Annotated in this window: 118 protein-coding genes, 2 pseudogenes and 1 other annotated feature (2 of these 121 only partly in view); of the genes and pseudogenes, 9 read left to right on the top strand and 111 right to left on the bottom strand. The window is 47.5% G+C overall.

Going from position 1 to position 115,343, the window contains the following annotated elements; translation table 11 throughout:
• From A4V09_RS06390 to A4V09_RS06370, 7 genes are all read right to left on the bottom strand, one after another.
• On the bottom strand, positions 1-281 hold the start of the coding sequence (locus tag A4V09_RS06390; RefSeq protein ID WP_065541616.1) for an AraC family transcriptional regulator. 634 nt of this gene lie to the left of the window's left edge; only the first 281 of its 915 coding nucleotides appear in the window; it begins with the start codon at positions 279-281; its stop codon lies off the left edge, out of view.
• Positions 282-462: 181 nt separating this feature from the next.
• Positions 463-723, bottom strand: coding sequence for a hypothetical protein (locus A4V09_RS25195; RefSeq protein ID WP_242963982.1), 261 nt, complete (start codon positions 721-723; stop codon positions 463-465).
• A 114-nt stretch (positions 724-837) separates the two neighbouring features.
• Positions 838-1,011 carry a TetR/AcrR family transcriptional regulator gene (locus tag A4V09_RS25190; protein WP_242963980.1) on the bottom strand — a complete coding sequence of 58 codons (174 nt, stop codon included), beginning with the start codon at positions 1,009-1,011 and terminating at the stop codon, positions 838-840.
• A 5-nt stretch (positions 1,012-1,016) separates the two neighbouring features.
• Positions 1,017-1,175, bottom strand: coding sequence for a hypothetical protein (locus A4V09_RS24230; protein WP_157123461.1), 159 nt, complete (start codon positions 1,173-1,175; stop codon positions 1,017-1,019).
• A gap of 293 nt (positions 1,176-1,468) precedes the next feature.
• On the bottom strand, positions 1,469-1,921 hold the full coding sequence (locus tag A4V09_RS06380; protein WP_065541615.1) for a hypothetical protein: 453 nt from the start codon (positions 1,919-1,921) through the stop codon (positions 1,469-1,471).
• Positions 1,864-2,421, bottom strand: coding sequence for a hypothetical protein (locus A4V09_RS06375; RefSeq protein ID WP_065541614.1), 558 nt, complete (start codon positions 2,419-2,421; stop codon positions 1,864-1,866). Before A4V09_RS06375 ends, A4V09_RS06380 begins: the two co-directional genes overlap by 58 nt.
• The gene (locus A4V09_RS06370) at positions 2,412-2,600 is read right to left on the bottom strand and encodes a hypothetical protein (RefSeq protein ID WP_065541613.1); all 189 of its coding nucleotides are present in this window, start codon (positions 2,598-2,600) and stop codon (positions 2,412-2,414) included. Before A4V09_RS06370 ends, A4V09_RS06375 begins: the two co-directional genes overlap by 10 nt.
• A 257-nt stretch (positions 2,601-2,857) precedes the next feature.
• On the opposite strand from A4V09_RS06370, the gene A4V09_RS06365 reads away from it, so the two are divergent.
• Positions 2,858-3,781 carry a SufB/SufD family protein gene (locus tag A4V09_RS06365; protein ID WP_330396515.1) on the top strand — a complete coding sequence of 308 codons (924 nt, stop codon included), beginning with the start codon at positions 2,858-2,860 and terminating at the stop codon, positions 3,779-3,781.
• 100 nt (positions 3,782-3,881) lie between these two features.
• Here A4V09_RS06365 and A4V09_RS06360 read toward each other — a convergent pair whose 3' ends face one another.
• The 16 genes from A4V09_RS06360 to A4V09_RS06285 all read right to left on the bottom strand — a co-directional run bounded on the left by A4V09_RS06360 (position 3,882) and on the right by A4V09_RS06285 (position 16,691).
• Entirely contained in the window at positions 3,882-4,340 is a 459-nt protein-coding gene (locus tag A4V09_RS06360) for a EutQ-related cupin domain-containing protein (RefSeq protein ID WP_065541611.1), read from the bottom strand.
• A 47-nt stretch (positions 4,341-4,387) separates the two neighbouring features.
• The gene (gene eutH / locus A4V09_RS06355) at positions 4,388-5,479 is read right to left on the bottom strand and encodes an ethanolamine utilization protein EutH (RefSeq protein WP_065541610.1); all 1,092 of its coding nucleotides are present in this window, start codon (positions 5,477-5,479) and stop codon (positions 4,388-4,390) included.
• 2 nt (positions 5,480-5,481) lie between these two features.
• Positions 5,482-5,757, bottom strand: coding sequence for a EutN/CcmL family microcompartment protein (locus tag A4V09_RS06350; RefSeq protein ID WP_065541609.1), 276 nt, complete (start codon positions 5,755-5,757; stop codon positions 5,482-5,484).
• Between the two features lie 9 nt (positions 5,758-5,766).
• Positions 5,767-6,447, bottom strand: coding sequence for a hypothetical protein (locus A4V09_RS06345; RefSeq protein ID WP_065541608.1), 681 nt, complete (start codon positions 6,445-6,447; stop codon positions 5,767-5,769).
• 39 nt (positions 6,448-6,486) lie between these two features.
• Positions 6,487-7,110, bottom strand: a complete 624-nt coding sequence (gene eutD, locus A4V09_RS06340; protein ID WP_065541607.1) for an ethanolamine utilization phosphate acetyltransferase EutD — start codon at positions 7,108-7,110, stop codon at positions 6,487-6,489.
• On the bottom strand, positions 7,100-7,696 hold the full coding sequence (locus A4V09_RS06335) for a cobalamin adenosyltransferase family protein (RefSeq protein WP_065541606.1): 597 nt from the start codon (positions 7,694-7,696) through the stop codon (positions 7,100-7,102). Before A4V09_RS06335 ends, eutD begins: the two co-directional genes overlap by 11 nt.
• Before the next feature lie 32 nt (positions 7,697-7,728).
• Positions 7,729-8,046 carry a BMC domain-containing protein gene (locus tag A4V09_RS06330; protein WP_065541605.1) on the bottom strand — a complete coding sequence of 106 codons (318 nt, stop codon included), beginning with the start codon at positions 8,044-8,046 and terminating at the stop codon, positions 7,729-7,731.
• Positions 8,047-8,166: 120 nt separating this feature from the next.
• Complete coding sequence (locus A4V09_RS06325; RefSeq protein ID WP_065541604.1) at positions 8,167-9,645, bottom strand: acetaldehyde dehydrogenase (acetylating); 1,479 nt, start codon at positions 9,643-9,645, stop codon at positions 8,167-8,169.
• A 20-nt stretch (positions 9,646-9,665) separates the two neighbouring features.
• Entirely contained in the window at positions 9,666-10,322 is a 657-nt protein-coding gene (gene eutL, locus A4V09_RS06320) for an ethanolamine utilization microcompartment protein EutL (RefSeq protein ID WP_065541603.1), read from the bottom strand.
• 22 nt (positions 10,323-10,344) lie between these two features.
• Entirely contained in the window at positions 10,345-11,250 is a 906-nt protein-coding gene (gene eutC / locus A4V09_RS06315; RefSeq protein ID WP_065541602.1) for an ethanolamine ammonia-lyase subunit EutC, read from the bottom strand.
• A 23-nt stretch (positions 11,251-11,273) separates the two neighbouring features.
• Entirely contained in the window at positions 11,274-12,641 is a 1,368-nt protein-coding gene (locus A4V09_RS06310; protein ID WP_065541601.1) for an ethanolamine ammonia-lyase subunit EutB, read from the bottom strand.
• 91 nt (positions 12,642-12,732) lie between these two features.
• Entirely contained in the window at positions 12,733-14,163 is a 1,431-nt protein-coding gene (gene eutA / locus A4V09_RS06305; protein WP_065541600.1) for an ethanolamine ammonia-lyase reactivating factor EutA, read from the bottom strand.
• Positions 14,160-14,603 carry a EutP/PduV family microcompartment system protein gene (locus A4V09_RS06300; RefSeq protein WP_065541599.1) on the bottom strand — a complete coding sequence of 148 codons (444 nt, stop codon included), beginning with the start codon at positions 14,601-14,603 and terminating at the stop codon, positions 14,160-14,162. The genes eutA and A4V09_RS06300 overlap by 4 nt, the downstream gene beginning before the upstream one ends.
• A gap of 16 nt (positions 14,604-14,619) precedes the next feature.
• Positions 14,620-14,970 carry a BMC domain-containing protein gene (locus A4V09_RS06295; protein ID WP_171285709.1) on the bottom strand — a complete coding sequence of 117 codons (351 nt, stop codon included), beginning with the start codon at positions 14,968-14,970 and terminating at the stop codon, positions 14,620-14,622.
• A 28-nt stretch (positions 14,971-14,998) separates the two neighbouring features.
• Positions 14,999-16,141 carry a 1-propanol dehydrogenase PduQ gene (locus A4V09_RS06290; protein WP_065541598.1) on the bottom strand — a complete coding sequence of 381 codons (1,143 nt, stop codon included), beginning with the start codon at positions 16,139-16,141 and terminating at the stop codon, positions 14,999-15,001.
• A gap of 82 nt (positions 16,142-16,223) precedes the next feature.
• Complete coding sequence (locus A4V09_RS06285; protein ID WP_065544661.1) at positions 16,224-16,691, bottom strand: NADH-quinone oxidoreductase subunit NuoE family protein; 468 nt, start codon at positions 16,689-16,691, stop codon at positions 16,224-16,226.
• 270 nt (positions 16,692-16,961) lie between these two features.
• Between A4V09_RS06285 and A4V09_RS06280 the strand changes: the two genes are divergently transcribed.
• A complete protein-coding gene (locus A4V09_RS06280) occupies positions 16,962-18,197 on the top strand; it encodes a uroporphyrinogen decarboxylase family protein (RefSeq protein ID WP_065541597.1) in 1,236 nt (411 codons plus the stop codon).
• Positions 18,198-18,278: 81 nt separating this feature from the next.
• On the opposite strand, the gene A4V09_RS06275 is transcribed toward A4V09_RS06280, so the two are convergent.
• From A4V09_RS06275 to A4V09_RS06255, 5 genes are all read right to left on the bottom strand, one after another.
• The gene (locus tag A4V09_RS06275) at positions 18,279-20,183 is read right to left on the bottom strand and encodes an FtsX-like permease family protein (RefSeq protein ID WP_065541596.1); all 1,905 of its coding nucleotides are present in this window, start codon (positions 20,181-20,183) and stop codon (positions 18,279-18,281) included.
• Positions 20,180-20,935: an ABC transporter ATP-binding protein gene (locus A4V09_RS06270; protein ID WP_065541595.1), complete on the bottom strand. Its 756-nt coding sequence runs from the start codon at positions 20,933-20,935 to the stop codon at positions 20,180-20,182. Before A4V09_RS06270 ends, A4V09_RS06275 begins: the two co-directional genes overlap by 4 nt.
• Before the next feature lie 30 nt (positions 20,936-20,965).
• The gene (locus A4V09_RS06265) at positions 20,966-22,048 is read right to left on the bottom strand and encodes a sensor histidine kinase (RefSeq protein ID WP_065541594.1); all 1,083 of its coding nucleotides are present in this window, start codon (positions 22,046-22,048) and stop codon (positions 20,966-20,968) included.
• Positions 22,045-22,749 (bottom strand): response regulator transcription factor, encoded by a 705-nt coding sequence (locus A4V09_RS06260; RefSeq protein WP_242963978.1) that lies wholly within the window; start codon positions 22,747-22,749, stop codon positions 22,045-22,047. Before A4V09_RS06260 ends, A4V09_RS06265 begins: the two co-directional genes overlap by 4 nt.
• Before the next feature lie 419 nt (positions 22,750-23,168).
• The gene (locus A4V09_RS06255) at positions 23,169-23,939 is read right to left on the bottom strand and encodes an ATP-binding protein (protein WP_065541593.1); all 771 of its coding nucleotides are present in this window, start codon (positions 23,937-23,939) and stop codon (positions 23,169-23,171) included.
• A 155-nt stretch (positions 23,940-24,094) separates the two neighbouring features.
• Here A4V09_RS06255 and A4V09_RS06250 point away from each other — a divergent pair, with 155 nt between their 5' ends.
• On the top strand, positions 24,095-24,691 hold the full coding sequence (locus A4V09_RS06250; RefSeq protein WP_065541592.1) for a TetR/AcrR family transcriptional regulator: 597 nt from the start codon (positions 24,095-24,097) through the stop codon (positions 24,689-24,691).
• Between the two features lie 84 nt (positions 24,692-24,775).
• Here A4V09_RS06250 and A4V09_RS06245 read toward each other — a convergent pair whose 3' ends face one another.
• The 4 genes from A4V09_RS06245 to A4V09_RS06230 all read right to left on the bottom strand — a co-directional run bounded on the left by A4V09_RS06245 (position 24,776) and on the right by A4V09_RS06230 (position 28,748).
• Positions 24,776-26,449 carry a ribonuclease J gene (locus tag A4V09_RS06245; RefSeq protein ID WP_065541591.1) on the bottom strand — a complete coding sequence of 558 codons (1,674 nt, stop codon included), beginning with the start codon at positions 26,447-26,449 and terminating at the stop codon, positions 24,776-24,778.
• Between the two features lie 207 nt (positions 26,450-26,656).
• Entirely contained in the window at positions 26,657-27,193 is a 537-nt protein-coding gene (locus A4V09_RS06240) for a Holliday junction resolvase RecU (protein ID WP_065541590.1), read from the bottom strand.
• 47 nt (positions 27,194-27,240) lie between these two features.
• Positions 27,241-27,780, bottom strand: a complete 540-nt coding sequence (gene lepB / locus A4V09_RS06235; protein WP_065541589.1) for a signal peptidase I — start codon at positions 27,778-27,780, stop codon at positions 27,241-27,243.
• Positions 27,777-28,748, bottom strand: coding sequence for an RluA family pseudouridine synthase (locus A4V09_RS06230; RefSeq protein WP_065541588.1), 972 nt, complete (start codon positions 28,746-28,748; stop codon positions 27,777-27,779). Before A4V09_RS06230 ends, lepB begins: the two co-directional genes overlap by 4 nt.
• A 20-nt stretch (positions 28,749-28,768) precedes the next feature.
• Here A4V09_RS06230 and A4V09_RS26360 point away from each other — a divergent pair.
• A pseudogene (locus A4V09_RS26360) lies at positions 28,769-28,816 on the top strand (hypothetical protein); the annotation flags it as partial.
• Positions 28,804-28,941 carry a DUF6783 domain-containing protein gene (locus A4V09_RS27045; RefSeq protein WP_334297231.1) on the top strand — a complete coding sequence of 46 codons (138 nt, stop codon included), beginning with the start codon at positions 28,804-28,806 and terminating at the stop codon, positions 28,939-28,941. The pseudogene A4V09_RS26360 and the gene A4V09_RS27045, both read left to right, overlap by 13 nt.
• Here the strand turns inward: A4V09_RS27045 and A4V09_RS06225 are convergent.
• The 10 genes from A4V09_RS06225 to A4V09_RS06180 all read right to left on the bottom strand — a co-directional run bounded on the left by A4V09_RS06225 (position 28,919) and on the right by A4V09_RS06180 (position 39,449).
• A complete protein-coding gene (locus tag A4V09_RS06225) occupies positions 28,919-29,533 on the bottom strand; it encodes a hypothetical protein (RefSeq protein ID WP_065541587.1) in 615 nt (204 codons plus the stop codon). The genes A4V09_RS27045 and A4V09_RS06225 overlap by 23 nt on opposite strands.
• Positions 29,534-29,631: 98 nt before the next feature.
• Positions 29,632-30,390 (bottom strand): SDR family NAD(P)-dependent oxidoreductase, encoded by a 759-nt coding sequence (locus tag A4V09_RS06220; protein ID WP_065541586.1) that lies wholly within the window; start codon positions 30,388-30,390, stop codon positions 29,632-29,634.
• Positions 30,391-30,394: 4 nt separating this feature from the next.
• A complete protein-coding gene (locus A4V09_RS06215) occupies positions 30,395-32,293 on the bottom strand; it encodes a YgiQ family radical SAM protein (protein ID WP_065541585.1) in 1,899 nt (632 codons plus the stop codon).
• Positions 32,290-32,967 carry an HAD family hydrolase gene (locus tag A4V09_RS06210; protein WP_065541584.1) on the bottom strand — a complete coding sequence of 226 codons (678 nt, stop codon included), beginning with the start codon at positions 32,965-32,967 and terminating at the stop codon, positions 32,290-32,292. Before A4V09_RS06210 ends, A4V09_RS06215 begins: the two co-directional genes overlap by 4 nt.
• Entirely contained in the window at positions 32,960-33,676 is a 717-nt protein-coding gene (locus A4V09_RS06205; RefSeq protein WP_065541583.1) for a pseudouridine synthase, read from the bottom strand. The genes A4V09_RS06210 and A4V09_RS06205 overlap by 8 nt, the downstream gene beginning before the upstream one ends.
• Complete coding sequence (locus A4V09_RS06200) at positions 33,676-35,034, bottom strand: RsmF rRNA methyltransferase first C-terminal domain-containing protein (RefSeq protein WP_065541582.1); 1,359 nt, start codon at positions 35,032-35,034, stop codon at positions 33,676-33,678. The genes A4V09_RS06205 and A4V09_RS06200 overlap by 1 nt, the downstream gene beginning before the upstream one ends.
• Positions 35,035-35,080: 46 nt before the next feature.
• Positions 35,081-35,899 carry a GTP pyrophosphokinase gene (locus tag A4V09_RS06195; protein ID WP_065541581.1) on the bottom strand — a complete coding sequence of 273 codons (819 nt, stop codon included), beginning with the start codon at positions 35,897-35,899 and terminating at the stop codon, positions 35,081-35,083.
• A 187-nt stretch (positions 35,900-36,086) separates the two neighbouring features.
• Positions 36,087-36,755: a M23 family metallopeptidase gene (locus tag A4V09_RS06190; protein ID WP_242963976.1), complete on the bottom strand. Its 669-nt coding sequence runs from the start codon at positions 36,753-36,755 to the stop codon at positions 36,087-36,089.
• Between the two features lie 160 nt (positions 36,756-36,915).
• Positions 36,916-38,364 carry an aminoacyl-histidine dipeptidase gene (locus A4V09_RS06185; protein WP_065541579.1) on the bottom strand — a complete coding sequence of 483 codons (1,449 nt, stop codon included), beginning with the start codon at positions 38,362-38,364 and terminating at the stop codon, positions 36,916-36,918.
• A 770-nt stretch (positions 38,365-39,134) separates the two neighbouring features.
• Entirely contained in the window at positions 39,135-39,449 is a 315-nt protein-coding gene (locus A4V09_RS06180; protein ID WP_157123460.1) for a hypothetical protein, read from the bottom strand.
• Positions 39,450-39,461: 12 nt separating this feature from the next.
• Between A4V09_RS06180 and A4V09_RS06175 the strand changes: the two genes are divergently transcribed.
• Positions 39,462-40,415 carry a sporulation protein gene (locus tag A4V09_RS06175; protein ID WP_065541577.1) on the top strand — a complete coding sequence of 318 codons (954 nt, stop codon included), beginning with the start codon at positions 39,462-39,464 and terminating at the stop codon, positions 40,413-40,415.
• On the opposite strand, the gene A4V09_RS06170 is transcribed toward A4V09_RS06175, so the two are convergent.
• The 4 genes and pseudogenes from A4V09_RS06170 to A4V09_RS06155 all read right to left on the bottom strand — a co-directional run bounded on the left by A4V09_RS06170 (position 40,395) and on the right by A4V09_RS06155 (position 42,507).
• Positions 40,395-41,018: an ATPase gene (locus A4V09_RS06170; protein WP_065541576.1), complete on the bottom strand. Its 624-nt coding sequence runs from the start codon at positions 41,016-41,018 to the stop codon at positions 40,395-40,397. The two genes, A4V09_RS06175 and A4V09_RS06170, sit on opposite strands and share 21 nt — an antisense overlap.
• Positions 41,019-41,040: 22 nt before the next feature.
• Complete coding sequence (gene coaD / locus A4V09_RS06165) at positions 41,041-41,532, bottom strand: pantetheine-phosphate adenylyltransferase (protein WP_065541575.1); 492 nt, start codon at positions 41,530-41,532, stop codon at positions 41,041-41,043.
• A gap of 10 nt (positions 41,533-41,542) precedes the next feature.
• Positions 41,543-42,100, bottom strand: a pseudogene (gene rsmD, locus A4V09_RS06160) (16S rRNA (guanine(966)-N(2))-methyltransferase RsmD); the annotation flags it as partial.
• Between the two features lie 14 nt (positions 42,101-42,114).
• On the bottom strand, positions 42,115-42,507 hold the full coding sequence (locus A4V09_RS06155) for a methylglyoxal synthase (RefSeq protein ID WP_065541573.1): 393 nt from the start codon (positions 42,505-42,507) through the stop codon (positions 42,115-42,117).
• A gap of 264 nt (positions 42,508-42,771) precedes the next feature.
• On the opposite strand from A4V09_RS06155, the gene A4V09_RS06150 reads away from it, so the two are divergent.
• Positions 42,772-43,017: an alpha/beta-type small acid-soluble spore protein gene (locus tag A4V09_RS06150; RefSeq protein WP_018598013.1), complete on the top strand. Its 246-nt coding sequence runs from the start codon at positions 42,772-42,774 to the stop codon at positions 43,015-43,017.
• Positions 43,018-43,151: 134 nt separating this feature from the next.
• Here A4V09_RS06150 and A4V09_RS06145 read toward each other — a convergent pair whose 3' ends face one another.
• The 5 genes from A4V09_RS06145 to A4V09_RS06125 form a co-directional block, all read right to left on the bottom strand.
• Positions 43,152-43,571 (bottom strand): DUF6465 family protein, encoded by a 420-nt coding sequence (locus A4V09_RS06145; RefSeq protein ID WP_242963973.1) that lies wholly within the window; start codon positions 43,569-43,571, stop codon positions 43,152-43,154.
• An 84-nt stretch (positions 43,572-43,655) separates the two neighbouring features.
• Positions 43,656-47,453, bottom strand: coding sequence for an FtsX-like permease family protein (locus A4V09_RS06140; RefSeq protein ID WP_065541572.1), 3,798 nt, complete (start codon positions 47,451-47,453; stop codon positions 43,656-43,658).
• 52 nt (positions 47,454-47,505) lie between these two features.
• Positions 47,506-49,563 carry an ATP-dependent DNA helicase RecG gene (gene recG, locus A4V09_RS06135; protein WP_065541571.1) on the bottom strand — a complete coding sequence of 686 codons (2,058 nt, stop codon included), beginning with the start codon at positions 49,561-49,563 and terminating at the stop codon, positions 47,506-47,508.
• Between the two features lie 178 nt (positions 49,564-49,741).
• A complete protein-coding gene (locus A4V09_RS06130; protein WP_065541570.1) occupies positions 49,742-51,391 on the bottom strand; it encodes a fatty acid kinase ATP-binding subunit FakA in 1,650 nt (549 codons plus the stop codon).
• A gap of 18 nt (positions 51,392-51,409) precedes the next feature.
• Positions 51,410-51,766: an Asp23/Gls24 family envelope stress response protein gene (locus tag A4V09_RS06125; protein ID WP_033141735.1), complete on the bottom strand. Its 357-nt coding sequence runs from the start codon at positions 51,764-51,766 to the stop codon at positions 51,410-51,412.
• A gap of 217 nt (positions 51,767-51,983) precedes the next feature.
• Here A4V09_RS06125 and rpmB point away from each other — a divergent pair, with 217 nt between their 5' ends.
• Positions 51,984-52,172 carry a 50S ribosomal protein L28 gene (rpmB, locus tag A4V09_RS06120; RefSeq protein ID WP_018598007.1) on the top strand — a complete coding sequence of 63 codons (189 nt, stop codon included), beginning with the start codon at positions 51,984-51,986 and terminating at the stop codon, positions 52,170-52,172.
• A 300-nt stretch (positions 52,173-52,472) separates the two neighbouring features.
• On the opposite strand, the gene A4V09_RS06115 is transcribed toward rpmB, so the two are convergent.
• The 21 genes from A4V09_RS06115 to A4V09_RS06015 all read right to left on the bottom strand — a co-directional run bounded on the left by A4V09_RS06115 (position 52,473) and on the right by A4V09_RS06015 (position 72,199).
• Positions 52,473-52,907, bottom strand: coding sequence for a GerW family sporulation protein (locus A4V09_RS06115; RefSeq protein ID WP_065541569.1), 435 nt, complete (start codon positions 52,905-52,907; stop codon positions 52,473-52,475).
• A gap of 61 nt (positions 52,908-52,968) precedes the next feature.
• A complete protein-coding gene (locus tag A4V09_RS06110) occupies positions 52,969-54,024 on the bottom strand; it encodes a hypothetical protein (RefSeq protein WP_157123459.1) in 1,056 nt (351 codons plus the stop codon).
• An 11-nt stretch (positions 54,025-54,035) separates the two neighbouring features.
• The gene (locus tag A4V09_RS06105; protein WP_065541567.1) at positions 54,036-54,374 is read right to left on the bottom strand and encodes a hypothetical protein; all 339 of its coding nucleotides are present in this window, start codon (positions 54,372-54,374) and stop codon (positions 54,036-54,038) included.
• A 12-nt stretch (positions 54,375-54,386) separates the two neighbouring features.
• Positions 54,387-55,919, bottom strand: a complete 1,533-nt coding sequence (gene pap / locus A4V09_RS06100) for a polyphosphate:AMP phosphotransferase (protein WP_065541566.1) — start codon at positions 55,917-55,919, stop codon at positions 54,387-54,389.
• Between the two features lie 109 nt (positions 55,920-56,028).
• Positions 56,029-56,481 (bottom strand): NUDIX hydrolase, encoded by a 453-nt coding sequence (locus A4V09_RS06095; protein ID WP_065541565.1) that lies wholly within the window; start codon positions 56,479-56,481, stop codon positions 56,029-56,031.
• 295 nt (positions 56,482-56,776) lie between these two features.
• Positions 56,777-58,279 (bottom strand): peptidoglycan D,D-transpeptidase FtsI family protein, encoded by a 1,503-nt coding sequence (locus A4V09_RS06090; RefSeq protein ID WP_065541564.1) that lies wholly within the window; start codon positions 58,277-58,279, stop codon positions 56,777-56,779.
• Positions 58,185-59,576, bottom strand: a complete 1,392-nt coding sequence (locus A4V09_RS06085) for an FtsW/RodA/SpoVE family cell cycle protein (RefSeq protein ID WP_065541563.1) — start codon at positions 59,574-59,576, stop codon at positions 58,185-58,187. Before A4V09_RS06085 ends, A4V09_RS06090 begins: the two co-directional genes overlap by 95 nt.
• Before the next feature lie 8 nt (positions 59,577-59,584).
• Positions 59,585-61,783 carry a U32 family peptidase gene (locus A4V09_RS06080; protein ID WP_065541562.1) on the bottom strand — a complete coding sequence of 733 codons (2,199 nt, stop codon included), beginning with the start codon at positions 61,781-61,783 and terminating at the stop codon, positions 59,585-59,587.
• A 161-nt stretch (positions 61,784-61,944) separates the two neighbouring features.
• On the bottom strand, positions 61,945-62,352 hold the full coding sequence (locus A4V09_RS06075; protein WP_065541561.1) for a cell division protein ZapA: 408 nt from the start codon (positions 62,350-62,352) through the stop codon (positions 61,945-61,947).
• Between the two features lie 122 nt (positions 62,353-62,474).
• Entirely contained in the window at positions 62,475-63,479 is a 1,005-nt protein-coding gene (ruvB, locus tag A4V09_RS06070) for a Holliday junction branch migration DNA helicase RuvB (RefSeq protein WP_065541560.1), read from the bottom strand.
• A gap of 12 nt (positions 63,480-63,491) precedes the next feature.
• Positions 63,492-64,109 (bottom strand): Holliday junction branch migration protein RuvA, encoded by a 618-nt coding sequence (gene ruvA / locus A4V09_RS06065; protein ID WP_065541559.1) that lies wholly within the window; start codon positions 64,107-64,109, stop codon positions 63,492-63,494.
• The gene (locus tag A4V09_RS06060; protein WP_084043449.1) at positions 64,106-64,597 is read right to left on the bottom strand and encodes a Gx transporter family protein; all 492 of its coding nucleotides are present in this window, start codon (positions 64,595-64,597) and stop codon (positions 64,106-64,108) included. The genes ruvA and A4V09_RS06060 overlap by 4 nt, the downstream gene beginning before the upstream one ends.
• Before the next feature lie 20 nt (positions 64,598-64,617).
• A complete protein-coding gene (locus A4V09_RS06055; protein ID WP_198168573.1) occupies positions 64,618-64,989 on the bottom strand; it encodes a NusG domain II-containing protein in 372 nt (123 codons plus the stop codon).
• 265 nt (positions 64,990-65,254) lie between these two features.
• Entirely contained in the window at positions 65,255-66,256 is a 1,002-nt protein-coding gene (locus A4V09_RS06050; protein ID WP_065541557.1) for an FAD:protein FMN transferase, read from the bottom strand.
• Positions 66,256-67,044: an RnfABCDGE type electron transport complex subunit B gene (locus A4V09_RS06045; protein ID WP_065541556.1), complete on the bottom strand. Its 789-nt coding sequence runs from the start codon at positions 67,042-67,044 to the stop codon at positions 66,256-66,258. The genes A4V09_RS06050 and A4V09_RS06045 overlap by 1 nt, the downstream gene beginning before the upstream one ends.
• Positions 67,045-67,057: 13 nt before the next feature.
• Positions 67,058-67,639 (bottom strand): electron transport complex protein RnfA, encoded by a 582-nt coding sequence (locus A4V09_RS06040; protein WP_065541555.1) that lies wholly within the window; start codon positions 67,637-67,639, stop codon positions 67,058-67,060.
• Between the two features lie 12 nt (positions 67,640-67,651).
• Positions 67,652-68,353: an electron transport complex subunit RsxE gene (gene rsxE / locus A4V09_RS06035; RefSeq protein WP_065541554.1), complete on the bottom strand. Its 702-nt coding sequence runs from the start codon at positions 68,351-68,353 to the stop codon at positions 67,652-67,654.
• Between the two features lies 1 nt (position 68,354).
• On the bottom strand, positions 68,355-68,969 hold the full coding sequence (locus A4V09_RS06030) for an RnfABCDGE type electron transport complex subunit G (RefSeq protein WP_065541553.1): 615 nt from the start codon (positions 68,967-68,969) through the stop codon (positions 68,355-68,357).
• Positions 68,966-69,925, bottom strand: coding sequence for an RnfABCDGE type electron transport complex subunit D (locus A4V09_RS06025; RefSeq protein WP_065541552.1), 960 nt, complete (start codon positions 69,923-69,925; stop codon positions 68,966-68,968). Before A4V09_RS06025 ends, A4V09_RS06030 begins: the two co-directional genes overlap by 4 nt.
• 12 nt (positions 69,926-69,937) lie before the next feature.
• Positions 69,938-71,260 (bottom strand): electron transport complex subunit RsxC, encoded by a 1,323-nt coding sequence (gene rsxC / locus A4V09_RS06020; RefSeq protein ID WP_065541551.1) that lies wholly within the window; start codon positions 71,258-71,260, stop codon positions 69,938-69,940.
• A 39-nt stretch (positions 71,261-71,299) separates the two neighbouring features.
• Positions 71,300-72,199 carry a putative ABC transporter permease gene (locus A4V09_RS06015; protein ID WP_065541550.1) on the bottom strand — a complete coding sequence of 300 codons (900 nt, stop codon included), beginning with the start codon at positions 72,197-72,199 and terminating at the stop codon, positions 71,300-71,302.
• 156 nt (positions 72,200-72,355) lie between these two features.
• Here A4V09_RS06015 and A4V09_RS06010 point away from each other — a divergent pair, with 156 nt between their 5' ends.
• Positions 72,356-73,471, top strand: coding sequence for a ribonuclease H-like domain-containing protein (locus tag A4V09_RS06010; protein WP_162291102.1), 1,116 nt, complete (start codon positions 72,356-72,358; stop codon positions 73,469-73,471).
• 104 nt (positions 73,472-73,575) lie between these two features.
• Here A4V09_RS06010 and rpsA read toward each other — a convergent pair whose 3' ends face one another.
• The 39 genes from rpsA to A4V09_RS05815 form a co-directional block, all read right to left on the bottom strand.
• On the bottom strand, positions 73,576-74,670 hold the full coding sequence (gene rpsA, locus A4V09_RS06005; RefSeq protein ID WP_065541548.1) for a 30S ribosomal protein S1: 1,095 nt from the start codon (positions 74,668-74,670) through the stop codon (positions 73,576-73,578).
• Positions 74,651-75,502, bottom strand: a complete 852-nt coding sequence (ispH, locus tag A4V09_RS06000) for a 4-hydroxy-3-methylbut-2-enyl diphosphate reductase (protein WP_065541547.1) — start codon at positions 75,500-75,502, stop codon at positions 74,651-74,653. Before ispH ends, rpsA begins: the two co-directional genes overlap by 20 nt.
• A 10-nt stretch (positions 75,503-75,512) precedes the next feature.
• On the bottom strand, positions 75,513-76,181 hold the full coding sequence (gene cmk / locus A4V09_RS05995) for a (d)CMP kinase (protein ID WP_065541546.1): 669 nt from the start codon (positions 76,179-76,181) through the stop codon (positions 75,513-75,515).
• A 24-nt stretch (positions 76,182-76,205) separates the two neighbouring features.
• Positions 76,206-77,447 (bottom strand): BaiN/RdsA family NAD(P)/FAD-dependent oxidoreductase, encoded by a 1,242-nt coding sequence (locus tag A4V09_RS05990; RefSeq protein WP_065541545.1) that lies wholly within the window; start codon positions 77,445-77,447, stop codon positions 76,206-76,208.
• A 58-nt stretch (positions 77,448-77,505) separates the two neighbouring features.
• The gene (locus A4V09_RS05985) at positions 77,506-78,429 is read right to left on the bottom strand and encodes a MurR/RpiR family transcriptional regulator (protein ID WP_065541544.1); all 924 of its coding nucleotides are present in this window, start codon (positions 78,427-78,429) and stop codon (positions 77,506-77,508) included.
• A 592-nt stretch (positions 78,430-79,021) separates the two neighbouring features.
• Positions 79,022-80,434 carry an oxaloacetate decarboxylase subunit alpha gene (locus tag A4V09_RS05980; RefSeq protein WP_065541543.1) on the bottom strand — a complete coding sequence of 471 codons (1,413 nt, stop codon included), beginning with the start codon at positions 80,432-80,434 and terminating at the stop codon, positions 79,022-79,024.
• A 70-nt stretch (positions 80,435-80,504) separates the two neighbouring features.
• Positions 80,505-81,662, bottom strand: coding sequence for a sodium ion-translocating decarboxylase subunit beta (locus tag A4V09_RS05975; RefSeq protein WP_065541542.1), 1,158 nt, complete (start codon positions 81,660-81,662; stop codon positions 80,505-80,507).
• Positions 81,663-81,778: 116 nt separating this feature from the next.
• Positions 81,779-82,150 (bottom strand): biotin/lipoyl-binding carrier protein, encoded by a 372-nt coding sequence (locus tag A4V09_RS05970; protein WP_065541541.1) that lies wholly within the window; start codon positions 82,148-82,150, stop codon positions 81,779-81,781.
• Positions 82,151-82,168: 18 nt separating this feature from the next.
• Positions 82,169-82,927 (bottom strand): OadG family transporter subunit, encoded by a 759-nt coding sequence (locus tag A4V09_RS05965; protein ID WP_065541540.1) that lies wholly within the window; start codon positions 82,925-82,927, stop codon positions 82,169-82,171.
• Positions 82,928-82,941: 14 nt separating this feature from the next.
• The gene (locus A4V09_RS05960) at positions 82,942-84,378 is read right to left on the bottom strand and encodes an acyl-CoA carboxylase subunit beta (protein ID WP_065541539.1); all 1,437 of its coding nucleotides are present in this window, start codon (positions 84,376-84,378) and stop codon (positions 82,942-82,944) included.
• 364 nt (positions 84,379-84,742) lie between these two features.
• Positions 84,743-85,525, bottom strand: a complete 783-nt coding sequence (gene trpA, locus A4V09_RS05955) for a tryptophan synthase subunit alpha (protein ID WP_065541538.1) — start codon at positions 85,523-85,525, stop codon at positions 84,743-84,745.
• Positions 85,518-86,702, bottom strand: coding sequence for a tryptophan synthase subunit beta (gene trpB, locus A4V09_RS05950; RefSeq protein WP_065541537.1), 1,185 nt, complete (start codon positions 86,700-86,702; stop codon positions 85,518-85,520). The genes trpA and trpB overlap by 8 nt, the downstream gene beginning before the upstream one ends.
• Before the next feature lie 34 nt (positions 86,703-86,736).
• Positions 86,737-87,357 carry a phosphoribosylanthranilate isomerase gene (locus tag A4V09_RS05945; RefSeq protein WP_065541536.1) on the bottom strand — a complete coding sequence of 207 codons (621 nt, stop codon included), beginning with the start codon at positions 87,355-87,357 and terminating at the stop codon, positions 86,737-86,739.
• Positions 87,347-88,144, bottom strand: coding sequence for an indole-3-glycerol phosphate synthase TrpC (gene trpC, locus A4V09_RS05940; protein WP_065541535.1), 798 nt, complete (start codon positions 88,142-88,144; stop codon positions 87,347-87,349). Before trpC ends, A4V09_RS05945 begins: the two co-directional genes overlap by 11 nt.
• A 15-nt stretch (positions 88,145-88,159) precedes the next feature.
• Positions 88,160-89,764, bottom strand: a complete 1,605-nt coding sequence (locus tag A4V09_RS05935) for a bifunctional anthranilate synthase component II/anthranilate phosphoribosyltransferase (RefSeq protein WP_084043447.1) — start codon at positions 89,762-89,764, stop codon at positions 88,160-88,162.
• Entirely contained in the window at positions 89,761-91,227 is a 1,467-nt protein-coding gene (trpE, locus tag A4V09_RS05930; RefSeq protein WP_065541534.1) for an anthranilate synthase component I, read from the bottom strand. Before trpE ends, A4V09_RS05935 begins: the two co-directional genes overlap by 4 nt.
• Positions 91,228-91,326: 99 nt before the next feature.
• Positions 91,327-91,596, bottom strand: a binding site (T-box leader).
• Positions 91,597-91,743: 147 nt separating this feature from the next.
• Positions 91,744-92,172 carry a coiled-coil domain-containing protein gene (locus A4V09_RS05925; RefSeq protein ID WP_065541533.1) on the bottom strand — a complete coding sequence of 143 codons (429 nt, stop codon included), beginning with the start codon at positions 92,170-92,172 and terminating at the stop codon, positions 91,744-91,746.
• 172 nt (positions 92,173-92,344) lie between these two features.
• A complete protein-coding gene (locus A4V09_RS05920) occupies positions 92,345-93,661 on the bottom strand; it encodes a coiled-coil domain-containing protein (protein ID WP_065541532.1) in 1,317 nt (438 codons plus the stop codon).
• A gap of 320 nt (positions 93,662-93,981) precedes the next feature.
• The gene (gene tyrS, locus A4V09_RS05915) at positions 93,982-95,208 is read right to left on the bottom strand and encodes a tyrosine--tRNA ligase (protein WP_065541531.1); all 1,227 of its coding nucleotides are present in this window, start codon (positions 95,206-95,208) and stop codon (positions 93,982-93,984) included.
• A gap of 473 nt (positions 95,209-95,681) precedes the next feature.
• Positions 95,682-96,920, bottom strand: coding sequence for an NAD(P)/FAD-dependent oxidoreductase (locus A4V09_RS05910; protein ID WP_065541530.1), 1,239 nt, complete (start codon positions 96,918-96,920; stop codon positions 95,682-95,684).
• Position 96,921: 1 nt separating this feature from the next.
• Complete coding sequence (locus tag A4V09_RS05905; RefSeq protein ID WP_065541529.1) at positions 96,922-97,368, bottom strand: 4Fe-4S dicluster domain-containing protein; 447 nt, start codon at positions 97,366-97,368, stop codon at positions 96,922-96,924.
• A gap of 17 nt (positions 97,369-97,385) precedes the next feature.
• Complete coding sequence (gene cooS / locus A4V09_RS05900; protein WP_065541528.1) at positions 97,386-99,269, bottom strand: anaerobic carbon-monoxide dehydrogenase catalytic subunit; 1,884 nt, start codon at positions 99,267-99,269, stop codon at positions 97,386-97,388.
• An 88-nt stretch (positions 99,270-99,357) separates the two neighbouring features.
• The gene (locus A4V09_RS24225) at positions 99,358-99,519 is read right to left on the bottom strand and encodes a hypothetical protein (protein ID WP_157123458.1); all 162 of its coding nucleotides are present in this window, start codon (positions 99,517-99,519) and stop codon (positions 99,358-99,360) included.
• Positions 99,520-99,863: 344 nt separating this feature from the next.
• Positions 99,864-101,264, bottom strand: coding sequence for an alanine/glycine:cation symporter family protein (locus tag A4V09_RS05895; protein ID WP_065541527.1), 1,401 nt, complete (start codon positions 101,262-101,264; stop codon positions 99,864-99,866).
• A 210-nt stretch (positions 101,265-101,474) separates the two neighbouring features.
• Positions 101,475-103,028, bottom strand: coding sequence for an ATP-binding protein (locus tag A4V09_RS05890; protein WP_065541526.1), 1,554 nt, complete (start codon positions 103,026-103,028; stop codon positions 101,475-101,477).
• Between the two features lie 2 nt (positions 103,029-103,030).
• On the bottom strand, positions 103,031-104,314 hold the full coding sequence (locus tag A4V09_RS05885) for a vWA domain-containing protein (RefSeq protein ID WP_065541525.1): 1,284 nt from the start codon (positions 104,312-104,314) through the stop codon (positions 103,031-103,033).
• Positions 104,311-104,664 carry a hypothetical protein gene (locus tag A4V09_RS05880; protein ID WP_065541524.1) on the bottom strand — a complete coding sequence of 118 codons (354 nt, stop codon included), beginning with the start codon at positions 104,662-104,664 and terminating at the stop codon, positions 104,311-104,313. The genes A4V09_RS05885 and A4V09_RS05880 overlap by 4 nt, the downstream gene beginning before the upstream one ends.
• Positions 104,651-105,517 (bottom strand): NAD(P)-dependent oxidoreductase, encoded by an 867-nt coding sequence (locus A4V09_RS05875; protein WP_065541523.1) that lies wholly within the window; start codon positions 105,515-105,517, stop codon positions 104,651-104,653. Before A4V09_RS05875 ends, A4V09_RS05880 begins: the two co-directional genes overlap by 14 nt.
• Positions 105,518-105,586: 69 nt before the next feature.
• Positions 105,587-105,835, bottom strand: a complete 249-nt coding sequence (locus tag A4V09_RS05870) for an acyl carrier protein (protein ID WP_065541522.1) — start codon at positions 105,833-105,835, stop codon at positions 105,587-105,589.
• A 240-nt stretch (positions 105,836-106,075) separates the two neighbouring features.
• On the bottom strand, positions 106,076-106,855 hold the full coding sequence (locus A4V09_RS05860) for an arginase family protein (RefSeq protein WP_065541520.1): 780 nt from the start codon (positions 106,853-106,855) through the stop codon (positions 106,076-106,078).
• Between the two features lie 311 nt (positions 106,856-107,166).
• Entirely contained in the window at positions 107,167-107,619 is a 453-nt protein-coding gene (locus tag A4V09_RS05855) for an Hsp20/alpha crystallin family protein (RefSeq protein ID WP_084043446.1), read from the bottom strand.
• A 255-nt stretch (positions 107,620-107,874) separates the two neighbouring features.
• Positions 107,875-109,179, bottom strand: a complete 1,305-nt coding sequence (locus A4V09_RS05850) for a 4Fe-4S dicluster domain-containing protein (protein ID WP_065541519.1) — start codon at positions 109,177-109,179, stop codon at positions 107,875-107,877.
• Positions 109,180-109,189: 10 nt separating this feature from the next.
• Entirely contained in the window at positions 109,190-109,708 is a 519-nt protein-coding gene (locus A4V09_RS05845) for a nitroreductase family protein (RefSeq protein WP_065541518.1), read from the bottom strand.
• 65 nt (positions 109,709-109,773) lie between these two features.
• Positions 109,774-111,009: a D-alanyl-D-alanine carboxypeptidase family protein gene (locus A4V09_RS05840; RefSeq protein ID WP_065541517.1), complete on the bottom strand. Its 1,236-nt coding sequence runs from the start codon at positions 111,007-111,009 to the stop codon at positions 109,774-109,776.
• Between the two features lie 147 nt (positions 111,010-111,156).
• Entirely contained in the window at positions 111,157-112,392 is a 1,236-nt protein-coding gene (locus tag A4V09_RS05835) for an MFS transporter (protein WP_065541516.1), read from the bottom strand.
• A 16-nt stretch (positions 112,393-112,408) separates the two neighbouring features.
• Entirely contained in the window at positions 112,409-113,197 is a 789-nt protein-coding gene (locus A4V09_RS05830; protein WP_065541515.1) for a zinc dependent phospholipase C family protein, read from the bottom strand.
• Positions 113,198-113,212: 15 nt separating this feature from the next.
• Positions 113,213-113,782, bottom strand: coding sequence for an SMC-Scp complex subunit ScpB (scpB, locus tag A4V09_RS05825; RefSeq protein WP_065541514.1), 570 nt, complete (start codon positions 113,780-113,782; stop codon positions 113,213-113,215).
• The gene (locus A4V09_RS05820; protein ID WP_065541513.1) at positions 113,772-114,542 is read right to left on the bottom strand and encodes a segregation and condensation protein A; all 771 of its coding nucleotides are present in this window, start codon (positions 114,540-114,542) and stop codon (positions 113,772-113,774) included. The genes scpB and A4V09_RS05820 overlap by 11 nt, the downstream gene beginning before the upstream one ends.
• Positions 114,543-114,652: 110 nt before the next feature.
• Positions 114,653-115,343 carry the 3' portion of a hypothetical protein gene (locus A4V09_RS05815; RefSeq protein ID WP_065541512.1) on the bottom strand. It continues 527 nt past the right edge of the window, so only the last 691 of its 1,218 coding nucleotides appear in the window; the start codon falls outside the window, past its right edge; it ends in the stop codon at positions 114,653-114,655.

Here is a 115,343-nt window from a genome sequence, read left to right as displayed (position 1 = left end):
GTTTTAAATGCTCTGGTGAAATTTGCATGGCTGGAAAATCCGTACTCCAGGGCAATATCCAGAATTCTCATATCGCCCTTATCCAATTCCGCTGTCACGAGTGCCAGTCGTCGCAGTTTGATATATTCCTGGACCGTTTTATTTATCAGACGTTTAAAGAGCCTCTGAAAATAGAAAGGGGACAGCCCTGCTATGTCAGACAGGGTTTCCGCGTTGATATCCTCCTTGATATGTGCTTCCATGTAATCTAAAGTCTTTTGTATAGCTTCCCATGCGTGCATTGTGCGCACCTCCTTATTTGATATGGCGTAACTTGTTCATGCGCTGACCTGCCAAACAGTTACGATATGGTTATACTATCAGATAAAATTGGTGCCCGCTTTTCACCCAATGCTCATTTTTTACGGTATTCCTCCTTATACACAAGTTTTTGAAACAGTTCTATCCACTCCTCAAACTGCCTCAGCATTTCATCCAGGCAAATTTCTGCACCTTATCATGTATATATCCGTCCCCCATCCAGCGCAGCATTTTATAAACCTTAAATGGATCAACATCATTTTTAAATTTATAAGTATCTATATGACCAAAGCATACCTGAAACAATACGTCATCTTGCATTGTATTTACATTTTTAAGTTCATCTGATACATCTTCCTTTTCAGAATAAAAGGCACGCAGAGCAAAATCCAGTATAAAAGGATACTTATCCAATATTTTCACTTTATAAGTGCCTGCATATCGTAAGAGTTCAAAGAAATCTGTTATGGATTTAAATCTTTCATCAACAATCGATTCCTTCCTGGTTTCTATCAGGCAATTGTATATATACAGATATTATTCTTTCTTATTGCGAAAATAGTAAAACAATAATCCTTTTGAGATTCCTGCTTTTGCCGCCATCAAATCCGTGGATGCCCTTTTGTATTCATTTTTCCCAAATACCTCCATTGCGGCATTTATGACGGCCTGTTGTTTCTCTTGCGGAAGAGAAGAAAACTTTTCATTCATTTAGGCTATCCTTTCCATTCATGCATGTGCACATGGTTCTCCGTGGGGCCTCCGCCTCCGTTTTCCAGACAGGCTATAGAACCGTCCTGTATTTCGCCCATTTTCCCAAATAATTTTTTTACATTAAAATTTATATGTTTGGGAGGTGTCATAAATCCTTCCATATTTTTTTCCTTTCCGGCTCGTGATAAGTCTCTTCCAGAATCATTTGCCTGTTCCCTGTCTTGAAACTGCTTGTATGCAGCAGCAGTTCATAACTTCCAAGTATCAAAAAAACTCCTGCCCCAAAGGAACAGAAGTTAGAGTTTCCGTCAACGCCTACATAGCAGTTCAGGCTGCCCTCATAAGCCCATTCACAGTTACAGGCAAAAATTCAAACAGAATCGAAGCGCAGACCCGCTGAATAGTTATAATTACCTATTATAATAAAACAGTTATGTGACTGTGTCAATCTTTTTTAATCTTTTTTAATCTCTTTTAACGCATTCAGTGTTTCATCCAGGTTGATCTTATGCCAGTTTTTGCCCAGGTCCTCATTTGCCAGAAGTCCTTTAAGACGGAAATCACTTAATTCCTTTTGCTGGGTTGACAGCCGAAGCTCATCGTGTTCTGTTTTAATCGTTATAATATAATTAAGAGCAGAGGTTGACACCTGAATACTTTCTATTGTCTCAAAGGGGATTGCCAATGCCACCTCTTTTTTCAATCCCCTGGTCATCTTGCTGAACGGCACAAGGACCAGTTCGTCCGCACATATCTGTAGTACAAAGAATTCATTGCTGCATCCTAAAAATTTTGCGATGGAGTCACTTATGTTTGCGGGTGCATAGGATACTATAATATTTCTATTCTCTATGGGTGCATACCCCGCGCTCTTAATAATGTCCCATATTTTTGTCTGTTTTGCCATATCTTGTTCCCTCCATATATCATATCTTTTATTGTCAGATGTCTTAATATACTAGCAGCACACACCGTTATTGCCATGGCCCCCAGCACCTCTAATACTATATATCTATGTAAATCTGATGCCACGGATAAATCATAATTCTGCTTAACAAAAAAGCCTGTAAAATCCTCCATAATAAATACAAGGAACATAACAACTGCACTGGTCACAATGGCATTCTTCCGCTTTTCTTTATAAATATACCGTATTCCTGCACACCAGACCAGAATATACAGGTATTGATGCAGCACCAGTAAGCCCACATGTGCAAATATTCCCGAAAGAAATTCCACAGCCCCAAAGGCCGCCAAAAAAATATTGTACGGCAGCAGAAAAATCAGAATTCTTTTCCTGTCCGCTGCTTTTCCAAGCAGTACCCGTGTCAGTATGAGCTGCTGTAGAAATTGTACTGTGATCCCAAACAGGTTGAATCCCGTAATATTCCAAAATGTCAGTTCCATACAGCCGACTTCCTTACATTCTCTGTTTTTGTTTTACAGGCATGCTCCACAGTATTGTCTTCCATAACCCTTAAACAACCGGACAAATACCATACTGCCATCTGTTTTAGCAGATTGGGCCGTACATTTTCTATGACCTGCTTGGTAATAGACGTACAATCTGTCTCCTTTTTATTCATATAACCTCCTCCAAGATATTCTGTTCATGAAAACCGTCCGGCAGATGTAAGATGGCACTGCCTGCCGGCTTTTCTTACTGTTTATAAAGGAGGACTGATACCATTGTCAATCTTGCCAAAAGCAAAGGCATGATCAGACAGCAAAAATAAGTTCATACTGTCTACCACTAAAGTATATGAATCTGAATAAAACGGAAAGGAAGTTTCATATGTTAGAATGAAAGACCGCCCCGCGGGAAAATATGTCAGGAGGATGCATGATGAACAGAATTGCAGAAAAACTATTACGGATCATCTCGGATTATGCCGATGGTTTTAAGGGTGCTTTTAACATCCGGGAAGACGGCCAGTGTGTCGGCCGGCAGTCTACACCTAATATCCGCATTGACACTAAGGAGGATGCCCCCGGCCTGGTCATCCATGTAAGCCCCAATGCGCAGAAGGAAGTGGTTTACATCCCTGCCTGCGTAACTCACGGTGCTGTCGATGACCTTGTGTATAATGATTTTTATGTGGGAGCAGGAGCCGATGTGACAATTATTGCCGGATGTGGTGTCCATACAGACAGCGGCGACATGGCAAGACATAGCGGTATCCACCGTTTTTTTCTGGAAAAGGGTGCACATGTTTTATACAAGGAAAAGCATATCGGCACAGGATCCGGAACCGGAGAAAAGCGGATTGATCCCGTTACGAATGCGTTTCTGTTGGAAGACTCCGTATTGGAGATGGACACCGTGCAGCTTCAAGGTGTGGACAGCACGGTGAGAAAAACAACCGCCAGACTGGCGGCGAGGGCAAAACTGATCATTCATGAAAGTATTTTAACAGAAAAAAACGAGACCGCAGAGACGGACTTTACGGTCTCCATGGACGGAGAAGACTCCGCCGTTGATCTGATCTCCCGCTCTGTGGCAAAAGGCAGCTCCCGGCAGGCGTATCACTCCTGCATAATGGGAAACTGCCGCTGCAACGGACATTCTGAATGTGACGCTATCCTGGCTGACCACGGCACGGTAAATGCCTCCCCGGAGTTGTACGCGGGCAGCATTGACGCTGTTTTGATCCATGAGGCCGCCATTGGAAAAATCGCCGGGGAACAGATCATCAAGCTCCGTACCCTGGGTCTTACAGAGGAACAAGCGGAAGAAAAAATCATAGAAGGCTTTTTACGGGCATGATGGCTCCCCACACATTGCCTCCCGTACAGTTTTTTCCTGTGACTGCAGACTGATCCAGCCGCTATACAACGCCTGAACAATGCAGGAAGCCGTCCCCTATCTACTTATTCCAATCCGCAGGATACGTCACATAAATAAACCGCGCCCTCTCAGGAACCGAAAACTGTATCCGAGCCCCCTTAGGGATCAAAATAATCTCACCCGCTCCAGCCGTCACCTGCATCCTGTCCTTAACGATCGTAAGCTCCCCATCAATCACATAATCAATCTCATCATAATCCAAAGTCCAGTCAAATGTAGTTCTCTCCATCTCCATAATACCGCACCCAAGCCTAGGGCTCTCAGCAAGAGAAAACAGATCATGCGTATATACCTTATCATTCCTATTTCCGGTATCCAGCCTGTCTGTTTCTGTCACATGGATTTTAGGCACTTCCATCTTAATAACACCAGCTATCTCCTGCCGATGCACATCGTTTTTCGGAATGCCCAAACCCCCAACCTTCTCCTCCAACACCTGTGCTATCATCTGTTCGATCACTTCTCTGCTAATCTCCATTCCCTACACCCTTCCTTCACACTTCTCTATACACACCACATCAACACCTACACTTCTTTTGCCGAACCATTGCTCCGAACCAAAACCAAAGCAGCAATTACCGCCGTAATTCCACCCACTAATTTTCCCACGATCATAGGAAAGATCATATCCTGGTTAAATCCTGCTGTAAATCCCAGATGGTCTCCAAACACAAAAGCCGCTGAAACCGCAAAAGCCACATTCAGCACCTTTCCCCTGTCATCCATGTCTTTCATCATACCAAACATAGGAATGCTGTTCGCAAGGCTGGCAACCAGTCCTGCCGCTGCCACCTCATTCATACCCAGCACTTTTCCCAGACCCATAAGCGGCTTTTTAAACACTTTCGTGATCACATACACCAGGGGAAATGCGCCTGCCAGTACAATCGCAATATCTGCCACCACCTCAAATCCTTCACTTATAGGATTCATACCGGGAATCAGTACAATTCCTGTGAGCTGCTCTATGATACCAACCCCCAGACCCAAAGTGATCACTGCCACCACAAACTTGCCGAAATACGTGAATCCCTTTACCATGGCATTTTCAAACTTCCACAGCCCAAGGGCGATCAAAACGGCAAAAATAATGATAGGGATCAGATTCTTAAGCACCATAACAATGGAGTATCCTGCCACCAGACCACCAACAAACGAACCGATCGGAATAGTAATGACACCTGCAAGTACACCTGTTGCCAGGTATTTCCGGTCCTCCTCCCTGATGATCCCAAGGGCTACCGGAATGGTAAACACAATGGTAGGCCCCAGCATAGCGCCCACGATCAGACCGCCGAAATTACCGGCATCTTCATTCAGAGCCAACGCCTGTGCCAGAGGCGCACCGCCCATATCATTTGCCAGAATAGAACCGGCAAACATAGCCGGGTCAGCTCCCAAAAGGCCAAACACAGGCACGATCACAGGCTTCAAAAGATTGGCGATGACGGGTGCCAAAGCGATAATTCCCACCATGGAGACAGACAGTGCACCAATTGCCATGATTCCTTCCTCAAACTTTTCTCCCAATCCAAAACGGCTGCCGAATATCCTGTCCAATGCTCCCAGAGCCGCAAATATTACCATAATGTATATAATTATCTCATTGATGCTCAACTTCATACCTCCTCATGTATATCCAGAGTATCTATAATTCCCACAATAGCTGCATCTACGGGTGTTTTTCCGTTTCCCACAACCATCCTTGCGGAATTTCCCCTGCAGATCAGGACCATATCTCCCACGCCGGCGCCGATCACGTCTGCGGCAACCAGCAGGGACTCTTTTTCCTGCCTGTACCGTTTCATCACATCAATCACCAGCAGCTTCTGTCCGCTGATCGCCTCGTCTTTTTTGGTGGCCCATACACTTCCGATTACTGTTCCGATTTCCATTCGTGTACCTCACTGCTGTCTTCTGACTGTCAGATTATGATTGGAAATATAGTCTTTGGCCAGGGGTGTTATAATAGTCTTTCTTCCGATCAAAACCGTCCGGTATCCGGTCCCGCGCAGTTTCCCAAGGTCTGATTCTCCCAACAGTTTAAGCCTTGTCAGATCAAAGGCCGCACTGTCATTTTCTGCTATTATGCAGGCACTTTTTTGTACCCGCATTTCAAGCTCTGCCGCCTCCTGTATACCGGTTACGATCTCACCGCCAAAACGCCTGATCTCTTCCTCATATTCCTGGTATTTCTGATATAAAGCCTTGTAGGAAGTCTCTCTGTATTTCCGGTATTCCAGACCTTTTTCCAGAAAATAGACTTTCTTCCCGCCAAGCAGGGCTTCAAGGATCCATTTTGCTTCCGGCTGCCCGGGAATTCCCAGTGCAGTAAAGGCCAGCAGGCCAGCGGAGACCTGGGCTGCCACAATAAAATCCCATTCTCCTGTTTCCGGGGAAGTGCAGATATTGGCAAAGGACTGCAGCATATTTTCATCTGTCTGATCCAGTTTCCCAAGTACCAGGACTTTTCCGGTGGGGGGATCCCCACAGGACTCCTCCTGTATTTTACCAAGGCGGGCCTTAACTTCCTCTATGACATCATCAATCAAACGGTCCGTTCCTTTTGTCTTCCATGTATTCATAAGCACATCCTCCTTTACACACCGGGAAAGACGCGGCATTTACCGGATGATACGGCAAAAGGTACCTTTTTCAAACCCACAGGCATTTGCCTCGTCATAGTCAATATGAACATAGGTCTGAAACTCACTGCTGACTCTGGCAATGGTATCCTCAAAAATAACCGGACGGCTTCCGTAAACTTTGATCTTCAGGGCTTCTTTGTCTTTTACATGCAGTCTCCGGGCGTCCTCAGGTGTGATATGCATATGACGCTTAGCTATGATCACTCCTTTGTCCGTGACAATCTGCCTGTCCCCGTTTGATATGGTAATTCCCGGTGTTCCCGCTATATCTCCGCTCAGTCTTACAGGCGGGCGGATCCCCAGGGCAAGGGTATCTGTCATGGACACTTCCGCCTGGGTCTCCCCTCTCTCAGGCCCCAGGATAACCACACCGTGAATCGTACCTTTCGGTCCTGTAAGGGATACCCTCTCCTTGCAGACATACTGGCCGGGCTGGGATAAATCCCTGACTTTTGTCAGCCTGTATCCTTTGCCAAATAACCGCTCCACATCCTCCCGTGACAAGTGCACATGTCTGCCGGAGGCCTCCACCTCCACCATCATCTTATCTTTCAGTTCCCTGACAACTGCCTCAACTACTGCCTCTACCTCAACGTTCATACGTTCCTCCATATTTTCCGGTCAAATACTTGAACATCATGATCCAGAACAAAGAGGACAGCCGGTTTAAAACGCGTATGATATCTTCCCGCTCCACATCGCCGGTATCTGTTTTAAAGGCACGGTATGCAATGAGTTCCGTCTCTCTGGCCTTTGTTCTCAGCTTGTTTAAATATGCCACAATTTCATTATGACAGTAGGTGGGAAGGAAATGTTTCATACCATAATACTGGCTTGGATGATGGGAGTGGGCCCGCATAGCGTCTGTGTCCAGCCCCTGCATGGTGATCTCACCCACAGGCTCCCCGGATACCTCGCACCGCAGAAGCCAGCGGATGGTTTTGATGATCTCCTCCAAGTCCTCCGTGAGCGTGTGCAGATTCTGCTTTTCCGTGATAGTCTGTAAAATGATGATCTCTGCCTCCAGGGAGTCAATAGCTCCCCGGAAGGCAATTCTTGGATGGTCCTTATATACCAGATGGTCTCCTCTTAAATGGGTCATGTGTTCGGGTTTTTCCGGTTTTTTATCCAGGGTTTCCCTGACCGCCTCCGCCACGATCCGGCGGATCTTTTCCTGTTCTTCCATTTTTCTGCTCCTAATACCCGGACGTTTTTTTCTCAGGCCTCTTCTGTATAGGAAGTTCCTGTGCTCTTTTCAAGCTGATGAGGCAGAATCACATCCACTTCTGTGTGAGGACGGGGAATCACGTGTACAGACACCAGTTCTCCCACACGCTCTGCTGCTGACGCCCCTGCATCGGTTGCTGCCTTGACTGCGCCTACATCTCCGCGCACCATAACGGTGACTAATCCGGCACCAATGCTTTCCTTTCCCACTAACGCCACATTGGCAGCTTTAACCATGGCATCTGCTGCCTCAATGGCTCCCACAAGTCCTTTTGTTTCAATCATACCTAATGCATTTGTATTTGCCATAATGATTTACCTCCAAATATTCTCCAATTTTCAACACTTTAACTATTTTGTACCCCTAGGAAAACGCCTGGCAGGATACGATACTTTCTCTGTTAGTATTCTACATTTATCTGAATTCATTCAGACGAATTCTTTTACAATTTTGTCCACAATGGCATTGATCAGTTCCTGGCTTACCTGGCTGCTGCCGGATATCTGTGAAGTATTCTGCATGCTCCCGCTTTCCCTGCGGATTTCTTCCAGTTCTTTTGTACCAAATGCTACACGTTTGATATTGATCAGATCAAGAGGCCCGATGTTGTTGGAGGAGGAACTTCCTCCCACTGCGCCGCAGCCCAGTGTCAGGGCCGGGAATAAACCTGTGGTGGCTCCAATACCGCCCAGCGCTCCCGGTGTATTGACCAGAAAACGGGATGCGGGAATCTGCAGTGCGAACTTTCTCACCAGCGCTTCATCCTCTGCGTGCATGGAAAAGGTGTGTCCCGCACCTTCCATATGAAGGATCTCAATGCTTCTCTCCAGCACCCTGTCGGTATTTTCTTCCACAAAAAGTCCCAGGATGGGAGCCAGTTTTTCCCTGGAATAGGGTGCGTCTGCTCCCACTTTCGTCTCTCTTCCCACCAGTACTCTGGCTGAGGACGGAACACCGCAGAGGCCCGCGTACTCTGCGATCTGAGCACATGTTTTTCCCACGATCATAGGATTCATGGTGCCGCCTGCCCGCAGAATGAACTTTCCAAGCTGTCTGGACTGTTCCTGGGTCAGCACAAAGGCGCCCTGGGATTTCAGTTCCTCCACCACTTTTTCCTCCATGCAGCGCTCCACAATAATGGACTGCTCAGAGGCACAGATGGTCCCGTTGTCAAAGGTTTTGGAGTCCAGGATCTGTTTTACTGCTCTTCTTACATCAGCGCTCTTGTCGATAAATGCCGGGCCGTTGCCTGCGCCCACCCCGATGGCAGGCGTTCCTGATGAATAGGCGGATTTAACCATGGCTCCGCCGCCGGTTGCCAGGATCAGGGCTGTGCGGTCATTCTTCATCAATGCCTGTGTGGCCTCCATGGTAGGCACACTGATGGCTGATATAGCCCCTTGGGGGCAGCCAGCCTGACATGCGGCCCGGGAGATGATCCGCACGGTTTCCAGGATACATTTTTTAGCTCCCGGATGGGGAGAAAATACAATGGCATTGCCCCCCTTTAAGGCTATCATTGCTTTGTAAATAACCGTTGAGGTGGGGTTTGTGGAGGGAACGATCCCGGCTATCACCCCCACCGGAGTGCCAATATCCCACACCTTTCGCTCCTTGTCCTCGTGGAGGATCCCCACTGTCTTTTCCCTCTTTACGGCATCGTAGACCACCCTGGCGGCAAACATATTTTTGATCACCTTATCCTGCCATTTACCAAAACCAGTCTCCTGCTGGGCAGCTTTTGCAAGTTCTTCTGCATGGGCAGCTCCGGCGTCGCTGATTGCTTTTACAATACGGTCAATCTGGTCCTGGTCCATACGTGCCAGTTCCCGCTGTGCTTTTTCCGCTTCCAGAAGCAGATCTCTTGTCTCCTGGACGGAAACCAGGTCTTTATCCTTTAATTCCATCGGTTCACTCTCCTTTTCCCTTATTCAAAGTCTTTTGGCCCGTCTGCCACTGTCTGCACTGCCTGGGCGAACGCAGAGCAGGCCGCCTTACATGCGGACTGGCTTCCGGTGAGAAGGCCGCCGCCAAAATTGGTCTCAGACGGAGGGCCGTAAAAAGCTGCCATGGCCACATCTGCTGCCTTCATTGCAGCATCCAATCCATAAACCGCCTCCAAAGGCGGTGCGATCAGATAAGCCAGTGCCTCCCCCTCGGGGATACCTGCTGTCTTAGACAGATAAGAACCCGTACGGGATACCGTGTGTGCGTAATAGACAATGGAGTCATCCTCATTAGCGCTGACAAAACAGGGACCATATTCCATGAAATTCCTGATGGAATTCAGTCCGCTGCGAATCTCCGCAGGGCTTGGCCCTCCAATGATGCCGATGACCTCACCTGCCAGCTTCGTGGACGCATTGGCAGCGCCTGCGTACATGGATTTTGCATAGACCACCTCCACGTCTGCGTCTTTTGTGGCTTCATCAAGGGCAGTGTAGAGCACATCGTCTGTATCTGCTGTCACGATCCCCAGGCTTTTATGTCTGGGGCCCAGCTCCAGTGCTTTTGCCAGATCCTCGCTGACATTGGAAATCATACGGATTCCCAGAATCGCGGGACGCAGTTCATCATGTTTCATAATTTCCTCCAATAATTCCTGCTTATTTCAAATCTATTCCCGATGCCTTTTTCTCCAGCATCTTCACTATCAGTTCAGCCGCATGGGCGCCTGCCTCAACAGCCGTGGTGCCGCCCTTGTGGATATTGCTGATCACGGTACGTTTTGCCTCCGCAAGGCCATGCTTTGGTTTATACGCAATATAGGCAGACATGGATTCCGCGGTCACAAGGCCCGGCCGTTCTCCAACCAGCATGCAGATCACGTCCGCATCCGTCACTTCTCCCACCGCATCCATGGCCCCCACTCTGGCATATTTGATAAAAAGCACCGGGGGAAGGGTGATCTGATGCATCTGAAGGCCCTGGCGGATGGCAGGGATCATATCCTCCACATTGGCCTCAATGGCGGAGGAGGAAAGACCATCCCCCACGATCACAAGGACTTTTGGATGGCTGCCGCAGGTCTTTCGGATGACCTCAAGTTCATCTGCGGGAAAGCGTCTTCCAAGATCAGGCCGTGTCAAATATTCATCTTTGTCCTTACAAAGGGTTTTTACAAAGACAAAACCACACTTTTTAATAAACTCCTCGGATACGTCGCTGAACACCGCATCCTGGGCCGCCGCATGGTCTGCGCGCACCCGCAGCATAGTGGCTGTCCGGTATCTGGCCCCTGCCTTTCCGATTCCCAGCCTGGCAGGTGTCTTTGCTTTCATATCCAGATACCCCTCTGCATCAACAGGGTCCTTTACAAGAAGCTGGCGGCGCAGGTCTGTTTTTGTAATATCCTCCAGACATTCCCCGGAATCAGCCGGTATCTCTTTCTTTTTCAATGCTTCTGCAGTGGTCTGTATCACCTCAGAGCGTTTGGGCTCAGGGGCTGCGGAAGTATTTAACATCTGATCCAGGATTTTTTCCACCATGGATCTAATTTCATCATCTCTCACTTGATAAGTCCTCCTTCTGGTAATTAAACAAACAATGTGGATGCATCTCCTGCTCTGGCGGTCAGATGTCCCTTTTCGTCCACATATCCCATCTTCATCAGCCACTTGTGGAATGGTTTAATGGCAGTCAGGCCGAATATCTCACGAAGTGCCGCGGTCTCATGAAAACCGGTTGTCTGATAGTTGAGCATCACATCATCCCCGTGGGGAATTCCCATAAAATAATTACAGCCGGCAGCGGTCAGAAGTACTGACAAATCCTCTATGGTGTTCTGGTCTGCCTTCATGTGATTGGTATAGCAGGCATCGCATCCCATGGGAATACCGGAGAGTTTCCCCATGAAATGATCCTCCAGCCCGGCACGGTTCACCTGCCGTCCGTCATACAAATATTCCGGACCAATGAACCCCACAACCGTATTGACCAGAAACGGTGAGAAATGGCGGGCAAATCCATAACATCTGGCTTCCATGGTCACCTGGTCTGTATCGTGGTGGGCTTCGGAGGACAGCTCTGAGCCCTGCCCGGTCTCAAAGTACATCACATTTGGCCCCTGGGCAGTTCCCTTTGTCAGCGCAAGATGGCGCGCCTCCTCAATGGTAGCTGCATTGAAGCCAAACGCTGTGTTTCCCATCTCTGAACCGGCAATAGACTGGAAGATCAAATCCGCAGGCGCCCCTTTCCTGATGGCCTCCATCTGGGTAGTCACATGTGCCAGCACACAGGTCTGGGTTGGAATCTGATGTTTTTGTTTTACTTCCTCAAAACGGTGCAGCACTCTGGCAACACTCTCGGCAGAGTCATCCACCGGATTCAGCCCCAAAAGAGCGTCCCCTGCGCCATAGGTAAGCCCCTCTAAAAGAGACGCCATAATACCATCCGGGTCATCGGTAGGGTGATTCGGCTGAAGGCGTGAGGACAAGGTCCCCTCCTCACCGATGGTGGTATTACAGTGTGCTGTGACACGGATTTTTCTGGCTCCGTATACCAAATCCAGATTGGACATGATTTTCGCAACAGCAGCCACCATTTCCGATGTCAGCCCCCGGGATACCCGGCGGATCATTTCCCCTGTTGTCTCCTCATCCAGAATCCACTCACGGAGTTCTGAGACAGTCATTCTTTTGATCTCATTGTAAATAGGTTCGCTGATGTCATCCTGGATGATCCTGGTCACCTCATCTGTCTCATAAGGCACAGCCGGATTGTTCCGCAGGTCTTCCAGTGTTATCTGGGATAACACGATTTTGGCTGCTACCCGTTCCTCAGCCGACTCCGCCGCAAGGCCTGCCAGCTTGTCTCCGGATTTTTCCTCGTTGGCTTTTGCCATTACTTCTTTTAATGACTGAAAAGCATAAACGTGTCCAAATAATTTCGTTTTTAAAATCATGGCTTCTTCCTTTCTTCTGTTTGCTACGGTTCTTATGACTCCTGTTATTTTTTATTCATGACGATCGAAAGTGCGCGGAGCATGCTTTCTATCATTTATGAAATACCAATGTCTTGACCACCACAGGGAGTACGCTTCCCTCTGCAATGGGTTTGCCAATGTCAATATACTCGCCCTCCGCCAGATGGATGCCGTCCAGACAAATGACTTCCTTCTTCCATTCCAGAAGGTGATACATGGTCTGCCCCAGGACCTTTGCCATATCATTTTCCACAACTACGATCAGAGGCAGATTAGCATGTAAAAGAGGTTCCATGCCTTCCAGAAGAGCCTTTGCATATTCCTGTATACGGGAAAAACTGGGATTGTTTTCACCCGTAAATGCAATGGCTGCCTGTTGTATACTGCCCTCCACCATAAACCAATCCAGCTTTTTTCTAATGGCATTTCCCATGGCTGTCGGCCTGCTCTCCTCCTCGCTCAGTTTCAAAACGGGAAGGTTCTTCACCGGAAACAGCTCCTTTGTGTAAGTGATCGTACTGCCGCTTATGTCAGTTGTATGGCTTCCGGCCCCTACCACCGTGGCACGGATAGTCTCCGCGCTCTCAATGACCTGCAGATCCTGAAACAGTTTTGACTCCCGGATTGCCCGCCCCAGCAGCACACCTATATCGCCGAACATAAAAGGTTCCCTGAATTTTTCCGGATGATAGACCGCATCCGCTACCCCGCCGGAAAAACTGATACAGACAGTCTCTCCTGACAAAGCGATCCCCTGGTTCGTGATCATCATTTCATAGTAAGGATTGTCTCTGCGCAGCCCTACACTCTGTTCCAGTATCTCTGTCATCTGTATTAAAAGCGGTTTCAGAAGTTTTTCACTGGCAATGGTCCCGATTCTCAATTCCCATCCTTCTGCATCAATGATTTTCTGTATTTTCGGTGCGATATATGTGATCCGCCCGGTATCTTTGTCAATCTTAACCAGCCTGCCCCCAATATCCAGACAGCCGGTATCTACTGTATCTCCCCGTTTGAATACCGCCAGGTTGCTGGTTCCGCCGCCGATATCTATATTTACTGCTGTCAGGTGGTGCTCCTTTGAATAGAGATCAGTACCCGCGCCCTTTCCGGAAATAACACTCTCCAAATCCGGCCCTGCTGTGGCAACCACAAAATCACCGGCAAATCCACTGAGTGCGTGGATCATCTCACTGGCATTTTCTTTTCGGGCTGTCTCTCCTGTGATAATGACAGCCCCGGTGTCAATTTCCTCTTTTCTTATGCCTGCTTTCTCATATTCTCTCTCTACGATTTCACGGACTTTGCCAAAATCTATTCTGGTCTGGTCAAGCAGCGGTGTAAAATAAATATCACTTTTGTACTGGATCTCTTTCTTTGTTATCACCATCCGGGGAACCGTATAACTGGTTGCCATGTTCTCCACTGTCAGTCTGGAAAAAATAAGCTGCGTGGTGCTGGTACCCAAGTCAATGCCCACACTTAATAGTTCTTCTTTCATTTTGCTCCCCTTTCCCGGTTCAGAAATTCTGACAATTCTCCAATCCCTGTGCCGTCCGGTGTGTCCACCAGAAAGATCCGGCTTACCCCTGCCTCCTTTAACTGTCTTTCCGCCTTCTTTATCTGTTCCCCACCGGCCTGCTTTATTTTTGTAATAACTCCAATCACTTTTTTTCCAAAAATACCCGCAAATCCGGGAGGGATCGCCCGGTATTCTGATGTGGGGTCAGCCACCAAAGCGATGATACCCGCATCCACGGCAGTCATGATCAGAGCATTGTAAAAATGACGGTTCTCCATATATTCTCCCGGGGTATCTATGGATTCTCCATACTGTTCCACAGCCTGTGTCTTTTTATATCGGATTTCTTCCTCATTCAGCTTCTGACACAGCGTCGTCTTGCCACAGCCGCTCTGCCCCATAAATATGACTTTTTTCACTGCCTTGCTCCTCTTCTCACGTTCTGGTCACTGGGGCCTTTGCAAATCCAAGCTGTTCTTCCATGGTTTCAAGAATCTCCTTCACTGCTGCCTCCACAGAACTGATATCTCCGGTAAACACCAGCGCTCCGCTGAACCGGTCAATAAAGCCCAGGGTGATATCTGAGGCTTTTGTGGCTATATCCGCAGCAATGATCGCCCCCTCACTGGGTGTGATGGTCAGGATTCCGATGGCGTCCATCTGTTCCGGTTCCAGCCCCAGCTTCACATAGATGGCCGGGTCAGGACCAGCTATGACGTGGGCCAGGGTTATCTGTTTTCCCGGAACAAATTCCTGTATGATCCTCTGTTTTTCTTTCACTTCCATACCCGCAGCACTCCTTACCCCGGCTGTATCAGCGCATTCCCTGATATGCCCGTTTTAAAATCTCTAAAATATCTTCCCGGGAAACCTTTCTGGGATTTGTCTGGATGCAGGCATCTGACAAAGCCCCCTGTGTCACAGCATCTTTCTGCTTCTGGTATTCCTCAGGTAAAACACCGCAGTCTTTCAGTCCTGCAGGCATTTTCAGCTGTTCCTGCATTTTCCTGATCTCACGAATGAGATTCTTTACCCCAGCCCGCACATTGCCGCCTCCGAAACCTGCCAGTTGGGCGATCGCCGCATACTTTTCGGCTGCCAGAGTGTATTCCCTGGGATTGAATTCTGTCATATCCGCATTGAATTCCACCACATAGGGAAGGAGGACCGCGTTTGTCCTGCCGTGAGGCACCTTAAATTTGCCTCCGATATTATGGGCAATGGCATGGTTCACACCCAAAGATGTTTTGTCAAAAGCCAGCCCTGCCATACAGGAGGCATTATGCATCTCCTCCCTTGCCCTTGCGTCCTCCGGATTCGTATAAGAGCGCACCAGATACCGCAGAACCGTCACCGCTGCCTTCTCCGCCAGCGCATCGGTAAACGCATTGGCCTTTGTGGAGACGTAAGCCTCCAGCGCATGGGTCAGCACATCCATACCGGTGTCCGCCACCACGGATTTCGGAACACTTTTCACAAGACTGGCATCCAGAATGGCTGTGTCCGGCAATAGTGATGAATCTACCAAAGGATATTTGATCCCCTTCACCCGGTCTGTGATCACGGCAAAGGATGTGACCTCCGAACCGGTTCCGCTGGTGGTTGGAACTGCAATAAACTCCATATCCGGCAGATTCCCGATTTGCCTGGAAAAATGCATGATAGCCTTTGCCTCATCAATGGCAGACCCTCCGCCAAGGGCGATCAAAGTGTCAGGCTTTTGCTTTATCACTTCTTTGACACCTTCGATCACCAGTTCAAGGGGCGGGTCCGGAACCACATTGCTGAAGATGGTATAACTGCCTGCTTTCAGGTATCTGGTGATATTCTCCACAAGCCCTGACTCCACCATAAAAGGGTCAGTGACAATGCATATCCCGGCACCTTGCAGTTTCTTTAAATATTCCAATGCATTTTTGCCAAAATGGATGGATGTTTTTATCCCGAACTCTTCCATAATCTTTCGTCCTTTCAATTTCATTCCTTATTTAGCTATCTTTTGTGAAATCAGCTCGGATTATGCAAAAAGCACATGAGATTCAAAAACATTTTTTAAAAATTTCTCCTATCTGGTCCGGTTTGACACCGGAAAACATCTTCCCGTCAATGAGAAGATTAGGGGACTTTCCACAGTTTCTCAGGCAGCCGCGTACATTCAGATATACATTCCCGTCCGCGGATATCCCTTCTTTTTTAATTCCCAGCTCGTTTCTCACAGCCTGTAAAACGGCTGCCCCGCCCTTGTCTCTGCATCTTTTTCCTGTACAGACCGTGACGGTGTGCTCATAGGGTGTTTCTTTTAAGCCTGTGTACATCCGCACCAGATACTGCACCACAGATTTCTTCACACCTGCCGCAGATGCTGCCCTCTCCTGGAGTGCCGGACTGATCCCGCCACAGATTTCCTGTAGTTCCCTTAACATTGCCACTATCATTTCCTGTTCTTTTTTGTCTTTTCTGCTGCTGTAATAAGCTAAAATTTCATTTATATTCTCTTCTCTGTCCATGAAACTCTCCGTTCTTTTTCTGATCACTGCCACTGTTTCATACGGTTCTGTTACATTTTTTGCAGATTTCCCGCTGCTATACACAACTGCAGCCCAAAAGGTATATTCTACCCAGAATGTGAAGCGAAACCTCTGTACGTTCCATACAAAAAAACCGTCTGGAAAAAGTCAAGACTTGTGTATCCCGGCTGTAGAAGCCTGCCAGGTACAATGGTATACTCTTCATATAAATAATAATGTCTGCTCCTCATGGGAAAGGAGGAAATACCAATGACGGATCAAGAAAAACTTTATGAAGAAAGAAAAAAACGTGTAGAAACAGCCGTCTCAAACCAGGAGCCGGATAAAGTGCCAAACACACTTTTAGTGGGCACCTACCCTCTTCACAAGGCTGGGATCACAATGGCTGAGAGTATGGTTGACCATGAAAAGGCCTGCCGTGCCATGCTGGCCTTCTATGAAAAATACTCTTACACAGATACCGGTAGCATCAGCAATTTCACCCCTGCCGCAAAGGTCCTGGAAAATCTGGGGATGAAAAATGCCCGCTGGCCCGGCGACCCCAAAGGTCTGGACGAAAACAACACTTATCAGTTTATAGAATATCCCACTTTAAAGGACGGGGAATACGATGAATTTTTCAGGGATCCGGCAGGTTTCTGGCTGACAAAGCACCTGCCCCGTACCATGGAGATCTTTGAACCCATGGCTGACCTGGATTATTATGATCTGATCGTGGGAGGCGCACAGCAGATGCTCACATCTCCGCAGGCTGTCAATGTTTACAAGCGTCTTTTAGCTGCTGCTGAAGAGGCGCGGAAAATGAATGCTGTTATTGGAACATATGACAAAAAGCTAAGGGAGCTTGGCTACTATTCCATCATGGGCGGAGGCTCTGCCACGGCTTTTGATATGCTTGGCGATACCCTGAGGGGAACTTTTGGCATGATGCCGGATTTGATCGAAGAACGGGAGAATGTAAGACATGCACTTGATATTTTTGCGGATCTGCATATAAAGCAGAGCCTTGGATTCTGTCAGGCAACCGGCTGCAGATACGCATGGGTTATGCTGCACAAAGGATTTGACAATTTTATCAGTGAGAGGGATTACAGGGAACTGTACTGGCCTTACCTGCAGAAATGGATCCTTGCGCTGATCGACCACAATATCACACCTGTAGTCTACACAGAAGGTGCTTATAATACAAGGCTGACATACCTAAAAGAGGTGCCGAAGAACAAGGTGGTATACCATTTTGAGAACGTAGATCTAAAACTGGCAAAAAAAGAACTGGGGGATACAGCCTGCCTTATGGGCGGCTTCCCGGTATACACGGTAAGGCACGGCACACCGGAACGTATCAGAGAAGAAGTGAAAAAGCATTTGGAAATCATGGCCCCCGGCGGCGGCTATTTATTCACAACCGGCTACTCCCTGGAGGACTGTCCTGAAGAAAATATGGAAGCCCTCTTAGAAGCTGTTGACCGGTATGGAAAATACTAAAACACCTTTCTGTTTTCTGGACTATCACGCCAAAATGCGGCACCCCGTTTTTAAATAACGGGGCGCCGCATCTTTTTCTTCCTATTTTTGATCCAGCACTTTTTTCCTGAATGCATGGACGGATATAATATAAATGACACTGAATATAATCAAGATAGCGGCTGCGCTGTATACATTGATCCTAAACAGATCCTCTTTCATTACAGTACCCACCGCATGGATGGCAAAATAAGAAGTCAGTACCATAAGGACAAAAGGACAGTAATAAGTAAAGCGAATCTCATTTTTCATGGATCTGTAAAGGGTTCCCCGCTGGATCCCTATTTTCTGCAGCACTTTGTAGCGTTCCGCATCTTCCGCCGCCTCATTGTTCAGTTTGATAAAGATAATGCTTCCGCAGGCCAGGATAAACGTTGCGAACATGAATACACAGAGGGAGTACATAACACGCACCCAGGCCCCTTCCTTATCTTCTGTGCGGATCAGATTGACACCTACAAACCTCTCTCCGTCCGTTTTTGCCAGAGATTTAAGATAAGGAACCGAAGCTTCCAGATTGTCAGGATCCTGGAATTTAAAGCTGTATATATACATGACTTCTCCCAAGTGCTTCAGACTTTCATATTGCGCATCGCTCACCACATAGACGCTCAGACCATTCTGCAGATCTCCCAGATATGGAACATCACTCTCTGCGATCTGTCTGAACTCCTGGTCACCGATGGTTACCAATTCTTTTTCTTCCGGCATGAAACTCATCAGCATAATATGGGTCAGGTGAATACATTCATCATCTTTCAGTTTTGCATATTCATAGGAAAGGCCGGATTCCTCGGCAGCCTTTTTTAAGGCCGATTCTGAAGTGATGCCGTAATTGGCACTTACATATTTTGAATGGAGTTTTTCCGGGTCCAGAGCCAGTATGGGGATACTGCTTCTGTACTTTACCAGGTTCTCCTCTTCTATCCCATTCTGTATCTCATCTGCGTCCGCCTCTTTAGCGGCTACGACCTGGCAGGTGTACGTGGTTCTGAAATGTTCTAACCTTTCATACCTCTGTTTCAGAGCCATGGAACTTCCCAGGACTGTCACAGAACAAATCATTAGTACTGTTACGATCGCATAGGTTCTGTAATTTCGCTTCAGACGGAAAGCCAGGTTGTTCATCCACAGATTTCTCTGCTTTTGATAGAGATACTGCTTATTTTTTGTAAGTCTTCTGACCAGCCAGGGGATCAAGCCTCCGTACAAAAAATAGGTGCCGGCAATGACCAGGATAACTGCAGCCAGGGCATAGCCGAGACTGTCAATATCACCGGTCTTAACCGCGCAGTAATACCCTGCCCCCAAAACACCCACACCCAGAATGATCTTAAAGGCTGTCAGAAAAACCGGTTCCGGCTTCATCTCTTTTTGTTTCGCACCGGAAAGCATATCCAGTACACTGCTTCTGACCAGGGATACATATCCTTTCACGACCATAAGGCCATAAATTGCCATGAAAACGCCTGATGTCACAAGAACAGGCTTCAGAGAAAAGGAGAATTTAATATCCACACTGATATCTGAAATGCGTAGCAGCATCATCTGGAAGAACTTTGAAAATATAACACCGGCTCCCAGTCCTGCTGCCAGGGAAAACAGGCCGGAGAATAAAGCCTCCAGAGCATACATTTTCCCGATTCTCTTGTTGTCCAGCCCCATGAATATATAGATACCGATCTCTTGTTTCCGCTGATTCAAAAATACATTGGTGGCATACCAGATAAAGAAAAATAAAAACACACCGAATATCACAGATAATGCTCTTACGATCAAGTCTATATACTCTTTATTATAGGTGTTCAGTACCGTCATGGAATCCGAATACAGGACACACTGAAAGTTAAAAAACACAAATACAGAGAATGCCAGCGCCAAAACCAGTGAAAGGTAATTTCTGAGATTCCGTTTAAAATTTGACACGGTCAGCCGAATCAGACTCATTCCCCCTCACCTCCCATGGATGCCAGAAGTTTCAGAATCTCATCATAGAAAAGCTTTCTGTCCTCCTTGCTGTTCAGCCTGCACTGAATCTGCCCGTCACTTAGAAAATATACCTGTTTTGCGTAGCTGGCTGTGTAGGCATCATGTGTTACCATAAGAATCGTGGCTTTCCCTGAGTCATTGGCAGCTTTCAGGCTGTAGAGCAGATCCCGGCTGGAATGGGAATCCAGCGCTCCTGTAGGCTCATCGGCAAAGAGTATCCGGGGCTCTGTGATCAATGCCCTGGCACTGGCACCGCGCTGTTTCTGGCCCCCGGAGAGCTGGTATGGGTACTTGTTCAGATGGGCGGACAGGCCGAACATATCTGCCATTCTGTCTACTTTCTCCAGAATATCTTTTCTCTTTTTCCCATTCAGAGACAGTGGAAGTGCGATGTTGTCCTGCAGCGTCATGTTGTCCAGAAGATTATACTCCTGAAAAATAAATCCAATCTTATCCCTGCGAATCTCAGAGAGCTGCCGGTTTCCAACTCTTGTCACATCCGCCCCGTCCAGGATGATCTGTCCTCTGGTAGGTTTGTCCAGAGTGGACAGCAGATTCAATAGGGTGGATTTTCCGGCACCGCTTGGTCCCATGATCGCAATAAAATCATGTTCGTAGATATCCATGATCACATCTTTCAGCACGACCGACTCATACCCTTTGCGGCCATAAGCCTTTGTCAGATTTTTAATTTCTACTATTTTTTTCATTTCCCCAGCTCCTTTGTTTTTCTTTACAGTCTAATTGTAGCAAAACAGGAGCGGGAAATCCTTGCATCTGTCTAACACCTTTCCCCTGTTTCTAACATTTCTGCAAGGTTTGCTCTGATCTTCCAGGAAAAAGTGTTCCGCATGATTCTGAAAGGTAAAGGTGAACCTGGTATTGTTTTCCCCTGAATATGCCCTGATCCCTATCCCCAGCCTGTCTGCTGTCTGCTTTACAAAGTACAGTCCCATCCCTGTGGAACGGTAGCTGCCATTCCTCTGGCTGTTTCCAATAAAGCCTTTGTCAAAAATATAGGGAAGTTCCTCACCGGATATGCCGCAGCCGTTATCCTGGATCCAGAAATCCGTACTTCCCGGCGAAACAGTCTCAGCGCCGAAGGTGAGCGCAGGCGTTTCTCCCCGGTATTTGACCGCGTTGCCAATCATCTGGTCCAGCATATACACCAGCCATCTGCGGTCGGTGTAGACAGCAATATCCTTTAGATACATCTCTATGGCAAAATTATGGCGTATCAGAAAGTAAGAATGATTTTTTACAGCCTCCGCAGCGGCTTCTTTGAGGCTGACTTTTTCAAGCTTTATGTCATTCTCCGGCTTTTTCAGCTTACTGCTCATCATCATGGTGTTGAGATACTGCTGTATCCGCTCCAGGGGATCCTGCATTTCCTCCTGCAAAACCTTGTCCTGATTTCTCTCATTCATAAGCCGCAGGGCAGAGAGGGGCAGCTTTACTTCGTGTGCCCAAAGGGTAATGTAATCACTCAGTTCCAGTATTTCATTGTATAGACTTTGTATTTTTTCCTCATCTGCTTCCTTTCTCCGGCACCATATCTCACAGAGCTGGTGCCCCAACAGTTTTTTTATCTCTTCTTTCGGTATGTCCTGCTCCTGGGCAAGCGTTCTGCAGATTCTCCTATGTTTTCTGTAGTCAGACAGAAAAACGGTCACGGCAAGCACAGTCCCTATGACATCCAGATAAAGCAGATCACCTATGTTTACCCTGGTGGCGCAGATAACTCCGAAATACAGATTGACAAACAAAAACGACATGAAAAAAAGCAGTATGGCAAGGGTTCTGTCCTCCAGATACTTTTTCATAATATATAATATCCCCTTCCTTTTTTGGTACCAATGATCTCTTTTCCGCCTGATATATCCCGAAGCTTGCTTCTAAGCCGTGAGACCAGAACTGTCAGAGACGCATCTGTGACAAACTCATCCGTGTTCCAGAGATGCTGCATCAGTTTTTCACGTTCCACTACTTTTCCCCTGCACTCCATCAGGGCACACATGATCTTATTCTCAGACTTTGTCAGCTCCACGGATTGATTTTCATAGGTAAAGACCCCTTCCGCGCTGTCATAGTACCCTCCGTCAGCCAGATACTCCCTGTCATTTTTCTGGTATTCATAGGCACGCCTTATCATGGAACGGATTTTGACAAGCAGAAGTTCCGAATCAAACGGTTTTTCCATATAATCATCTCCGCCGGATGCCATCGCCATGATTTTATCGGCATTCATCTCGCGGCTGGAGAGAAACAGGACCGGCACATTGGAAATAGTTCTGATCTTTTCACACCAGTAAAATCCGTCGTGATAAGGCAGATTGATATCAAGGAGGACAAAATCCGGCTTGATGCGCATAAACTCTGCCTCCACATGTTCAAAAGCTCTGATATATTCTGTATCAAAATCCCACTTTCTGCAGAGAAGGAAAATTTCTCTGGCCAGGGATAAGTCATCTTCCACGATCATGATCTTCATATTGCTCTGCTCCTTCTCACTGTTATCTGTCATAATTATAACTTATTTTTTCTCATCCTCCCAGCGTTTCCAGGTATCTTACAAAAATGTTAGATTCAACTTTTTTAATGCACTGTACAACTCCAGCCGGTCCGTCATTTCTGTTACACCGGACTCCCCTCTCACACCACCGTAATAGGTCCTGCTTTTCCCAGCACGTCTTTGGAGATTGCTCGGCTGACACACGTTTTGGTGGCGAACCAATACTAGCGTTCTCCACAGTATGCTGTCAGCCTTGCAAGGTCTTTTCCTATCCCTTCTTCTCGCCCACATCTCACGATGTAACCCTTGGGAGTCGCTTTGGGGTTCGTCGGCAACTACGCCCCTTGTGGACTTTCACCACAGACTGACGGCATGCCCGTCATACCCAAAAACGGATTACAGGACAAATCCCTGTAACCCGTTTTTAATCTTTACAACCCTAATTTTTCCACTATTTCTTTCAGCGCTGCCCGCACCGGTGAGTCACCGGGAAGCTGTACCGCAGGCTTTCCGTCGCAGTCAAATTGGTAAACCATATCATCATGGGGAACTACACCCAGAAGGTTTAAATTCTGCTTTTCAATCTCTTCCATGGTTCCTGCGTCCAGTGTACCTTTCGGCGCCCGATTCACGATCAGCCCCATTTTCTGAGGTTTTAAATTCAGTTCCTCGATCAGACGTGCGATCCTTCCCGCTGCCTGTACCCCACGTCTGGAACAGTCGCTCACCAGAACTGCAGTCTGCATGGTGGGAAGGATTCCGCGGCTGATATGCTCCATCCCTGCCTCATTGTCCACAACAATATAGGGATAATGGCTCTGGAGTCTCTGAAGCTGTGTCTGCACCAGTCCGTTTACAAAACAGTAACATCCCTGTCCCTGGCTGCGTCCCATTACCATTAAATCGTAATCATCTTCCTCCGTGACCGCATCGGCCAGTCTCATTTCCAGATAGTCCTGTTTGGTCACACCTGCCGGAATCTGATACCGGCTGTCAACTCCCGCGCGCTCTATTTCCTCCCGCAGTTCTCCCAAAGTGATCTCTGTCTCAACTCCGAGAACTTCGTTTAGATTTGAATTTGCGTCTGCATCCACTGCCAAAACCGGTTTCTTGCCGCTCTCACACAAATACTGAATCAGCAGACCACACAAAGTTGTCTTACCTACGCCGCCTTTTCCGGCTACTGCTATTACATGTCCCATATATTTTCCTCCAAATTTCTGAACAACCTGTTGATTTCTTTCTATAATTAATTATAATTGTAATTATAAAAATTACAATCATCAATATCAGGAATCTGTTCATTTTATCAACAGATTTGGAAAATTGTTGATATCTGACAACAACGGAGGCTCTCATGGAAACCAAAGAACGAAAAGAAGACCGGCGCACAAAATACACCCGGCAGGCCATCAAGGATACCTTTCTGAAACTGCTGGAGAAAAAATCTTATCCCAAGATCACTGTCACGGAAATCTGCAAACTGGCAGAGATTAACAGAGGTACTTTTTACCTGCACTATTATGATATGGATGATGTGCTGGATGACATTCTGACAGAAATGCTGGAGGATACCAAGAGCGTGGAGGAACATCTCATGTGCCCCGGGCGTGCGGCTTCCAACTGCACATTTCCTTTTTGCCACAAGGTCCACAACACCCCCAGATACCAGGTGCTTTTTCTGGATGATATCATTTCCTCCAAAATCATTGACAAGATAGCGGATGTATACAAAGAAGGCTATGTGACCTGGCTGATGTCACACAGCCTGCTTACTTTTGAACAGGCGGAAGCTGTCTTTTATTTCCAGATGAACGGTTGTCTCACCATCAATAAACTGACCATCCGCAACCAGTGCAGCGATTGGAGAAAGATTCAAAATACCATAGATTCCTTTATCAAAGCCGGACTGGAAAGTTTTCTTATTCATGATGGAAGGGATGAAATGCAGTGACTCTCATGCCAAGTACAATCGCTTCCACATACCATATACCCTCCCTTTTGGGGGGGCAGATATCTCTGCTTCCAATGTCTCTGCCTATATTTCCATAATAACAGGCAGGATCACAGGACTTCTCTTGATCTTCTTCCACAAATAATCATCAAGGCTGTCTCTTATTTCTGACTTTATCTGCCCCCACTCTCTGTGATTCTGCTTATCACATTTTTCAATGGCTTTTGACGCCACCTTCTTTAATTCCTGCATAAGCTCCTCGGACTCCCTCACATACACAAAACCTCTGGAAATAATATCCGGACCGGATAAAAGTTTGCCTGTTTTCCGCTCCAGGGTCAGTGATACAATGATAACTCCGTTTTCTGAAAGGCTCTGTCTGTCTCTGAGTACAATGTTTCCCACGTCCCCCACGCCAAGGCCGTCCACATAGACTCCTCTTGCGGTAACTTTTGATACCACTTTCCCCGTTTCTTCGGAAAGCTCCAGCACATCTCCTGCTTCCAGTATAAATACGTGGTCCTCCTCTGTTCCCAAGTCTTTTGCCAGATTGCCGCCGGCGATCAGGTGGCGGTACTCTCCATGCACCGGAATGGCATACTTTGGCTTCAGCAGAGAATAGATCAGTTTAATTTCCTCCTGGCAGGCATGGCCTGACACATGGGTATCCTGGAAGATAACATTAGCCCCTTTCCTTGCCAGTTCATTGACAATTCTTGAGACTGCTTTCTCATTTCCCGGAATAGGGGTGGAACTGAAAATGATCGCGTCATTAGGCTTAATGACAACCTTTTTATGGGTGGAATCCGCCATTCTTGACAGCGCTGCCATAGCCTCCCCCTGGCTTCCCGTGGTAATGAACACCAGTTTTTCATCCGGGTAGCGGTTCATTTCATTTACAGAAATAAGAGTCTTTTCCGGGATTGTCACATACCCCAGCTCCTCCGCTATTTTTATAACGGTTTCCATACTCCTTCCCTGCAGGATCACTTTTCTTCCATATTTATAAGCAGTATTCATAATCTGCTGGACACGGTCTACATTGGATGCGAAGGTAGCCACAATGATTCGGTTTGTCCTGTTTTCCGCAAAGAGCGTGTCAAACGTTTTTGCAACCTTTGTCTCAGACGGAGTAAATCCCGGGCGGATGGCATTGGTGCTGTCACACATCACGGCCAGAACCCCTTTCCTCCCTAAAACACCCATCCTCTGCAAATCAATGGATTCCCCGAACAGGGGTGTATAATCCACTTTAAAGTCCCCTGTATGGAAAATGATACCCGCAGGTGTATAGATTGCCAGAGCGGAGGCGCCTGCTATACTGTGGTTCGTCTTTATAAATTCCACACGCATCTCTCCAAGATTAATCTGGCCGCCCTGTTTCACCACTCTGCGCTTTGTCTTCTTCATCAGTTTCGCTTCCTCCAGCTTATGTTCAATAAGCCCCATGGTAAGCCTTGTGGCATAGACCGGCACATTGATCTGCGGCAGGATATAAGGCAGTGCGCCGATGTGGTCTTCATGGCCGTGGGTGATCACAAACCCTTTCACCTTCTCTTTGTTTTCAATCAGATATGTCACATCAGGGATCACCTTGTCAATTCCCAGCATTTCATCGTCAGGAAAAGAGATCCCGCAGTCAATCACAAGGATCGTGTCATTATACTCAATGGCTGTGATATTCATTCCAATTTTGTCAAGTCCTCCCAGGGGGATGATTTTCACCCGTTCGTTTTGTTTCTTAGTTGTTTTTTTCAAATTATACCTCTTTCTTCATGCTGTCCCTAAATCATTCAACCATAGAAAGCATACACTGCCGGCTTTCTATGGTCATGAATTAGAAAAACAGCCCAATCTGCCATTAAAGACGGATACGGCTGTTTTACCTGTATACTTCAATTTCTTTCTTCACGGACACATACTTTTAGTATAGTATACACTATTAAGTGAAAAAGCACAACTCTTTTATGCTTCTCTGCTTTCCAGGTCCCAGGCAACCCCTTCCAAAAAGGGCACCAGGAAATTTTTGTTTCTCTTCAAAAAGCAGTCGGGATTCAGTTCCTCGTACTTAAAATGTTTCCTTCCGCCCTCCTGCCCTCTCATCCAGAAGCGGTGCATTTCACGGTATGGCATATAATAAAGCTCATCCCTGTGTGTAAAAAAAAGTATCAAAAACGCAATGCCCTGCTGCCGCTCAAAGTCACCCATAAATTCCACCTGATGGGCATGGATATTCTGCAGGGGAAAATTATCCGTATTACACTCTTTTGCATCAAAGCAGACGGGAATTCCCTGTACCACCCCGATATAGTCCACTGTACTTTTTTTTTCAAAATACGCCAGGGTGATATGTCTGCTCTCCTTGTCTATACGGACAGGTGTAATGGGGGTGGGGACTTTCTGTATCAGGGCAAGACTTTTTTCCCTGTAGCGTTCGCATGTCTCATTTATGAAGTCCTCCAGCGCGGAACCGCGCAGGCCTCTGGAATTCCAGGTCGCCATCTCCCTTCCTCCTCACTTGGTATTCTGCTGCTTTTTCACCCTTGCCTTTATTTTATCAGCTTTGGTGACGGGAAATAACGAAGAACAGCCTTACCCAGAATCTTTTCTTTCTTTACAAAGGTGTTGGTCCAAAAACGGGAATCCTTGGAACGGTTTCTGTTGTCACCCAGCATAAAATAACTGTCTTCCGGCACAACTTCCGGTCCCCAGTTTCCCTGAGGCGGCTCCGGCGTAAAGCTGTCGTCCAAAGGTGTTTCCGAACCGTCAATATACACCTTTCCATCCCTGATCTCCACAGTCTCCCCCGGCAGACCGATGACACGCTTAATAAAAAGCTGGGTCTCATCATCCGGGTATTTGAAAATAACAATGTCAAAGCGCTGCGGGTCTTTATTTATGTATGCCAGACGGTTACCGAAGATACGGTCCCCAGTCATGATCGTGTCCTCCATGGATTCTGAAGGTATCTTAGCATTGATCAAAAGAACATTGTTGACTATGAAAACTACAACAACTACAAAAATAATCATTTTTATATATTCCCAGAGTTCTTCCAGAATGGAAGGCCCTATGTACTGTTTGCTCATTTCAGTTTCTCCCCTTTGATGACTTTTTTAAATAATGCAGGCAGTTCCGCCGTCAGCTTAAGTCCGGACAGGTAATTAAGCTCTCCCTCAACGGACGGCATCTCCATCCTCCACGCATGCAGAAGCTGGGAGGATACCTGATATTTTCTCCTGTATACTTCGTTGATTTCTCTGCTGCCGTATTTCATGTCCCCAATAACAGGATGCCCAATACTGGCCAAATGGCTTCTGATCTGATGGGTGCGCCCCGTTAAAAGTTCCACCTCCAAAAGGGTAACCTTTCCCTCCGGCGAACAGGAAAGAGGCCGCAGACGGGTCTCTATGGGAAGTGCGTCTTTTTTTGGTTCTCTTGTCACAGTCACCTTGTTGGTCCGCTCATTCTTCCACAAATAGCCTTTTATATAGGATGGATGTTCGACTTTCCCTGATACCAGTACAAGATAAAATTTATGAAGGCTTCTGTCTTTAAATGCCCGGGAAAGTGTCTGCAGGCCGGCTATCGTCTTACCTGCTGCCACTATACCGCTTGTATTGCGGTCCAGACGGTTGCAGACAGCAGGATGAAAAGTCTGTAAATCTTCTCTGGTCAGGGCACCCTTTTCCAGAAGGTAGCCTGTCAGATATTCCACCAGAGAGATATCCTTTTTATCTGCCTTCTGGGAGAGCATTCCCACCGGCTTGTTGATAAACAGCACATGGCTATCCTCATAAATAACCTCCAAGCGGCAGGTGTGGATCTCCTCCTGGGTTCCCATAAATTTTTCCAGTGTCTCCTCCGCCAAAAAAAGACGGATACAATCCTCTGCCTGAAGCTTCTCACTGCCGTCAGCCTTCCTGCCGTTCAGTGTGATATTCTTCTTTCTGAGCATTTTATATAGGAAGCTTTTCGGTGCCTCCTTCAGATATTTCGCAAGATATTTATCCAGACGCTGTCCGCTCTCCCCTGCTTTAACTGTCAATTCTCTCATGTATTCCTCCTAGAGCGTGTTTGAAAATCCATTCCGACAATCTGCACGCCCCACTTTGCCGCATATTTGCCTCCAATTCGTTCAGCGTAGCCCGCTACGCCTCCTTCATTGTGCCAAATCTCCCACCGAGTGTGACGCACAGCTTGCCGAAAGCAATTTTCAAACACGCTCTAGAGGGAAATTGCATAAATAGTATGCAGAATCAGTTCATTTCTGGTCAAGTCCGGATATTTTTCATCCGGTGTAAAACGGATATCCTTTTCCAAGGAATCGCGGTGTTCCCACATGGATTCCAGCCGGTTCAGATAATCCGGCAGTTTCCGGAAAATCTTTACATTCACATAGTATCCATTCTGTCTAAGGATGGACTGGATATGCTTCTCCGTAAAAGGTATGTCAGACTTTTCGCGGCTGGTGTATCCAACCACAGTATTGCCGCATACTGCCATAGAATCCACAAAGGTCTGTTTTTCATATGCAGAAATGACCAGTTCATAACCCAGGGGCAGGCCATTTTTATGCTTTTCGATCTGCTGATAATCCTTCTCGGACATGGGTTTCTGTATATACATCATAATCATGCCCACCGCAAATTTGCAGGCCGGCAGACATGCCACAACAGCAACCACCGTAAAAACCGTATCACGGTTTCCCTTGATAATCAGGCCGGTAAAAAAAACTGAAAGCGGGGCGATAAAGGCCAATATGGTGTACAGAGTTCTTTTTTTCTTCTGGGAAGTAATATAGCCGAAATCACCTTTTCTGATTTTCTTCTTTTTTTCCATTGAAAATCCGTCTCCTCATAAGTGTCATTTAGAAACAAGGTAATTATTCAGTCCCCTCATAATATCCGCTTCCTTGCGGAATGGTGGGCACCAAACAGTTACAAAACAAGTTCTACAATTTTTAATAATACCCTATGTGGAACAATTTTGCAAAGGATAAAAAAACATTTCATAGAAAATCCATAAATAGAGATTTCTTTTTTTCTGGCAGCATCTATAATAGCCTGACTTACCACAGCCTCAGGACGGGCAATAAACCTGCGTTTGTAGGAGGGTATACGGCTTTTTCCTCCCATATTCTCAAGAAATTCTGTATCTACCGGACCCGGGCAGACGATCGTCACTGCAATATACCCCCGCAGTTCCCTGGCAAGTGCCCGTGAAAAACTGAGTACATAAGCTTTTGTAGCAGCATAGACAGCGAATTCCGGCTGGGGAATGAAAGCAGCCGCGGATGCCGTCATGACAATATGGCTTTTCTGCCTCATATACGGCAGAATGATCCTGGTGATCTCTGTCAACGCCCTGCAGTTTAGATCCACCATTCTGGCACAGTCCTCTGTGGGTGTGACCTCCACACTTCTGTGCACCCCGCAGCCCGCGGCGTTTACCAGATATTTTACATAAGGTTTGTATTCCCTCAGCATTCCTTTTAACTTTTTGATACTTTTCTCATCCGTAATATCCATAGGTATGACACGGATCTTTATACAGATTTCCTTCTTCAGCTCCTCCAAAACTTCGCCCCGTCTGGCAATGGCCCAGATTTCATCCAGCCAGCCGTAGTTGTATGCAAGCTGGCGCACAAACTCCTTCCCCATACCCGAGGAAGCGCCGGTTATGACTGCTATTTTCAAACGATCACCTACTCTTCTTTTTGTGGATGTTTCTTATTGTTTTTCTCTTCTGGGTATTTCTGCGGTCTTTTGTTCCGGCCCCGCGCTCCGCTTCGTTTCTCTTTGTATCGGTTCCCCTTCCTGTACGGATGAGACATTTTCTGTCTGTTCCGATCAGGTCGGTTCTTCCCGCTGTTATGAGGGCCTCTTTTACAAGTTCCCGGTTGGCGGGGTTTTTATACTGGATCAGTGCACGCTGCATGGCTTTTTCGTGGGGATTTTTCGGTATATATACCGGCTCCATGGTTCTTGGGTCCAGGCCTGTGTAATACATACAGGTGGACATGGTGGACGGCGTCGGATAAAAATCCTGCACCTGCTCCGGCGTGAATCCCATATCCCGCACATATTCCGCCAGTTTCACTGCCTCCTTCATGGTGCATCCCGGATGGGAGGACATGAAGTAGGGCACTGCATACTGCTTTTTCCCTGTGCGTGCGTTTGCCTTTTCAAAATCCTTCAAAAATGTTTCATATACAGCATGTTCCGGTTTTCCCATATAGAAAAGCACTTTGTCTGACACGTGTTCCGGTGCCACCCGGAGCTGTCCGCTCACATGGTGTTGTGCCAGCTTCTCCAAAAATTCCTTGTCCCGGTCTGCCTCCACATAATCAAAGCGGATTCCGGAGCGGATAAATACTTTCTTAATTCCCGGAATCTCACGCAGCTTTGCCAAAAGCTCCAGATAATCCCTGTGGTCCGCCTCCAGATTTTTGCAGGGCTTTGGAAACAGGCATTGCCGGTTTTTGCAGACCCCCTTAGTCATCTGCTTTTTACAGGCAGGATGACGGAAATCTGCGGTAGGGCCTCCCACATCGTGGATGTATCCCTTGAACGCCTTCTCCTCTGTGCACATAACTGCCTCATTCAGAATGGATTCATGGCTTCTTGCCTGTACGATCCGCCCCTGATGAAAGGCAAGGGCACAAAAATTGCAGCCTCCGAAGCATCCCCGGTTGCTGGTGAGACTGAACTTGATTTCTTCAATTGCCGGTATTTTCCCCATTTTCTCATACATGGGGTGGTACGTGCGGGTATAAGGCAGATGATAGACCTCATCCATCTCCTGTGTCGTGAGGGGCTTAGACGGCGGGTTCTGTACCAGATATCCCTGCTTCTCATAGGGTTCTGCCAAAACTTTCCCTGTAAAAGGATCCATATTTTCATACTGGATACGAAAACTCTCGGCATAGGCCTTCTTGTCTTTGCACAGCTCCTCATAGGATGGCAGGAGCACACCGCCCGGCAATTCCTTTGTACGGTATACCGTGCCCGGTATATGGTGTATATCACTGACCGGAGTCCCCTCATTGAGCGCCCTTGCTATGGCAAGGATACTTTTTTCTCCCATTCCGTAAGAGATCATATCCGCCCCGGAGTCCAGAAGCACTGAACGTTTCAGGGAATCAGACCAGTAATCATAATGGGCGAATCTTCTGAGCGAAGCCTCAATACCGCCGATGATCACAGGCGTGTGTTTATAAGTTCTGCGTATCAGATTGCCGTACACGATAACTGCCCGGTCGGGGCGAAGCCCCATTTTTCCGCCGGGGGAATAAGCGTCCGTACTGCGGTGCTTTTTTGATACGGTATAATGGTTCACCATGGAATCCATATTACCTGCTGACACCAAAAAGGCAAGGCGCGGTTCTCCAAACACCGAGATGCTGTTCTCATCCTTCCAGTCAGGCTGGGCAATGATCCCCACACGATAGCCGTAAGATTCCAGAAGCCTGGCAATGATAGCCGTGCCGAAAGAGGGATGGTCCACATAGGCATCACCGCTCACAAAGACAAAGTCCGGCCGGGTGATTCCTCTTTGTTCCATCTCTTTACCAGTTACCGGCAAAAACTCTGTCATCATATGAGCACCTCATAAGTATGGTCCATCACCTGGAAATAATCCGCAATATAGTAATCTGCCAAATTTCTCTTCTGATCTGTCTGCTGTGCACTGAAGGCATCCTCCATGGCACAGACCTTCATGCCCGCATTCTTTCCTGCCAGTATCCCCATAGGGACATCTTCAAACACCAGACATTCCTCAGGGTTTTTATGTAATCCCGCTGCTGTTTTCAGGTACACATCCGGTGCCGGTTTACCGGCCGGCACATCACAGCAGGTAGTGATGCTGGAAAAATAATTTTCTATAGAGTGGGCCTTCAGCACCATCAAAATCAGCTCCTTGCTGTTACTGGAACAGATGGCAGCGGGGATCTCTTTCTCTTTTAAATAACCTAAAAACTCCCGCACCCCTTTTTTCAGAGGAATCTCATGGCAGTATTTGTGTTCTGCCATGGTGACCCAGGTGCTTTTAATGGCTTCCAAAGAATCCGGAAGGGCAAAGCGTTCTTTAAAATATGCCGCAGTCTCTGTAAATCCCATTCCCTCCAGCTCCTGCTGGAACTCTTCCAGATTCTCCGGCACCTCCAGCCCTTTCATAGCCAGAAACTCCTCGTCCACAGCCTTCCACATCCACATGGAATCCACCAGGGTTCCATCCAAATCAAATAATACTGCATTGATATTTTCAAGCATTGTTCTTTAACCTTTCTATCTCTTTCGCCGAAAGTTTTCGGTACTGTCCGGGTTTCAGCTCTTCATCCAAAATAAGCGGGCCCATGGAGAGCCTTTTTAAGTATACCACTTCATTACCCACAGATGCAAACATACGCTTTACCTGGTGGAATTTTCCTTCCCTGATGGTGATGCAGCACTGCCTGTCTCCAGGCACAAACCCGGTGATATCTGCAGGCATGGTCAGATTTTCTTCACCGATATCCACACCTTCACACAGCTTTCTGCTGTCCTCCTGTGACAGGTTTTCTCTCAGGCGTACAAAATATGTCTTGTCCACATGCTTTTTCGGTGAGAGCAGCCTGTGAGCCAAAGCCCCGTCATTGGTGATGAGGAGCAGGCCTTCTGTGTCCTTATCCAAACGTCCTACAGGAAACAAATCTTTCCTCTTTTTTGAAACTATGCAGTCCAGAACCGTTTTCTCCCTGCTGTCCTCTGTGGCGGAGACTACGCCCTGGGGCTTATTCAGCATATAATATTCAAAATCTTCATATGCCACTTTCTCCCCGGAAGCCAAAATCTCATCGGTATCAGGGTCAACCTTAAACTCCGGTTTTGTGACGGTCCCGCCGTTTACTGTCACCTGCCCGCCTTTCAAAAACTTTTTCACTTCGCTTCTGGTGCCCAGCCCCATATCAGCCAGGTATTTGTCCAATCGCATCTTTCCCATTACTGCCATCTCCATCCGGCATAATATTTATTCTTCAGAACGCCTCCCGCCAGCTTGCCAAAACCTAAAGGATAATCTTTCACACAGATGAGCTGCCACCCCTTCTGCTTTGTGACCGGCAGATCCGATACATCCAGGGTCTCCCCTTTTAGGTATTTGACTGCCCGCACATCCTCCGGTTCCAGCCGGATGCAGGAGACAAACGCCTCTGGCTTTAAGGCCATAGCCAGTGCCTGGGAAGGCTCAAATCTGTTTTTCTTCAAATCCCCCAGATAGAGCCCTGTGCGGAGATAGCGGAGTTTCGGCATCTCCTCCCTAATGGGAAGAAGGTAAAGTCTGTCACGGTCCAGTTTCAGCCTCTCTCTGTCTATGGGGCAGGCCAAAAGTGACAGAAACTCCTCCACACAATCCGGCATCTTCTGCGGCTTTCTCTTTCCCGGACGCCGCCTGTCTCTGCCGCTGTCTTCCCCAGTCTTTTGGCTCTTTTCCAGTAAAGCCAGAAAATGCCCTTCACCGGGCATTCTGTGCGGGAAAATCCTGACACATTTTTCAAGTCCGGCGCCTTTTGCAAATCCTTCGTAGGGAAGGATCTCCTTCAGACGCATATCCGGCATATTCTGCAGCAGATATTCAATCACTTCCTCGTCCTCTTTCCTTGAAAATGTGCAGGTGGAATATAAAAGCATTCCTCCCCCGCGCAGCATACCGGCCCCCTGAAGAATGAGTTTTTTCTGTATGGGGACATAAGCCTCAGGCCCTCTCTCCTTCCAGTATTCCATCATCCTGGGTTCCCGGTGGAACATTCCCTCCCCGGAACAGGGTGCATCAATAAGCACTTTATCAAAAAAACCTGAAAAATTTCTCTCAAGCACCTCCGGGTCCTCGCTGGTCACGTAGATATTGGGAATGCCGGCCATCTCCAGATTTTTCAATAAAGCCTTAGCCCGGCTGCTGCTGATGTCATTTGCAAAAAGCAATCCCTCTCCTCCAAGCCGGCTGCCCAGCTCCGTGGCCTTGCCGCCGGGAGCCGCGCATAAATCCAGCACATAATCCCCAGGCTCCACGGGAAGCCTGCTGGCCGGTGTCATAGCACTTGGCTCCTGGATGTAATAAAGTCCCGCATAATAATAAGGATGCCTGGATGCACGCTCCTCCTCCTTCAGAAAATACCCATTGGGTATCCAGGGTACTTTCTCCATGGAGAAGGGGGAGACAGCCTCAAATTCTTCACATGTGATCTTTGCTGAATTGACACGAAGCCCCTGCATCACCGGCAGGTCAAGGCTCTTTTTATAGGCCTCCAGCTCCGTGCCCAGCAGTTCTTTCATTTCTTGTTCATAAGCACTCGGCAGATTCATTTTTCTTTCTGTGTAACTGAATGTACCTTTCCAGTTACCTTTTCCTTTACATAATCTCTTCTGTAGCCACTGCCTGGGCCCGATAGCCCTCAGCGATAATATCCAGTTCCCGGTGGAACCTCTCCAGCCTGGACAAATCCTTTGTCTCATAGATCCGGTAAAATTCATCCTGTATTTTTGCCACTTCCCGCTTGTTGGAGTAGTGGTATAGATTCTCAATATTATTCAGGATTCCGGTCACCAGATTCGACTGGTGCAGCATGGAATTCTGTGCGTCCATAACCTCACTGCGTACAGATGACATTTCTTCATCCAAAAGCAGAATGGACTGGGCCGCATGGTTCAGCCGCGCCTTTAAATGAAGCGGCATATTTCCCTTGTACTTGTACTGCAGGGAATGTTCAATGGTTGCCCAGAAATTCATGGCAAGGGTACGGATCTGAATCTCAGCCCTGATCTCTTTTGGGCCGTCTAAAGTCTCCACATGATACAGAACGATCATATGATAGCTTCTGTATCCACTCTCTTTCATGTGTGTGAGATAATCCTTCTCCTCCACCACCTGCATATCCCGGCGCTTTCTTATTATCTCTGCTACTTTTTCAATATCTTCATAAAACTGGCAGATGACCCGGATGCCGGCGATATCTTCCACCTTCTCCTCCAGGTCTGCCCAGGATATATTTTTTCTCTGCATTTTCTCCAGAATACTGTTAATTGTTTTGACTCTTCCGCTTACTTGCTCGATGGGGGAGTACAGGTCCTTTTCTTTGTGCTCCTTCTTCAGATGGTTAAATTTGATAACCAGCTCTTTGACAGCAAGTTCATACGGAATCAGCAGTTCACGCCATAAATGTATCTCCATAAGACATTACTCCTTACCAGTGCGCCTGTTTTTCTGTCCCTGATCGCAGCCGCATCTTTTGCGGCACAATTTGCGGGGTGCCCGAATGGGTATCCAGAGCCGCGCGCTTTGATTTCCCTATAACGGCCTGGTTTTCGCGTAAGGTATATTAAGTATAGCATATTTCCATAGCTCTCACCATAGAAATTCAGTAACTTATCTCCTTTGTATGATTCTTCAGGTATACAAGCACAGGATACGGATTTAAGGCATATTCCTCCTCACTACCGTATCTCACGTATAATCCCATATGTAAATGGGGTGCAAACTTCCCGCGTGTCCCCTCTTCACCATATCCGCTGTCACCCAGAAACCCCAGAAGCTCTCCTGCTTTCACAGCTTCCCCCTCCCGAAATTCCCTGCCGTAACCACTCAGATGGGCATAATAAAAATAGCCTCCTCCCGGACTTCGGATTCCAATCCTCCAGCCTCCCAAGGGGAGCCATCCCACCTTCTCCACAGTTCCGTCTGTGACACTGATGACAGGGTAATACCCGGAAAGCATTGCTTTACCGAAAATATCGCAGCCTTCATGTTTCCGTTTTCCCCCATAATTCCGCTCCTCCATCCAGGTATCCGCAAAAGAAAACGGATCTTCCTTTTCCACAGGGCAAACGGCAAGAGGAAAATACTCCATATCCTGCCAAAAAGGCAGAAAAAGTTCCATCTCCTCAGAAGACATACCTGCTTTCTCCATCTCCTGAACAGGAATCCCGGCTTCCCGCAGGGTTTCCAGGGAAACATGTTCTTTCAGGGAACTGATGGCAAAAACATCTGCAAACACCAAAATCAGAAAAAACAGTATCCATTTCCGCACAAAAATTCCCCCATCTGACATAAAATTCGGCTGTGCCTGTACCAGAGCATAAAAAAGCCCGCTCTTACCCGTACATATCATTTTATGAACAGACAGGGGAAAATATTCCAATTATTTCAATTATTTATGACAATAGAAAGTTCGCGGAGCGTGCTTTCTATCATTTCAATCTTTTTAATACTTCCAGCAGATATTCATAGACTCTGGCTGTGGAGGAGATGGAAAGTGTCTCCTCAGAAGTATGGATATCCTTCATATCCGGTCCTATGGAAATACAGTCAAGTCCCGGAATCTTCTCGTAGAACAATCCGCATTCCAGACCCGCATGGATCACCTGTACAGCAGGCTCCTCCTGAAACATTTCTTTGTAAACCTGGACCATCAGCGGACGCAGAACAGAATCCTGACGATACTCCCAGGAAGGATAATCCCCTTCCACATGATACTCACCGCCTAAAAATTCCGTCAGATACTGTATTTTCTGACCCAGTGCTTTTTTCGCTGAACCTGCGGAGCTTCTCACACTGGCGGAGCAGGTCAAACACGCCTCCGTCAGTCTGGTAACACCCACATTGCAGGATGTCTCCACAAGTCCCTCAATAAATCCGCACATCTTCTGAATACCGTTTGGATAGTTTACAAGGAAGAAGATGACTTTTTCCTGGCTTACAGGGTGAAGCACCTGTGCGCTCTTCTCGCCCTTACACGCAGCCGTCACCGTGATTCCCTCATCCGTACCTGTATATTCTTTTCTGAGCATCTGCGTAAATTCTTCGGCATAGCTTACCAGCCTTTCCCCATCTTCTGCTTCCACCAGTACAGAAGCCTGTGCCTGACGGGGAATCGCATTATCCTTTTGTCCGCCATTTAGGGAAATAAGTCCAAACTCCCCATACTCTCTGAACTCATGGAGAAACCTTGCCATAAGCAGTGTGGCGTTTGCCCTTATTTTATCAATCTCTGCCCCGGAGTGGCCGCCCAGAAGTCCATCCACCTTAATATCATAGCAAATCCCTGTTCTCTCCTGATACTTTACAGGCAGCTCACTAATACTTGTCATACCGCCCGCACAGCCTGCCCAGAGAATCCCCTCCTCCTCAGAGTCCAGATTGATCAGATACTTCCCTTTCATGGAAGTCGTATCCAGAGCAGATGCTCCCAAAAGTCCAATCTCCTCATCCACGGTAAACACAGCCTCAATGGCCGGATGCTGCAGTTTATCATCCTCCAAAATAGCCAGCTCATAGGCTACAGCAATCCCGTTATCACCACCCAGCGTAGTGCCGTCCGCATGTATCACATCCCCCTCAACAAAAAGTGTGAGCGGGTCTTTTGTAAAATCATGGGTACTGTTTGGAAGCTTCTCACAGACCATATCCACATGTCCCTGCAGAATCACCGCCGGAGCATTCTCATATCCGCCGGCAGCCTCCTTAAATATGATCACATTCCCGCTTTCATCCTGAATATAACGAAGTCCATGCGCCTTGGCAAAATCCGCAAGATAATCACTGATCCCCTGCGTATTCCCAGAGCCATGGGGAATTTTTGTAATCTCCTCAAAATAATGAAAAACTCTTTCCGGTTTCAGATTCTCTAATACTGACATATCAATTCCTCCTGTAATTTTATTCCTCTGCTGTCTTCTATTTTGTCACATTCTCCCCTGATTGGCAAGGGATAGGAGGGTGGTTTTTTTTACTTGTTTTTTTTTGGGGTGGCTCACGGACGGAGAGGTGGGGGGAAGGGGGCTGTGTCCGCTCGACGTTCCGGAACCAGTGAGCTAACCGATAACTGCGACTAAGACGCTCACCAGCGGGTTCGCGCCAAGTCTCCGTAATCGGTGGATCTCACAGGCTCCTCCACTTAACCTCGCTGACACAGCTCCCTTCCCCCCACCTCTCCTGCTATTCTCTCCGGAACTAGAAAACATGTAAAAATTTTTATTAGTAGTAAAAAACAAATCTACGTTTTTATAAAAACAAAACCCTAAGTATCTATTTATTATCGGCAATTACCTGGGCACATCCCTGACAGCAATATAAACTTCTACTTAAACGTAGTTAATCTTTCAATACAATTCCTTAAATGCAGTCCACCTTTCAATACACTTCCTTAAACGCAGTCCACCTTCCAATACACTTCCTCAAACGCAGTCACCTTTCAATACACTTCCTCAAACGCAGTCACCTTTCAATACACTTCCTTAAACGCAGTCCACCTTCCAATACACTTCCTTAAACACAGTCCACCTTCCAATACACTTCCTTAAACGCAGTCCACCTTCCAATACACTTCCTTAAACGCAGTCCACCTTCCAATACACTTCCTTAAACGCAGTCCACCTTCCAATACACTTCCCTAAATGCAGTCCACCTTTCAATACACTTCCTTAAACGCAGTCCGCCTTTCAAACACACCCCTGAGCCAGTGAAAACCAGGAAGCGTATGGGAGAAGGCCGGGGGAGAGGCGGTATGCGTGTGAGTGATGTTTAGTGGAGCGCCGCGGAGATCCACCTGCCCCAGTTCCTTAATGAAGAGGCCATTGCCGATGAATTTAGGAAATGGGAGCAGGTTAGCTCCGTGGCAGCGGAACGCTTCACTCACACGCATACCGCCTCTCCCCCGGCCTTCTCCCATACGCTTCCGTCCGCATTCATCCACATTCCCTCGCATATACTTAAAAAAACCCAAAAGAGGCCCCTCATGAAACGCTCCCTCTCCCTGCTCCCCTTCCTTATTATGCTTGCATTCCTCCTCCTATTCCCGGACACCTCCTTCACCTGCGCAGCCTCCGGCCTGATGCTTTGGTTTGAAACCCTGCTGCCTTCCCTGCTGCCCTTTATGATCATCTCAAACCTGCTGATCAAGACTGACCTGCTGAAAAACTGGATCCGTATCCCCGCCGGACTGTGGCACCGCTTTTTCGCCCTCTCCTGTGACGGTGCCTACGCTCTGATCCTTGGCCTTGTTTGCGGCTATCCCATGGGCGCCAAAGTGACTGCTGACCTCTACCTGGAAAAACGTATTTCCAAAAAAGAGGCCGAATACCTGCTCACCTTTGCCAACCACCCCGGTCCCTCCTTCCTATCTTCCTATGTCTGTCTGCAGGCCCTTGGCCAGAAGGCACTGATCCTGCCTACCTATGGCATCATCTATCTTGCCAACTATCTGTGCTGCCTCCTTTTCCGAAGGAGAGCCGACCGCCAGGCCATTGCCGCTGATTCTGACGATCATGCAGAAAACAAAAGAAACGAAAAAGAGATATCCATCCAATCCCCCGTGGGAGAAATTCTGGATACCTCTATTATGAACGGATTTGAGTCCATCACAAAACTGGGAGGATATATCATCCTCTTTTCTGTCTTCCAGGGTGTCATTAAAAAGGTATTTGCACCTTTAGGGCCTGTTATGTATCTCATGTGCGGCATCACAGAAATGACCACCGGCATCACTGCCCTGGCAGGTACTGGCTGGGACCTTACGATCCTGTACCCTATGCTGCTGGGGATCACTGCCTTCGGCGGAATCTGCGTTGCAGCTCAGACAAAATCCATGCTTGCGGGAACAGACCTTTCCTTCGGGCCTTACATATGGGCAAAAATCGTCAACTTTCTGCTCACAGGCCTTCTGGCAATTTTATTCATCGAAATCATCTAAATCATCATCGTCCAAAGATACGCTCTCTGTCGGTGCAGTTTCCTGTACCGGCGCTGCTCCTCCAAGCTGGGGCTGCAGTTCGCTTCTGTTTCTGTTGATCACATCCAGAGAAGCCTGCAGGGAACGGACAAACTCGTTGTATTTTGCGCCTGCATCCTCAAGAGTGTTGGCCATGATCTGGCCCATATTAGCCATCATTTCATCTGTATAGGAAATTGCACTGAGACGCAGGTTATTGGCATCATTGGTTGCCGCGTCAATGATCTCCTGAGCCTGACGGTTAGCGGTATTCACTGTCTCATTGGCCTGTGCGTATGCCTGCTGCATCACCTCAGACTCCTTTACCATCTCCTGTACCTGAACTTTAGTCTCAGCAATAATGGTATCTGCCTTAGCCTGGGCATCTGCCAGGATGGCATCTTTGTTACTGATGATCTTCTGGTATCTCTTGATCTCATCCGGAGTTTTCATACGCAGTTCACGAAGAAGTTCTTCTAATTCTTCCTTGTTCACTACGATTTTGGTGGTGGACAATGGCTGATATTTGCAGCTCTCTACATATTCTTCAATTTCTTCGATAATCTGTTCAATTCTGCTACTCATAATCATTCTCCTTATTGTATTCTTACTTTTTTTCCTTCTGTGCGAATTTTTCTCTCACTTTTTCAACGACGTACTCCGGAACGAACTTAGATATATCCGCGCCGAAATAGGCGGCTTCTTTTACAGTGGTGGAACTTAAGTAGGCATATTCCAGGCTGGTAGTCAGAAACATGGTATCCACATCCCTGGCAAGCACCCGGTTGGTCTGTGCCATCTGCAGTTCATATTCAAAATCAGTAATTGCCCGCAGACCGCGGATAATCACCTTGGCATCACAGCTTCTTGCGAAATTCACCGACAGCCCTGAAAATGATGTCACTTTCAGGTTCGGGATATCCGCCGTCACTTTCTTTAATATATTAACACGTTCTTCGACAGAAAACAACGGACTTTTTTCAGAATTCATCAAAACTCCAACAATCACCTCATCAAAAAGCTCCGCTGCCCTCTTTATCACGTCCAGATGTCCAAAAGTTGCCGGGTCAAAGCTGCCCGGATATATTGCTCTCACCATCGCTCGTATCTCATGCCTTTCTCAGGAAAATGTGCCGGTTCGTTTTGTATCTCTTGTCTTTTACCATAGTGAAGCCGTACTCTTCCAGATAATCAAAGGGTGTCTCTAAGGAGGCTTCCACCACGATCAGGGTATCCTCATCCACAAAGGATGCTTGGGAAAGCACCGAAAGCACCTGTTTTTCCAGTTCCCTATTGTAGGGAGGGTCCATGAAAATACAGCCGAAGGGCTCGCTGCCCTCCAGAACGCCCAGGGCAGAAAAAACGTCCTGGCAGTAAAGTTCTGCTTTATCAGCAAGCCGGGTAAACTTCAGATTTTCCCGAATGCACTCTGCCGCTTTTTTATTTTTTTCTATAAAGACACACGAATATGCCCCTCTGCTCAATGCTTCAATTCCGATAGCACCACTGCCTGAAAAAGTATCCAGGAACCGGCATTCACATAGGTAAGGCTGCAGCATATTAAACAGCGTCTCCTTGATTCTGTCGGTGGTCGGCCGGGTGTCCGTACCGGGGATTGTCTTGAGGGGCATACTCTTTGCACTTCCTGCAATCACTCTCATCTTGTTGTAATTCCTTTTCTCTACTTACTCAGCCGCCAATCCAGATCACCATGGTCAAGTCCCAGAATCAGGGATTCTGCTGTAGCGATATTCGTAGCGATAGGGATATTGTACTGGTCACAGCACCGGGAAATCTGGTAGACATCCGGTTCTTTCTGATCGATCATAGCCGGGTTATAGAAAAAGATCACCATATCTATATCTCCCCGCTCTATCATTTCTGTAAACTGCTTATCTCCGCCCATGCTTCCCGGAAGGAACTTGTGAACATGCAGATTGGTCACTTCCTCAATCCTTCTGCCCGTTGTCCCGGTGGCATAGACCTGGTGTTTTGCCAGAATATTCTTATAAGCAATACAAAAATCTTCAATCAGAGGTTTTTTACTGTTGTGCGCTATAATACCAACATTCATATTCTATCATCCTCATTTTCTTTTATCAGAACAATTATAGCAAATATAACAACTAACTGCAATTATTATTTTAAATTTTATACATATTTTACAGATTTATACAAATCAACCTGCGCAAATTAAATGTTTTATTCACTGAACCCTTATTGTAATACAATTCACAAAATTTGTCAAAACTTGAAAGAACTTCTATGTGTAAAAATATAAATAAATCACATACTACCATTGTAACAAAAAAACAAAACATTTAAGGAGGAAGAAAAAATGTCTAACACAAATTCTTCTAACAGCGCAGCAGTACCCGAAGCAAAGAGTGCATTAAACCGTTTTAAATATGAGGTAGCCAATGAGTTAGGTGTACCGCTTACAGACGGTTACAACGGAAACCTGACTTCCAAACAGAACGGTTCTGTTGGTGGTTATATGGTTAAGAAAATGATCGAAGCACAGGAAAGACAGATGTCAAGCGGAGGATCCACTCCGATGTCTAACGGTTCTACTCAGCTTTAATTAGAAGCTTAAAAAGTTCTGAACAGTAATGTTCAGCAAAACTGAATGAGCCTTCATTCAAAAAAGAGGGCGCTTCTTCCCAATGAAGGAGCTCCCTCTTTTCCTTTTACATAAAACCTCATGAAAGCACGTTCTTATAAATCTACTTTATTTCCGCCTTCTTTGTATTCCTTGTTGATCACATAGTAAGCGGCATTCTCTTCCGGTTTGATGTAAATCTGCATTTCTTTGATGTCGCTCTCTTTTTTTCCGGTCTCGTCCATCCATGCTTTTTTTACACTGTTCTCAATATCTTCAACCTTGTATTCACTGCCCATGCACTGAACATAAACACATTTCTTTGCTTCTGCAGCCTTTGCAGCAGGTTTTACAGCAGCTTTTTTCTCAGCTACGGCTTTCTTTGCAGCGGCACGTTTTACAGGCTGTTTTTTCTCTGTGGTTTTCGCAGTTTTCACTGGTTCTGCAGCGGTTACTGCTTCTGTCTTTTTCTCGTCGGTCGTTGTCTTCACAGCCTCTGTTGCTGCTGCTTTTGTCGTTGATTTCTTAATAGGCATAATAAATCTCCTCCTTTTACATACCCTTTGAAATTTCGATTTTCCCGTTAATCATATACCTTTTTTTAAAAAAATTCAAGTTTTTTACTCCACACTTTTCATGGACTCCACCATATCCACCTTTTTTAGGCGGAAATGCATGAAGAAATTTACCACTGCTGAAAAGAATAAAGTAATCAGGATACTGTACACAAAACTGATGATTTCAATGTCTCTGCCGAACATCATAATATCCGTTTCCGCTGTGAGGATCACAAACCTATGCAGGATTTTTCCAAAGAAAATCCCCAGAAAACACCCAATAAGCGTCAGGCAGACATTCTCTCTGAGTACATATCTGGATACTTCCATATCATAAAATCCAAGGACCTTTAAAGTAGCCAGCTCCCGGATCCGCTCACTGATATTAATGTTATTCAGATTATATAATACAACAAACGCCAGCAGGCCTGCAGCGATGACCAGTACATAGATGACCGTATCAAGGCTTTTCAGCATATTGGCGATCCTGTCCGCTGTTTTGGTGATAAAAGACACTTCGGACACCTGGTCATATGCCATATATTTTTCCTGCATACTATCTTCAAAAGAACTTTCCGTGGAGCTATTGATCGTAAGATAATCCACAAATTCCGGCGTTTCACCGAACACCTGGCTGTACAGTTTGGGTGAAATGTAAATGTAATGAAGGAAATAATTCTCTGTAATATGGGAAACCTTCACTTCAAAACGGTCCGTCTCCTCCTCTTTCAGGACCACCGTGTCGCCTTCCTTCACATCCAGCAGCTTTGCCAGTTTTTCCGATATGATGATCCCGTCATCTGACAGCTCATAATGTTCTTTTGTTGTGCGGCTGCGCAGGTCAGCATATTTTTTGAATTCTTTTGCATCTTCCGGGACCATGACATAGGCGCTTTTCGTCACATCCTCTTTCACGTTTTCAATATCCATGGATGTCTTGTAAACTGCCATGAATGATTTGATGTCCTTATCCTTCTCCATGGCTTTCACCACTTCGTCCTTTTCCTCCTGTGTCACCTTATCCTCCAGAACCACCTCTGCATGATAGGACAGCAGGTCATTATACTGGATCGTGCCAATGGAACGGACAGAATCCTTGACGCCGAATCCCACCAGCAGAAGTCCCATGCATCCGCCGATGCCCAGCACAGTCATGAAAAACCGCTTCTTATAACGGAACAGGTTGCGGACTGTGGATTTGTTGGTAAAGCTTAAGTGATTCCAGATGATCCCCACCCGTTCCAGCAGCACTCTTTTTCCTGACTTTGGAGCTGCTGGCCGCATCAGTGTTGCAGGTGTGGACATAAGCTCTTTATAACAGGCGATTCCGGCTGCGGCTGTGGTGCAGGCAATAGCCAGAAGTGTGGATGACACGGAATACCCCACATGAAGGGGTGCCACTACCTCAGGAAGGTTATTATAAAGAATGCCATAAGCATTGATAATGACAGGCGGCAGTATCTTCTGCCCTGCCACCAGCCCCGCCAGGCTGCCTATAAGAGACGCCAGGAGGGCATAACACAAATATTTTGCCGCTATGGATAACTTACTATATCCCAGCGCCTTCAAGGTGCCGATCTGGGTTCTCTCTTCCTCCACCATGCGGGTCATGGTGGTCAGGCATATGAGGGATGCAACCAGGAAAAAGATTGCCGGAAATACATCCCCGATAGCCTTGATCCTGTCAGCATCCTGCTCGTACTCCACATAAGTCTGTATGTGATCACGGTTGAGAACGTGCCATTCCGGCACATCCAGTTCGTCCAGTTCCTTCTGCCCATCCGCAACTTTTTGCCGGGCATCCGCTATCCTCTCGTCGGCATCGGCTTTTTTATCTTCGTATTCTCTGCGTCCATCCGCAAGCTTCTGCCGGTTCTCCTCAATCTCAGACTCCCCGTCTGCGATTTCTTTTTCTCCGTCCGCAAGCTGTGCTTTTCCGTCATCCAGTTCTTTTTTTGACTGGATGAGCTGGTTTTTGGCGCTTGCAAGCTCTGTTTCCTTGGATTCCAGAAGTGCCCTGGCCTCATCTAGCTGATCTTCTCCGTCAGCCAGCTGGACTGCACCTTCCTCCACCTGAAACTTTCCAGCTTCCAGCTCCTGCTCCTTCTCCTTGATGAGTTCCTCCGCCTGGGCCAACTGGTTCTCCCCCGCCCCAAGCTCTGCCTCCTTGGATGCCAAGGTCTTTTCCTGCTCCTCCACCTGGGCTAACTGCTTTTGAAGATCCTCCAATGTGACTGGCAGGGTATTCTGCTGCTCTTTGAGTACCAGAAGGCCCTGATCCATCTGTTCCTTCTGTTCCTGAAGCTGCTGCAGAGTTGACTGAAGGCCGGTTTGCTTCTCCCCAGCGGCTGTGATTCCTGCTGCAAGTGCTGCCTCCTGCTCTCTCGCCTGACCAAGCTGGGCTTCTAACTGCTGCCGGATATCCTCCGCCTCAGGGGGCAAAGCGGCAAGCTGCTCTTCTAACTGGGCAATCCCATCCCGGACAGCCGCCTGTTTCTGCTGCAGATCCGCTAGTGCTGCTTCCACCTGGCTGATGCCATCCGTAACCTCTGTAATACCGTTTTGGACAGCAGGCAGACCTGCCTCTATCTCCTGGATTTTCTGCTCTACCTGGGCAATACCGTTTTTTGTCTGTGCGATTCCGTCATTCAGCTTTTGTTTGCTCTGGGCTATCTGGGCTTTCCCCTCCTCGATCTGGCTTCGACCATCCGCAAGCGCTGCTTTTTGTGTGCCAATTTCCTGCCAGCCCTCCGCAATCTGCTGCTCACCGTCTGCAGTCTGCGCCCGGGCATCTTCCAGTTCCTGCGTCTTTTCTTTCAGAGTGGACGCATTTTCATAATAGGAGTTCCATCCCTCTGCGATCTGGCTCTCACCATCCGCCACCTGTGCCTGGCCGTCTGCAAGCTGGGCTTCCCCGTCAGTCAATTTGTCCCTGGCGGTTTTTAATTCCTCTTTTGCATCCGCAAGTTTTTGTTCCGCATCCGTGAGTTCTTTTTCTCCGTCATCCAGTTCCTTTTTTGCATCCGCAAGCTTCTTCCGGTTCTCCTCTATCTCCGCGGACGCATCATCCAGTTTTTCCTGACCTTCCCGGCGAACCGACTCATAGCGGATCTTACAACGGCCGTCTGCAATGGCTTCCAGCCGGTCTTCCACTTCTTTTACCGTATCCTCGTACTTCTCAGATCCTGACAAGAGTTCTCCGGCTCCTGCTACACGTATCACGGCCTCTGTATACACTTCCAGGGAAAAGCTTTCCGGAGGAATAACCAGGAAGCTGCTCAGCTCCCCGTTTCCTATCTTGCTGGTTCCTCTGTCCAGACTGAGATAATAGGCAGTGGTTCCGCTTCCCACAATTTTATATTCTGTGACCGCAAGTGTATCCCCGATATCGTCATCCGTACCGGATTTTACAGTGACCGTATCCCCTACCTTATAGCCTGAAAGGCTTAAAAACCGTTCGTCCGCAAGGCATTCGTTTGGTTTTTTTGGCATACGGCCCTGTTTTACTGTTATCTTGTTGATATGGTCATTGGCCGACATCATGCGGACTACAAGCTGTGCTTCCTCTGTACTGCAGAGCACATCGGCACTGTAGCCGCCCCGCACATTCTCCACACCCTTTATATCCCGGATCGCCTCTATGTCTTTCTCTGTAAGACCCAGGTCGCCCAGTACGCGGATATCCATGAAATTGCTCTTGTCATACAGAAGGTCTGCCGACATATTCATATCCGGAGCCGCTGCCCTCACACCGGCAAAAAAAGCAACGCCCAGTGCTGCAATGAGCATAATGGACAGAAACCGGTTCCTGGTCTTTTTTATCTCCATAAAAAAATCTTTTGCTAATGCATTTTTCTTCATGCTGTCACACCTTGGTAACTGTTCAGTATCTTCACCGTTACGCACCTTTTCTCTATAGTCCCGGCAGCTCCAGCCGTTCCTTCGCATAATCCAGAAGACGTGCCTTGAGCCTTCTGTGTTGTTCCAGTGATAAATCCGGGTCCAGCTTCAGGATTGCTCCTCCCGCTTCACTGGCCTCTTTCAACACCTGGGCATCCTGGTATATATCAGCCAGAGCAAATTCCATATCTCCGCTCTGACGGATTCCGAACAGATCCCCCGGTCCCCGGAGCCGCAGATCCTCCCCTGCGATTTCAAAGCCGTCGTTGGATTTTACCAGAATCTCCAAACGCTCCTTTGTCTCCTGGGCGTCCTGCCCCTGCATGAATATGCAGTAAGACTGATGTTCCCCGCGCCCTACGCGTCCTCTGAGCTGGTGAAGCTGCGCCAGGCCGAATCGCTCCGCGTTCTCCACCATCATGACTGTGGCATTGGGAACATTCACACCTACCTCCACCACTGTAGTGGATACCAGAATCTGTATCTCACCGGAAGCAAAGGCACTCATGATCTTATTTTTGTCAGCGGGTTTCATTCTGCCGTGAAGTGGCTCTGTCTTTATGTCCGGAGGCATGATGTTTCGCAGGCGCTCTGTGTAATCCAGTACATTTTCCGCTTCCAGCCCTTCACTCTCCTCCACCATGGGACAGATGACATAGACCTGTCTTCCGGCCTGAATCTCCCGCTCCATAAAAGCATATGCTTTTGGCCGGTAAGAAATATCTACCACACAGTTTTTTATGGGCAGTCTTCTTGCCGGAAGCTCGTCAATGACGGAAATATCCAAATCTCCGTACAGGATTATGGCCAGCGTCCTGGGTATGGGGGTTGCACTCATGACAAGAACATGGGGCTTCTCCCCCTTTTTAGACAAGTCATCTCTCTGGTTCACACCAAAGCGGTGCTGTTCATCCGTCACGACCAGAGCCAGGTTCTCGTACTGTACCTTCTCCTGGATCAGGGCGTGGGTGCCCACCACCATTTTCGCCTGCCCGCAAGATATCTGCTCGTAAATCATCCGCTTTTCCTTTGCTGTACAGGAACCTGTCAGCAGCACCGGCTCAAAGGCCAGTCCCTGCTCCTTTAACAGTTTTTTCAGCGCTTCAAAGTGCTGGGCAGCCAAAACCTCTGTGGGAACCATCAGCGCAGACTGGTATCCATTGACAGCTGCCAGGATCATGGATAGAAATGCGATAATAGTCTTTCCGCTTCCCACATCACCCTGTACCAGCCTGGACATAAGGGTATGTCCTGTCATATCCCTCTCGATCTCCCCCCAAACACGCCTCTGGGCATTGGTCAGAGGGTAGGGCAGGTTCTCTATGACATTCTCTGTCTCCCAAACGGGTTTCATGGTAAAATGGCTGGCAGCATCCTGGGTCTTTTCTTTCATCATGCGTACAGCCAGTATGAAAAATAGAAATTCATCAAATACCAGCCTTCTTCTGCCCAGAAGCATATTCTTTTTGTCTCTTGGAAAATGGATTTCAGAAACCGCAAAGTTATATTCCGCCAAGTGATAATGGCTGCGGAAATCCTCCGGGAGATATTCCTGCACGATCTCCTTCTCATCCAGAGCCTGCTGTACCGTCTTGACCACCAGCTTATTCGTAAGTCCTTTGGTCAGGCCGTAAACCGGATGCAGCGTGTGCAGCATCTCTCCGTACTTTTCAGGCGTGAATACCTCCGGGTGCTCCATTGTCAGGCGCCCTTTCTTTTCCGTGACCATTCCACGAAATATGTAGCAGCTTCCCGAGGATATGGTATTTCTCAAAAAGGGCATGTTATACCAGGTCAGGGAAAGGCTTTTTCCCTCCTCTTTCAGAACAGCTGTCACCACCGTGAGCCTTCCTGTACTGCGCACACCAACTTTTCCGGCTATCCTGCCGGCCACAGCAGCCTTTTTCCCGGGCCTCAGCATTGGGATGCTCTCAGGCTGCGCATATTCTTCGTAGTCCCTGGGGTAGTATCTAAGCAGATCACCCACACTTCGTATCCCCAGTTTCGCAAATAATTTTTCTGTCTTCTCACCAATTCCCTTGATGGAACGGATTGCATCTGCTTCTCTCATATCTGTTACTCCATCCCTGTCTGACACTGCTGTCTTTCGTAACTCTTTGGCAAGTCCGCGTATTTACCGGACTGACCGTATAAAACCTTCCCCTGGTGTAAAGAAGAGGTGTTTCCGCAGCAGGCTAAAGCCGCGTCCACACCTCTTATTCTGTAACTGTTCAGTACCTTCACGCAGGTTATTCCACGGATACCACATAATAATAAATCGGCTGACCGCCGTTATTTACTTCCACATCAAAATCCGGATAACGCTCCTCCAGCTTCTCACCCAGACGCTGGGCGTCCTCCCTGTTCACATCGGAACCGTAATATACGCTGATGATCTCTGTATCTTCATCCACCATAGCGTCAATGGTCTCCATGGTAATCCCTTCCACGCCCTCGCCTACAGCTAAAATACCGTGGTCGCCGATTCCCATAATATCACCCTGCCGGATTTCCTTATCATCAATCCTGGTATCTCTCACCGCATAAGTGACCTGTCCGGTCTTTACATTACCGATGCACTGCAGCATCTCCTCCGTGTTCTGCTCCACTGTCTTCTCCGGTACATAATTGATCAGAGCCGTGATCCCCTGGGGAATGGTCTTGGTTGGAATGACAATGATATTCTTATCCTCTGTCAAATCCCTTGCCTGATTTGCTGCCAGAATAATATTTTTATTGTTTGGGAACACAAATATATTCTTGGCATGTACCTGCTCAATGGCTTTCAGCATATCCTCTGTACTTGGGTTCATAGTCTGTCCGCCCTCTATGAGATAATCGGCGCCCAGATCACGGAAGATATCTCCCATGCCGTCCCCTACCGATACAGAGATAAATCCCACTTCTTTTTCCGGCACGGATTCCCTCTGCTGTGCTGCCAGCTTTTCTGCCTCTTTGATCACCTTTTCATGGTGTTCCAGACGCATGTTATCTATTTTCATATTGGAGAGCTGGCCATAGGTCAGGGCTTTCTGGATTGCCATACCAGGATCATTGGTATGTACATGCACCTTAACGATTTCATCATCTGCCACAACTACCAGGGAATCTCCTATAGACATAAGAAACTCCTTGAAAGCTTGTTCCTCTTTTTCCGGAAATGCCTTCTCCAGCATAATAATGAATTCTGTACAGTAACCGAATTTGATATTACTCTCCTTTGCGGATACCGGTTTGCTCATGCCTGAGGATTTGGGCTTCTCAAAATTCATATCAATTTCTTTGCCCAGATAGCCGTCAAAAGCACCTTTGAGAACCTCTACAAGTCCCTGACCGCCGGAATCCACAACACCCGCCTCTTTGAGGACCGGAAGCATGTCCGGTGTTCTGGAGAGCACATGTTCTGCATGGGCAATGACATCTGTGAAGAAACTCCCAAGATCACTGCAGTCCTCCGCGATCTCCAGGGCCTTGTCAGCCGCGCCTCTGGCTACTGTCAGGATGGTTCCTTCCTTTGGCTTCATAACAGCTTTATAGGCGGTTTCCACACCTTTTTCAAATGCTTTCGCAAATACAGGAGCATCCACGGTATCGTAATGTTCAATGGTTTTTGTAAAACCCCTCAGAAGCTGAGAAAGGATAACGCCTGAGTTTCCTCTTGCCCCGCGCAGAGAACCGGAAGAGATGGCTTTTGCCAGTGTCTTCATGGTCGGATCCTCAAGAGCACTTACTTCGGAAGCAGCAGACAGAATTGTCAGCGTCATATTCGTTCCCGTATCACCATCCGGTACAGGGAACACATTCAGTTCATTAATCCATTCTTTCTTAGCTTCCAGATTTTTGGCACCAGCCAGAAACATCCTGCCAAGCATCTTAGCGTCAACGGTATTGGTATTCAAAACAAGTTTCCTCCTTAATTAATCGATTACTCTTACGCCCTCTACAAGGATATTGATCTTCTCTATAGTCAAACCGGTAAATTCCTCCACCCGGTATTTCACATTGCTGATGAGATTGTCGGACACGGCAGAGATACTCACGCCGTACGCTACGATCACGTGAAATTCCAGAGTGATTTTATTATCGGTGATGATGACATTGATTCCATGCTTCAGGCTGTCTTTCTTCAGGAGCTTAACAAGCCCGTCTTTCATACTGACCGCCGCCATGCCTACGATTCCAAAACATTCGACTGCCACGCTTCCCGCATAAGTAGCGATGACATCCGTATCAATCATTATTTTACCTAATCCTGTATCAACAAGTCCATCCATGCACGGACACCTCCATAGCTTTTTTCTTGGCCGCTGCTTCGCATATTCCCCGGGCAGCCGCTTTTTCATAGAACCATTCTAACATATCTTTCCCAAAAACGAAATATTAATTTAAAATTTTTATATTTTCGCTTGCAAATCCTCTTATCTTCTGTTAAAATAACTATTGTTGTGAGTTTGTATACACGGACTTATTCTATGTTAAGGAGGTGCTACCATGGCAAAGTGTGCAATTTGTGAAAAAGGTGCTCATTTCGGGAACAACGTGAGCCATTCCCATAGAAGATCAAACAAGATGTGGAAATCCAACATCAAATCTGTTAAAGTAAAAACAGCAAACGGTGCTGCAAAGAAAATGTATGTTTGTACTTCCTGCTTAAGAAGCGGTAAAGTGGAGAGAGCGTAAAGAATGAGGAAAGGCCTTGTCCGATGAGACAAGGTCTTTTTTTGTCCTCTTCTATCTTCTATTTCATTCAGCAGCAGAAAAGATTATACCCTACCAGCATACAGAGTGCCGCAAGTAATACCATAAGGAAGCTTTTTGGAAAGATCAAGGCAAGAAACAGCCCTACTCCAATCCAAAAAAGTAAAAATCCAATGAGTCTCTGCACAGTTCTCTGTTTCTCCTTTTGCCTGTTTACTTTAATATATGCACAAAGCCGCCATGAATGACTTCCCGGCGGCTTTTTTATGTGCGGTATCCTCTTTACTCTTCTGTTTTGTCTTCTTCTTTGGCTTCCTCTGCCTCTTTCTTCTCAAATCCCGTTTTCTTTGCAGGCTCTTTTGCAGCAGCCACTTCCACTTTTTTACCATCCGTGAATTTATTCACAAAATCAGGGACCATATCCAGGATCTTGGTAATGCCGTCCTGATTCTTTACATTGACCAGCTTTGTACTGCCATTGGAGATCACCAGCACCGCACTTGGGGAAACCTTGCCGCCCATACCTCCGCCGCCGTTGTTCTTCTTGTCATCCGCAAATGCCCCTGCAGCCACGCCAAAGGATACGTCGATCAGTGGAAGGATAATGGTATCCCCCACCGTGATCGCCTCACCTACCACTGTTTTGGTGGTGATAAAGCTGTCCATTCCCTTGAAGAGGGAATCCACCGTTGTCTTGAAACTATTATCTGAAGCCATAGTTGTTTCCTCCTTATTGTTTATTTTCTTTCACATTCCAGGCATTTGGACCCGGAAGGCGTTACTTGTCTTTCCTGAATTTTTTTCTCAATTCCTTTACATTGGAATCCCGGAACAGTCTCCAGACTGTACGGACAAATATCACACCGTACATTCTTCCCCAGATCTGAGCCCTTCCTTCCAATATAACTCTGTCAAAATAAGGATGGAGGGAAAATCCCCTTCCGTAAAACGGATAGAAGATACTGGCCGCTGCAAGCACCTGCCCTGTAAGAGCCGGGTCATCAAATCCAAAATAGATATCCCCCTTTAATTTCCTGGGCCGTACATGTCCCATAAGGGTGCCCAGTTCTCCAAAGATCAGAGTCTTTACTCCTAAAAAGGATTCTGAAGAAAGTAATTCCTTTCCCTGCTTTATTTTACCATAAATTTCTTTGGCTGTCCGCCTAAAATTTACAAAAGCCGCCTTGATCTTTCCGGGAAGAGCAAAGATTTTTTTAAGGATCTCTGCAGTTTTCGCGAAAATTCTGCGAATCTTGTCCAGGGGATTCCGCTTTGGCTTTGGCTCTTCCTTTTGCTTTACCGTTGCCGCTTTGGCATTTTGGCCGGCCTGCTCTTTTGTTTCCAACAGTGCCTGTTTAACGCTGCGCGGCTGTTCCGAAACTGCTTCCGCCTGCTCTGCAGTTTCCTTTCCTTTGTCCAAAAGTGCTTTTTGTTCTTCTGTTCCTTCCTTCTCCGGTACAGCGGTTTTTTTCTCCTCCGCTGTGGTAAGCTCAGGCTTTTTCTTTGACTTTTTCTTTGACTTTTTCTTCTGCCTCTTCTGGCTCCAGGCAGCAATTTTTTTCAATACCACATCCACGGGTATTCCCAGAAAACGAATGGAAAGCTGTATTCCCTCCGTCTCGGAACCATATCTGCCTGTGACAAAGACCAGATGAAACAGCCAGGATATCTTCACTTTTGCCTCATACTCCCCGTCCTCCCGGTAAGCGCTTCCATAATATCGCACGGGCACAAAGACCAGTGACAGCAGAAGGAGAAGAAGCAGACACAAAATTACCAGCAGCAGAATTCCGATTATTTTTAGTATACCCAAAATTATATGTATCAGCATCATCTTCCCACCTGTCAGTCTCTTTTTTTCTCCCGGGCTGTCTTTTCAAGGAGCCAGCCGCGGATATCCATAGCGCCTGTATCCTCATAGACTTCTTTTGCAATCTGTTCCACCAGGTCCACAGCCTCATAATATCCCGAGCAGAGTCCCACGATCATGGGACAGTTTCTCCTGACTGGTTTCTGCAGCAAATAATTGGCAGAAATTATTTCCAGTGAATTAGCCGGGTTGACAGCAAGGGTCACAAGATAAACATCAATGACCCCTGCACCCTGATCGATCTTCCGTATCAGCTTTTTTTGTTTCTTTTTTGCATTATCGCCAACATACAGATTCTTATACCAGTTTAACATAAATTTCCATCCTTATTTGGATTCCTTCAGCCTTCTCTCAATTGCATTTACAACAGATTCCAGCACCTTGACGCGGGCATAATACTTGTCATTGCCCTCCACGATGATCCATGGTGCGTAGGAGGTTGATGTCCGGATGACCATCTCATTGACTGCCTCCTCGTACTGGTCCCATTTTTCCCGGTTTCTCCAGTCTTCATCCGTGATCTTCCACTGTTTTTCCGGATTTTCCATGCGCTCTTTAAATCTGCGCTCCTGCTCGTCCTTATCAATGTGCATCCAGAACTTCAGTACAATAGCTCCTGAATGGGCCAGATGGGCTTCCATATCATTAATCTCTTTATAGGCCCGCTGCCACTCTTCCTTTGTGCAGAATCCCTCAATCCGTTCCACCATGACTCTTCCGTACCAGGTACGGTCAAATATGGCAACATGGCCTGCCTTTGGCATGTCCTTCCAGAACCGCCACAGGTAATGATGATTCTTCTCCACAACAGACGGCGCCGCCGTGGGATTCACCACATATCCTCTTGGGTCCATGGCTTCTGTAAGACGTTTGATGGCACCGCCTTTGCCTCCCGCGTCCCAGCCCTCAAATCCAAGTACCACAGGGATCCTGCGGCTGTACAGCTCGCTGTGGAGGATCGCCATGCGGTCCTGTAAGTCTTTTAATTTCTTCTTGTACTCTTCCTTTGTATAGGCCAGCGTCAGGTCCGCTTTGCTTAAAGTGGAGGATTCCAGAACCTTTTTGGGGAGAGGCTCATACTCTTTTGTCTCTGTTTCGGCCCCCGCTTCCACTTTCTTTCTCTCTTCTTTTGCCAGTTTTTCTGCTTTGACCTCCTCTATTTTTTCCGATAGGCTGTCAATCACGGAGGAGAGGATCTTCACAGTGGCAAAACGGCGGTCCATGGCCTCAATGATAGTCCACGGGGCACACTCCGTCTCAGTCTTTTCCAGCATTTCCTCCAGCATGGCTTTGTAAGTGCCATATTCCTCGTTGCGGTTTAAATCTGCCTTGCTGACTCTCCAGGCTGTCTCCTTATTATCCAGAAGCTTGTCAAAACGCCTCTTCTGCTCCTTTCTGCTGATATGCATAAAGAATTTTATCAGTACCGCACCGTCGTCTGTCAGAGTTTTCTCAAATGTATTGATTTCCTGGTAGGCATACATAAGCTCTTCCGGTGAGAGTTTTTCCTCAAACCGGTCCACGGACACTCTTCTGTACCAGCTTGTATCAAAAATAGCGATTCTTCCCTTCTCCGGTGTCTTGGTCCAGAAGCGCCACAAAAACGGATACATGCGCTCCTCCTTGGACTCCTGCTTGATGGCAAAAACCTTAAATCCCCTTGGGTCCAGCGGATGGATCAGTTTATTGATCTGCACTCCTTTTCCGGCTGCTCCGAACCCTTCAAAAAGGATCATAACCGGAATCCCCAAATCTCTGCATTCTCTCTGCAGGCGGGAAAGGGTCCCTTCCAGAATCTCCATCTTTTCTTTGTACTCTTCTTTCCCCATCTCTTTTGTTAAATCAATCTGCTCTAACATATGGCTACCTCCTCCATTTTTTATGAAAGCTGTCATAGCGGGTTACCTGGTGCCAAGTAAAAGTACAAAAAGGGGCTGGAAAAACCAGTCCCTTTCGTCAGCTGAATAACTAAAAATACTTTTTGTTTCCCCAAAGATTTGATTTTTTCAAATCCAGGTATTCATTATAAGCCTTTTCCAGAATCTGCTTTTCGTTGGAAAACCGTAATAGATGGTAAGCTTCATGGAACTTGTAAAAACCGGAATCTACAAAATATTCATCTCTCTGTGGCCGGCTGTAATAACTGCCTGCCGCCATGAGATACCAGTAAACGTCCTTTTCCACAGTATCTTCCGGCACACAAAAACTATACTGGCTTTTACCTACATATTTGATGATATTCGCAGCTACGCCTGCCTCCTCCTTCACTTCACGCAGCGCTGTATCCTTATAGTCTTCGCCTTCTTCAACTGTCCCTTTCGGCAAAACCCAGCCCTCATATTTGTGCTTATAGGATTTGTATAAGGTCAGTATCTTTCCCCGATATATTACCACCCCGCCACAGCTCGTTGCTTCAATCATAGTGCAAGTCCTCCTGTAAAACCCTTTTCCGGGTCAGCGTTGTGTTTCGTTGGTATTAGTATAACTCTTTTTAGATACCTGTGCAAGGGATAAAATGGAAACTGCACAGGGGGATGGGAAAGGGGGACGGAAGAGGAAGGGAGCGGGAGGAGGGGGGGTGACTGCCCCGCGTAGTTTCATAGGTGGAAAAAAGAGTTTAATGCGTTAGATTTCGGAAAGTGTGGGTTTTTCCGGCTATGAAAGAGACAAGGCAGTAAGTTTATTGATATTTTTGAATGGCTTATTAAGCGGTTTTTTAGTAGTAGTATTCGTTGAAGACTTCGTGGGCTATGGGGACGGCTACGGAGCTGCCGGTTCCGGCGCCTTCAGCTATGACGGCTATGGCGATCTGGGAGTCTCCCATTGTGGAATATCCTACGAACCAGGAATGGGTTCTGATATCCCCGTCGGAGCCGTAGTATTCGGCTGAACCGGTTTTGCCGGCAGCGCTGTAGTTTTCTCCGCTTAAAGAGGATGCGGTTCCACGGTTTACTACCTCCTCCATGAGGCTTTGCATGGTGCGTGCCTCGCTGGTCTCTAAAAGCTGTTTGTATTCTGCAGGCTTGGTAGTTTTTACTATGTCTCCGTTTACATTCTCCACGTGGTCTACATAGTATGGCTTCATCAGTACGCCGTCATTGGCAATAGCACTGACGATCATGGCCATGTGCATGGGGGAAACCAAGGTGTTGCCCTGCCCGATGGAGGTCTGCATTAGGAGCGGATTGCCGGGGTGGTCACCTAAGTCAAATCTGCTTTTATTGTATTCGATGGGAATGGGCAGTTTGCTGTTAAACAAAAGGCTTTCCGCTGTCTGCGTCAGTTTTGATCTGCCCAGGTCTACACCGATGCCTGCAAACGCACTGTTGCAGGATTCGGCAAAGGCTGTGGTGAAGTCTTCCTCCCCGTGTACTTCTCCGTCATAGCAGGTGATGGTGTGGTCATCCATGGTAATGCTGCCGCTGCAGTTGTAGGAATATCCGTCTATGCTGCCGTGGGCTTTTAAGTATGCCAGGGCTGTCACGATCTTAAATGTGGAACCCGGCGGATACGCACCCTGTGTGGCCCGGTTCAAGAGACTGCTGTTGGAGCTGTCATTGACCAGATAATCCCAGTCCTGCGCCACGGTGTTTGGGTTGAAGTCGGGCTTGCTTACTGATACCAGAACGGCCCCGGTTTTTGGGTCCAGGACCACCACGGCGCCCCGGTTGTCACCCAGGGCATTGTAGGCTGTCTGCTGCAGAGACGTGTCCAGTGTACTGACTACATTGTCACCCTGGTTTTTTTCACTTTTCAGCTCATTGGCTGCCTGGGAGAGATAGCCGTCATGGGAGGACATGAGCTGGAAATTCGCCAGGGATTCCAGACCGTTTTTGCCGTTGGCATCATATCCCACCACGTGGGCAAACACGTTGTTGTAAGGATATACCCTGGTTTCGGAACCGTCATCATTTACCTGGGTATAGGCCAGAGTCTGTCCGTCAGCTGACAGAATACTGCCGCGTACCACCCGGTCCTCGAACTGGTCCTGCCTGGTATTGTAAGGGCTGCTGATCACGCCCTCACGCTTCACCACCTGGAAATAAACCATATAGCCAATCAAAGAAATAAAGATGCAAACGAAAAAATAACTGACTATGGCATATTCCCGGTTTCGGGCTCTCTTAGCCTTTAATTCTTTTTTCTCCAACGCCTTCTCTTCCTTTAAGAGACGCTTCTCTTCTTTTTTCTTTTTGCTTTTCAAGTTCTTCATCCTCATCTTCTCTCAAAATATATAACCCCTGGATAATCGCCAGCATAATAATGGTGCTTAATACAGAGCTTCCGCCGTAGCTGACAAGGGGAAGGGTAATTCCCGTCATGGGGATAAATTTTGTCACGCCGCCGATGGTGAGAAACACCTGGAACGCGTACTCTGTTCCCAGCCCCAGCGCGATCAGCTTATAAAATGGTTTCTTGATCTGAAGGGAAATATTGACTACCAGCAGAAACATGCTCATGCAGATCAGAATCAGACACATGGCAAAAAGACCGCCCAGTTCCTCACAGATCGCTGCAAACATATAGTCCTGCTTCACAAAAGGGATCATATTGGGTGAACCCTGACAAAGCCCCATCCCAAAAAGCCCGCCTGTACCAATGGCAAAAAGTCCCTGTACGATCTGGTAACCAGACCCCTCATAAACAGAGAAAGGATTCTTCCAGGCCACCACCCTCTGACGCACATGGCCAAAGAGGAAGTAAGCACCCACAGCAGCCACGCAGCCGGAGCCCAGTCCTGCCAATAGGTAAAGCGGTTTCTTGGTGGCCACATACAGCATGACCACATATGTGATAAAAAACACCAGGGCGCTTCCAAGGTCCCTGGATACCACCAGCACCAGCACATAAGCTGCGGCGATCGCCGTTGTGATCACGTGGTCCTGAAAGGTGGCTTTTTTCCTGTAAAGTCTGCAGGCTACAAAAAACACAAAAATTATCTTAACAAACTCTGAAGGCTGAAATGCAAATCCGCCCAGGGAAATATTGATCTTGGCTCCATTGACATTCTTGCCCAGAACCAGCACCACAAGGAGCAGCAGCATACCTGCTCCGGCATAAAACCAGGTCCATTTGTTCAAAAATGTCAGCTTTCTTATCATGACCGGAATTACCATGGCAATGACTGTGGCGATCACTACGATCCGGAACTGTCTTACCGCCGAATCCGTATCCAGCCTTGCCAGCATGATAAAACCCACAGAGAGCAGCATACACATATGGTTCAGCAAAAGCAATGACGCCTTTTTGTAAAAAATTCTGTAAAGTACCTGAACCACTATAAAATACAGAAGCTGGGCTCCAAAGAAATAAATGACTTCCATCTTCTCTGTTTTCAGAAAGATAACAAGAAAAGCCACAAAGTCCATGAAAAAGATCACGATAAGCTGTTTTCTCAATATATACCGCTTATCATCCTCCGCTTTGTATTTGAATACACTGAAACTCTCCAGCGTATAGAGGGCTGCCAGTATCAGCAGCAGATATTTGGAAAGTTCTACAATTAAATTTATCAACTCTTCACCTACTCCACGCCCCGTTTCAAATGTCCCTTTGTAAAGTCAGGCACCTGGCCGGGCACGTCTTTATTTTTCTTGTAAACATCCAGAAACAAATCGAGCAGTCTTCCAGTTTCAGCTTTCCCTTCTATGGTAAAGTTCATACGGACTGCCGAAACAGATGCGGCTTTTACCTGGTCTGCCTCCCTTAATAGTCCTGTGGGAACACTGTTGTAAATTACATTATAGCAGAAGCCGCATACACACTGGGTATGAAAATAATTCCCGTACCTGTCCTTCAGGCGGGTAGATCCGCTTTTTTTACCACAGGTGTTACAGGTCTTTTTCAGACACTGGGCAGATATCATCATGGGGTAATACCCATAGATGATCCATTCGCTGTTCTCATTGTCTCTGCGGCGTATCTCGCCGCCGTTCAGCTCCAGAGGAACCGTGGTGCGAAGCGCGCCCTGATCCTCCAGAAAAGCCTTCGCCTCATCATTAAACGCATATAAAGCGTAATCGCAGACTGCTTTCTTTGCAAGCCCCAGACGCTTTAAGTATCCCAGCTCTTCCGGATTCCGGACCAGGAAACCATCCAGACACCCTGCCAGATTTTCAAGCTCCTCCTCTTTGCCCTCCAGGATCTTTTCTCTCTGGATATAGGGCAATGCCAGATAACACTCTTTGCCGAATTCTTTTATATATTCCATGGCATACCTGGTCTTTTCCTCAAAGCTGTCTCCCCAGAACATGGATATGCTGCAGTAAATGCCGTCCACTTCTCCACGTCTTAAAGCTTCCTCCATCTGCTCCCAGGTCTCCACAGATACATAGAAGCGTTTGGAGTCTCCTGCTCCCTTTCCCATACGGTCCGGCTTTGCAGTCCGCACAGGCAAAGTTCTTTTGTACGGGGAAAGACACTCCTTTGTCAGTGCCTCCAGGCCTTTTCTGCGCAGTTCATTTAGGCTCTGCATAGGCAGAAAACCCTGTTCGTCGGTCTGCACATCCAGACCTTCAAAGACAAACGGGGTATTTCCTGTCTTTTCCATCTGTTTTTTCACCCGCTCCGCGCTGAGGGGCTGCTTCTGTGCGGCCTGTACCATTTCCCCCTCCACCTGTATATGGCGGGATCCATATTTCAAGTCCAGTATAGCAGGGCTTCCGCAAAAGAGGATTACATTTCCATAAATTTTTTCTTGCAATTTCTTATCAACATATTGAACTTTCAATTGCGAAAATAATTCCTCATCCCGTTTTCCCGGCCCCTTTTCTCTGTTATCCTGGGCTTTCAGATTCTGCACCGCGATCATATTCCTGCCGTTGTGCTGTTTATAATATCCCTCATGAAATCCGTCTCTCTGGTATAATTTTAAAAGCTCCTGCCTGTCACTTTCCAGGACACGGTACCCCTTTGGGTTCTTTTCATATAGATCAAGATACTTTCTGTAAATTCTCGTAACACCGGCCGCATATTCCGGCTTTTTCATCCGCCCTTCGATTTTCAGGGAATAGACCCCCGCTTTTAAAATCTCCGGAAGGATGTCAATGGTACACATATCCTTTGGGCTCAAAGGGTATTCCTCCCCTTTATTTCCCAGTTTTTTCTCCCCGTCATACACTTCATAGGGAAGTCTGCAGGGCTGGGCACATCTTCCTCTGTTGCCGCTCCTGCCTCCCAGCATACTGGAAAACAGGCACATACCGGAATAACAGTAGCAGAGCGCTCCATGGATAAAGCTCTCGATCTCCACACCTGTTTCCAGGTAGATCCTGTGGATCTCCTCCAGGGATAACTCACGGGCTGTCACGATCCTGGACGCCCCTGCCTCTTTTAAAAGTTCTGCGCCCCAGGGGCCGGTCACAGCCATCTGGGTGCTCACATGGATGGGAAGGCCGGGAAATTCCCTTTTAATAAAAGACAGAACACCATAGTCCTGTACGATCACACCGTCCACGCCCTGCTGGTAATAAGGAGCCAGATAGGTGTATAGCTGTTCCCTAAGCTCCCTGTTTTTAAGCAGGGTATTCACTGTCATATAAATTTTCCTGCCGTGCAGATGGGTATAATCTATGGCCTCAAGTAATTGGTCCGTGTCCGGGTTTTTGGCATATGCCCTGGCTCCGAACATCTGGCCGCCAATATAGACCGCATCCGCCCCCGCAGTGACAGCAGCCCGAAGCCCTTCATAAGAGCCGGCAGGTGCCAGCAGTTCTGCTCTCATAATCTGTCTCCTCCAAAATTCGCGTTATCATAATTTTCTTTATAAAATAATAAAAGGACGTGTTCCTTCTGTCCGGAGCGCGCCCTATCATTCTATGTTCCGGAAGTTTTACACGCAGCCGTTATTCTTCACAATAAAAAATACGTCAGGCATACTTTCTATTATTTTAAAAGTTCTTCCAGTTCTTTTTCCAGTTCCTCTATTCTGTTCTGCAGCTTATCTATCTGTTCATTTTTTAGGGCCACGTCTTTTCTGGCATTCTCAAGCTGTACCTGGCTGGTGATCAGATCATGCTTTAAATCATACATCTCCCTGTCCTTTGCCTCCAGATCCTCCTCGAAAATTTCCGCCTGCCGCTTTGCCTTAAAATAGTCATCTGCCACATTCAGGCTCAGAAGCGTGTGTTTTGTCTCCACGGACTGACGGCTGTAACCTGGGAGCTGTCCCAATTCCGTCATTTTATTATTCATATAAGATGCAACCTTCTGCAGGTATTCTTCACTTTCATATCCGCTCAGGGTAATAATCTTGCCTCCGATTAAAACCTGTGTAGTATTCTTAACTGCCATTAAAGGGCTCCTCCCGATTTTCATTCATGATAACAGAAAGTACCAAAAGAGTGCTTTCCATCATCTGCATTTTATTTCCACTGTCTATTATAATCGAAATATGCAGAAAAACAACCTTTTTCTCATTCCCCTGTCTGATTCAGCCCCAAATGGTGGTATGCCAGCTCACTTGCCACCCTTCCTCTGGGGGTGCGCAGAAGAAATCCGTTCTTAATAAGATAAGGTTCATAGACATCTTCAATGGTACCGGAATCCTCACCGATCGCCGCGGCAAGGGTATCCAGTCCCACCGGTCCCCCGGAAAAACGCTGAATTACTGTGGTGAGTAAAAGCCGGTCGGTCTGATCCAGTCCATATCGGTCCACTTCCAGAAGATCCATGGCAAAATCCGCAACCTCTTTGGTGATCTTCCCGTCATACCGTACCTGGGCAAAGTCCCTGACTCTCTTTAAGAGCCTGTTGGCCAGCCTTGGCGTTCCCCGGGAACGCTTTGACATCTCCCAGGCCCCCTCCTCGTCAATCTCCACACCCAAGACCTTTGCAGAATGCAGAATGATGGTTTTCAGTTCCTCCTCCGTATAAAATTCCAGGTGGTGCACCACCCCAAACCTGTCACGAAGGGGTGCAGTCAAAAGGCCTGCTCTTGTTGTAGCTCCCACCAGTGTGAATTTCGGAAGGTCCAGCCGGATAGAGCGGGCCGCTGTGCCTTTTCCTATCATAATATCTATGGCATAGTCCTCCATGGCCGGGTAGAGCACCTCCTCCACCTGCCGGTTCAGCCTGTGGATCTCATCCACAAAGAGCACATCATGCTCCTGCAGATTGTTGAGAATAGCTGCCATCTCCCCCGGCTTTTCAATGGCCGGACCGCTGGTCACTTTCATATGTACCCCCAGCTCATTGGCTATGATGCCCGCAAGCGTTGTCTTACCCAGTCCCGGAGGGCCGTAGAACAATACATGGTCCAATGCATCATTCCTCTGTTTTGCAGCCTCTATGTAAACTTTCAGGTTATTCTTTGCCTTTTCCTGTCCAATATAGTCATCCAGATACTGCGGGCGCAGATTTCCTTCTATTTTCAGGTCTTCTTCTATTACGTCTGTGGTAATCACTCTCTTTTTATCCATGCTCTCATCCCGCTAAAAATTCATTTTTTTAAGTGCCTGCTTCAGTATCTCTTCCACATTCATGTCAGGAGACATATCCACCTGCTTCACAGCCCGCAAAGCCTCGCTGCCGGAATATCCAAGGGCAGTGAGCGCCTGCACAGCTTCCTTCCTGGCATCCGCAAGGTCCCCTGTCTCAGCCTGGGAAGAGTCCTGCACATGCATGGTCTTGGTATCAAAGGCCTCCTGCAGATCCAGCTTGTCCTTCAGCTCCAGGATCATCTTCTGGGCTGTCTTTTTCCCCACACCGGGGGCTCTGGAGATGGTCTTCACATCATCAGACAGCACTGCAAACCGAAGCTCATCCGCAGACAGTCCGGAGAGGATCCCCAGTGCTGCCTTTGGCCCAATCCCACTGACTCCCAAAAGCATTCGGAACATCTTCAGATCATCCCGTGTGAGAAAGCCATATAACTGCATGGCATCCTCCCTCACATGGAGATGTGTATGTATTTTTACTTCCTGTCCCGGACGGAGGGTGCCGTCCAAGGCCGATGCAGGCATAGAGATATTATACCCTATAGTTCCGCACTCCAGAATCAATTTATCCTCTTCTATTTCAATCACTTCGCCTTTTATGTATGCAATCATGTCAAATCCTTTCCAGGTATTCGTTTCATAATCTCACCGGATAATACGCCAATCAGCAGTCCGGTCAGAAGTCCGGCTATCAGAAGCACGGGAAGATAGTAAAAAAGGTTCACATTCTCCACCACGCAGACCGCTATCAGAATTTGTCCGATATTATGTGTCACGCCGCCGGCAATGCTCACACCTGCCACGGAAAACCCGCCGTTTTTTTTCAGCAGCACCATCACCAGTAGGCTCAAAGCCGCCCCGGCCAGACTGAATAATATGGAAAACAAATTTCCAAACATAAATCCAATCACCAATATCCTTATAAAAGAGACAACTGCCGCCTCTCTCCATCCAAACAGGTAGAGCAAAATCACAGTGACCAGATTTGCCAGTCCCAGCTTAATTCCGGGGATTCCCGCAAAAAACGGGAGCAGAGTTTCCACATATCCGAATATAATGGCAACCGCTGCAAACAGCCCCATGTATGCTGTCTTCTTCATATCCATATCTCCCGTATCAGTTATGACGCCACCACATCCGGGGCATCCAAAGACTCATCTCCTGTGATCTCCAGCACAACCCGGTTAGGCAGACAGACAATAGTACCGCCTTCTTTTGAAATCCTCTTCTGCTTCATACAGAGATGATCCGGGCAGTCTGCCTCTGTCATGGATACATAACCGTCTTTGATCACACACACATTCGTATCCCCTATGTGGATAACCTGGTCCTCCTCCAAGGAATAAACACCATACTCTTCTCCGTCCACCGTGATGCGAAGCTGTGCTTCTTTGTATGTAAACTGACCGCGGATGTAGGGGATAAGCCAGCATAAAAAAGCGATCAGCAATACTATGCCAATCAGTCCTATATCTCTTTTTTTCATTTTCATTTTAACATTCTAACATAAGAGGAGAGAAAATGCAAATGTACGTTCGCAGTGGGAATATTTTATGATGGCAAAAGGGACGGAAAAAAAGGCAATCTCTTTTAACCAAAAAAGCGCCAAAGCCCTGCGGATTGCCAAGAAACAGGAAAGGGCCGGCGAGCGTCTTAGCCGCAGTTAGCAGTTAGCTCGGAGGTTCTGGAACGTCGAGCCAAAGGATACATACCCCCTCACCCCCAGACCCGCCGCCCGTCTTTTCCGTCCCCCCTCCTTATTTCTTCAATTCCACCCCACCCGTAGTCTCCACAGTCCCATCCTTCTTCACAAACACAGCCTCCACCCCAGAAGTATCTTCAATCAGCTGTCTCCCTCTTTCATACCCCAGGATCAAACAACTGGTACTAAGCGCATCGCCTTCCAAAGACCCATCTGAAAGAATGGTCACCTGTGCCAAATCTGTCTCCACAGGATACCCCGTCTCAGGGTCCAGCACATGATAATACAGCTTTCCGTCCACTTCAAAATATCTTTCATAGATTCCGGAAGAGACAACCGAACTCCCCACAGACTCCACATACGCCACAATCTCATTCCTCTTGGCAAAGGGTTTCTGAATCCCAATTTCCCAGGGACTCCCGTCTTCCTTTTTCCCGATGGTCAGCACATTGCCTCCAAGATTAATGCAGCCTCCCTCTATCTCTTTGGATACCAGATACGCCTTCAGCTTGTCCGCGATATACCCTTTGGCAAGCGCTCCCAGATCCAGCATGGTATCCGGATCATCAAAGACCACTTTATGCTCCGGTTCCAGGTGTACCTGGGAATAATCTGTTTTTTCCAGTGTTTTTTTGATTTGCGCATGATCCGGGACTTTGGGGTTTTCACTTTTAAAATCCCACAAATCTGACAGAGGCGCCACAGAGATGTCAAATCTTCCGTCTGTCTTCTCATAATACTCTTTTGCGCAGGAGAGCAGGGCATATAAATCCTCTGACACCGCCACCTCATTTCCTGACCTGTGATTCAAACGATAAAGCTCACTTTCTTCTTTTGTTCTGCTGAATATGTTTTCAAACTTGCTGCACATGGCAAATACTTCATCCAGCAGAGTCTCTCCCTGCTTCTGGCTGTCACAAAGGACGGAAACAGAAATCATGGTGTCAAAAAAGAATCCCTTTTTTGACACCATGTCCTTTTTTTTCTGACCGCAGCCGCCCGCAAGGAGGCAGACGGCTGTCAGACATATGAAAATATATATTTGTTTCTTATTCATCAGCAGATAATCTTTCTTGGGCAGGTTTCCTGGCACTTGCCGCAGTTGGTGCATTTTTCTGAATCAATATGTGCCAGATTGTCATCAATGGTGATGGCCTGTGCCGGGCACTCGCGCTCACATTTTTTGCAGGCGATACAGCCTGCCTTGCAGGCATTCATAACCGCTTTTCCTTTTTCTCTGGAGCTGCAGGCCACTGCGTGCTGCTGATCATAAGGGACCAGTTCAATGAGGTGCCTTGGACAGGCCGCCACACATTTTCCGCAGGCTTTGCATTTTTCCTTATCAACAAGGGCAATGCCGTTTACAATATGGACTGCGTCAAATGGACAAACCTTTACACAGGTACCGGAGCCCAGACAGCCGAAGCTGCAGGACTTTGCTCCGCCGTTTTGCATCTGGGAGATCATTTTACAGTCTGCCACGCCGGTATAATCATACAACTCTGTGGTTTTTTCACAGTCACCGGCACATTTTACGAATGCGGTCATGCGGACCGTGTCTCCCACTTCCTCTCCCATAACAGCCCCAATCTTGGCTGCCACGGGTGCTCCGCCCACGGGACAGGCATTTACAGGAGCCTCTCCTTTTGCGATGGCAGCCGCAAGGCCGTCACAGCCCGGATATCCACAGCCGCCGCAGTTGTTGCCCGGAAGCTCTTCCCTGACTAAAATTTCTTTTTCATCTACTTCTACGGCAAATTTCTTTCCTGCTACTCCCAGGAAGACTCCGATAAAGAGGCCTACGCCGCCTACCAAAACCGCCGCAATCACAATTCCTGTAACCATATTCCGCGCCTCCTTAGATTATGCCGGAAAAGCCAAAGAAAGCAATGGCCATCAGACCGGCTGTCAACAGTACCATGGGGAATCCCCGGAAATATTTGGGGATATCATTGTATTCCATCTTCTCACGCAGACCTGCCATAAGTACAATGGAGATGGTAAAGCCGACTGCTGTGGCAAAACCATTGACGGTACTCTGAAGCACGTTGTACTCTTTCTGCACATTGATGACAGCAACACCCAGAACCGCACAGTTTGTTGTGATCAAAGGCAGATATACACCCAGACTCTGATACAGAGCCGGCATGGATTTTTTCAGGAACATCTCCACGAACTGTACCAGGGCTGCAATGACCAGAATGAATACAATGGTCTGCAGAAACTGCATGTTCACGTGGGGATTTGCCAGCAGATACTTATAGATCAGACTGGTGACCAGGGAGGACAGCGTGATAACAAAGACAACTGCCCCGCCCATACCGGCTGCCGTCTCAATTTTCTTGGAAACGCCGAAGAACGGACACAATCCCAGGAACTGGCTCAGCACAACGTTGTTTACTACCGCCGCGCCGACCGCAATAATCAATAATTCTTTCATGCTCCTATCCTCCTATTTCTTCTCCGTGTTGTCGTAAAATTTGCCGCTGCAGGATTTGTTGCCGCAGGATGCACAGCCGCCTTCCATACAATGCACCGGATGCTGTTCTTCCTTTGGCTTCTTATCCTGGATCCTGGCCCGCAGAGCTGCCAGAAATGCCAGAACAAAAAAGGCTCCCGGTGCCAGGATGAAGATCGTTGCCGGTTCATAAGCGCCCGGCATAACCTGGAATCCAAACACGGTACCCGCACCGATCAGCTCACGGAATGCCGCCAGGATGGTAATGGAGAGGGTAAATCCAAGCCCCATGCCGATACCGTCGAAAATAGATGCAACAGGAGTATTCTTGGAAGCAAAGGACTCGGCTCTTCCCAGAATGATACAGTTCACTACAATAAGAGGGATATAGATACCCAGTGAATCATAGAGCGAAGGGATAAATCCTTCCAGTAAAAGCTCTACCACAGTAACAAAGGATGCCACGATAACAATATACGCAGGCATACGCACCTTATCCGGAATGATATTCCGAAGAAGGGAAATAAACAGATTGGACATCATGAGCACCGCTGTTGTGGTAAGTCCCATGCCAATGCCGTTGATGGCTGCTGTTGTAACTGCCAGAGTCGGACACATACCCAGTACCAGAACAAAGGTAGGATTTTCCTTGATGATACCGTTATACAGACGCTCCGCAGGTGAATTTTCTCTCATCCTATTCAGCCTCCTCTACACAATACTGGAATGCACACAGACCGGCATTGACACCGCCTGTCATGGCCTTGGATGTGATAGTCGCACCGCTTAAGGCATCAATCTGGCTGTCTGTCTGTGACCCGGTCTTGGTCACTTCAAATTTGTCAACTTTTTTATCTTTAAACTGATCTTTAAATTCATCCTTCTGGGCATTCATGCCGAGGCCGGCAGTCTCGCTGATATCCAGAATTTCAATTCCGTTCAAGGTACCGTCACTCTTTATTCCCATTGAAAATGTAATATCACCGCCGTATCCCTCGGATGTGGTCATGTTGATGGCATATCCCAGCACTTCGCCCTGTGCGTCCACAGCTTTCATCACTTCATTGACGGTCTGCGCTGTGTAGCCGTTTTCGGTAAGGTATGCAGACAAATCGGCATCCTCCGCCGGAATATAGGGTTCAAAAGAATCTGCATCTGAGAAAACAGCCATATAAGCTTCCTGTTTTTTCATCTCTTTCTGCTCAGCGATGGGATCCTTTGTGATCTGATATACCAGACCCAAAAGCAGGCCGGAGATCAAGGTGATCGCGGTAAGAATCAGCGTATCTTTTAAAATTGTGTTCTTTTTCATGCTTTCTTACCTCCTTTTCCGAAAGCAACCGGCATGGTCACCCGCTCAATGAGAGGTACCAGCAGATTACAGAAAATGATGGCATAGGAAACACCTTCCGCTGAACCGCCGAAAATACGGAAAAGCCCGGTAAACACACCGAGACAGACACCGTAAACCAACTGTCCTTTTTTCGTGATCGGAGTGGTCACATAATCGGTTGCCATAAACCAGGCACCCAGCATCAGGCCGCCGCCGAAGAGATGTGCTGCAAGATAGCTCATATCAAAACCATGTCCGCCGAACAGCAGCACAAATACAGCAAAGGTACCGATATAGGTAAGAGGGATCCTGCAGTCGATCACTTTTGTTCCAAGCAGAATGGCTGCACCGATCAAGATAGCCAGTGCAGAGGTCTCACCGATAGTTCCTTGTACGTTGCCCAGAAACAGGCTCATAACATCAACGCTCTCCCCTGCTTTTAAGGCTGCCAGAGGGGTAGCACCTGATACCGTATCCACCACTTTGCCCCAGGCATTTTCAGGGACAGCAAAATTCGTCATCCTGCCGGTAAATGAGATCAAAAGAAAACATCTGGCTGCAAGGGCCGGGTTCATAAAGTTCTGTCCCAGTCCGCCAAAAAGCTGTTTTACCACCAGAACCGCAAACACACCACCGATGACCGGTATCCACCAGGGTGCGGACGGCGGCAGGTTCAGGGCCAGAAGAAGGCCGGTGACAGCTGCACTGTAGTCCCTGACCGTCAGCTTTTTGTGCATAAAATGTTCATAGACCGCCTCTGTTGCCACACATGTTGCCATAGAGATCAAAATCAGCAAAAGCGCGTGAGGCCCAAAATTATAGATACCAAATAAAGCTGCCGGCAGCAGTGCGAGCAGTACCGTGCCCATAATGCCGCTGGTGCTCACCTTCGACCGCACATGAGGCGAAGATGAAATATGTAATAAGTCACTCATGTTATTCTCCTCCTACTTTGGCTTTTTCCTGTTGGCAAGAACCATTTTTCTCATGGACCGGACAGACTGGGTCAGGGGCCTTTTAGCCGGACAGACAAAGCTGCAGCAGCCACACTCCACACACTCCATACCATTAAATTTCACAAACAGTTCTTCCTGTCCCTCTTCCGCATATGTTGCCAGACGGGAAGGAACCAGCCTTGCGGGACATCCGCTGACACAGCGTCCGCAGTTGATACAGGCCGACTCTTCATTGGCTGCCACCACATCTTTTGTCAGACACAGGATGGCGGACGAAGTTTTTACAATGGGCACATGATAATCAAACATGGCGAAGCCCATCATAGGGCCGCCGGAGATCACTTTCTCCACAGGGCCTTTAAAGCCCCCGGCTGCCTCGATCAGTTCCGCGAAACTGGTGCCGGTCTTTACCCGGAAGTTCTGGGGATTGGCTATGCCGTCCCCTGTCACGGTGACTATTTTCTCGATCACAGGACGTCCCTCCAAAACAGCCCTGCAGATAGCACATACCGTATCAACATTGTCCACAACACATCCCACGTCCGCGGGAAGCATGGAGGAATTCAGTTCTCTGTCTGTAACAGCATTGATCAGACAGCGCTCTGCGCCCTGCGGGTATTTTGTCTTGAGGGTTTTCACCTCTATACGCGGCTCATCCTTCACAAACTCTGTCATCTTTGCAACACAATCCGGTTTGTTGTCCTCAATGCAGATGCATCCCTTTGCGTTGTCAAAAAGCTTCAGCATGCATTTCAGCCCGCCTACTACCAGCTCAGGCTGTTCCATCATCCGCCGGTAATCCGATGTCAGATAAGGTTCACACTCGGCTCCGTTCACCAGGACATACTCAATTTTGTCCGGTTCCTTTGGAGACAGCTTCACATGGGTGGGGAAACCAGCTCCGCCCATACCGACAACACCGCCGTCCTGAATCCTTTTGATGATCTCCTCTTTGGAAAGAGAATCCAGAGAGTCCACCTTCTGCATTTCAATGCTCTCGTATTTCCCATCATTCTCCACGGTAATGGCATCCACCATATTTCCCATGTTATTCCGTACCCTGCCTACTGCAGTTACGGTACCGGAAACGGATGCGTGAATGGGTGAGGAAACAAAACCTCCCGTCTCAGCAATTTTCTGCCCGGCCAGTACATGGTCACCTTTCGCCACAATGGACTTTGCAGGTGCGCCTATGTGCTGTGATAACGGATAGACCAGCTCTTGTTTCGGCAGGTAATCCGTTATAGGCTTGTCTTTTGACAGTTCTTTTCCATCATAAGGGTGTACGCCGCCCTTAAAGGTTAAAAACGCCATGTGTAGTCCCTCCTTTTATTGAATAATATAAGAAGCCAGTTAATGTTTTTTGGCTTTTCTTTCTTTATAGCGCCTGAATTCCGCCCGCAGTCCGGGGTAAGCATGGATCATACGTTTGCCGACAAGGTTGGATTTTTTCCTTGCGGACAGATATTTTTCCGAAAACTCATCCATACGTTTCTCAAGCTCCGCTTTCTTTTCCATATAATTCTCAGAGAGGGAAAAGCGTTCCTCGAGCAATTGGGTGAACTCAGATTTCTTGGTACCGATCTTTTCCGCAGCATCGGCCAGATTGAAAGCTCTGATCTCTTCCAGTTTATCCCTGATCTCCTCTTTTGTCTCATACAGCTTTGTAGTCTGCAGGTATGCGGTCAAATCCTCCAGCATATCCTCCACTCTGGCAAATCTCTTGCTGATGCCAAACGCAGCGACTGCGGAAGTAATAAAATCCGCACCGTACAGAATTACAACAATACTTACGGCAATGGTTCCTATGGTAACAGGGTAAAGATTGGTCAGCCATTCCACAAAAGGCTGGAATACCCTAAACAGCAGAACGGTAAAGACACCCCAGGCAAGGGAAGAACCAAGACAGATGTACCCGTGTAGGTTGCATTTTTTTTTGCTGTAATCCCACCATCTGGTGTGGAAGATCGTCTCCATCAGCCATCCGGTCATAAATTCCAGCACAGTGGCAACCACCACGCCTCCTATGTAGAGCACCAGAAGATTCTGATCAAAATCTTTCAGGATGAGATAGACGCTGACAGCGCCAAACCCGTAAATGGTGCAGAACGGACCATTGATAAATCCTCTGTTCACCGGTTTTTTTGATTTGACGGAAACGTAACAGGATTCCCACACCCAGCCCAAAAAACTATAGATAAAAAACCAGTTTATGATATAATACAGAGAGATTCCTGCAACTTTAAAATCCATAGATGCCTCCTTCTTATGTCTATTCCGGGGCAGAGGATGCCCCATTTGGTATTTGTTACGTCTTTATATAATATAACATTATTTTCAAAAAACTGCTACAATGATTTGTCTATTTTTCGTATTATTTTTGATACAATTAGAAAGGTTATTGTTAAAATGCTAACAAACAAGATATTTAATTATCAATTTATGCCAGAATATGCTAAACACTTTCTTCCTGCAGACACCGGGGAAGATGACTTATTATTTTTTGATATTGAAACAACAGGACTGAGCCATCATAACAGCCGGGTGTATCTGATCGGAGCCGCGCTGTGTACAGACGGCAAATGGGAGATGGTACAATTTCTCGCAGAAAAAGAGAATGAGGAGGAAGAAATTTCCGTGCTGAAAGCCTTTCAGGCTCTGTGCGCCGGGAAAAGCTGTTTTCTGCACTTTAACGGCAGTACCTTTGATATTCCTTACCTGCAGCACAAATACAGGGGCTACGGACTTACAGCACCCTTCACAGATGCCGTATCCGTGGACCTCTACCGCGCCCTTCAGCCTTTCCGTTCCCTTCTTGGGACAGAGAACTTCCGCCAAAAATCCCTGGAACCTTTGTCCGGATACAAAAGAAAGGATACCATGAACGGAAAGGAACTGATCAAGGTCTACCGCACCTACGCCAAAACAGGCCGGGAACCGCTTTTAGACCTCCTGTTCCTACACAATCATGATGATGTGGAGGGCATGGGCCGTCTTCTGGCTTTTGGTGCCCTCCTGGTCCTTTTTCGGGGAGATTTCCAGGTCCCTTCCGTCCGGGAAGTGACAGACAGGACCATGGACGGAAGCCTCCAAAAGGAAATCCTTTTCACATTGAAACTGCCCCTCTCCTTCCCTGTCCCGCTTTCTTTTTCTCTGCCCTGTGCTTACGTCACCGTGGAGAAGGACTGCGGCAAAATGAAAATGCCTCTTTTGGAAGGCACTTTAAAATACTATTATCCTGACTATAAGAATTATTACTATCTTCCTCTGGAGGATGAGGCAGTCCATAAAAGTGTGGGGGTGTATGTGGACCCTGCCTGCCGGGAAAAAGCAAAAGCTTCCAACTGCTGCAAAAGAGTAAGCGGTTATTTTCTCCGGGCCTTTGGCACACCCGGTCTTCCTGTCTTAAAACCCGCCTACGCATCCGAGGATTCCTATATCCAGTGGACGGACAGCTTTCTTAAAAGCCAGGAGATGCAGAAATCTTATCTGCACGAATATCTGAAAAACCAGGCACGTGTCTGACAGAAGGGAAAGAAGACCGGCAGCGAATCTGCTTCGCTGCCGGTCTTTTATGACTCAGGACAAAACATGCGCACAGCACTTCCGCCATTCTGAAATCATATCTCTTATTCTTCTGTATCATATCCTGCTTCATCTCTGTCATCAGAAGCCGGCTCCAGAGCTTTCATGCTCAGGCTGATTTTTTTCTCTTCTCCGTTGAAGTCCACAACTTTAGCTGTAACTACCTGTCCTACGGATAATACGTCAGACGGTTTGTCCACGTGTGCTCTGGAAATCTGGGATACGTGCAGTAATGCATCTACGCCCGGCTCCAGCTCAATGAATGCACCGAAATCTGTCATACGTGCGATTCTGCCTTCTACCACATTGCCTGCAGCGTATTTCTCTGCTGCATCCAGCCATGGGTTCTGATCCTCGAATTTCAGGCTCAGGGCAATCTTGTCACCATTGATATCTTTGATCAGCACTCGGATCGGCCCACCGGCTTTGAATACCTTTTTCGGGTTTTCCACTCTGCCCCAGGACATTTCAGAGATGTGAAGCAGGCCGTCAGCTCCGCCTAAATCAATGAACGCACCGAAATCCGTTACATTTTTGATCGTTCCTTCAACCACATCACCCGGATGGATCCTCTCGAACAGTTCTTTCTGCATTTCAGCTTTTTTAGCCATCAGAAGCTGTTTGCGGTCACCGATGATACGGCGTCTTCTCGGGTTGAATTCCGTGATCACGAATTCAATTTCCTGATCCTGATATTTTGTCAGGTCTTTTTCATAAGAATCGGATACCAGACTTGCCGGAATGAACACTCTTGCCTCATCTAAGACAACACTTAAACCGCCGTCCAGAACCTGTGTTACTTTTGCTGTCAGGACCTCTTTATTTTCAAAAGCTTCCTCCAGTCTCTTGTTGCCTTTCTCAGCTGCCAGTCTCTTGTATGTCAAGAGAACCTGTCCTTCGCCGTCGTTGACTTTCAGAACCTTTGCCTCCATGGTGTCTCCTACGGAAACTACAGTAGTCAGGTCAAGATTAGAATCGTTGGAATATTCGTTTCTTGTGATGATACCATCTGCTTTATAGCCAATGTTCAGGATAATTTCATCTTCTTTAACACCGATGATAGTACCTTCGACTACCTCCCCATTTCTGATTGTCTTAAATGATTCGTCTAACATCTGTTCAAAACTTAATTCTGACATGTTTTGAAACCTCCTCAATTATTTTATTTGGGGTTGAAGCCCCTGCTGTAATACCTACACATTGAATGGATCGAAAACTATCAGAATCCAAGTCAGCAAGTGTCTGTATATAGTATGTGTTTTTACATACGCCTTTACATATCTCAAACAGCTTCTGGGTGTTTGAGCTATGTTTGCCTCCTATGACAATCATGGCGTCTACTGTCTTTGCAATCTCTGCCGCTTCTGCCTGTCGCTCATTGGTTGCATTGCAAATCGTATTTAAAACAAGTCTATCATACCTCTTTTTGGCTAAAATTTCAACTAGTTCTTGAAAATTCTTGTAATTAAATGTCGTCTGCGAGACAATACATACATTTTCATGGCCTTCCCGCAGGAATTTTTCAGCCTCTTCCCTTGTTTTGATGACTGTCGAGGGACCTTCACACCAGCCCCGGGTCCCCTCTACCTCCGGATGGTCTTTATCTCCTATAATGACAATATGGCGTCCCGCACGGCTTTCCCGCTCCACGATCCTGTGGATCTTCAGCACGAAGGGACAAGTCACATCCACATAGTCCAGTCCTTTTTCCCGGAGCAGCTCGTAAATCCTCCTCGGCACCCCGTGGGAACGGATGATGACAGTTCCTTCAGCAAGAGCCTTTAGTTCCTCCTCGCTGTTCAGGACCGATACACCTTTCTTTTCCAAATCTCCCACCACTTCCTCATTGTGAATGATAGAACCGTAGGTATATACACCGGATCGTTTCTCTCCCGCAACCTCATATACTTTTTCCACTGCCCGCTTCACGCCGAAGCAGAAGCCGGCGCTTTTGGCTGTCTTTACTTCCATCGCAGCTCCTTCAGATTTTTTTATTCTTACAGATCTCCATCATGGTATCCAGGACTTCCTCAATGGTCAGATCAGAGGAATCCAGAAGAACCGCATCCGCCGCCCTCTTCAAAGGCGAAATTTCCCGGTTCATGTCCTGATGATCCCGCTTCTCAATATCTTCCTCTATCCGGGCCAAATCTGCCTCCATACCCTTATCCAGATACTCCTTATAGCGTCTGACCGCCCTTGTGTGGACACTGGCTGTGAGATATATTTTAACATCTGCCTTCGGCAGCACGCAGGTACCGATATCCCTGCCATCCATAACCACATCAGTCCTGGCTGCAAGCTGTCTCTGAAGCTCCACCAGCTTCTCCCTGACTTTGCCGTTCTGTGCGCTTTTGGAGGCCATATTGCCCACCTCCTCGCTCCGTATCAGGCTGCTTACATCCTCACCGTTTAAAAGTACCTTCTGGACACCGTCCTCATGTACAAGGGAGATATCCACCCGTTCACAGGCTTCTTCTATCCCGCCCTCATCCTCGGCAGATATCCCTTCCCTCAGCAGATAAAGCGCCATAGCGCGGTACATGGCCCCTGTATCCACATAGATGTAGGAAAGCCTCTGTGCAAACGCTTTGGCTATGGTACTTTTTCCGGCACCTGCCGGACCGTCAATCGCAATATTAAATGCCATCTTGTTTCTGTCTCCTTTGTACCGTTATTCTTTGCTCTCATTTATGGACGAAGCCGCTGCGAAAGCCGTAGCCCAGGCGATCTGCAGATTGAATCCACCGGTGACCGCATCCAAATCCAGAACTTCTCCGATAAAATAGAGGCCCTGGACTTTTTTAGACTCCATGGTACCGGGCTGGATCTCTCCGGTCTTCACACCGCCCTGGGTAATAATTGCCTCCTTAAAATCCCGGACCCCGGCGATCGTAAGGGGAAATTCCTTGATCAGAGAAACGAAATGCTGCCTCTCCTCCCTGGTTATCTCATTGACCTTCTTCTCCAAAGGAATACCGGAGAGCTCCAGCATGACCGGCTCCATCTTCGCCGGGAACAGACCTCCCACAGAGTTCTTAAACTGCCGGTTCCTGTTCTCCTCAAAATCCCGCAGGATCCTGCCATCCAGCTGTTCCCTGGAAAGAGCTGCCTTCACATCAATATATCCCTGCAGTTCCTTTTTCTTTAACCTTTTTGCTATCTTTGAGCTGGCAGTCAGCACCAAAGGCCCTGAAATACCAAAGTGTGTAAAAAGAAGCTCTCCGAACTCATCATAGAGCACCTTCTTCCCATCCTTTACGGTAAAGCGCACATTTTTAAGGGCCAGTCCCTGCATCCGGCTTACATACGCCTCCCTGACCTCCAAAGGCACCAGGGCCGGAAGAATCTCCGTCACCGTATGTCCCGCCTCTTTTGCCAAGCGGTAGCCGTCCCCAGTGGAACCTGTGGCCTGATAAGAAAATCCTCCGCAGGCCACCATCACCTTATCTCCGGAAATCTCTGCTCCATCTGCCAGCCGGATTCCCGCCGCACGGCCATCCTCCAGAAGCAGCTCCTTTACCTCCGTATGCAGATGTACCTTCACACCCGCTGTACGCATCCTCTGCTCCAATGCCCGGATCACATCCGAAGAGTGGTCAGATACCGGGAACACCCGGTTTCCCCTCTCTGTTTTGAGCTCCACACCCGTGGAGGAGAAAAACTCCATCACATCCTGGCTGGTACACCCATAATAAGCGCTGTACAAAAATTTCGGATTGGAAACAACCGATTCAAAAAACGTCTCCGGGTCACAGTCATTCGTCACATTACAGCGCCCTTTTCCCGTGATAAAAAGCTTCTTGCCCAATTTTTCATTTTTTTCAAACACATGCACCTGGTGGCCCTTCTCAGCCAGAAACACAGATGCAAACATGCCGGCAGCCCCGCCGCCGATAATGATTATTTTTGCCATTGCAGGCTCCTTTATTCGCGTAATCTGATCCTTACGGTTCACCCCATGTCCGCAGCCACTAATCCTCCATGCCGCCCGGATTTTTCAGTTCAATATCCTGTCCGTCAGCCACATTGATCTCGTCATTATTATAGACCTGATATTCATCCCAGATCTTCTCCAAATCCTCCAGTGTTGCCACCACTTCCTTCTGCTTCCGCATACAAAGTGCCACCACCAGGGCATTGATCACACTCAAAGGCGCCACCAGGGAATCCACAATAGAAGCCATGTCACTTCTGGCGATCAGATTACAGGAAGAATACAGATTCATAGGAGAATGTATACTGTCAGTCAGGGTGATCACCTTGGCGTTTCTGTTATTGGCAAATTCCAACGCCTTCAAAGTCCGCATGGAATACCTGGGAAAACTGATCCCGATAATAACATCATCCCCACTGATATGGATCATCTGCTCAAACAGCTCGCTGGAGCTGTTCGTATGCATCAGATGTACATGATCAAACAAAAGATTAAAATAAAAACCCAGAAAACTTGCCAGAGGAGCACAGCTTCGTATCCCAACAATATAAATACTCTTCGCCTTCAAAATAGTCTCCACAGCCAGTTCAAAGGCCCCGTGGTCAATATGCTCCATGGTCAGTTTAATCTTATCAATATCTGAATGCAGCACCGTATCCAGAATCTCCGACTGGGGAACCCTGCCGTAAGTCACTTCCATTCTCTGGATCGAATTCAGCTTATTCCTCACCAATTCCTCCAAAGCTTTCTGAAACTCCGGATATCCCTTATACCCCAGATAGATCGCAAACCGCACCACCGTGGACTCACTGACCCCAACCGTCTCCCCCAGCTTAGCAGCCGTCAGAAAAGCAGCCTTATCATAATTATCATTAATATAAGCAGCCAGTTTCTTCTGCCCCTTGCTGAAACTCTGGTACTGCTTATTCATCTTACTGAGTAAATTCTCCGCATTACCCATGTCTGTCCTCTCTTCAAAACATACCCCAAGGTATTTGATCGCTGTCTTCCACAAGCCCCTAAAAAGGCCAAATAACGACAGCCTTCCGTAACATATAGGCAAATTCCGCCCACACATGGGTTATAATAACACAAATCCAGAATTTTTTCACTAAAAAATTTCATCCGGCAATTCACCACAAAAGCATAGGGTTACTGTTCACAGTATACTAAAAACGTAACCCCTTACACAGTAACACGCTTCACGATGCACAGTTCTGCCCTTCAAGGACCCAACACGTTGAATTGCAATTGGCGCGGCAAACTCGGAATCCTTCTGCGCAAAGCACCTCCCGGGACATTGGCTTGCAAACAGCAACAACATATTCACTGTTCACTCCATGCCCAGTAACACACTTCGCGCAGCATCCTTTTTTGCAATCACATCCCAGAACAGCAGCCGTAAAAATAACAAAGCATTTACCCTCAAACAATTCCAAATACTTTCCTTTAACTACCGTAGAACAGCCAAGAACACGTCCCCCCTTGCCAAAAAAAGAAAAAGGCAAAGGCCCCGCTCATCACGACACCTTCGCCCTTCCATTTTCAAAACATCAAACAGGATAAGCCCCATTCTCCGTATCCGCAACCTTCGGGTCCACCTTCGTCTTCTGTGCTTCTCTATACTTGAAGAACTCGGTAGCCACCTGCGGGAATAATGCATAAGACAATACGTCCTCTTCCTGTTCGGACCACTGTGCCATTTCACTTCTCAAAGTATCCAGTTCATCCGGGATCAAATCAGCCGGACGGCAGGTGATCGGCTCTGTATCACCGATACACTTCTTCTGTACTTCAGAATCGAACGGTTTAACCGTAGCACCGTATTTTCCGCTGAGAACGTCCTTTGTCTCTTTTGTAACCATTTTATAGCGCTCGCCCATGATCACGTTGAACACAGCCTGTGTACCAACGATCTGAGAGGACGGGGTAACCAGAGGCGGCTCGCCCAGGTCTTTACGCACTCTCGGCACTTCTTCCAGAACATCGTAGAATTTATCTTCTGCGTGCTGTTCCTTCAACTGGCTGGTCAGGTTGGAGAGCATACCGCCCGGTACCTGATACAGCAGGGTTTTAATATTAACGCCCAGGTTCTTGGGATTCAGCAGGCCGCTTTCCAGTGCCTCATCACGGATCGGACGGAAATAGTCAGCGATCTCTGCCAGAAGATTCTGGTCAAAGCCTGTGTCGTAAGGTGTTCCTTTAAAGGTTTCAACCATAACCTCGGTAGCCGGCTGGGATGTTCCCAGGGCAAAGGGAGACATTGCTGTATCTAGTACATCCACGCCTGCCTCTACAGCTTTTAAATAGGTCATGGAAGCCACGCCTGATGTGTAGTGTGTATGAAGCTGAATAGGAATATCAACAGCCTCTTTCAGCGCTGTTACCAGCTCTGTTGCTTTATAAGGCACAAGCAGGCCGGCCATATCTTTGATACAGATAGAATTTGCACCCATATCCTCAACTTTTTTGGCCATATCCACCCAATATTCCATAGTATAAGCATCTCCTAAGGTATAAGACAATGCAACCTGTGCATGTCCTTTTTCTTTGTTGGATGCTTTAACGGCTGTCTGCAGGTTTCTCAGGTCATTCAGACAGTCAAAGATACGGATGATGTCAATACCGTTTGCAATAGATTTCTGTACGAAATACTCTACCACATCATCTGCGTAAGGACGGTATCCCAGGATATTCTGTCCACGGAATAACATCTGCAGTTTTGTATTTTTAAAGCCGTCACGGAATTTACGCAGTCTGTCCCAGGGATCTTCTTTTAAGAAACGCAGGGATGCATCAAAGGTGGCACCACCCCAGCACTCTACGGAATGGTAACCGACTTTATCCAGTTTATCTACGATCGGCAGCATCTGCTCTGTGGTCATTCTGGTTGCGATCAGAGACTGATGCGCATCACGTAAGATTGTTTCAGTGATCTTAATAGGTTTTTTTACTACCTCTGCCATCTTGTTTTCCTCCTAAAATGTTATTTCAACCCATATAACTCATGACAATAGAAAGTCTGCTTTCTATATATTAAACACCGAAAATTGCCATGAAGGTACCAGCAGCTACCGCAGTACCGATAACACCTGCAACGTTCGGGCCCATTGCATGCATCAGCAGGAAGTTAGTCGGGTCTGCCTCAGCACCAACTTTCTGGGATACACGGGCTGCCATAGGAACAGCAGATACACCGGCAGAACCGATCAACGGGTTGATCTTGCCGCCGGACAGTTTGCACATTAACTTACCGAGAAGCACGCCGCCTGCAGTACCAACTGCAAATGCAACCAGACCTAAAACGACGATTTTCAGAGTATCCAGTTTCAGGAATGCCTCAGCGCTTGTGGAAGCACCTACGGAAGTTCCCAGTAAGATAACTACAATATACATAAGGGCATTGGACGCTGTCTCGCTTAACTGTTTTACAACACCTGATTCACGGAACAGGTTACCAAGCATTAACATACCAACCAGCGGAGCTGTTGTAGGAAGGATCAGACAAACAACAACGGTGATGATAATAGGGAACAGGATTTTTTCCAGTTTGGAAACCGGACGGAGCTGTTCCATTTTAATTTTTCTTTCCTTCTCAGTTGTGAGAAGTTTCATGATCGGCGGCTGGATGATCGGAACCAGGGACATATAGGAATATGCCGCCACCGCAATAGGTCCCATCAGGACTGTCTGTCCAAGCTTACCTGCCAGGAAGATGGAAGTCGGGCCGTCAGCACCTCCGATAATGGAGATCGCTGCTGCTGCCTTTCCGTTGAATCCCATAAAGATCGCCAGGAAGTATGCCATATAGATACCAAGCTGTGCTGCTGCACCCATAAGAAAGCTCTTGGGGTTTGCGATCAGCGGACCAAAGTCTGTCATGGCACCAACACCCATGAAGATCAGGGACGGAAGAATACTCCATTCATCCATCAGATAAAAATAGTGAAGAAGTCCACCTGCGTGCTCGATTCCTGCTGCATCCGTGTATGGCTGTGCCATAATATCAGGATAGATATTAACCAACAGCATACCGAAGGCAATCGGCACCAGAAGAAGCGGTTCAAATCCTTTTTTAATTGCCAGGAAAAGAAATACAAAGGCAACTAAAATCATAAGGTAATTTCCCCATGTCAGATTGAAAAACGCTGTCTGCTGGAGCAGGTTAGACAGTGTATCTGTAACGTTAGACATTATATTACCTCCCATTGTTCGTATTCGTGACAATAGAAAGTTTTCGATTTGTGCTTTCTATTGTATCAGCAAGATTTATCTCTTAGCTGTCGGGAATTTACAAATGTTTGTAAATTCTAGTTCATGGATGCCAGTGTATCGCCGTTTTCTACGGAGTCACCAACTGCCACGTCAATACTTGCAATGGTACCGTCCTGCGGAGCAACAACCGGAATCTCCATTTTCATGGCTTCCAGGATGATGATGTTATCACCGGTTTTTACTGCCTGTCCAACATTTGCTTCCACTTTGAATACTTTACCCGGAACAGATGCGGTAACTGCCACTGCGCCTGCTGCAGATGCTGCAGGTTTTGCTGCCGGAGCGGCTTTTGGTGCTGCCTTAGGAGCAGCCTTCGGAGCTGCCACAGGTGCTGCTGCGTTTCCTGCGCCCTCTTCTACTGTTACATCATATGCAACGCCATTAACTGTAATTGTATAAGATTTCATAACCATTTCCTCCTGTGATTAGGCTCTCTGCCAATTTCTTTTTGTTGATTTTCTGATGGAACGAACTACAAAACTGTCTGTAGATGTATTTTCAGATGCCGCGATGGCCGCTGCAATGACTGCGATCAGTTCACCGTCATCCACTGTCTCTTCCTCCACTGCTTCCGGAATAACAGGGGCAGCCGGAACGCGAACCTCTTCCGGAGCAGCTTTCTTCTTGCCAAAGGACTCCACAAAGCCCGGAATGTATTTCATTAAGGAAATAACAAAGCAAAGGAAGACCAGCATTACAAAAACAGTACCTACACCAAGAAGTGTATTCTGTCCTGCCTGTGCCATTTTTTCACCCATTGAATATTGTGGGTCAATGGTCACACTGAGAGGATTGCCGTTTTTATCCAGAGTAAAGACGCATACTGCGTCGCGGTTCTCAAATTTACATGACAGTGACAGCATATAGCTGCCGTCTTTGATCTCCACCTCGCCTTTGTTCGTCTCAACATATGCTCCCAGATCTTCGCCGGCTCCCTCCCATGCACTGGCTGCAGAGGCGCTGAATGCATCTTCGCCTTCCATCAGGCCTGCAATGGATTCCTCATCCAGATCAGCAATGTTGCCGACAACGCTGCCAAAGCTCTCCACAAGGGAGTCAACGGTAGCATCATCCAGCTCTTTTAAACCACCTGTGGAGTCTTTGCTGCTTCCGCAGGCTGTCATAGCCAGCGCGCAAACTCCGATCAGGATCAAACCAATTAATTTTTTCCATGTCTGCTTCATATGCTTCACCTCGCCTAAACCGTGCCGTGTTTTTTACTGGGACGATCTTCTCTCTTTGTGAATAACATTTCAAAAGCACCAATCACATATTTTCTGGTATCTTCTGCCTCGATGATGGCATCCACATAACCTCTCTTGGCAGCAGCCATTGCACTTGACTGTAAGTCGGCATACTCAGCAGCTTTTTCATTGATCGTGGCAGCATCGCTGTCCGCATACATGATCTTAGCGGCAAGACGCGCGTCCATCATACCGATCTGAGCGCCGGGCCATGCGTATACCATGTCAGCTCCCGTGGATTTGCTGTTCATTGCCAGATATGCACTTCCGAAGGCCTCACCGATCACGATGTTCACTTTCGGTATGGTTGCATTTGTAAATGTGTAAGTAAGCTGTGCGGCTGCCTTGGCAATATTGGCCTCTGCGCACTTTGTTGCTTTGTAGCCTTTTACATTTGTCAGGGACAGCACCGGAATTTCAAAAGCATCACAGAATTTAACGAAATCTGCTGCTTTCTTACATCCTCTTACAGAGAGTACATTGTCGAAGGACTCTGTTTTCTCACCTTCATCGTTGTAAACTTCGCTTCTGTTGGCAACGCAGCCCACCGAAGCACCGTTCAGACGGATAAAACCTGTCACCATATCTTTTGCATAAGCGGCTTTCACTTCAAAGAACTCATGGTTGTCCGCGATCTGGGAAAGTGCGATCGCAGTATCGCCCACACAATTTTCCAGTTCCGGGCACACACGGTTTAAGTCATCCGTGCAGTCTTCGTAAGAAGAGTTGTCTTCGTAGTTGGAAGGCAGCATGGATACCAGCAGTCTCATCTGCGCAAGGATCTCATCCTCACTTCCCAGTACATCCACCAGGCCAGCCTCTTCGCTCTGGTATTTTGCACTGGATGTATCACATTTGGAAATTTCATTTCCCTCTAAAGCGTTGGGGGAGTTTACAAACAGCTTACCGGACTTCTCTTCCATGAAGGTGAAATCGGTAAGAGCCGGAACAATTGCAAGACCGCCGCCGCAGGTTCCGAAGATACCTGTGATCTGGGGGATCACACCAGATGCCATAACCTGTTTGGTGTAGATTTCACCAAAAGCATGCAGAGCATCTGTAGCTTCCTGCAGTCTCAAACCTGCACAGTCCACAAGTCCGATAACCGGAGCGCCTGTTTTCATTGCCAGATCGTAAAGTCTGACAATCTTTTTGGCATGCATTTCACCGATGGTTCCGTTCAGAACGGAAGCGTCCTGGCTGTACACATACACCAGGCTGCCGTCGATGACACCATAACCGGTGATGACACCGTCTGCCGGTGTTTCCTTTTCAGATAAGTTGAAATCTGTGTTTCTTGCTGTGACACAGCCGCCGATCTCAACAAAACTGTTCTCATCAAGTAAAGAAGCAATTCTCTTACTTGCCAAGCTTTGTGCTGTATTACTCATTTATCAGCCCTCCATTTTTTATTATTTACCTGGATTCTGCACGAAAAATCTGCGTGATAATCCGGTTTTCATGCAGAAATCGCCTCCTGGTTTTACTTTGTTGAGTTAAAAGACAAAACCAATTTCTGCCGATTTTAATTGTACCTTGTTTCCGGGGATTTTTCAACAAAAATTTGTGAAATATTTAATTATTATGAATGTTTTTTGCAACAGTTCAGACAGGTCTGCGCATTTACTGCACTGACCGTATGAAAAACTAGTGCCAGCAGGCATCCAGCCCATAGTACCCGGCAGCAGTAATACTCCGCCATCCGAAATTTTCTGCATAAAAATGGAGGATGGAATTGCCCATCCTCCGCTCTATTCAGCCATTGGCCCGGTCCACGGCAGCCTTCATTTCTTTTACATACTCCGCTACATGCGGCACACAACCTTTTCCATATTTTGCCACAATTTTAACAATTGCAGACCCCACAATAGCCCCGTCCGATACTTTTGCCATGTCATATGCCTGCTGGGGAGTGGATATGCCAAAGCCCACGGCGCAGGGCACATCTGTTGCCTGCCGCACCAATTCCACCATGGAACCGATATCTGTCTTGATCTGGCTCCTTACGCCGGTAACACCCAGGGAGGAGACGCAGTAGATATAACCCTTAGCCTCCTTTGCGATCATGGTGATGCGCGCATTTGATGTGGGTGCTATCAGAGGGATAATATCAATCCCAAATGTGTCACAGGCTGGTGCCAGCTCCTGTATTTCCTCATAAGGCATATCCGGAACAATAATGCCGTCAACACCACACTCTACACATTTTTTCATAAAGCGTTCCTTGCCATAGGTAAAAATAGGATTCACATAAGTGAGAAATACAATGGGTACAGTGACTTTTTTTCTTGCTCTTTTTATCATATCAAACAATTTATCTGTGGTACATCCCGCTTTCAGTGCTCTCTCATTTGCTTCCTGTATTACAGGGCCTTCTGCTGTGGGGTCGGAAAAAGGTATGCCGATTTCGATCAGATCCGCCCCTGCCTCCTCCATAGCGTACAGAAGCTGTTCTGTCACGTCAAGTGTGGGGTCTCCGCCTGTGATAAATGGAATAAATGCCTTTTTGTTTTCAAACGCCTGATATATTTTACTCATAAATCTCCACTCCTCTGTACCGTGCTATGGCAGCCACGTCCTTGTCGCCTCTGCCTGAAATATTTACCACAATGATCTTGTCCTTCTCCATAGCCGGAGCCAGCTTCCTGGCATATGCCACTGCATGGGCGCTTTCAATGGCCGGGATGATCCCCTCAGTCCTTGAAAGGTATTCAAATGCCTCCACTGCCTCCACATCTGTAATGGGCACATATATTGCCCTGCCGGTTTCATTTAAGTTGGCATGTTCCGGTCCGATCCCCGGATAATCCAGACCTGCCGAGATGGAGTACACAGGGGCGATCTGTCCGTACTCATCCTGGCAGAACAAGGATTTCATGCCATGGAAAACCCCCTCTGTCCCTTTGGCTATGGTAGCCGCATGTTTCTCTGTATCCACACCGAGGCCTGCCGCTTCACATCCGATAAGCTGTACCTGCTCATCCGGGATAAATTCATAAAATGCACCCATGGCATTGCTGCCCCCGCCCACACAGGCGATCACGGCATCCGGGAGTCTGCCCTCTTTTTCCTGCAGCTGCTCTTTGATCTCCTTTCCGATGATCTTCTGGAAATCGCGCACGATCATAGGGAAGGGATGGGGTCCCATAACAGAGCCAAGCACATACAGGGTGTCATCCATCCTTCTGGTCCACTCCCGCATGGTTTCATTGACGGCATCCTTAAGCGTGGCTGTTCCGCTGTCCACAGGATGTACCTTTGCCCCCAAAAGTTCCATGCGGTATACATTCAGCGCCTGGCGGTCCGTGTCCTCCCGTCCCATGAAGACCTCACATTTAAGTCCCATAAGCGCCGCTGCCGTGGCGGTGGCCACACCGTGCTGTCCTGCTCCTGTCTCGGCAATGACTCTTGTCTTGCCCATTTTTTTTGCCAGAAGCACCTGTCCCAGAACATTGTTGATCTTGTGAGAGCCGGTATGGTTTAAATCCTCACGCTTCAGATATATTTTGGCTCCCCCCAGATCATTTGTCATTTTCTCCGCGTAATACAGCAGGGACGGACGGCCCGCGTAATTTTTCAGCAGATCGTCCAGCTCTTTGTTAAACGCCGGGTCTTTGCTGTATTTCTTATATGCCTCTTCCAGCTCCTGCACGGCGCTCATCAGTGTCTCCGGAATATACTGTCCTCCATAATTTCCAAATCTTCCTTTACTCATGCTTTTTATCCTCTTCCTTAAAAATCCATTGGTTTTACCGCTTCTCTTCCCGCACTGCCTGAATAAAAGCCTTCACTTTATCTGTATCTTTATATCCGTCTGTCTCCACCGCGCTGCTCACATCCGCAGCAAATGCACCGCTGATCTCCAACGCTTGCCGCACGTTTTCAGCATTCAGGCCGCCGGCCAGAAAAAATGGCTTGGAAAGCCCCGGGATCAAAGACAGATCAAAACTCTTTCCGCTCCCTCCGTACTGCCCTTTTGTATATGTATCAAGGAGCAGATAATCACAGGGCAGTTTTTCCGCCTGAAGGATCTGTTCCCGGCTCTGTACACGAACAGCCTTTATCACTGGTCTGCCGGTGAGTCTTTTCAGGCTGCAGATATATGCTTCATCCTCATCACCGTGGAGCTGGATCATATCAATGATTCCCTTCTCGGCAATGCGGGCTGCCTGTACGGCGGGCGCATTTACAAAGACGCCAGCCGCTAAAATCCCATCTGCAAGCTCCGCTTTGAGGGATTCTGCATCTTCTTCCGTGACCTGACGGCTGCTTGCTGCAAAGACAAATCCCACATAATCCGGCTCATACAAATTCGCCATTTCTATATCCCGGAGCCGTCTTAGGCCGCAGATTTTCACTTTACTGCTCATTGGATGTTTCTTCTCCTTTTAAGTAAGTGAGCATTTTTTTCTTGTCCCTGCTCTTCATAAGTGTCTCTCCGATCAGCACGGCATTCACTTTATTTTCCTTTAAACGTACAATGTCCTCAGGTCCTTTTATACCGCTCTCCGCCACGAACAGGACTTCTTTCGGCGCCAGTGCGCGAAGCCTTGTGCTGTTTCCCACATCAACGCTGAAATCTCTCAGATTCCGGTTATTGACTCCAATGACCCTGGCCCCTGCCCAAACGGCATGGGAGATTTCTTTCTCATCATGGGTTTCCACCAGAGCGGAGATCCCCAGGGTGTCACACACCTGAATATAACGTTTCAGGAGTACCGGTTCGATGAGAGAACAGATAAGGAGCACAGCGCTGGCACCCAAAGTCTTTGCCTCATATATCTGGTATTCCTCCACAACAAAATCTTTTCTGAGGACTGGGATCTTAACATTTTTTGCGATCTCCTCCAGATAGCTGTCACAGCCCAGAAAGTATTTCGGTTCCGTCAGACAGGAGATGGCATCTGCTCCTGCCGCTTCGTATTCCTTCGCAATGTCCAGATACGGAAACTCCTGCGCAATGATCCCTTTTGAAGGAGATGCTTTTTTCACTTCACAGATAAATGAAAGCCCATCTTTCGCCAGCACTTTTTCAAATGGAAACCCCGTTTCCGTTTCCATCTTGTACGCCGCTTTTTTCACTGTTTGGAGAGGGACTTTTTTCTTCTGCTGGGTTACACGAATCTCTGTATCTCTTGCAATCTGTTCCAGAATCATTTTGAATCTCCTCTCTTACTGTCCTCTTGTGGCCTTTACAAATTCATCAAATTTTGCCTGGGCTTTACCACTCTCTATCAATTCCCGCGCCATGTCAATGCCCTCCTGAAGGGTAATACCATCGATTCCAAGATACAGGCTCATACCTGCATTTAGAAGGACCACATCGCGTTTTGGCCCTGTCTCGCGGCCTGAAAGAATGTCTCTGGTTATCTGCGCATTATCAGCAGGGGAACCGCCCACCAGCTCGGCAAGTTTACACCGTTCCATTCCAAACTGTTCCGGCGAGATCGTGTAGCAGGTGGTCTCTCCAAAACGTATTTCGCAGACCGTGGTTTCTCCGGTGAGGGTGATTTCATCCAGCCCGTCCTCACCGCACACAGCCACACCTCTGGTCACGCCCAGATTACCCAGTACCTTTGCCAAAGGCTCAACCAGGTTTTTGTCGTATACGCCCAGAAGCTGCATGGTAGCTGCTGCCGGATTAGACAGGGGGCCTAAAATATTAAACACGGTGCGGACACCCATCTCTTTTCTCACCGGGGCAGCGTACTTCATGGAAGAATGATAAACAGGGGCAAACATAAAGCACATGCCTGTCTTGTTGAGAATGGTTTCATTTTGCTTTGCGTCCAGAGCCACATTGGCTCCCAGGTTTTCCAACACGTCAGCGGCACCACTCTTGCTGGATACGCTGCGGTTTCCGTGTTTCGCCACCGGTACACCGCCTGCCGCAACCACAAAGGCCGCTGTGGTGGAAATATTAAAGGTTCCTGCCTCGTCTCCGCCTGTTCCCACAATATCTATAACTTCTCTCTCCGGTTTTATTTTGATCCCCTTTTCCCGCATCACCTCAGCAAATGCTGTGATCTCATCTATGCTCTCGCCCTGCATACGCAGTGCTGCTAAAAATGCTCCCATCTGAGCCTGTGTGGCAATGCCGTCCATCATTTCATGCATGACTGCCTTTGCCACTTCATAGCTTAAATCCTTACCGTCCATCAGTGTGTGAATTGCTTCTTTGATCATAATCTTGTCTCCTCTTCCGGCTTTTATATTTAAAAAATTTTCCAATATGCTTTTTCCCTGTGGTGTAAGAATGGATTCCGGATGGAACTGCAGTCCATACACCGGATATTCCCTGTGGCCCACAGCCATAATTTCACCGTTTTCCACGTCTGTTGACAATATCTGCAGACATTCGGGGATGGTGCCATCCTCCGCAATGAGGGAATGGTATCTGGCTGCGTCTATTTCCTCCTCCATCCCCGCAAAGATGGGGCTTTCTGTCTGAATGTGCACCCTGCTTTTTTTGCCGTGCATCAGATGCCTGGCGTGGCTGATTTTTGCGCCGTACACCTCACAGACTGCCTGATGCCCCAGGCAGACACCCAGGATGGGAACTTTCCCCTGCAGTTTTTGAATAACTGCCTCGCACACGCCTGCGTCTTTGGGATATCCCGGACCTGGTGAGAGGATGATGTGGGAAGGATGTAATCCTTCAATCTCCTCCGGTGTCATTTCATCATTTCGGATAACACGGATATCCGGATGGATGGTACCTATCATCTGCACTAAGTTGTATGTAAAACTGTCGTAATTATCAATCAGTAATATCATAACTCATCCACCTCCCCTGCATTTTTAATGGCCTGCATAACCGCAGCCGCTTTGTTTGCTGATTCTTCATACTCCAAATCCGGTACGCTGTCCGCAACAATCCCGCCGCCTGCCTGCACATAGACCTTTCCGTCTTTTTTCACTGCCATGCGGATGGCTATGCAGGTATCCAGATTACCGGCAAAATCCAGGTAACCGATAGCGCCGCCGTAGACGCCCCGCTCTGTACTCTCCAGCTCCTCAATAATTTCACATGCTCTGATCTTCGGTGCACCGGAAAGGGTTCCCGCCGGGAGCACCGCCTCAATGGCATCAAGTGCGTCCTTATCCTGCCGGATGGAGCCTTCCACCTGGGAACAAATGTGCATGATCTTGGAATAACGGTGGATCATCATATATTTTGTCACTTCCACAGAACCAAACCTGCTGATACGGCCCAGGTCGTTTCTTCCCAGATCCACCAGCATATTATGTTCTGACAATTCCTTTTCATCCTGCAGAAGGTCATGTTCCAAAGCTTCATCTTCCTCTGTGTCTTTTCCTCTTGGTCTGGAACCAGCTACCGGGAACGTAGTCAGTCTGCCGTCCTGCAGGCGGACCAGTGTCTCCGGGGAGGTACTCATCAGTTCTTCCTCATCAAAATGGAGGTACACCATATACGGGGACGGGTTGGTTGTGCGCAGAACTCTGTAGGCATTTAAGAGGCTTCCTTTCATAGGGCTGGTAAACTGTCTGGAAATAACTGCCTGGAAAATATCCCCGTCTCTTATATATTCTTTTGTTTTCTCCACAATGCTGCAATATTCTTCTCTGCTTACGTTACAGGTAAAATGGATCTGTTCCGGTTCAGCATCAACAGCAGGTACCGGTGCACTTTTGATCAGTCCGGCAATCCTGGCGATCTCCCCTGTGGCCTCCCCGTAATTCTCCATCACTTTGTCAGTCCGCATATTCACAATGATGCATATTTTCTGTTTCAAATGGTCATAGGCAATAACTTTATCAAAAAGCATCACGTCATAATCCGGGAATGTTCCCTTTTGAATATTGAGTACCGGTTCTGCGTAGCCGATCATGGAATATGCAAAATATCCAACAAACCCGCCTGTAAACGGGGGCATGCCGGAAAGCCTCGGCGATTTATAATCCTTCATGATTTCCCTCAGCACGTTTAAAGGCTTTGCTGTTTCCACAGTCTCTGAATTTCCCTGCTTTTCTATATATACTTTGCCGGCCCTGCAGGTCACCCGCATGACCGGATCATATCCCAGAAAGGAATATCTTCCCCAGGTTTCTCCGCCCTCTATACTCTCCAGAAGATAATATCTTTTGGATAACCCTGTAAGCTTGCGAAGCAGGGTGATCGGTGTTGTAACATCCGCATAGATTTCCCTGCATACCGGTACAATTGAATATTTCTCTGCCAGTTTCAGGATTGTGTTGCAGTCTGGTGTGATTGTCATGTTTTTCCTCCTTTTCCAAAGAGCGGCTGCAATAGGAAGCGCGCTTTGCGAACGTTCTATTGCCGTAAATAAAAAAGCTCCTGCCCCATCAGATTTCTCCAATGGGACAAGAGCTGTATCGTTTCAACTCCTGCGGTACCACCCACATTGCCCATATACGCATTGTAATATGAGCCGCTCTTTCATGTACTATCATACACTGCTCCTTGATAACGGATAAGCTTCCCGTCAGCGTCTACTCTCTTCCCAGAAGGTTTCAAGCTGCCCTCACAAGTCCATTCAGCGAAAACTCTTACTGCCGTATTTCCACCAACAACGGCTCTCTGGGAATAAATATTTTCACTTACTCTTCTTGTTCATCGGTTTAAAGTGTTAATCAATTCAACTTTTTCTCAATTATAATGCTATGAATTTTATTTGTCAATAGGGATTTGAAATTTTTTCTGAAGAGCAGAGACAACGGGCAGCATTTCATAGACAAATGAAATACTGCCCGCTAAGACGTGTGAATTTATATTATGCCAAATGCTTGCTCCCGTCCGCTGCATGGCGGTCCAGGATTTCATGTACTCGTTCAACCTCACCTAAAATAGCGTCGTCCATATTCTTTAGTTCTTTGTATATGAAAGAAATACGGCGGTCTGCGCGTTTCTGAGCCGCTTTGATACTAGTGACATCCTCTTTTAAACCATTGACATCCTGTTTTAATCCACTGACATCTTCTTTTAGACCCTTCACATCTTCTTTTAGACCCTTCACATCTTCTTTTAAACCCTTCACATCTTCTTTTAAACCCTTCACATCTTCTTTTAAACCCTTCACATCTACTTTTAAACCCTTCACATCTTCTTTTAATGTGGCGATTTCCTCTTTCATGGAATCAGTATTATTTTTTATTAAGGTTAATTCTTCAAATATTAGTTCTAATAGTTGATTTTCTCTCATATTTTTTCTGACCTTTCTTGTATTCAAAGTATATCATATTACGCTGATAAAATCCATTTATATTACAAAAAATAGTGCATATTTTTATATGTTATATTTTGTTAATTCTGCTAAAAATATTGCTTTCGCAATTTACAGTATTGCTTTTCAACAAATCATTTCGTAAAAGTCATTACCCGGCTTTCCCTGTGTTGTATTGACTTTCTCTGAGTTTTATCAATTCCTGTTTCTCGGACTGGTGCTGTTTTACTGTACGCAGTAACTGGTTCTCTTTACGCCGTACTGTCCGTTCCGCACATTCCAGTTTTTCTTCCAGCTCACTGGTTCTATGTTTCATAATACGGCAATGTTCATCCAGCTCTTTCAGCTGTTTTTCCATAGCCTCTTTTTCCTTTATCTGCTGTTCCATTCTCTGCTGCCATCTGGCCGGGTTCTCCTCCCGGATCTTATCCAGACATTTTTTCACATACCCGGACAGCAGAACAATATAGAGAGAGTAAACATACTTTTCTATCCCGGAATTTTTCTCGAATCCTCCCAATTCCAGAAGGATCTGCCTTGACCTCTCATCCAAGATTTCCCCACTGAGCACATTTCGGTCTATCCCGCCCAAATGAAAAAGATTTTGAAGATAACAGTCAAATTCTTCATAACCTTCTACTCGAAAACCAAGTGCTGCCTGAAAAGGATTCCGCACAGTCTCTGTCAGCATCCGGCAGAAACTGCTGTCTGCATATCCTGCCCGCCCCCAGACTTCGTATTCCAGAACCTCCTCTTTCTTACAATCCCAGATTGTATTTCTGTCAATCATGCATTCCAAGATCAGATAATAATTCATATTTTTCTTTATCTCCACACAGAATATCTCAGCCAGCAGATAAATAATGCACAACTGACTCATACCCATGGCCGGCTGTTCCGTATAGGGGCTGGCCCACTCCTGTATCCGCTCAAATTCCAGGGTTTCTTCCGTAAAAAGTTCACGCCTGGCACTGCGCCAGCCTTTACGGATCAATCCAATGAACTGCCGGTAGGCATTCTCCGGCCTGTCACCGCATCCCTCCCGTATCTCCTCCAGCATACCAAAAAGTACCTGTGCAAAATAATGCTCCTCATAACCTAAACAGGACAAAAAATAATCACCGTGATAGCCATGGTCCAAAAATTTCTGCTGATAGCTCAGAATTTGGTCCGGTGCCAGCTTTTTAAGCTCTTCCTGGCAAACAGGATTTTGTGAGGCCGCAAAGACAAGAAAATAGGTCACGTCCAGACAGATTTCTTCCCCATCCTCCTCCAGAAGTTTTTCCAGAACACGCGACAGTTCCTTTTCACAACCAACTGTACTTTTAACAGTAGGACTGGCTTCTCCTGCCTGGAGATATCCGTTCTCCTCCCGGATACGATCCGCCAGACTATGCTCCTGATGCATTGCTTTTTTGATTTCATTGCGCACCTTCAGCCCTTCAAAAATCATTCCTTTTTTGTTCATATTTATAACCTCTCTGTTCCGGCAGGCGCTTCACAATCAGAAAAACAATAGGGAGATTCCTTTGAATCTAATTCATTGTAAATGGAAAAAATATGGGAGTTCCATAGAATTTGGAAATGTTTCATTCAGTCTTATTTTAGAATTGTTTTCTGCGCGTTTTCGATTGTACAGCGCTGACCTTTTAGTAAACTCAGATTAACACATCCCATGGCAAAATGCAATGGCATTAACAGAGAAAAATAATTTTGATGATTTTGCACAAAACGTAACGGATGCCGGGACTCCTGACAGAGTTTCCCGGCCTCCTGAAAGATGAATTTTTATTGTTTTATTGTCACTTTCCGGAAATTTTTCTTGCCGCGTTTCAGGACGATCCCTTCACCGTCAAGTTTCTCTCCCGGAACCAGATATTTCACATCCGTGATCTTCTCACCGTCAATGGCAACACCGCCCTGTTCGATGGCTCTTCTTCCCTCAGAACGGCTTCCTGCCAAGCCGCTTTTATGCAGAAGGGTGATCAGATCAATATTTCCCTCCTGCAGGTCAGACTGCTCGATGACCGCTGAAGGCATATCTGCCGCATTTCCGCTGGTAAATAAAGCCCTTGCTGCCTCCTGCGATTTCCTGGCCTCTTCCTCTCCATGTACCAGGCTGGTCAATTCATAAGCTAAAATTTCTTTTGCTGTGTTGAGCTGGCTGCCTTCCCATTTGTCCATTTCATCAATCTGCTCTAAAGGCAGGAAAGTAAGCATACGCAGACATTTCAGCACATCTGCATCGCTGACATTTCTCCAATACTGGTAGAAATCAAAGGGGGATGTCTTGTTTGAATCCAGCCAGACAGCACCTGACTGGGTCTTGCCCATCTTCTTGCCTTCTGAGTTCAAAAGCAGGGTGATAGTCATGGCATAGGCATCCTCTCCGAGCTTGCGGCGGATCAGCTCTGTTCCGCCCAGCATGTTGCTCCACTGGTCATCCCCACCAAACTGCATGTTGCAGCCATAATTTTTGTACAGCATGTAAAAGTCATAGCTCTGCATGATCATGTAGTTGAATTCAAAGAAACTCAGGCCCTTTTCCATACGCTGTTTGTAGCACTCGGCACGCAGCATATTATTTACAGAGAAATGTGCTCCCACCTCTCTTAACATTTCCACATAGTTAAGATTTAAAAGCCAGTCCGCATTATTTACCATAAGGGCTTTTCCCTCTGAGAAATTAATAAAACGGCTCATCTGCTTTTTAAAACAATCACAGTTATGCTGAATGGTATCTACTGTCATCATCTGGCGCATATCACTTCTCCCGGAAGGGTCGCCGATCATGCCTGTACCGCCGCCCAGTAAGGCGATGGGCTTATTGCCAGCCATCTGGAGACGTTTCATCAAACACAGGGCCATAAAATGTCCCACATGCAGACTGTCCGCTGTTGGGTCAAAACCAATGTAAAAAGTTGCCTTTCCGTTGTTTACCAGCTCACGGATTTCTTCTTCGTCCGTCACCTGCGCGATCAGGCCTCTGGCAGTCAGTTCTTCATAAATCTTCATCCTGTTTTCTCCTTTACTTATCTGTAAATTTTAACCGGGCGATAGCTAAACTTCCCACGCCGAAGCGGGTCTGGCAGCGGTTACTTAACGCTTGTACAGTACAAAAAAGCCCCCGCCCTCTTTGCAAAGGACGGGAGCTGTATCTGCTTCCGTGTTACCACCTTTATTCACAGACGATTCACACCGTCTGCCTCAGTAAGTACGGCCTTTTATAAGGCGATACTCATCAGCACGATAACGTGCGCCACTCCGTCACAGCCTACTTAGCCTTCATGCCGCTGTCCGCCGCATATCCACTGTTTGGTGTGAAGCTCAGGGAGGTATTCATCGTCCGCTTCTTTCTGCGCCTCTCATCAACCGGCAGCTTTCTGTCGAAGCCCGCGGGGATTACTTGTTCCCATCACAGCATTTCTGTATATGTCACCAAGTATACCCATAAGAACTTCTATTTGTCAAGTCCTTTTTTATATAAATCATCCAGCCTGGCCCGCAGTACGCCAGATATATTCTCCATTCTCCTTGATCCCGTAAAAATCTCCGAAATTCAAGTCAAAAATATCCTTTTCAATACCCGAAATGGAAATTTCATTTTTTATGAGATACTGCCAGATACCTGCATGGGAAATGTCCCCCTGAAGAAGCACACCCACCACTTTTCCGCCGCGGATGATCACACGTTTATAATTGGCGGCATCCTCCCTGGCGATCACCACGTCTGTCTCCTCCGGCACGATCACACCTACGCAGAGTGATACCAGTCCAAAGAAATTTATGGTGTTTTTCATTGCATATCGGTCTGTATACTCCACTTTTCCGCCCATCATATTGAGAGCAGCCGTCTCCCCCTGCTTCTGGGCATTGGGCCAGATACCGGAAAGTCCTGTCACATCCCCGGCTGCATACACATCTGCCGCGCCTGTCTGCAGGTGATCATTGACCTTCATTCCTCTGTCAACCACAATACCTTCACCTTCCAGACCCGCTGTGGCACTTCTCACACCTGCCGCTACGATCACCATCTGACAAGGCAGAGCTTCTCCATTATCAAGTATAACCTCTGTAATCCGGCCAGCATCATTCATTTTTGTCTGCGCAGCCTTTCTTCCCAGATAAAAGGATGCTCCTGCCGCTTCAAAACGTTTCTGGTATTCCAGGGCTCCCCTTTTATCCAGCTGGATGGGCAGTATCTGTTCTGCCATCTCCACAATGGAAACCTTCTTTCCAGTCTCCATAAGGCCATAAGCCGCATCCAGCCCCACTAGACCGGAACCGATGATAACAATCTGTTCTGCATTTTTCGCCATTTCATCAATGGCAACTGCATCCCGCAGATGACGCAGCCCGAACACATTGTCCGCTTCCCGCAGATTGCCTACAGGCGGAATAAAGCTTTCCGCCCCTGTGGCGATCAGCAGCTTTTCATAGGGAACTTCAGTACCGTCTCTCAGCTTGACCTTCTTAGCTTTAGTATCAAGGCCTGTCACAGTTTTTCCTTTTATCCAGTCAATATGATTGTCCTTAAAAAATTCTCCCGGTACAAAACTAAGCTTTTCAGCCGTCCGCTCGTGGCTCAGATACTTGTGCAGCATACAGCGGGAATGTACCTGTTCATCTGTGGAAATCATGGTGATCTCCGTCTCTTTATCAGCTTTCCGGATGGTCTTGGCCGCAGTGATGCCGGCAGCACCCACACCTAAAATCACATATCCCATGCTACACCTCCTCTACCCAGATCGCCTCTTTTGGACAGGCTTTTACACAACTGGGTTCCTCGCCTTTGTCAATACAGAAATCACATTTAATAACCTTCAAACGAGTCTTATCATCCGGCTTTAGGACACCGTATGGACAGTTCATAACACACATAAAACAAGAACCGCATTTTTCCTCATTGTACAGCACATGGCCTGTCTTCTCATCCTTTGTGAGAGCCCCGCTCATGCAGGACATCACACATTCAGGCTGGTCGCAGTGACGGCAGAAAACAGGTGTATAGCCGCCCTGCGGATTTTTATAGATATAGTTTCTGGTTTCGTTGGAAATATCCGTCACGTCCAGGTCGTAAATTGTCCCCGGTGTTTCCCGGTGCGCCTGCATACAGGCCAGGGAGCAGCTTTTACAGCCATCACATTTGCTGGCATCCACCATAATTCTCTTCATAACCGCATCCCCCTGTATCAGATATTTAAGCCTGCACGTTTTTCCTCGATAATCTTATCCAGAATTTCAGCGCTCTCTTTTGCATCACCATTGATAATAACCTGTCCGCCGGTGAGGGATTTCATATCCTCCGTCAGCACTTTTGTCACCTGCTTACTTCCTGTCACAAACGGCGGCAGTCCCAGATGCAGCGGCAGTCCCAGAGCCAGACCGAAGCACCCGTCAGCTAAAGCCTGCTCTTCAAGCCATTGTGCAGCAGACAATACCAGCGGCAGCTGTGGTATATCCACACCAATTGTTTCCGCAAGCTCTGTTGCAACGATCTCCAGACGTCCGATCGCCAGACAGGGACCAAAATTCAGCACTGGCGGGATATTCAGTTTTTCACAAACTGCCCGCAGCTTGGGTCCTGCATATTTAGCAGCCTCCGGTGTCATCAGTCCGCAGTTCTCAATCCCTCCTGAAGAACATCCTGCAGTCAGCACCAGGATATCCTTGGCGATCAGTTCTTTTGTCATCTCTACAGTCAGCACATCATGTCCTCCTGCAGTCAGGTTAGAACATCCCACAACACCTGCAATACCTTTGATATCCCCTGATACGATCAGGTCCACAAGCGGCTGCCAGTTACCACCCAGAAATTCTTTTAAAGAACCTTCACTTACACCGGTAAGTGTATTATCATTACCATGTTCCGGCAGAAGGTTCATGGGCACATTTCCTCTTCTCTCCTTGTAAGCCGCAACAATTTCATCTATGATCTCTTCGCTCTGTTTTTCTCTGTCTTCAAATACATAGGGTTTCAGCTCTGCATTTGCCTTCTTTGCCACATCATCCAGACAAATCTGTTTAATCTTCAGTTCCTCACAGATAGGCTCAATACCGGGAAGCGTACAGTTAAACTCGGAAAGCACTGCATCAATACCACCGGTAGCCAGAACCGCCTCACTGCTGTAGTTGTTTCCGGCATGACCGTCAAACACTTCTGTATAATGTGCCCCGCGAAGCTGCAGATCCTGTCCCACACAGGTACATCCAACCAATTTAAATCCTTTTGCCCCTGCTGCTTTTGCTTTCTCCACAGCCTCCTTGGACGTGAGTCTTTCCTGCAGATCCACAAAAATGGTATGCTGATGTCCTGTGATCATGATATTTATGTAATCGGGATCAATCACCCTAAGTCCCACAGGCGCCAGACGAAGCTCAGGCTCACCCAACAGCACATCATTCAGAAGGTTAGTCAGTGTCAGTCCGTAAATACCTGTGGAAATTCCCAGCTTCAAACAGTCTGTCAGCATATCCACCGGATCAGAATTCAAGTTTGTAGAACATTTCACAACACCATGGAAAACTTCACCCTTAGCGCCGCCCGGTAAAATATTCAGCTCCTGCCACTTTTTAAACCTGGGTGCATAAGCCATCTTCTCAACCAGCTCCATCTTCTCATATTCCGGTTTATACAGATCATCCAGCACTTTCTGGGCAACCATCTGCGCAGTCTCCCATTTATCCTTCCCTTCCACGCCGAAAATCTCAGCCAGTCTCTTCAGGGATTTCTCCCCTTTAATCTCACCTTTTGCCATAGCTGTCTTCTTCACATTCAGCGCCGTATTCTCCACAATATGAATATAACATCCGGAACCGCTGGCCACAGCCCTCAAAAAGTTACGAGCCACGATCACATCCGCCGTAGCCCCGCAAATCCCTCTGGGTGCCTTAGGTGTGATCCTACACGGCCCATTGGCGCAAAGCCTGCAACAGACTCCCTGCAGTCCAAAACCACACTTTGTACTCTGCCCTTCCACTCTATGATGTGAAGTCTCCATCGGCAATTCCCGAATATACCCCTCCAGCTTCTTATCCGCACTCGCACATGTGTTACAACCAAAACACTGATTCATCTCAAACATCCTCCTAAAATAAATTAATTTCCTAATCATTTACCAAATTATTTTATTAACTGTTAATATTATAACAATCTGGATTAAATTAGTCAAGTATAACATTTAAAAAATTTTCCATTTTTTTCACCCCAATATCACTCCCACAATCCCACATCATCACCATAACCCTTCCCCAATTCCTCCCTCCACTTATCCTTCTGCCTTCGCTTATCCATACGCCTCCTTTTATCCTTCCGCCTCCGCTCACCCTTCCGCATCCGCTCACCCTTCCGCATCCACTCACCCTTCCGCATCCACTGCCAGTTAAAACAGAACGGCGCCGGGCAGGGGCATCCCTCTGTAAATATATTCCGCAGGAGGCCTAGTCTTACTTAGTAAAAAACAGCGCCCCGGGCAAGGAGAAATTTCGGTTACAATCCGAAATTTCAGGGCAGTTGAGCTGTTCAGCCATAAAGGCTGGACAGCGGTTCTGCCCGGTGCCTTGTCCGGGGCGCTGTTTTTTACTTAGTAAGACTTGCCGACGAAGGTATATTTACAGAGGGATGCCCCTGCCCGGCGCCGTTCTGTTTTAACGTCCGTGATCCTCCCTCCTCACCAACACTCCGTATCCTCAATCCCCAATTCCTCAGCCCGAAACACCGGCTCCACCCCTTTCTTCTTCTGCTCCTCATAATCCCTAAGCACCTTAACCGCCGTCCCTCCAAGCACCAGGATCACAACAATATTAAGCACAGCCATTCCCCCCATAGTGATATCCGCCACATTCCAGATCACAGAGAAATCTGCCTGCGCCCCCAAGAACACTGCCAAGAGACAGCTCACCCGGAACACAAACAAAAGCCTCTTATCATCTTTAATAAACTTAATATTAGATTCCGCATAATAATAATTCCCCACCAGACTGGAAAACGCAAAGGTAAAAATAGAAAACGTGATAAAATGGATTCCCCATGTACCCACATTCGCAGAAATCGCCTGCTGCACATACGGAATCCCATCCAGAACCCCGGACTTTCCTTCCACACCGGAAAGCAGCAGCATCATGGCGGTCGCTGAACAGATCAGCAGAGTATCAATAAATACCGAGAGCACCTGCACCAGCCCCTGCTTTGCAGGGTGGCTTACCGCCGCACTGGCAGAAGCATTGGGCGCGCTTCCCATACCTGCCTCATTGGAAAAAAGCCCTCTCTTTATCCCAATCACCACAGCGCTCCCCGCAAATCCTCCGAAAATAGCCTGTCCGTCAAACGCCTCCCTAAAGATCAGGGCGAACACCTCTGGGATCCTGTTTGTATTCATCACCATAGTGGCAAGCCCCATAAGCAGGTATCCCCCTGCCATCACCGGTACGATCACGGAGGTGATAAACCCAATCCTGTGTACCCCGCCGAAAATAACGAAAGCTGTGGCTATTGCAAGCACAGCACCTATGACAGCAGGATAAATACTGTCCGCATACCCTGGAATATAATACTCCAGAGAGGATGACATATTAAATGACTGCAGTCCGTTAAACCCATAGGCAAAACAGACAATCAGCAGTACCGAAAAAATAATCCCGAGATATCTCTTTCCAAGGGCTTTCTCCATATAATAAGAAGGCCCGCCTCTGAAATCCTTCCCGTCTTTCACCTTATATACCTGTGCAAGGGTACTCTCAATAAAGGCGGATGCACTGCCAATCACGGCCATGACCCACATCCAGAACACAGCTCCGGGACCACCGGAAGCAATGGCGGTGGCAATTCCGGCAATATTACCGGTCCCCACCCTGGATGCTGTTGATATCATCAATGCCTGAAAAGAGGACACCTGCTTTTTACCGTCCTTCACCTCCGCCTTCTCAAGCAGCACGCGAAAAGCCTCCCCAAGCAGACGCCCCTGTACAAAGCGGGTTCTAACGGTAAAATATACGCCAGCCCCCACAAGCAGTATCAATAACGGGTAGGTGTACATAAAATCATTCACACGAGTCAAAATATTATTAAACATATTGTTTCGTCCTTTCCAGTTCTTTGCCGGTCCGTCTTTACGGTTTCCTATCGTAACCTTTCAGAACCCTGAACTGTCACAAGTATCCGGTCATTAAAAATTTCATTAAGATTGGCCGGATGCCTGCTGCTGCCATACATTCATACAGCCAGTGCAGTGACTGCGCAGACCTGTCTGAATTGTTACTTAGTATCTTCTTTTTTTGGTTATTTATGAAAATTTTTCTCCTGTCTGAAGGCATTCCGCCAACTGCCGGATCTCCTCCCTAAGCTCACGCTCCCTTTTCTCTGTCTGCAGGATTTCTCCTGCCTTTTGATATGCCCTGCAGCCGTTATCCATGATGAATTTCATCACGGTATCATCCCCGGAAATCTCTTCTGTAAATACAGCCATCTCCTGTCCGCCCGCAAACGCCTCCCCGGCAAATGCGAACGCCCGTTCCAAAAGGCGGCACATATCCTCTCTGGACTCATCCAGTTTTTCTTTTTCCCTTCCAAACATTTCTTTCAGGAACGAGGATGCCGTACATTCCTCCCGGTTTTTCACTTTTTTCCACTCATAAAGGAATCTTCTCACCCAATCTGTCACATACCCGGCAAGAAAAGCTTCATCCTCCCGATACAGTCCGGCTTCCTTTTTCACTTCCAAAGCATGTTGGCGTTTTTCAATCTCACGGCACAGCATTTCATCCGCTTCCTCCGGCCTCAAAATATCCAGGCTGTTTTTCAGCCTGCGTACTTCCTCAAAAAGACTCCTTAACTCTCTTTCTTTGGCGGAATACTGTGCCAGCGCCGCATGTACAGCTCCCAACAGAAGACTGACCACTGCAAAGCGCTCATCATAACCTGCTCTTTTCAGCCGTTCCTCTTTTGCTTTTACTGCCGCCTTCTCCATGGTTCCGTCCAGAAGCTCAAGAAACGCGTAATCTTCCTGATACTTTCTGCAGAGACTGTAGAATCCGGCAAAATCTTTTGCCACCTCCGGCTGCTGGATATACTGGAATACAAATTCGTCTGTAACAGGAAGCCCAAGCTCCTCATATACATACATCATCCGCGATAGATCCTCCCAGCCTCTGGCTGTAACAAAATAATGCCCCTCCGCATTGGCCTCCGTACGATAGAAATTCTCCCTCCGCACATCCAGATATGCAGGAATGGAGGGATGCACCTCGTGTTCCCTGGCATAGGATTTCCACACAGCGTAATCCTCTTTCACATCAATCCGCTTGATCCTGTCCAGAGTGACCATGTCAAATTCCCTCACGGATTTGTTATACTCCGGCGGATTTCCGGCGGCCACGATCACCCAGCCTTCCGGTATCTTATGGCTTCCGAATGTTTTACACTGAAGAAACTGCAGCATGGTGGGCGCAAGCGTCTCTGAGACACAGTTGATCTCATCAATAAAAAGGATCCCCTCCCTGCACCCGGTACGTTCCATGCACTGGTAAACCGATGCCACGATCTCACTCATGGTATATTCTGTCACGGTATATTCTTTTCCGTCAAACAGCCGCTTTTCAATTACCGGCAGTCCGATGGCACTCTGCCTTGTATGGTGGGTAATGGTATAGGCCACAAGACCAATCTGCAGACTTCCTGCAATCTGTTCCATGATAGCCGTCTTACCGATTCCCGGCGGACCGATCAGAAGCACTGGTCTTTGGTGAACCGCCGGTATGGCATAACTTCCGTCAGCCTTCTTTTTTGTGTATGCCCGCACTGTATTTTCAATTTCCTGTTTTGCCTGACCAATATTCATACTTATGACCCTGCCTTTCTCTCATCCAGATACAGCCGGATGGCCCACGAAGGAATTTTCACGTTTTGGGGAGGCTCCTTTATAAGGATAAATGCTGTCTCATAGTCCGGCTTCTTTGCGGGATAGATGCCGTCCCCATCTGTAAAATACAGAAGCCCTTTTAAATTCCTGATTTTTTTCTTCTCGATCAGCCTGTCCACATAAGTAAATACAGGACGGAAGTCCGTGCCGCCCCTTCCCTGGATACGGATATGTTTCATGTATGCCCGCCAGTCTTCCTCACAGCTGAGGGTTACATCCTCCTGAATATAGCAGTCACACTGTATGATATGGACATTCATCTTTTTCAAAAAATTCTCCCTCTCACTTAACATGGAGTACGTTTCCTCCAAGAAACGCTGCACCGTCTGGCGGGAACAGGAGCTGGAGGTATCAATGGCTATGACAATCTCCTCCAGTTTGAACGCCTCTGTATACTCCAGAGGCTCCACCAGTGGCATGTTACCATACATGGACAGTCCAAGGCAATAGGAAATATAATCAAAATTTTCCATATCGAGCTGTACCTCTTCTCTCTGCACAGCAAAACGCCGCATAAATTTCCGGTAATCATACCTTCTCTTTTGCTGCAGCTCATACCATTCCTGCATATTCCCTTTTTCAGTTCCCGATCTTTTGCCGGCACTGCCTGCATCCCGGTTTGTATAGGCTGCAGCCTTTTCCCATATTTCCCGGATGCCTGCAAGTTCCCCTTCGGAAATGTCTCTCCAGAGGCTGTGGCCATCCATAAAAAACAGGCGGCTCCAGGCATCGGTACAGCCTTTTTCAAATTTCCCCTCCAGCAGCAGTCCGTAAATCTCTGCTGCAGTCCTGGATTCTTTTTCATTCCAGAACAGACGGTAAACCTCTTCTTTTTCCCTCCCTGGCTCCCCGATAAGAAACGGAAAGCCAAGGCAGTCCACCGTATACTCTGCCACCATGTCACAGGCCAGATCCCACAATGTTTCCTCTCTCTTTTCCCGGTCAGCTGGGTGCAGATAGAGACAGTGGAACAGGCTGTGCAGATACATTCTGTTTATGTATTTCCTGCCCTTTTCCTGAAAATCAGACAGAACAGCCGCCGGGGAATAATGAATCACCCTGCCGTCTGTACAGGGACAGATGCATTTCTCATCCGCACCGGTTTTCAAATAGCTGCATGCCAGCGCAAAAAAAGGACAGGCGCAGGAAATTTCCTGAATGGCCAGTGCCCAGATTTCCTGCGCAATTTCCTCTGCCTGTCTCATAATTCCATATCCTTTCCGCCAAATCCGAACTGCTCCTCTTTCTTTGACAGAAGCCACAAAACACATTCCGTATTTCCATACTTCTGAGCCAATGCCAAAAGCTCGTTCATCTGCACAAGCGTCACCTCTGACAGGCCAAACAGAGCCTTTACTTTCTCTGTTTCCCTGGTCAAGATCAGCTTTTCCATAGCAGGACGAAAGCGTTTTTTCAGATATTCCCTGTACCGGGCATATAAAACAGTGTCCTGTGGGCACAGTTCAAAAAAACGCTCCAGCGCAATCGCAAGGCGGATGCTTTCCTGTCCGCTTGACAGAAATTTATCATCCAGCTCCCTGCTACTGTTCTTCATAATATTTTATCAGGGCCTGAGTACCCATATCTCCCATTCCCTCTTCATCCAGCTTCTTATACATATCAAGCACTTCCATAAGGATGGGGAGTGTCAGCTTTCTGGCATCTGATTCCTCCAGCGCAATTTTCATATCCTTGATATAGTGTTTAATGAAAAATCCGGGGTCGTAATCCCCTTTTAACAAGCGGGGTGCCATGTTATCCATCTGCCAGCTTCCCGCTGCGCCCTGGCTGATACTGTCCAGCATAGTCTGCACATCAAGACCTGCTGCGCGGGCATAGGTGATGGCCTCACACACGCCGGCGATCACTCCGCCCAGCGCGATCTGGTTGGCTGCCTTTGTATGCTGTCCGTTGCCGGCTTTTCCCTCGTAGATGATAGTCTTGCCCATGGATTTAAACAGCTCCAGGCAGGCTTCAAAAGCCTCCTCATCACCGCCGGCCATAATGGACAATGTACCGTGTCTTGCGCCCACATCTCCGCCGGATACCGGGGCATCCACTGCGTATATTCCGGCTTCCCTGGCTCTCTCGTAAATCTCCACAGAAAGCTTTGGACTGGTGGTGGTCATGTCAATGACATAGGTTCCTGGCCTGGCATTTGCTATGATTCCGGCCCCGCCAAAATAGACCTCCCATACATCTTCAGGATAACCCACCATGGTGATGACAGCTTCCCTGTCTTTGACACAGTCTGCAATGGTGTCACACCATAAAGCACCCTCCTCAATAATATCCGCCACCTTCTCTTTTGTTCTGGTATAGACAGACAGTTCATACCCTGCTTTCATCAGATTGCGTACCATGGATTTCCCCATGACTCCCACACCGATAAAACCTATTTTTTTCATTTCTTACACCTCTTCTCGGTTTTCACTTTTAACAGTTTACCATAATTCAGAAGATTTTACACCTGTTTTTTACAGACTGTACGGCAGCGCCTTTTTCTGCATGTATTCTATCACATCCCGCACCTGGGACAGTTTCCACACATCCCGCACAGGAATTTCCACCTGAAACCTGTCCTCAAAGGCACATACAAGATTTGCCACATCCAAAGAATTCAGCGCCAGATCCCTGATAAAATCCGTATCGGGGGTCAGTTCGCTGATTCCGGTCACCTGATAAACCAGTTCTTCAATCACAGACAGGAAATCTTCCCCGCGCATTAAAAACGCCCCCTTCTTATTTTTTGGATAGATGTCTTTTTAAATTCCGCTTCCGTCATGCGGATAAGCTGGATCCTTTGATGGAACGGCAGCTTTTTATTCAGCTCATAAATCTCCTCCTGAATCCGGACAGCCGGGATCCTTCTCCCCTTGGATACCCTTGCTATTTCCCTTCTTATTATTACAATTTCCGACATTTGCAATTTGGGTTTTTATTATACAGTCATCCAATTCCCCCTGTCAATCATTCTGATAAGAATTACTATTATTAAGAAATTTTACCAACACTTTAGCCATTACCTGTTGTAATCTTTTATTTGTCTGACTGTTTATGTGTAATTCCCTATTTTCACAGAAACCGCCTTCCGGTGGATTTTCACCGCAGATGTCTGCTCCAATACATTTCCTTGCGGCCGCGGCCTCCTCGATCCAGCCTGTGAGACAGTCCAGTTTCACTTCCCCCTGGTCCCAGTTCGTGGCTGCATCCTCACGGCAGAGAATGTCCTTGTCCACAGAAATGTATAAAGGCCAGGGATCCTTCTCTAAAAACTCATAAAATTTTTCCATGCTTCCTTCCCCCAGTTCCTCCCCTGATATCCATGTCACCCGGTCTGCAGGGATATCCCTTTTAAGGTCCGCCTCTTTCGGACCTGCAATACACACACTTTTCAGCATAGGATTGGACAACAGGGCCTCCCTCACCCAGCTACCGCAGGACAAAAGCCCGAAAAACGCGGACTCCTGCATATCTGTATGGTTGTCAAAGAGAAGAAGGGAAAACGGTGTGTCTATCATCTCCATCCAGAGTTTGCTCACATAGTGATAATTGCCGGAATCCAGAAAATGGATACCATAAGGGCCGTACGTTTCCATTTTCCCCTTGATCTCCTGCTCTGCCTCACCGGTACAGTAGCAGTTCACACCTTCCGCCCGGGTAAGATCCATCATCTCATATGATTCCTGTTTATAAAAATCCTCCTCCGGATACACACCGGAAAAATTCATGATAACTGTTTTCATATCTGGACATCTCCTGTTTTTTCTTTTACCATAGCACAGACGGGCAGAATTTGTAAACCGTACATGACTGTGAAGGCCACCGGCTGTTACAACCGTAGTTACTGTTCACGCGCCACTGTCCCGCCAGGTGTTTTCAGGCCGAAGGCATGATAATCCCAAGGCAGCCAGCGCGATATGGAGCAGAATGCTCCATATCTGTACATCGCGAAGCGTGTTGCTGGGCACGGAGTGAACAGTAACCAACCGTACACCCAAAAGGACCGCCGCTTCCAAATGAAGCGGCGGCCCTTAAAGGAGGAGTAACAAAAAGCTTATCCTTCGATGGAGATATACTTGTTCTCTTCAACCTGCTTTCTGTCCTTCTTTGGTACGGTCAGGCGAAGGATCCCATCTTCAAATTTGGCGTTGATCTCATTCTGGGTGATACCCTCTCCCACATAGAAGCTCCTGGAACAGCTTCCCGCATAACGCTCTCTGCGGATATATTTTCCTTCCTTGTCCTCTTTGTCTTTGTCAAGAGATTTTGCTGCCTGTATGATAAGATATCCGTTCTCCAGTCTGGCAGATACGTTCTCTTTCTTGAAGCCCGGCAGGTCGATATCAACTTCGTAGGAATCTTCCCTCTCTTTTACATCGGTCTTCATAAGATTCTTCTCGTTCTTTCCGTACAGAGGATTTTTTCTTCCGAAAAACTCTCTCTCAAAAGGAAAGTCCATCCATTCGTCAAATAAATCTTCTCCAAAAATACTGGGTATCATTCTCATAAGTCATTCTCCTTTCCATGTATATCAATCAACGAATTGTTACATATAACAGGGGATTCTTTCTTTTCCCTTGTTCTAATTGTAATATAGCACGCATTATTAGCAGTGTCAAGAGTAGAGTGCTAATTTCACACTTTTTTCACATTTTTCTTTTGTTGTGCGACTCATTAAAAAAGAACCCTCCGTTTCCATTTTCTGCACCTTATGCAAATCATGGAAACGAAAAGTTCCTTTTTAATTACTGAAACCAGCCTTTTATTTTTTCTTCCTGTTCTTATTCACAGCGCTGGACAGCAGTTTATCCAGATAAACGGATTTGAACTGCTTGCTGGCCAAGGCCTGTTTCAGCGGAGGAAGATTCAAAATGACACCAAACACGGCAGCCATGGCTCTGTGATTGGCAAATGCCTGATTGTCAAAAATAAGGTTCTGCAGGGTCCCTTTTTCAATGGCCTGCAGCACAAACCTGTGCGTGCTGTTCACCGGTGTTATGACCTGTACCGGGCGCCGCTGAAGTTTCAGGGAACCATTGGGGCATCTGGACGCGCACACACCGCAGCCAAGGCAGATATCCGTATCCACCACAGGGCGTTTTTTCTTTTTCCCGCCCTCCTGGACTTCCTCCATGGAAATGGCAAAAATGGGACATGCTTTTTCGCATTTTCCGCATCCCATACAGGTCGTGTCTTCCACCGACGGGATATAATTGGTAGTTGCAACAGGCTGCATGGGGGAAAACTTTCTGGCAGCCTGGAGGGCCTCGCAACAGCATCCGCAGCAGTTGCAGATAAATGCCGGGTCCTCCCTGACATTCTCCCCAATCTGCACAAGTCCCGCGTCATAAGAACGCTCCAGGGCATCCATGGCTTCCTCCTTGGAGATGAGCCTGGCATGTCCGCCGTGCTCTGCCAGAGAGCGGGCTACATTACCGAAAGTCAGGCATACATCCCAGGGAGCGTCAATCGCACAGGGATGTCCCGCGTGGAATGCCTTATGCCTGCAGTAGCAGGTGCCAAGGCCGATATACGCCGCCTCCTCCACTATGTGGCTGGCCCGCTCATGGTCCAGGATATGCAGCGTATTCTCCGTGGTAAGCACCGGTTCCTGAACGTAGACACGCCCAAGCTTCGTCTCTGTGGCATAGAAAAGATCTTTGACAAAATCCTCCTCCACATTCATATACTGATAATACAGTTCACTTAAATATTTCTGGTCAATGTCCCCCCTGGTCCGCATGAGCGCAAATTCAATGAATCCGGCCATGGGCGGCGGCATGACAAAACGGCGTACGCCCCTGTATGTGGAGTCCACCAGCAGAGCCTTCTCACACAGATGGTCCAGCACTTTTTCCGCCTTTGCCTCCGTGGTCCCCCAGATACGTGCCGCTTTTTTCAGCGTAAAGGGACGTACTGGCAGAAGCGCCACCCACTTTGCCTCTTTCTCTGTATAGAGTACCTGCAGGATCTTATAAAAAGTATCCGACGGCGGCGCTCCCTGGGTAAACCAGTTGATTCTGTCTTCCAGATTTTTATATGCGTCTTTTGATGTGATATGTCCCATTCTAAACGTCCTATTCTACAAAATGTACCTCTCCTGTTTTTTTCACTTCCTTGTTCTCAGATGCCGCAGCATATCCAAGAGCAGCCATGCCGAATACCTTATGTGATCTTGGAATATCCCAGCTGTTTAATATCTCCCGCACTTCAGACTCCTGGCAGAGATCGCGCATCTGGTTGATCCACACAGAACCGATACCAAAGGAATGGGCTGCCAGAAATATATTTTCCAGAGCACAGGCATTATCCTCCATGGAATGCCGGTTCTCCTTTTCATTGGACGGAATCACCAGAACCTGGGGGCTGTACATGTCATAGCCGTCTCTGCCAAGTTTCCTTCCGATCACCTCTGCCAGCTTCCGGATCTTATCTCTGTCCGTCACCACTGTAAATTTCCATGTCTGACGGTTCTGGCCGCTGGGTGCATAAAGACCTGCCTGCACAATCTGTTCCAGCTCATTCTTAAGGATTTCCTTATTCTGAAATGCCCGGATACTTCTTCTCGTCAAAATATTTTCCATTACTGCATTCATCCTGATTCCTCCTTGTGTTTTTCTTTATTTTATCACAATATCAAAGATTGTAAAGTGTCCGCCTCTCAGCCCGCCGCGCCGAAAGCCCATTTGTCCATGGTCTTCTCCAGACACCATGGAAAATCAATCTTTTTCACGGACTGCTTCACCTTCACAGGGCAGGTGAGAAATGTCTGCCCTCCTACCCGGTAAGTGATGGTTCCCACCTGGGTTCCCGCTCTTACGGGCGCTTTCAGAGATTCTTTTCCCTCATATCCCACTTCTATTTCCTCATCCTGGCGCATCAGCATTCCGAAATCCTTTGCCTTCTCCACCTCCAGGTTGGTAAATGCCGTATTTCCCAGCGAAGCGCTCTGCCCGTTTTTAACCGGTATGGCAGCCGGTATATGGGGAAGCTCTGCATCGGAAAAAGAGCGGTAGCTGTAATTCTCCAGACCGTAATTCATAAGTTTCATAGTATCCTTCCACTTATAAGTCTTGTTATTGGGCCACCCACATGCAAGAAGGGCCACAATAAAGGTCTTGCCATCCCTGGTAAGGGCTCCCACATAGCAGTATCCTGCATTTGCCGTAAACCCGGTCTTTCCGGTGAGCGCACCCTCCATCATATTCAGAAAGGCGTTGTGGTTATTACAGGAAAAACTTCGTTTTCCGTCAACATCTGAAAAGCTGTAGGAGGCAGTTCTGGTCACATTGAGAAACTCTTCCCGGCAGGGCGATTCCTTAATACAATACCGCATAATACGTGCCAGGTCTGCCGCTGTGGTAGAGTGTACTTTCTGCTCCTCCCCCACAGTCACGGACGCGTCCAGCCCGTTGGGCGTAATGAAATACGTGTCCTCACATCCAAGCTCCCCGGCTTTCGCGTTCATCATGTCTGCGAATCCCTCCACACTTCCTCCCAAATGCTCCGCGATCATCACGGCCGCATCGTTGTGGCTCTCCAGCATCAGGGAATAGAGAAGGTCCCCAAAACGGAAGGTCTCCCCTTCCGCCACCCCCAGATGCACTTTGGGCCTGGATGCCGCATAGGCGGATGCCGTCACAATATCCTCCGCATTCCCCTTCTCCAGAGCCAGAATACAGGTCATGATCTTGGTTGTACTGGCCATGGGCCTTTTCTCAAACCCGTTTTTTTCATACAGTATCCTGCCTGAATCCGCATCCATAAGTACCGCTGAGGTGGCATACAGACTTCCAACATCCTGTCCATTTTCCCCTGCCCAGACGATATCTCTATGTCCCACGAAGCATCCTGTTATCACTGCGCATACTAAAATCCAGCTTATAATTTTTTTCATGCTTCCATCCCTGCACACAAAATTTCTTATACATTATATGCCTGTCCTCGGACAATTATAACAAAAAGTCCAGGATAACGGCTCCTGTATAAGAATAACAAGAAGCTGTACCAAAACAGTTTTTTCCTGCTTTGGTACAGCTTCCAATCAGACACGCTCCAACTTCTCTGTTTTTCCAAACAGGAAAAATCCGATGATAAACATCACAGCCAGCATTCCCACGCCTGTCCTTGAACTTCCGCTTAACTGCGTGGAGATTCCCATAAGCATGGTTCCCATAAATGCCGCGCCTTTGCCGAAGATATCATAGAATCCGAAATATTCGCTGGAATTTTCCTTTGGGATGATCCTTGCAAAATATGACCGGGACAGCGCCTGGATAGCCCCCTGGAATACAGCCACACAGACAGCCAGAAACCAGAATTCCCATGCCCGGTCAAGCTGAAGGGCAAACAGTGCAATGCCCAGATAGCCCAGAATACAGACTTTGATCAGCTTCTCACTCTTAAACTTTGCCGAAAACTTTCCAAACAACAAAGAACAGGGGAATGCCACGATCTGGGTCAGCAAAAGTGCCAGGAGCAGATGGGTATCGTCAATCCCCACATCTTTTCCGTAGGAAGTCGCCAAATCAATGATGGTATAGACACCATCAATATAGAAGAAAAAAGCAGCCAGAAAATAAAGTACCTTTTTGTCCTTGTTGATCTTAAAAACAACATTTTTCAGTCTCACAAAGCTTTCCCTCAGCGGGTTCTTCTTCACTTCCACCCAATGCTTCTGCTCATAATTTTTCAGAAGCGGAATGGTTACCGCAAACCACCAGATTCCTGTGATCCCAAAAGAGATCATGGTGGCCGTGACACCTGATATACCCAGTTTCTCAGCGAAAAGGATAAGAAGCAGGCAGGCGGTGAAAGGAATACAGCTTCCAATATACCCCCACGCATATCCGTGTGAAGATACCATGTCCATCCTCTCATCCGTTGTCACATCCGCAAGCATGGAGTCGTAAAAGATCAGGCTCATACTGTATGTGGTCTTGGCGATCACCAGAACCACCAGAAAAGCCAGCCACTCATTTGGTATGGCAAGGGAAAGACATCCCATCACGCCGATCACAAAAAAGGAGGCAAACATAGGCTTCTTATACCCTTTTGTATCCGCCAGGGTTCCAAACACCGGCCCCATCAGTGCCACGAGAACCGTACAGACGGACAGGGCATAACTCAAATACGCAGTAGAATCCGCCAGGGAAATCCCTTCCGCTGTGGCGATATTTTTAAAATAGATCGGGATTATTGTGGTACACAGCATAACAAATGCTGAATTTCCCACATCATACAGCACCCACTGTTTTTCCAGTTTGCTTAATCCTTTCATATACCCCCCGTTTTTCTCAGCCGAAATTCCTGCCGAAACGCTGTGACAGCCGCTCTTCCTTTACCATGCAGCCGTACAGATTGGTAAGTGCCTCCACAGCCTCATCCAATGCCTCGTCATACAGATGACGCAGCACATCTGTTGCCATGTCACATCTTCTGTCCGGTTTGGCCGGTATGATATGACCGCCAAGTGTATCCCGGCATCCAAACAGCTTCATTATTCCCCAAAGCCCTTTTCTCTTCAGACTTCCCTCGCAGACAAGGGCACCTGTATAGAATTTCATGCCCCTTAACGCTTTTGCAGCCTGTTTCACTGTAATCTTTCCAAAGGCCCTGCTTATGGTCCTGCAGCCCTCCAAGGTGGGGCAGATATTTACTGCCGGCTTGTAGGTGAACGGGTCTTTTCCCTCACGCAGCATATAATAACGGTCAAGCTCGGATTCAATCTCTGCGTGTGAAGCACCTGTTTCCTTTTCAAACCGCCGCACATAAGGGTGGCAGGTACTGTCCAGAATGTAATGACACCCAAACCCCAGCAGATAGGAAAGCATCTGCGCCGTGGGCTCCTCCTGGTACTTGACAACCGCCTGGCAGAAAAACTCCGCCGCCTCTCTTTTGTGCACCTGATGTCCCAGTCCACTCACCCGGTTCTTCACCAGGGGCTGATAATAAAACAAAATATCCGAACCGTGCAGGCCGGTTAAATACATACTTTTTGATTCCCTGATCGCCTCTTTTATCTCAGAAGGAAGCCTTTTATAAACTTCCTTGCCGAAAATGTCATGTGTGTAAGTTGTTGGCATGTCTCTTTCCCCCGTTTATACATCCAGCTTCAGCTGAATTTCTTCTTCTGCCTCTGCTTTGAAATCTTCAATCTGTACCGGATCCAGTTCCGGCAGTTCATCCAGCCCCTGCACCCCGAAGTTCCTCAAAAATTCCTCCGTAGTTCCAAAAAGAAGGGGCCTTCCCGGCGCGTCCAGACGTCCAACCTCCTGGACCAGATTATATTCCATCAGCTTGTTCACTGCATGGTCGGACTTGACACCGCGGATTTTCTCTATCTCAAGCTTTGTGACCGGCTGCTTATAGGCAATGATGGAGAGTGTCTCCAGCATAACATCTGTAAGCACCGCCTTTTTCGGCTGCAGGGCAAGCTTGACCAGATAGTCATAATATTCTTCCTTTGTACACATCTGATAAGCGTTCTCCAGCTCGATTATCTTGATCCCACGGTCTTTGGCATTATATTTCAGCATCATATTCCGAATGATTTTTCTGGTGGTTTCCGTATCGTGTCCTATAGCCTTGGCAATGGCAGAAACTTCCACAGATTCTCCCACAGCAAACAAAAGCGCCTCAACAGCGCCCTCCAGATGTTCAATTTCCATACGGGTCCCCTTTCTTATCCTCCCTGCTCTCAATCTGAATATCATCGAAGATATACTCCTGCCGGATAAAAATCTTTCCTGTCTTCATAAGCTCCAGAATAGCCAGAAATGTAACCACCACCTGGAATTTACTGGCCTGTTTTCCCAGAAGATCCCGGAAACTGAAACGACGGTGCCGTCTGGCATACGCCTCCACATCCGTCATTTTCTCCGGCAGGCTGACCTCCTCCTGCTCAATCTTGCCGAAATTACTTCGGATCGGGTCCTTCTTATCTTCCTGCCGCTTCAGTACATCCTGAAAAATTTTATGAAGACGGCCCAGTGTCAGCCCGCAAAGCAGTTCACTGGTATCCACCGGCTCCCTGTAATCCTCCACTTCCTTTGGAAGAGAGGGGAGCTTATAAATACTCTTTGCCGCTTCTGACATCCTGTCCCTGAGCTCATATGACATATACTTATACATTTTATACTCCAGAAGCTGGCGCACCAGTTCATCTCTGGGGTCCTCCTCCTGGCCGTCCTCATTGACTTCTTTCGGGAGGAGCATCCTGCACTTGATGGAGATAAGCGTTGCAGCCATAACCATAAATTCACTCATAAGATTCAGGTCTTCCCGTTCCATCTGGTGAATGTATTCCATATACTGGTCTGTTATCTTCACAATGGGAATATCGTAAATATTCACTTTATTTTTCTCAATCAGGTGCAGAAGCAAATCCAAAGGTCCCTCAAACACCGGAAGCTTTACCGGAATTCCCATTTACTATCATCCTTTTCCTGCAGTTATTACACGGTCATACCGCTTACAGCATTTTACACTATTTTCAGGGAAAAGTCCAGAATATTCCTTGCCTGGAAAAACGGACAGCTTTACAGCCTCTTTCCCAGTTCCTTCATCCTCCCCCATTCTTCCTGCCCGCAGTCCTCTTTCCCGTACCTTGCCTTCTCGTATATCCCATGAAACTCCTCAACCCCCTCCGCATTCGTAAGCCCTGCAGCTTCTTCTATCTGCTCCGGCGTAAACGCCTCCTTAATCTTCTGTTCCATGGAACTCTCAATCTTCTTTTTATAACACCTGCGGATTTTTTCCCCCAGTGAACGTGCAGAGAACAGCCCGCTTCTTCTCCTTTCCCTTTTCAGGGATTCTTTCTTATCCCCTTTTACAGGAGAGAGGAACTCCACACGGTCCCCGTCCGTAAAGGCGGTTTCGTGATATTTTTTATATAATCCGTAGAGAATCCGGAAGACCCAATATACGGATGCTGCCAGAAACAGAAAAATGAACACCTTCTCCAATATCTGAAAAAGTGTCTGCCAGATAGGCCAAGCCTCGCGGAATTCCCCCGGAAAAAACGGCATCTGTTCTGCCATCTGCGGTTCGTCGGGTATCATTTCCTCCGCACCGCCAAGACCTGCAAGAAGTTTTCGGATCATGTTCAAAAACAGGTGTCCCAGCCTTTTCAGGATTTTGTCAAAACCAGACATCGGCAGAAACACCATACCTGCAGTGATAAGAGCGCAGAACCCTCCAAGCGCGATCCTGTTTCCCTCCGCGATCCTG

The organism is Blautia pseudococcoides (assembly GCF_001689125.2).
Taxonomy (GTDB): domain Bacteria; phylum Bacillota; class Clostridia; order Lachnospirales; family Lachnospiraceae; genus Blautia; species Blautia pseudococcoides.
Note: the sequence above shows the minus strand (reverse complement) of the source record. Positions and strands in the feature narration are given on the sequence as shown.

Bases quoted from the DNA above. Each gene is read 5' to 3' on its own strand.
- A4V09_RS06205 (WP_065541583.1), bottom strand. From the start codon at position 33,676: ATGGGAAAGATGCGATTGGACAAATACCTGGCTGATATGGGGCTGGGC.
- A4V09_RS05860 (WP_065541520.1), bottom strand. From the start codon at position 106,855: ATGAAAACAGTTATCATGAATTTTTCCGGTGTGTATCCGGAGGAGGAT.
- A4V09_RS06215 (WP_065541585.1), bottom strand. From the start codon at position 32,293: ATGATGACAGAGTTTTTGCCGGTAACTGGTAAAGAGATGGAACAAAGA.
- A4V09_RS06260 (WP_242963978.1), bottom strand. From the start codon at position 22,749: ATGACAGATAACAGTGAGAAGGAGCAGAGCAATATGAAGATCATGATC.
- A4V09_RS06255 (WP_065541593.1), bottom strand. From the start codon at position 23,939: ATGGGACATGTAATAGCAGTAGCCGGAAAAGGCGGCGTAGGTAAGACA.
- A4V09_RS06310 (WP_065541601.1), bottom strand. From the start codon at position 12,641: ATGATTTTAAAAACGAAATTATTTGGACACGTTTATGCTTTTCAGTCA.
- A4V09_RS06195 (WP_065541581.1), bottom strand. From the start codon at position 35,899: ATGGAGATACATTTATGGCGTGAACTGCTGATTCCGTATGAACTTGCT.
- A4V09_RS06145 (WP_242963973.1), bottom strand. From the start codon at position 43,571: ATGCCTATTAAGAAATCAACGACAAAAGCAGCAGCAACAGAGGCTGTG.
- A4V09_RS05985 (WP_065541544.1), bottom strand. From the start codon at position 78,429: ATGGGTAATGCGGAGAATTTACTCAGTAAGATGAATAAGCAGTACCAG.
- A4V09_RS05965 (WP_065541540.1), bottom strand. From the start codon at position 82,927: ATGAAGCAGACATGGAAAAAATTAATTGGTTTGATCCTGATCGGAGTT.
- A4V09_RS06265 (WP_065541594.1), bottom strand. From the start codon at position 22,048: ATGAAAAAGTATCTGGAGGACAGAACCCTTGCCATACTGCTTTTTTTC.
- A4V09_RS05855 (WP_084043446.1), bottom strand. From the start codon at position 107,619: ATGAGAATGATACCCAGTATTTTTGGAGAAGATTTATTTGACGAATGG.
- A4V09_RS06200 (WP_065541582.1), bottom strand. From the start codon at position 35,034: ATGAATCTGCCGAGTGCTTATGAACAAGAAATGAAAGAACTGCTGGGC.
- cmk (WP_065541546.1), bottom strand. From the start codon at position 76,181: ATGGCATTTAATATTGCGATTGACGGTCCGGCAGGTGCCGGAAAAAGT.
- A4V09_RS06010 (WP_162291102.1), top strand. From the start codon at position 72,356: ATGCTAACAAACAAGATATTTAATTATCAATTTATGCCAGAATATGCT.
- A4V09_RS05960 (WP_065541539.1), bottom strand. From the start codon at position 84,378: ATGAGTAATACAGCACAAAGCTTGGCAAGTAAGAGAATTGCTTCTTTA.
- A4V09_RS06330 (WP_065541605.1), bottom strand. From the start codon at position 8,046: ATGGCAAATACAAATGCATTAGGTATGATTGAAACAAAAGGACTTGTG.
- pap (WP_065541566.1), bottom strand. From the start codon at position 55,919: ATGTTAGAGCAGATTGATTTAACAAAAGAGATGGGGAAAGAAGAGTAC.
- coaD (WP_065541575.1), bottom strand. From the start codon at position 41,532: ATGGTGAGAGCAATATATCCGGGCAGCTTTGACCCGGCAACTTTTGGA.
- A4V09_RS06185 (WP_065541579.1), bottom strand. From the start codon at position 38,364: ATGTCAGTATTAGAGAATCTGAAACCGGAAAGAGTTTTTCATTATTTT.
- A4V09_RS06050 (WP_065541557.1), bottom strand. From the start codon at position 66,256: ATGAATAAGAAACAAATATATATTTTCATATGTCTGACAGCCGTCTGC.
- A4V09_RS05990 (WP_065541545.1), bottom strand. From the start codon at position 77,447: ATGGCAAAAATAATCATTATCGGCGGCGGGGCTGCCGGCATGTTTGCA.
- A4V09_RS06270 (WP_065541595.1), bottom strand. From the start codon at position 20,935: ATGAAAAAAATAGTAGAAATTAAAAATCTGACAAAGGCTTATGGCCGC.
- eutL (WP_065541603.1), bottom strand. From the start codon at position 10,322: ATGAAACATGATGAACTGCGTCCCGCGATTCTGGGAATCCGTATGATT.
- A4V09_RS06350 (WP_065541609.1), bottom strand. From the start codon at position 5,757: ATGGAAATCGGAACAGTAATCGGAAGTGTATGGGCCACCAAAAAAGAC.
- A4V09_RS06155 (WP_065541573.1), bottom strand. From the start codon at position 42,507: ATGAATGTTGGTATTATAGCGCACAACAGTAAAAAACCTCTGATTGAA.
- recG (WP_065541571.1), bottom strand. From the start codon at position 49,563: ATGAGAGAAGCAGATGCAATCCGTTCCATCAAGGGAATTGGTGAGAAG.
- A4V09_RS06080 (WP_065541562.1), bottom strand. From the start codon at position 61,783: ATGAGAGCAGAACTGCTGGCACCTGCCGGCTCTTATGAAGGGCTTCGG.
- A4V09_RS06125 (WP_033141735.1), bottom strand. From the start codon at position 51,766: ATGGATGGACTTGTTGATACAGGATTAGGTAAAATAATGATTGATACG.
- A4V09_RS05905 (WP_065541529.1), bottom strand. From the start codon at position 97,368: ATGAAGAGAATTATGGTGGATGCCAGCAAATGTGATGGCTGTAAAAGC.
- A4V09_RS06105 (WP_065541567.1), bottom strand. From the start codon at position 54,374: ATGTTAAACTGGTATAAGAATCTGTATGTTGGCGATAATGCAAAAAAG.
- A4V09_RS05920 (WP_065541532.1), bottom strand. From the start codon at position 93,661: ATGAACAAAAAAGGAATGATTTTTGAAGGGCTGAAGGTGCGCAATGAA.
- A4V09_RS06150 (WP_018598013.1), top strand. From the start codon at position 42,772: ATGTCTAACACAAATTCTTCTAACAGCGCAGCAGTACCCGAAGCAAAG.
- A4V09_RS25190 (WP_242963980.1), bottom strand. From the start codon at position 1,011: ATGAATGAAAAGTTTTCTTCTCTTCCGCAAGAGAAACAACAGGCCGTC.
- A4V09_RS06090 (WP_065541564.1), bottom strand. From the start codon at position 58,279: ATGAGGATGAAGAACTTGAAAAGCAAAAAGAAAAAAGAAGAGAAGCGT.
- scpB (WP_065541514.1), bottom strand. From the start codon at position 113,782: ATGGAAATTGAACATCTGGAGGGCGCTGTTGAGGCGCTTTTGTTTGCT.
- A4V09_RS05835 (WP_065541516.1), bottom strand. From the start codon at position 112,392: ATGAAAGGATTAAGCAAACTGGAAAAACAGTGGGTGCTGTATGATGTG.
- A4V09_RS06140 (WP_065541572.1), bottom strand. From the start codon at position 47,453: ATGAAGAAAAATGCATTAGCAAAAGATTTTTTTATGGAGATAAAAAAG.
- A4V09_RS06370 (WP_065541613.1), bottom strand. From the start codon at position 2,600: ATGAATAAAAAGGAGACAGATTGTACGTCTATTACCAAGCAGGTCATA.
- A4V09_RS06365 (WP_330396515.1), top strand. From the start codon at position 2,858: ATGATGAACAGAATTGCAGAAAAACTATTACGGATCATCTCGGATTAT.
- A4V09_RS06280 (WP_065541597.1), top strand. From the start codon at position 16,962: ATGACGGATCAAGAAAAACTTTATGAAGAAAGAAAAAAACGTGTAGAA.
- A4V09_RS06295 (WP_171285709.1), bottom strand. From the start codon at position 14,970: ATGGAAGTGAAAGAAAAACAGAGGATCATACAGGAATTTGTTCCGGGA.
- A4V09_RS06290 (WP_065541598.1), bottom strand. From the start codon at position 16,141: ATGGAAGAGTTCGGGATAAAAACATCCATCCATTTTGGCAAAAATGCA.
- A4V09_RS05820 (WP_065541513.1), bottom strand. From the start codon at position 114,542: ATGGGAATTCCGGTAAAGCTTCCGGTGTTTGAGGGACCTTTGGATTTG.
- A4V09_RS06055 (WP_198168573.1), bottom strand. From the start codon at position 64,989: ATGAAAATGAAAAAAAGAGATATAGGACTGATTGGCATAGTATTGCTG.
- trpC (WP_065541535.1), bottom strand. From the start codon at position 88,144: ATGATTCTGGAACAGATTGCAAGAGATACAGAGATTCGTGTAACCCAG.
- A4V09_RS05935 (WP_084043447.1), bottom strand. From the start codon at position 89,764: ATGATATTACTGATTGATAATTACGACAGTTTTACATACAACTTAGTG.
- A4V09_RS06335 (WP_065541606.1), bottom strand. From the start codon at position 7,696: ATGGAAGAACAGGAAAAGATCCGCCGGATCGTGGCGGAGGCGGTCAGG.
- A4V09_RS05970 (WP_065541541.1), bottom strand. From the start codon at position 82,150: ATGAAATCTTATACAATTACAGTTAATGGCGTTGCATATGATGTAACA.
- A4V09_RS06075 (WP_065541561.1), bottom strand. From the start codon at position 62,352: ATGGCAGTTAAGAATACTACACAGGTTTTAATCGGAGGCAAGATTATT.
- A4V09_RS06060 (WP_084043449.1), bottom strand. From the start codon at position 64,597: ATGAAGAAGACAGCATACATGGGGCTGTTTGCAGCGGTTGCCATTATA.
- A4V09_RS05875 (WP_065541523.1), bottom strand. From the start codon at position 105,517: ATGAAAAAAATAGGTTTTATCGGTGTGGGAGTCATGGGGAAATCCATG.
- A4V09_RS06115 (WP_065541569.1), bottom strand. From the start codon at position 52,907: ATGGCTTCAGATAATAGTTTCAAGACAACGGTGGATTCCCTCTTCAAG.
- A4V09_RS06345 (WP_065541608.1), bottom strand. From the start codon at position 6,447: ATGAATACATGGAAGACAAAAGGAACGGACCGTTTGATTGATGATGTC.
- ruvB (WP_065541560.1), bottom strand. From the start codon at position 63,479: ATGGATAAAAAGAGAGTGATTACCACAGACGTAATAGAAGAAGACCTG.
- A4V09_RS06030 (WP_065541553.1), bottom strand. From the start codon at position 68,969: ATGAAAAAGAACACAATTTTAAAAGATACGCTGATTCTTACCGCGATC.
- rpmB (WP_018598007.1), top strand. From the start codon at position 51,984: ATGGCAAAGTGTGCAATTTGTGAAAAAGGTGCTCATTTCGGGAACAAC.
- A4V09_RS05890 (WP_065541526.1), bottom strand. From the start codon at position 103,028: ATGAATATTGGTCAGGCAAAACAGGAAATTGAAAATACAGTGCGGGCA.
- A4V09_RS06170 (WP_065541576.1), bottom strand. From the start codon at position 41,018: ATGAGTAGCAGAATTGAACAGATTATCGAAGAAATTGAAGAATATGTA.
- rpsA (WP_065541548.1), bottom strand. From the start codon at position 74,670: ATGTCAGAATTAAGTTTTGAACAGATGTTAGACGAATCATTTAAGACA.
- A4V09_RS05945 (WP_065541536.1), bottom strand. From the start codon at position 87,357: ATGAGCAGTAAAGTGAAAATCTGCGGCCTAAGACGGCTCCGGGATATA.
- A4V09_RS06325 (WP_065541604.1), bottom strand. From the start codon at position 9,645: ATGGAATTAAAGGATAAAGACCTGGTTTCCGTCCAGGAGACAAGAGAT.
- A4V09_RS06225 (WP_065541587.1), bottom strand. From the start codon at position 29,533: ATGGAAAAAAAGAAGAAAATCAGAAAAGGTGATTTCGGCTATATTACT.
- A4V09_RS05925 (WP_065541533.1), bottom strand. From the start codon at position 92,172: ATGAGAGAAAATCAACTATTAGAACTAATATTTGAAGAATTAACCTTA.
- A4V09_RS06380 (WP_065541615.1), bottom strand. From the start codon at position 1,921: ATGGCAAAACAGACAAAAATATGGGACATTATTAAGAGCGCGGGGTAT.
- cooS (WP_065541528.1), bottom strand. From the start codon at position 99,269: ATGAATCAGTGTTTTGGTTGTAACACATGTGCGAGTGCGGATAAGAAG.
- A4V09_RS06230 (WP_065541588.1), bottom strand. From the start codon at position 28,748: ATGAGAGAATTGACAGTTAAAGCAGGGGAGAGCGGACAGCGTCTGGAT.
- A4V09_RS05845 (WP_065541518.1), bottom strand. From the start codon at position 109,708: ATGAATGCAGTAATGGAAAATATTTTGACGAGAAGAAGTATCCGGGCA.
- A4V09_RS06285 (WP_065544661.1), bottom strand. From the start codon at position 16,691: ATGGACAGAGAAGAGAATATAAATGAAATTTTAGCTTATTACAGCAGC.
- A4V09_RS05910 (WP_065541530.1), bottom strand. From the start codon at position 96,920: ATGGGATATGTGATTTTAGGTGTGGGTGCTGCCGGCATCACTGCGGCC.
- A4V09_RS05870 (WP_065541522.1), bottom strand. From the start codon at position 105,835: ATGCGCGGGGAAGATTTCCTGTCTGTGATTGAAGAACTGGTTTATCAG.
- A4V09_RS05880 (WP_065541524.1), bottom strand. From the start codon at position 104,664: ATGAAGAACAGTAGCAGGGAGCTGGATGATAAATTTCTGTCAAGCGGA.
- lepB (WP_065541589.1), bottom strand. From the start codon at position 27,780: ATGAGCAAACAGTACATAGGGCCTTCCATTCTGGAAGAACTCTGGGAA.
- eutA (WP_065541600.1), bottom strand. From the start codon at position 14,163: ATGAAAGAAGAACTATTAAGTGTGGGCATTGACTTGGGTACCAGCACC.
- A4V09_RS06110 (WP_157123459.1), bottom strand. From the start codon at position 54,024: ATGATGCTGATACATATAATTTTGGGTATACTAAAAATAATCGGAATT.
- rsxE (WP_065541554.1), bottom strand. From the start codon at position 68,353: ATGAGAGAAAATTCACCTGCGGAGCGTCTGTATAACGGTATCATCAAG.
- rsxC (WP_065541551.1), bottom strand. From the start codon at position 71,260: ATGGCGTTTTTAACCTTTAAGGGCGGCGTACACCCTTATGATGGAAAA.
- A4V09_RS05980 (WP_065541543.1), bottom strand. From the start codon at position 80,434: ATGGCAGAGGTAGTAAAAAAACCTATTAAGATCACTGAAACAATCTTA.
- eutD (WP_065541607.1), bottom strand. From the start codon at position 7,110: ATGAACGTTGAGGTAGAGGCAGTAGTTGAGGCAGTTGTCAGGGAACTG.
- A4V09_RS06015 (WP_065541550.1), bottom strand. From the start codon at position 72,199: ATGGATTTTAAAGTTGCAGGAATCTCTCTGTATTATATCATAAACTGG.
- A4V09_RS05895 (WP_065541527.1), bottom strand. From the start codon at position 101,264: ATGTTTAATAATATTTTGACTCGTGTGAATGATTTTATGTACACCTAC.
- A4V09_RS06045 (WP_065541556.1), bottom strand. From the start codon at position 67,044: ATGGTTACAGGAATTGTGATTGCGGCGGTTTTGGTAGGCGGCGTAGGC.
- A4V09_RS06360 (WP_065541611.1), bottom strand. From the start codon at position 4,340: ATGGAGATTAGCAGAGAAGTGATCGAACAGATGATAGCACAGGTGTTG.
- A4V09_RS24230 (WP_157123461.1), bottom strand. From the start codon at position 1,175: ATGGAAGGATTTATGACACCTCCCAAACATATAAATTTTAATGTAAAA.
- A4V09_RS06250 (WP_065541592.1), top strand. From the start codon at position 24,095: ATGGAAACCAAAGAACGAAAAGAAGACCGGCGCACAAAATACACCCGG.
- A4V09_RS05830 (WP_065541515.1), bottom strand. From the start codon at position 113,197: ATGCCAACAACTTACACACATGACATTTTCGGCAAGGAAGTTTATAAA.
- A4V09_RS06210 (WP_065541584.1), bottom strand. From the start codon at position 32,967: ATGCTTGAAAATATCAATGCAGTATTATTTGATTTGGATGGAACCCTG.
- A4V09_RS06175 (WP_065541577.1), top strand. From the start codon at position 39,462: ATGAAACGCTCCCTCTCCCTGCTCCCCTTCCTTATTATGCTTGCATTC.
- A4V09_RS05975 (WP_065541542.1), bottom strand. From the start codon at position 81,662: ATGTCTAACGTTACAGATACACTGTCTAACCTGCTCCAGCAGACAGCG.
- A4V09_RS05840 (WP_065541517.1), bottom strand. From the start codon at position 111,009: ATGAAAAAAATTATAAGCTGGATTTTAGTATGCGCAGTGATAACAGGA.
- ispH (WP_065541547.1), bottom strand. From the start codon at position 75,502: ATGGAAGTAAAGACAGCCAAAAGCGCCGGCTTCTGCTTCGGCGTGAAG.
- A4V09_RS06025 (WP_065541552.1), bottom strand. From the start codon at position 69,925: ATGAGTGACTTATTACATATTTCATCTTCGCCTCATGTGCGGTCGAAG.
- A4V09_RS05885 (WP_065541525.1), bottom strand. From the start codon at position 104,314: ATGAGACAGGCAGAGGAAATTGCGCAGGAAATCTGGGCACTGGCCATT.
- trpB (WP_065541537.1), bottom strand. From the start codon at position 86,702: ATGAGTAAAGGAAGATTTGGAAATTATGGAGGACAGTATATTCCGGAG.
- ruvA (WP_065541559.1), bottom strand. From the start codon at position 64,109: ATGATTGCATACATAAAAGGCGAAGTGATTGAAATAGAAGAGGATAAA.
- A4V09_RS06375 (WP_065541614.1), bottom strand. From the start codon at position 2,421: ATGGAACTGACATTTTGGAATATTACGGGATTCAACCTGTTTGGGATC.
- A4V09_RS06275 (WP_065541596.1), bottom strand. From the start codon at position 20,183: ATGAGTCTGATTCGGCTGACCGTGTCAAATTTTAAACGGAATCTCAGA.
- A4V09_RS05850 (WP_065541519.1), bottom strand. From the start codon at position 109,179: ATGGGACATATCACATCAAAAGACGCATATAAAAATCTGGAAGACAGA.
- tyrS (WP_065541531.1), bottom strand. From the start codon at position 95,208: ATGAAGATTTATGAAGAACTGACTGCCAGAGGCCTGATCGCGCAGGTG.
- A4V09_RS06240 (WP_065541590.1), bottom strand. From the start codon at position 27,193: ATGGCGACCTGGAATTCCAGAGGCCTGCGCGGTTCCGCGCTGGAGGAC.
- trpA (WP_065541538.1), bottom strand. From the start codon at position 85,525: ATGAGTAAAATATATCAGGCGTTTGAAAACAAAAAGGCATTTATTCCA.
- A4V09_RS06095 (WP_065541565.1), bottom strand. From the start codon at position 56,481: ATGATTGAAGCAACGAGCTGTGGCGGGGTGGTAATATATCGGGGAAAG.
- A4V09_RS06040 (WP_065541555.1), bottom strand. From the start codon at position 67,639: ATGAAAGAATTATTGATTATTGCGGTCGGCGCGGCGGTAGTAAACAAC.
- trpE (WP_065541534.1), bottom strand. From the start codon at position 91,227: ATGACAATCACACCAGACTGCAACACAATCCTGAAACTGGCAGAGAAA.